Here is a 115,343-nt window from a genome sequence, read left to right on the forward strand (position 1 = left end):
TTCGTTGCATATAAACGCGACATGAAGTGTCACACGACTGCGACCATGTTGATCGGTGGCTTGCCGCCATCGGTGCATTAGTACAGGAGTTCATCATGTGCGACGACCGAAATCCCCTGCATTGTTTCATTCCGCCTTACATGCTCGAGCGTATGGCGCAGTCCCCCAAGTCTCTGGTCAGCGCCAGGGCGATTGCCAACCTGACGAGCAGCTCGGCGTTTCTCGCCTCTCGCCTGACCGCCCGAACCATGCCGTCGATGCACGCGATCAAATCGCCTGACGGGCGAAAGCACCGCGTGATTCATGACGCCAAGGGCACTGACGATCTCCCCGGCGTGGTGGTGCGCAAGGAAGGCCAGGCAGCGACGGGCGACAAGGCAACCGATGAAGCCTACGATGGCTCGGGCGACGTCTATGATTTCTATGCGCAGCTGTTCGAACGCAATTCGCTGGACGACAGTGGCATGTCGCTGGTCTCGACCGTGCACGTCGCCGAAGTGGATTTCAACGGCGAGCATGTACCGCTGAGCAATGCCTATTGGAATGGCAGCCAGATGGCTTACGGCGATGGTGATGATCTGGTCTTCAAGCGCTTTACCGGCAGCCTTGAAGTGATCGGCCATGAGCTGACCCACGGCGCGCAGAGTTTCACCTCGAACCTGGACTACCGCGGGCAGTCCGGGGCCTTGAACGAGCACTTCGCCGATGTATTCGGCATGCTGGTGCGCCAGTGGAAACAAGGCACCAGCGCCGCCGAGTCGGACTGGGTGGTGGGCAAGGAGTTACTGGTGCCTGCCCCGACGCGACGAGGCATTCGCGATATGGAAAAACCCGGCACTGCGTATTCCAACGATCCGGATCTGGGTGATGATCCGCAACCTGCGACGATGGCCGACCTGTATACCGGTGCCAAGGATCGCGGCGGTGTCCACATCAACTCGGGCATTCCCAACCGGGCATTCGTGCTGGTGGCCAAGGCGCTGGGCGGAAATGCCTGGGAAGTGGCGGGCAGAATCTGGTATGAAACGATGCTGGCGCTGGCCTCCGACAGTCAATTCGTCGATTGTGCCAAGGCCAGCATAAAAATAGCCTCGGACCCGCGCTTCGGCCCCAAAGCCAAGAAAGCCGTGCAGGCGGCCTGGAAAGAGGTCGGTGTAAAGGTATAGGCGAGGCATAACCGTCGCATAACCACCACAAAGGTGCTTGAAATGAAGGTCTGTCTAGTGCAATCCGGCGGTTTTGCAGGTGCAGTCAAACGCTGTGAAGTCGATACAGCCACCCTTGAACAGCCCGAAGCCGAGCAGTTGCAGAGGCTGGTGAGCGATAGCGGCCTGAACCAGTCCAGCAGTGCTTTCAATGATGAAGCGCGGGACCTGAATCAGTACGAAATCACCATCGAGGATGACGCCAGGGAAATCTGCCTGACGTTCGACGAACACAACGTGCCTGCATCTGCCCGCCAGTTGCTCGGCTTTCTCAAGCAACGCGTCAAACCCGGCAAGCTCTGAGACAGGCTTTTGCCAAAGGACTCTGGCAGCAGCGATGCCCTTTCGTCGACAGATGGAGGGTATCGCTGCTACCGGATTCGCCACCATCCTCCGCGCATGGAATAATGGCGCAGTGACATGTGAACCACCCGGAACCCTGGCGGTCAATGATTTGTACCGATCCGCTAGCGCTGACCGTACAAAAAAAACGCTTCACGCTGCCATTAACGAGGTATCTTTTCGTGCCGCGCGTTCTTACCTCCTTACCTCTGCATCAATGGCGTCGATGAGCACTGTGCATCCTATCGAACACTCTTCAGGCCTGATCATCTGTGAGCACTGCGACTCGCTCTACGAAGCCCATCCTCTGCAGCCCGGCGAGGCAGCATTCTGCCTTCGCTGCGAGGCACTGCTCGGTCGTGGCCATCGAGTCACGATAGAACAGCTGCTCGCGTTGACCATCGCCGCAGCCATGCTTTTCGTATTCGCCAATCTGTTCCCGGTCATCAGCATCAATATGAAGGGCCTGTCCAACGAGGTCACACTCTGGCAGTCGGTCGAAGCCCTCGCTCAAGGGCGGATCACGATCATTGCCCTGGTGGCCGGCCTGTCGATCATTTTTGCCCCGCTGTTGCAGATCGTCCTGCTGTTCTGGGTGCTGGTACATGCGCACAAGGGCATCGTCGCACCCGGCTTCAGAACCTGCATGCGCGCCCTCGAGCACTTGCGCCCATGGAGCATGCTCGAAGTGTGCATGCTCGGCATTCTGGTAGCGATCATCAAACTGTCCGGGATGCTCGACGTACACCCCGGCGTCGGACTCTGGGCCATGGCCATGCTGATGGTGCTGATCCTGCTGATCGCCAACAAGGATATCCGCCGGCTGTGGGATGAACTGGGAGTGCAGCCGCAATGAACGGCATCCCCTTCGCCCATGAACACAAGCTGTGCCTGTGCCACACCTGCGGTTACGCCTGCCAGGAGGACGCTACGCGTTGTCCGCGCTGTGACTCTCCGGTACACAGGCGCAAGCCCAACAGCATCAGTCGCACCTGGGCCTATCTGATTGCCGCGCTGATTTTCTATATCCCGGCCAACGTACTGCCGGTGATGTACACCAACCTGCTGGGCAACCGCAGCGAAAGCACGATCATGAGCGGCGTCATCGAGTTTTTCGAAAGCGGCTCCTGGGACATCGCCATCCTGATTTTCGTCGCCAGTGTTCTGGTGCCATGCATCAAGTTTCTGGTGCTGGGCATGCTGCTGATCACCTGCCAGCGTCGTAGCACCTGGGCCATGCGCGAGCGCGCGCGCCTGTACCGCTTCATCGAACTGATCGGTTACTGGTCGATGCTCGATGTGCTGGTTGTGGCCCTTGTGGCGTCTCTTGTTCAGTTTCGTGAGCTCAGCACCATCGAGCCGCGAATCGGTATTCTGTTTTTTGGCTTGGTAGTGGTGATGACGATGTTCGCCGCCATGAGTTTCGATCCCCGGCTTATCTGGGACGCAGAGGTTGAAGATGTCTGACAGTACCCTCCCCCCGCCTGCTTCAGTGCCACGCCCTGAAGTCAAACGTCGTCGCCTGCGTGTCTCGCTGATCTGGCTGGTGCCGATCGTTGCCGCGATCATTGGCATATCCATGGCCTTGCATGACTGGATGAACATCGGCCCCAGAATCACTGTCAGCTTCCTGACAGCCGAGGGTCTGGAAGCCAACAAGACCCAGGTCAAATACAAGAACGTGGTCATCGGCATGGTCACGGATATCAGCCTCAGTGACGACCGCACGCATGTGCTGGCCAACATCGAGCTGAACACCAGTGCCGCACCGTTTACGCGGGTCGACAGCCAGTTCTGGGTGGTGCGCCCACGCATCGGCGCACATGGGGTATCGGGTGTGGATACGCTGCTTTCGGGTGCCTTCATCGGCGCCGATGCGGGCAGTTCCGAGGAAACCAAGACCAGCTTCACCGGCCTGGAAACGCCGCCGCCGGTGACCTTCGGCGAAAAAGGCAAGCGCTTCACGCTGCACACTGACGATCTGGGCTCGCTGGACATCGGCTCACCGATCTACTTCCGCCGCATTCAGGTCGGTCAGGTAGTGGCCTATGACCTGTCCAAGGACGGCCGCGGCGTCGACATCCAGATTTTCATCAATGCTCCGAACGATCAGTACATCACCACTGACACACGCTTCTGGAACGCCAGCGGTGTCGACATCACCGTCGGCGCCTCAGGGGTCAAGGTCAATACGCAGTCCCTGACCTCGATCATTTCCGGTGGTATCGCCTTTCGCGAGCCGAACTGGAGCCCGGACTCGAAGCCGGCGGACGAGAACGCAGAATTCAAGATATTCGATGACCAGACCACGGCGATGGCACCTCCCGACGGCGAGCCACGCTACATCCGCATGCGTTTCAATCAATCGCTTCGCGGTCTGACGGTCAATGCGGCGGTAGACTTCCTCGGCGTCAACATCGGCAAAGTGGTATCGGTCGACCTGGATTACGACCCAGCCACCAAGACTTTCCCCGGTATCGTTGGCGCAGTGATCTATCCCAAGCGCCTGGGCGCGGCCGAGTCCAAGCTCAAGGAACTCGGCGGCTCGGGTGATGAAGAAGAACAGTCTGCCCGGGTATTGGGCGCCTTCGTGGCCAATGGTCTTCGTGCCCAGGTGCGTAACGGCAACCTGCTGACCGGTCAGTTGTACATTGCCATGGAGTTCGATCCAAAGGCACCGAAGGTAGCGTTCAACGCCAAGGCCCGACCGCTGGAAATTCCGACGGTGCCGGGCAGCTTCGACAAGCTGCAGGAGCAATTGCAGGCCTTCGTCGAGAAACTCAGCAACCTGCCGATCGACCAGCTGGCGGGCAACCTCAACGGCACCCTCAGCGAGTTGCAGAAAACCCTCAAGCAAGTCAACAGCAGCGTGTTGCCGCAGATGCGTGGCACCTTGCAGCAGGCCGAGAAAACCCTGGGGACTGCAAACGACTCGTTCGCCGAAGATTCACCCGCGCGTCAGCAACTGGGCCAGGCCATGGATGAAGTGCAACGTACCGCACGTTCGGTACGGGTCCTGACCGACTTCCTCAGCCGCCACCCGGAATCGCTGATTCGCGGCCGCACGGGCGACGCAGCGCCACGTTCGTTCAACGCCCCGTCCTCGTCCCGAGCCATTGATCCGGAGCCAAAACAATGACCTTGCGCCTGAAACTGATGGTACTTGCCGCAGCACTGGGCCTGGGTGCCTGCACATCGACGCAGACCCACTACTACACGCTGATCGCGCCGATGGGCGCGACCAGCACTGCCGCCAGCAAACCCATGCCGTTCCAGTTCGAAATGCTGCCGGTGATCATGCCGGTGCAGGTCGACCAGCCACCGCTGGTGGTTCGCCAGGGCAACGGCAGCCTGGCGATTCTGGACACCGAACGCTGGGGTTCCCCCCTGGGCGACGAGTTCCACGATGCGCTGACCCCGCAGCTGGAGCGCCGCTTCGGCAGCCGCGACATGGCCGGTTTGCCAAAGAACAGCGATCAGCCAACGCTGTCGATCCGTACGGACGTAAGGCGCTTCGAGTCGATGCCCGGCAACTACGCGCTCATTGATGTGGTATGGACACTCGGGCTTCGCGATGCCGGTGCCACGGCGGGTAGCAAGCGGCAGAGCCTGACCTGCAGCAGCGTGATCCGCGAGCAGGCCGGTGAAGGCATGGAAAATCTCATCATTGCCCATCAGAAAGCGGTGGCCCAGTTAGCCGACAAGATCGCCGCCACGGCCTCGAGCTGGACCGCACAGCGCTCCTCGCGCTGCCTATAAGCCTGTCGGGAGGTCTGCGCAAAAGACCTCCCGTTTTCAACGCCTTCAGCCTGAAACCGTTGTGCCAGCCACTTGGACGTCGTTGCTCAAAGCGTTCAATTCGGTACAAAGTGTATCACCCTGCCGGATTCCTACGTACACTCTGCCATCTGTCTGGCACGTTAGTACCTGATCGAACTGAACACGCAACCTCTCGCCTTCGTCGGGATGTCTGATCAGTCGACGCCAGAGACGCTTGTTAACCCCGACTGTAGCGGTGCACAGTTTATCGAGGACAAACGGATGACAGGGATCGGACCGCGGCTTAAAAAGGAACGTTTGCGCCTCAAACTTTCGCAAAGTGCGCTGGGCGCGATAGGTGGCGTGGAAACCAACGCTCAGGGCAACTACGAAAATGGCGTCCGCTCTCCCCGTGCGGATTATCTGTCCAGCATTTTCGATGCCGGAGTGGATGTTGCCTATGTGGTCACCGGCCTCAGTGCTACGCGCATTGTCCCCGCTGTCATAACAACGGACAGTCAGCGCAGCGCCCCGCTCAACCGCGTCGTCGAACGCTTGCACGGCAACCTGCACGATGTGACCCAGAACCTGTACCACTTCACCCGCCTGATCGAATCGAACGCAGGCGCTGGCCAAGTGGACAGCAATCAGCTGGAAAACATCAAGAACGACGCCGAAGCGATCACCGTCGCCACCGTCCGGCTGATCTACATGACGTCGCGAATCAAGTAACTCGCACGTATCGCGTGCCGCCAAGGCGGCTCATTACGCCGGAAACGCCTTGTCCCTGAGTTTGTCCATCACCAGCGCAATGAATGCCGACACCGCGGGCGGCAGATGCTGTCGGCTGGGGTAAAGCACATGCAGACCATGGCTGGTGCGCTGGTACTGCGTCAGTACCGGTACCAGTCGGCCATCCTGCAGATCCGAGCGGATCAGCGTCGCGGGCAACAACGCGATACCGAGCCCGGCAAGGGTCGCTTTGCGCAACGCCTGCGCGGTGTTGGCATTGAACCGGCTGGCAATGTGCACCTCATGCATCTTCGCGTCCGGCCCGAGCAGCCGCCAGGCAGTGACGCCACCGCGATGCGCGGCGCTGACACAGTAATGACTGTGCAGGCTCTGCAAGGAATCAGGCATGCCATAAGCGGCAATATAAGCCGGACTGGCGACCATCGTGTCATGGCCTTCATCAATCAGTTGCCGCCCTACGTACCCAGAGTCCTGCAAAGGGCCACCCCGAAAGGCGATGTCCAGCCGGTCAGCGATCAGGTCAGCGTGATCATCACTGAGCACGAACTCCAGTTGAACACGCGGGTAAAGGGCGAGAAAACCGGCTACCCAGTCCATCGAGAAAAAGTCGAAGAAATCTGCCATCGCAGCGATACGCACCAGGCCGCCCGGCTCATCACGCCCTGAAGCAAGCTGTTCTGCGGCTTCCATCACCCCGTCGACGGCACCCACGCAGCGGCCGTAGAAATCCTCTCCGGCCTGAGTGAGCACCAGCTTGCGCGTTGAGCGCTGCAACAAGCGAGTGTCCAGTTGCATTTCCAGTTGCTGAACCCTGCGGCTGACCGTATTGGACGGCATGCCCAAGTGCCTTGCTGCCTGGGCAAAACTGCCGCTGCGCACTACCTGCACGAACAGCGCAACATCGTTGAGATCGAAGGTCACGCCCGTATTCCTCGTATTTATGGATCAGTCCAAGCCAACTATACCGGCTAATCAAGCAATCGATTGACGCTTATTCTTTGCGCTCAGGCATCAAGGCCCAGAGGAGAACGCCATGAACAGCATCGTCAGCATTCGGCCACGCGCCATCGTCCATCGCACGACCGGCAGAACCCGCGGGCCGATCACCCGACTGGTGAGCCCGGGCGATCTGGGTCAATTACTGAAGCCTTTCGTGTTTCTCGATCGAATCGGCTTCACGTCCGAGCCGGGGAAAACGGGATTCGGCATGCACCCGCATTCGGGTATCGCTACGCTGACCTACATGATCGAAGGCGAACTCGCCTATGAAGACACCACCGGCAAATCCGGAATACTGCCCAGCGGCGGTGTGGAATGGATGAGCGCCGGCAATGGCGTCTGGCATGATGCCCAGCCAATAAGCGGTTCGGCTGTCAGGGGCTTTCAGCTATGGGTCGCGCTGCCCGCTGCGCAGGAGAACGGCCCTGCGCAAAGCGTTTACCTGTCGGCAGCGCAGGTTGCGCAACAAGGCCCGGCAAAAGTGCTACTGGGACGCTACGGCAACTCACAAAGCAGCCTGCCGGCGCCGGAAGGCATGAATTATCTGGCCGTACAGCTCAAAGATGGCGAGCACTGGCGCTACACGCCGCCCGCTGGTCACACCGTGGGCTGGCTGGCAGTCAACACTGGACAGCTCGACGCAGGCGGTCCGGTCGATGCGGGTGAGCTTGTGATTTTCGAGGACTCGGATCGCCCCATCGACATCGTCGCCAAGGGTGATACCCACTTCGTGCTGGGATCGGCAGTCAAGCATCCGCACGACCTGGTCACAGGTTACTACTCGGTACACACCAGCAAAGCCGCACTCATTCAGGGTGAGCTGGAGATAGAACGCATTGGCGCACTGTTGCGCGAGGAAGGCAGGCTCTGATTGACCAGCAGCCTGTAAACAAACCCACCCGAAAACATCAGGTGGGTTGCTCAACAGATATTCCCCTAAGCAACACTATCAAGCTCGGCCAGCAGCTCCGGTGCAATCACCAGCTCGCTGGCGGCAAGGTTTTCACGCAAATGAGCGATGGAGGACGTGCCCGGAATCAGCAGAATATTGGGCGCACGTTGCAGTAGCCAGGCCAGGGCGACACACAGCGGCGAGGCATTCAGGCCGGCGGCCACTCGAGTCAGGGTTTCCGATTGCAGGGGTGAAAATCCGCCCATGGGGAAGAACGGGACATACGCAATGCCCTGCTCGCCCAGCTCTGCAATCAACGGCTCGTCGTGGCGGTGCGAAAGGTTGTAATGATTCTGCACGCAGACAATCTCGGCAATTCCCTGCGCCTGCCTGACTTGCCGGGCCGTGACGTTACTGACCCCGAGATGGCGGATCAAACCCTGGCGCTGCAACTCGGCCAGCACCGTCAACGGCTCCTCGATGGAACCTTCTGCGGGCGAATGCTGCTCGCCCCATGCCCGGAAGTTGACCACATCGAGCATCTCCAGCCCGAGGTTCTTCAGATTGTCGTGAACCGCCGCGATCAACTGTGCCGGGCTGGATGCTGGATTCCATGAAGCATCCGCGCCGCGCACTGCGCCGACCTTGGTGACGATCAGCAGGTCATCCGCGTAAGGGTGCAGCGCTTCGCGAATCAGCGCATTAGTGACATGCGGGCCGTAAAAGTCTGCGGTATCGATATGGTTGACCCCCAGCGCGAGGGCTTCGCGCAACACGGCCAGGGCACCCTGCGGATCTTTAGCAGGACCGAACACCCCAGGCCCGGCCAGCTGCATCGCGCCATAGCCCATGCGGTTGACGCGATGGCTGCCCAACAGGAATGTACCCGCCTTGTTTGCATGACTCATTTCGTGCCCCTTGATCCGATGTGTGTTCCTCACTATAGGCATTGAGCACTGTATTGATAATCAGGCGTAATCGGCACAACCTGTACGCCTGATCGAACACTGAGCAGAGCAATGGGGCCACGACAATGACTACCGATATTCAAGACCTGCTGGCCTTCGTCGCCGTGGTCAACGCCAGAGGCTTTCGCGAGGCCGCGCGGCTCAGCGGCAAATCCGCCTCCAGCCTCAGCGACGCCATTCGCCGTATGGAATCGCGACTTGGGGTACGGCTGCTGAACCGCACCACGCGCAGCGTGGCTCCGACAGAGGCTGGCGCCAAGCTTATGGAGCGTATCGTGCCTGCGCTGGGCGAAGTGGAGGCTGCCCTGGATGTGGTCAATGACTTTCGCGATCGCCCCTCGGGCACTCTCAGGCTGAACGTTCCGGTCAGCGCCGCCCGGCTGGTGCTGCCGTCGATCATCACGCCGTTCCTGCAGACCTACCCCGACATCCGTCTGGAGGTGGTTACCGAAGAAAGCTTTGTCGACATGCTTGCCGCCGGGTGTGATGCCGGCATTCGCTACGACGAGCGCCTCGAGCAGGACATGATCGCGGTGCCCATCGGCCCGAGGTTCCAGCGTTTTGCAACGGCTGCGTCACCGGCCTATCTGCAGGCCAGAGGGCGCCCCGAGCACCCGCGAGATCTGCTCGCGCATGCCTGTCTGCGAGGAAAATTCCCCAGCGGGGTCATACCGCTGTGGGAATACGAGCGAGACGGCGAAACCGTCAAGCTTGACCCGACAGGCCCTCTCACCGTCAGGATAGGCGGTGCGTTCGATCTGACTGTGCAGGCCGCCATCGACGGGCTGGGCGTTGTTCATCTGTTCGAGGACTGGCTACGCCCTCACCTGGACAGCGGCGCACTGGAACCGATACTCGAACCCTGGTGGCAGCGCTTCACCGGGCCGTATCTGTACTACCCGGGGCGCCGCTACCTGCCCTCACCGCTGAGGGCTTTCATCGACTTTATCAATGCACGCTGAGCCACATCAGAACACAGGCGGCATCAGCTCATCGCCACAACCGGACCCACGCCACGACGCGCTGGCGCCGCCATGGCGAACAACTCATCGACGCGTCTGATTTCATCCGCACTCGGTTTGATGGCAACGGCGCAGGCAACAAAGATCCCCGCATTGAAGATCAGACCGACGATGCCGCTGGTCAACGAACCCAGTGCCGGAATGTCATCCGGGTAGATCGTGGTCAGCACGATGGCGATCACAATCCCCACCAGCATGCCGGCAATCGCGCCCTGCTTGTTGCCATGACGACTGAACACGCCGAAAAACAGCGGCACGGCCAACTGGATAATGCCCTGATAGGAAATCTGCGCCAGCAATTGCAGGCGGGCATAGTCGAAGGTCAGGTAAGCCAGCAATGAGGCCGCCGCAATGAATACCACCATGCCGACCTTGGCGAGAATGGTCTTCTCGCGATCGCTGCGCGGTTTGCTCCAGGTCGCCAGGTCATTGGCGAACTGCGTACCGCACACCTGCACGCAGCCGTCGACATGGCCAATGCTGGCCGCCAGCACGATCATGATTGCCACGCCGAGCAGCCAAGGCCCGCCGATGTCGAACAACGACAGGAACCAGCCATGTTGCGGATGAGCCGCGACGTTCGGGTCCTGGCTGATTGCTGCGGCAAAGAGCATCAGAATGCCGTAGAAGCCGCCGACCAGCAGGATGGTCAGCAGTGTGCCCTTCTTCACCGAGCGCACGCCGCTGGCGGTGTAAATGCGCTGAAAGCTCATCGGCCAGCACATCGAGCCGATCACGCCGGTAAAGATCAGGCTGAACATGTACATCGGCCCGTAGGTACTGCCAGCTCCGCCAGGAATCACCAGCATGCTGGCGGGCAACTGCGACAGGTTGCTGAACGAGGCCTGCGCGCCGAACAGCAGGAAGATGCACAGCGCGGCGCACAGCACATAGGCAATCAGGCCCTGATACATGTCGGTCATGATCAGGCCGCGCATGCCCATGCTCACCGTCCAGTACTGACGAATCAGGATCACCACGACGCCCACCAACAGGCAGGTTGTCACACCCCAACGACCGAAGCTGGCGAACTGGAAAAGCGTCGCGAGGGCCTGAATTCCCATCACCACCCAGGGGAACACCGAAATGATGCCGATGATCGAAGCAATGCGTTTGACCACAGGACTGTTGAAGCGCATGCCCAGCAAATCCGGCTGGGTGGTCAGGTTGAAGCGCTTGCCCCAGGTCCAGGCACGATTGGCCATCAGGTACATGGCGGTCACGCCCAGCGTGGCGTAGACCATGCCGTAAAAGCCCAGCGCGCCACCGACCGACAAGGCGAAAAACGCCGTGAACGTCGCGCCCGGCCACCAGGAGTTGGTGTAACACATGGCGATGAACCACGGCCCGTAGGAGCGACCGCCCACCGCGTAATCGGAAAAACTCTCGCTCTTGCGGTTCGTCGCGTACAGCACCGCAATCATGCCCGCCAGAAATACACCGATCAGGCCGAAGGTGATGTAAAGATCCGCAACCGTAGTCGTACTGATCATTGCCCGTCCCCCTCTTGTGGAATTTCACCCAGCAGCGACTCGACCACGTAGAGCATCCACAGGCCCAGCCCCATGAGCACCGCGATCAGAATCCAGTAGAAGATCGGCAGCGGAATACCCAGCACCAGCAAGGTACTGCCGCTGACCTTGAGGTAAAACGGCGGAAACAGCGCCATCATCAACAGCGCGAAGAAGTACAGGCCAAACACCAGATTCTTCAGGCGGCCGGGGGTAGAAAGGGACGGAACGTTACTCATGGAGTGCTCCTTGAATTTCAGGATCTGGCTATGGATAAGTGATCGGATAAAACTCAAGCAGTGAAAGAAACACGCGGTTGCCCGCTACTTTTTTATTATTGAAGTACTTGTCTTACGTGTTCAAAGGCTCGCCGGACGAGGTCGACTCAGACCTGCCGCAGCCAGGTTTCCCATTGCGAATCATTGATGATGCTGCGCGCCCGCATGTGCTTCCAGGTGCCGTACTTGTAGAAGTCGAAGTCCAGTTGCGACACCGCGTGCTGCACCATCGCCCAGGTCGACCATTTGATGTCGGCCAAGGCCTTGTTGAGCTTGATCCGCGCGACGGTTTGCGCGCTGACCTGGCCGAAGTAGTCCTCGATCAGCGCCAGCTCCATGTCGTCGCTGAAAAACATCTCGCCGAACCACAGCGCCAATTCGTAATGGCGGTCGTTGTTGGAGGCGTACTCGAAATCCACCAGACGAATCTGGCGACCCGCGTTGAGCATGAAGTTGCCTGCCAGCGTGTCGTTCATGCACGGAGCCAGATCGATCCCGGAAGCTTGCAGCGCAGCTTTTGCGCGCTGGTATTGCAGGCACAGCCAGTCGTCATCCTGAGGCTTGACGCCCTTGAGTTCGGCCACCTGGCTCTGGTGCTCGGCGATCATGTCGAACACGGTCTTGGTCTGTTGCAGCAGCGGCTGATCGTTGAACGCCTTGAGCCCGTGCAGGGCACTGTGGCGTATGTCGCGTTGCAGGAAGTCATGGTTGGACGACGCCCGCCAGCCCTCCATGAACTCGAACACCTCGACACCGAAGGCTTCGAGGAAAGCGAAAACCGGTGCGCCATAACCGGTTTGCGCCGCCTTCACACTGGCCTCGTGGGCAGTGTGACGGTCGATGAACATCTCTGTACCGACGCCTGGCACCTTGAAGAAGTACGCCGTGTCGGCGCCCTCGACTTCGACCCGCCAGTTGGTGTTGGAGATACCGCCACTGACAGGCTCGTAGTCAATGCGGCGCCCCTGCCAGCTGTCGATGCTGCGCACGGCGGCTTCCAGTTGTCGTTCCTGGGTACTGACCGACTGCCCTAACGTTTTCATGCCTTACCCTCCTGAACCTGACGCATCCAGCCTTCCAGCCGCGGGTCCTGAACGCACTGCCGACAGCGCAGCAGCGTCCATTGCCCGACCTTGGAAAACTCCAGTGGCCGCGCGGACGTGGTACCGGCCCAAAACCCCCACAACGTCCAGTACCAGTCGTTGATCAGCGCATACAGACGGCACACGGCGTAGTCGACTTCCAGGCATTGTCCGGCCCATGCGCTGATCCCTTCGCGCCACTGGCGCTCGAACGAATAAAGCTCATTGAGGGTAATCGCCACGTCGTACCACGGGTCCATGCAGCCACCGTAGTCAAAATCCACCAGACGCAACTGGCCTTCGCTGGACACCATGACGTTGCTGGACACACCGTCGCCGTGCAGCGGAACCGCCTGCACGGCGCGGCTCTGTAGAGCCTGCCAGGCCATGTCGACGCAACGGTCGATCCATTGATGCTCGGCAGGCAGCGCAACGTTATCGCGGTTACACACTGTGCGAAGGCGCTCGATGTCCGCCATCGGTGAGCGCACGGCATCAGGCACAGGTCCGGCATGCACCTGCCGTTTGAGTGCCCACAGCGTCGCAAGCCGACCGGGTGCAAGCAGATCGTCGAGCCGCGCCGCTCGCCAGTCCACACCGAGGTCCTCGAAGATCAGCACGCCATTGGCCGGGTCTGCGCCAAGCAGACGCGGTGCCGCCGCGCTACGGCCGGCACATTCGCTGGCCTGGGCTACCTTGTCGAAGTCGATCAGTTGCGCCATGTCGGCATGCAGAACCTTGGCGTAGCAACCGCCCTGCGCACTGCTGACCCGAAAGCCGGCCCATTCGGTCGACAGTCTCGAGGGCGAGGCCACGCCCTGCGTAACGCTCTCGATCCCGGCGTCTGCAGCGCACCCGCAAGGTGCCAATGCGCTGCGCAGGCGTGTGATCAAATCGTCGGCATATGGCATGGTCAGCCCCTCAACCAAGTGACGCGGACGAGGTACAAGCCCGATGCAACAGACCGGTCAGCATGCGCAGACCGTTGTGCATGTCCTGATCGCTGGTGTACTCGGCCTCGTTATGAGAAACGCCGTTGCTGCTGGGGATGAACAGCAGACACACGGGGTAGTGCCTGTTCAGACTGATCGCATCGTGACCGGCAACGGTCATGCTGTCGGTGGTCGACAAACCCAGCTCGGCGCCTACGCCGTGCGCCAGTGCAGCGAACCCGTCATGCAGCCTGGCAGGTGAGCGCAACACACTGCTTTCCACTTCAAACGATGTCATGGTCTTGTCGGCGATCGCGTGCAGTGTTGCATCGAGGCGTTCCGAGGCAGCGCTCAGCAGATCGACGTCGCGAGAGCGGTACTCGATCAGCAGCGACACCCGCGAAGGCACCACGTTGGGCGAATTGGGGTAGACCTCGATACGCCCTACCGAACTGTGCATCTGCACGCCGTGCAGCAAGGCTTCGTCATGCACCGCAGTGATGGTGTGCGCAGCGGCCAGCAACGCATCCCGCCGGGCAGCCATGGGCGTGGGGCCGGTATGGTTCTGCTCGCCATCGAAACGCACCCGTCTTTTCAGGGCGGCCCAGGTCTCGCGCACTACGCCGATGGCTGTCTGGCTGCTTTCCAGCCCAGCGCCCTGCTCGACATGAATTTCGACATACCCGGCAATGTTCAAATCAACGTGATCGTTGCCCAGATAACCGATGGCCTGCAGGGCGTCCTTCAGACGGATACCGTCGCCATCGCGGCTTTCCCAGGCGCTGTCCAGCGTCAGGGCACCGGTGAACACGCCACTGCCGATCAGGCTCGGCTGAAAGCGCGCGCCCTCCTCGTTGGTCCAGTTGACGACCGCCAGATTGCAGCGCGGAACTTCGCCACGCTCAAGCAATTGCCGCACCAGGCTGGACACCGCCACGGCACCGGCAAGCACGCCGTACACGCCATCGAAACGCCCGGCACTCGGCTGGCTGTCCAGGTGTGAGCCGCAGAGCAGATAAGGCGCGTCGGGATCAAAAGTCATGAGGCCGAACAGGTTGCCCACTGCATCGATGCGGACTTCGAAGCCGTGCGCTTCGAGCCAGTCGCGAAACAGGTCGCGTACCTGACCGTCTTCAGCCGATGCCGCCAACCGGTGCAGGCCACCGGCCGGTGTTGCACCGATGGCCGAGCTTTGCCGAAACAATGCTTCGAACGCTGCCAGATCCGTTGCGCTCGGCTCTATCAGTTCAGGAGTAGAGGGTATCGACATTATCTTTCTCCAGGCGTGTCGCAAACTCGTCGGATAGCGCGCGATTGGTGACCAGGGTGGTGATCGCGGCAAATGGCAGGGTGTTGATGAAGGTGCGATGACCGAACTTGCCATCGTCGGCCAGCACAACGCTGCGCGTGCAGTGCCTGACCAGCGTCCTGCGCAACATGGCTTCAGGCTCCTGGTAGTCCATCAGGCCGAAGTCCGGATCAATGCCGCCGATGCCCATGAAAGCAATGTCGTAGTGGAACTGCCGGGCGAACTCCAGCGTATGGGGGCCGATCAAGGCGTTGTCGGTGCGCCGCACATCGCCGGGCGCAACCAGAACCTGATTGTCGCTCTGGTGCGATATCAACTGGGCAATGTCCAGCGAATTGGTGATGATCTTCAACTGACTGAACCGGGTCAGTTGCTGGGCCAGCGCCAGCGTCGAGGTGCCGGTGTCGAGGAAGATCGCCATGCCTTCGCTGACCAGTTGCGCAGCGCGCACAGCGATTCCGGCCTTGGCGCGAGGCTTGAGCCTGCTGCGCTCCTGCAGCGGCAATTCTTCGCTGGACCTGGGCAGAATGGCGCCACCGTGAATTCGCCTTAACCTGCCCTCTTCCTCCAGATGCTTGAAGTCACGGCGGATGGTCTCTTCGGAAACGAACAGTAATTGTGCAAGGTCCGACGCCTTGACCCGCTGCTGTTGAGCGAGCAGGCGCATGATTTCGTCCAGACGCGGCTGATTGAGCATGGGGGTGACATTCCGTTGCAAAGTGATGGCTCCAGTATCCGGGCCCTTGGGCCGCTTATCCTCGTGCGTGAGCGACATGTCTATTGCCCCGAAGCTGGTGGCAAGTACTGATCCCAGGGCGCAATGGCCTCTACCGCAGCACAGAACTGCAGCACCTGGGCGTCGGCGAAGCGCGGACCGACGACCTGCAGACCGATCGGCAGTCCTGCGCTGCTCCGCCCGCAGGGCAGGTTGGCGGCCGGGTTGCCGGTGATGTTGAAAGGGTAAGTGAACGGCGTCCAGCGTGCCCACGGCACAGCGCCGTCCTGCCCGGCATAGCCCACGGGGGCGACATCGTCTGCGGCAAACGGCAGGATTGGCAGCGTGGGCATGAGCAACAGATCGTAATCATCAAACAGTGCGTGCACCTGATTGGCGAACGCCGCACGCTGTTGCAGAGCCTGCAGATAATCACTCAGGCTGTATTGGGCAGACCGCTTGATCAGCTCGGCAAAGCCCGGATCGAGCTGGTCCAGCTTCTGCGCAAGCGCCTTGCCATAGGCAATACCGCGCCCGGCGACCCACAGGGTTTCGAAGGTGGCCAGCGGGTCCTGCCAATCCGGCTTGAGTGTGCTGACCGTGACAGGCAGCGATCTGGCGATATTGCCCACGGCGGCATCAACCGCTGCGGCAACTTGCGGATCGACCGGCGTGTCGAACAGCGTCGGGCAGAAACCGATGCGCAAGGGTTTCAGCGGCTGGTCGCAACGGGCCAGAAAGGACTCGTCAGGGGCTGGCAGCGCCTGATGATCCAGTGGATCGGGGCCCGACAGAATATCGAACAACAACGCGCTGTCGCGTACGGTTCGGGTGATAGGCCCGGCGTGGCTGAGCATTTCGGTGGCCGACCAGGGCCAGGTGGGAATACGCCCCAGCGTGCCCTTGAGGGCAAATGCGCCACAGAACGAGCCCGGAATGCGTACCGAGCCACCGCCATCGGAACCCAGTGCCGCAGGGACCATACGCGCCGCCACGGCAATTGCCGAACCGGAGCTGGAGCCGCCGCTGGTGAGGCTCGGGTCCCAGGGGTTGCGCCCATTGCCGAACACCCGTGACGTACTGGCGCCCGTCCAGCCGAACTCGGTCGTCGCTGTCTTGCCGAGAATAATCGCGCCAGCGTTCTTCAGGCGACGAATGATGGGCGCATCCTGGACTGGCACCGACTCCAGGGCGGTCAACGACCCTCGCGTGGTGCGCAACCCTGCGGTGGAAAAAAGATCCTTGATGCCAAAGGGGATGCCGTGCAGCGGCCCGCGTACCTGACCGCGCTGCAGTTCTGCGGTCATGCCTGCGGCCTGTTCAAGCGCGGCCTCGGCATACACATCACCGAATGCATTGAGTGTGGAATTGTGGGTTTCGATCGCTGCCAGGCACAATTCGGTCAAGTGTATCGGCGTCAGCTCCCCTTCACGGACAAGCGTGGCAGCTTCAATCACGGTAGGCATGGAAGATGGCTTGGACTCAATCAAAGCTGATTCCTCTTGGACACTTGTGCGCAATGCACGGCACCAACGGCTGTCGGGGCATTACATTCAGCAGGCCCTGATGAGTCAAGTGGGTTTTGTTGGATATATTGAATTTGTGGTTTTAAATTTTGTAACAGCACCGTCACGGTGCCAAAAAACGCGCAAAAAGCCGCCTCGCCCAATTGCGGTGCGCGCTTAAAACCAGAAAAGAGTAAAGAAGGGGGAAGAGAGTCGGTCAGACAAGACTGCGCCTTTCAGCGGCGCAGTCCTGGCATTGAGACCGGTCTTTCACATCAGTGATCAGACCGCCAGATCGTGGGCATTGAACTGGTTGACGCCAACCAGCTGGATTTCAAAGTCCGCGTGCAGGTCGCCGTTGACGTTGCCGGACAGCACATGATCGGCGAAACGCAACTGACCAGCGCCTGTGAACTCGCCGCTGCCGATGAAGCTGAAAGCATCAAGGGCCTTGGTGTCGACGTTGGCGTCCATCTTCAGGAAGCTCAGTTTGTCGCCTTGCTGACTATTGAAGTCGGTGATCACGTCGCTGTTGTGACCTTTACCCATTTCCGACAGATCGTTGAACACGAAACGGTCAGCGCCGCTACCGCCAGTCATGATATCGGCGCCCTGACCGCCCACCAGTTTGTCATTGCCGGCACCGCCGAACAGAACATTGTCTGCATCATTGCCGGTCAAGGTGTTGTTGCGATCATTGCCCAGCAAGGTGAACGCGCCCTCGCCCTTGAGATGGACATTCTCGAAGTTCACCAACGTCCCGGCATTGAGGTTGATGACCTGTGCGATAGGCGAGGTATTGTCGTAGGTGATCTTCAGCGTATCGGTGCCCTGATCGGCCTTTTCCTGAACCAGATCCAGTTCGCCTGCCTGATCGATGACGTAGGTGTCGTTGCCCAGCCCGCCGATCATGGTATCCACACCGCCGCGACCATTGAGCACGTTATCCAGGTCATTGCCGATCAGTGTGTCATTGAAGGCAGAACCTATGGCGTTTTCGATGTGCGCGCCGTAAGCGATCGCCAACCCGGAATTCATCAGCGTGGGGGCGTCAGGGTTGGCGTTGTAATCGAGAAACGCCTTGCCGATGGTGCTGAACTCACCCTCGTTGAGGTTGATTTTCACCGATTCCAGCTGATTGCTGGCGTCGATGGTGTCTTTGCCGCCAGCGTCCCAGATGGTCTCGAATACCGACTGCCCAGGTGCCCATTTATAGACATCGTCGCCGGTGTGATAGTGGGTGTTGGCACCGTATATGAACTGCATGGCCGCGACATCCAGCAGCATCGGCGTGGTCGGCTTGAAGCTGTAATTGTTGGTGTAGCTCATGATCGTGTAGCGCGCATCTTCGAATTTGGCATCGAGCAGCACGTCGTTGTACTGCGAGGCTTCGAACGAATGCTTCAAGCCCAGTGCATGACCGGTTTCATGCATGAACGTCAGGTAATCATCCGTGCCTTTGGCAGGATCGGCCGCGTTGACTTTCGGCCCGATCCAGACGTCGCCGGAGCGGCCCAGCGTACCCGGTGCATAAGCCTGGCCAAACTCGGTGCCTTGCAGCCCCTTGAAGCCGCCGAAACGTATGTCTCCGACGTTATCGGCGGTGTCCTGAACCTCGGTAAACTTGATATCCGCCACCGCACTCCAGGCATCCAGTGCGCTTTTTGCGGCTGCCGCCTGGGCGTCGGTCAGCGAATAGGCATCGCCGGGCTCCTGAGAGCGACTGTAATCGGTGGCGTAGACGGAGTCGGACCTATGGAAGCTGTAAGTCAGATGGGTGCCGGACGAATCCCCAAGCCAGAATGGTCCCCATAACAGACTCGTGACTCGGTCGTCGGTAGCCCCGTCGGGCAGAAGTTCGGCAGGGCTTGATTCATTTGGGCCGGGCATCGGCGTTGCTCCTGAAGAATACGGACGTTATTAATTGGCTTACGATCTTTGCCAAGGCAAAAAGCGAAAGACAGTTTATTACACGGCACGCATAATATGGACACAATAAGTTACAAATATAGTTTCCAGAAAGGACACTCCATTACTCTCGACACCTATCAACTTCTTATGACGATCGAACTTCAATTAATATGACAAACTTAATTTAATAGTGCGTCTTATATAGATCTCCAAGAGCCGGTGACGATATTGGAGTGATGAGCCCGGAGGTGTCCGAACCCAGTCATGACGCCCTGAGAACTGCGCACGATTGCTTCGCTGCGTGTAGAGCGGGTAGCCCGAGTAAGGGGGACATTGCGCAAACCTACGCACGCCGAGCTGATTTATGCGGCTTATACCTTGCTGCGCTCTATGGATCATAGGCATCATAAGACCCAATTTCATCCGATCGCGGTGCGCCCCATGACCCACCACCCTGCGCCACTCCCTGCCAGCGAGGAAGAACGAGTCCTGTCCCTTGAGCATCTCAAGATACTGGACAGTGCTCCCGAGCAAGACTTCGACGACATTGTGCTGCTCGCCACCACATTGTGCGACGCACCCATCGCGCTGGTCTCGCTGGTCGACCGAGAGCGCCAGTGGTTCAAGGCCTGTATCGGCTTGGACGTGCAGGAAACGCATCGCGATCTGGCCTTCTGCGCCCATGCCATCCTGGAGCCTTCAGATGTGCTGGTGGTTGAAGACGCGACCACCGATCCTCGCTTCAGAGAGAGCCCGCTGGTGCTCGGGCCTCCTTACATCCGCTTTTATGCAGGTGCGCCAATTCGTACCGAGTCCGGTCATGCGCTGGGCACCGTCTGCGTGATCGATATATGGCCGCGGGTACTTAGCGAACAGCAACGTCGTGCCCTGCTGGCACTGGCGCGGCAAACCGCAGCCCTGATGCAATATCGCCTGGTTTCGGAACAACGTGATCAACACGCCGCCGAGCTGGCGCTGGGGCTCGAGAGTGCACAGAGTCAAAGCATGGCGCTGGAGCGCAATTTGCGCCAGTCACAACGGGTGTCGTCGCTGGGCATGCTCACGGCAAGCATCGCTCATGACTTCAACAACCTGCTTCAGGCACTGAGCGCCAGCCTGCAACTGATCCGCATGCGCTCACGCCGCCCGACCGACGTCGAGACGCTCAGCGATACCGGACTGCGAGCCGTGGATCACGGTCGTCAACTGGTGACTCGCCTGCTCCACAGCGTTCGCCAGGACGGTCCCGAACTGATCTGCATCGATGTCAGCGAACGGATCGCTGCCGCACGTGATCTTCTGTTGCGTTCGGCGGGCGACACGCTGGAACTGTCATTCGACCTATCCGCTCGAGGCTGGGGCGTGTTGTGCGCCGAAGCACAATTGCATACCACCTTGTTGAATCTCCTGAGCAATGCGCGTGATGCAATTGCAGGCCCCGGCAAGGTACATATCTCGACCCGGCTGGAGTCCGTCAAGGAAGATCCGAAATTGCCGGAAGGCGATTATCTGGTACTCAGCGTGAAGGATGACGGCCCTGGCATGACTGCCGAGCTCAAGGAGCAGATCTTCGAACCGTTCTTCACGACCAGAAGTTCCGACCCGGGTGCCGGGCTTGGCCTTGTTCAGGTGCAGGAGTTTGCGGTAAACGCCGGCGGAGGCGCACGCGTCGAAACAGCACCGGGAAGTGGCACTACCGTGCACCTCTACTTGAGAATATTGGGGCCGATCAGTGCAACGAATGCGCAAGCCCACATAACCGAACACTAACAACAGCGCCTCACCGCCGAGGCGTGGTGGCTTCAGGCAGCCCTCAAATTAAAAGGGCCGAACACGTTATGTTCGGCCCTTTTATTTTATGGCCTGCGTCATCCTGCAGCCGGGTGTCTCAAGGCCAATGGCGTCTTATGACCGCGTTGACCACTGGCTCAGCGTCAACCTCCAACAACCGCGCATGAAAATCCGGCCGGGTACTACGCAGGTGCTCCCGCGTGCCACTCCATCGCGTCACCACAGAAGCCAGAATCTCCACTGCGCCGGGGGCATCGCAACGCCAACTCCCGGCACCACCAAACAGGTCGGCAAATGTCTCCCAGTTTTCATGCAAACGCGTCCGGGCACCTGCTTCGAGCAGCCTCTCCAGACCATCGTCGGCACTCGCCAGCCAGCGCTGCGGGTAATCAATGATCCCGATGGCGGCGTAGCAGTTGGCGGCGATATAAACCAGCGCACGAAGCGCTTGAGCACGCGGGGCGGACTTATCAGGCAGCAGCCCGGACTCGGGGTGCTCCAGGCCCAGATGAATCAGGATTGCAGCACTTTCAGTGAGGACAGTGCCATCGGCCAGCACCAGCGTGGGGACTTGCATCAACGGGTTAACCCGCCTCAACGCCTCCTTTCCAGGCCCCTCCTCCCAACTGCTGGCTCCGCACAGCGTAAACGGCACAGAGCAGCGCTGAAGCGCGATCTCGATAGCCGCTGAACCCGAACCTTCCGTGCCGAAAAGCGTGTACATACCGGTGCTCCTTGCCAGTTGCTTCAGACTCGCCCCGTGCATTCAAACAGACGGAGGCGCAAACAGATGGGCGTGCATGAAATCAATAAAGACTCGCAAACGCAGTGAAAGGTGCTTGCTGGACGGCAGAGCAATCTGAACGTTTCGGTATGCACCGTGTAATCAGTTAGCACAGCTATCAGCTCGCCGTTGCGAATGGCCGATGAAATCATAAAGTCCGGAAGGCAGGTAATTCCCAACCGGCCCGCGCAACATCACAATGCCGGGATGCATCGCCCGAAATGCCCTAATTACGGCACCAACTTCTCGACCGCTACCGACACGGCGCTCTGATGGTTACCTTCACACCCTGCACCACCCGAGCCGCCACCGCAAGCCGGCCAACAGCCTGAGTCTGCGCCTAGATCTGTCGCGAGATCGCCGCCAGATTCCGCGCATCATCAGTGAGTTGTGGAGACGCTTGCGACGGTCGATTAGCTTTACATTCAGAGACTTTTCCAGCGAAGCGATACGGCGTGAAACAGTCGCGTGCTCCAAACCCAGCATCGCTGCCGCGCCACTCAGGAGGGCTATAGCATCTTCAGCATCATTCCGAAGAGCACTCTATTTTTCGCACTTAGCTTTTGAGATCACTGTACAAACACTTAAAAACTCATAGAAAATTTATTCATTTAAAAAATAATAATATAAGTCATAGCTCTCCAAAGGAATAACTGGCAGCCATTCCTCGGAAACATAAGCCGACTTGATATTTACTTGAAAACCATGCATCCAAGCGATTTTAGAATAAATGACTGCAAACGTTGAAATCAGACCGTCTGTGTAACCGTTCTCGCTACCAGCTCGTAAGGAGAGAAACTTAGGAGAAACTATTACCTCAATTGCCTTTGACATTTTATCTGTCTCCCCTGATGCAAGGGCAGAGTAAAATTCCAAATCAGGCACATACTTTCTTAATGAAACGGGCGGAGAGCTCAAAAAAATTTCACATCTTTCTTTTAATTTATCCCACTCACCTCTGATCGCTAAAATCACTTGATAGGCAAAAAAGTCTATATGCTTCGGACTTTCGGCCCTACTAAGATTAAAAGCGCTATCATCCTCCTCAGAAAACCACTTTACCAAGCTGTAGTCATCGGACAACAGAGGCGCCATTAACTGTACTTGTTTACCAAGCGCTCCCGAAGAATCAGTCTTAATGCCATATGAATATTTTCTGAGTTGCCCTGAAATGGAAAGCCATTTTTTAAAATTCTGTATATCACGATTTTCGAACCATGACCACATTGCACTTGCAAAAGTGTGTGATGACAAACTATTTACGCACGCGCGAACATCACCTGAACCAGATTTTATTAAACCAACTATCTGATCAACATCATATCCTTCATTCAAATGGCATCTAATATGATCCAGTCGAATCTTAGCTTTTTCTGAGTGCTTTTTTTCCATTTTTATTCCAACCGGGTAATCAGTACGCTACCATTTTTTCTATCCATACCTGCAACGCTTTTTACAAACGTGGGTTTGCCGTTTCCGTTGACTGTTGCACTGAAATCGTTATCGCAGCGCACAACGATCTGGCCTGGCCCTATTGCACCTACTCAGGAATAATTTTCAACTCACTCCATAGTGGTTTCAGTCCTAGACTTTCCATATAAGTCCCATAGTCGAAAAAGGCCCTAACCCCAATGTCTTCGTATAAAAACCATGAGGCCTCGCACTCTTGATCCTTGAGGTCCACCATAACGGTCCAACTTAGTACCCACTGGTAATGTATTATTAATAGGATCGCCAGAGAAACCCCAGTTTTCCGCCCCCCCAACTACCATCAGTTTTCTTAAACTGATTGTAGTAAGAAAACCCCCCGACTTCATTATCTGCAGTAGCGCCGATTGATGCATGGGGCGTTGGTGGAGTTACTTTTGCACCAGCTAATCAAGCGAGAATGATGAGAAGTAAAACGACAACTTTTTATCCTCAAGATCACTCAGTTGATAACGCATCCTATCGAAGCCAGAATCCAGCTTATTAACGTTCATGTGCATCAGCTGAGTTAATCCGCCGCCAAAATCACGGGACGTAAATTGGCTAATATCAATGAACCTGATACTCACCACATCAGCTCCTACCTTTTCAGAGGCAGAGGCCGAGATCGATAAGGATAAATCATAAGCCATCCCGTCAACATTCAGCTGAATACTAATCGCATGCAGGCAGTTGTGAGCAACAAGCAATTCATTCAATTCTGGAAGACTAATCATTATTGATCCTCGTCTCTTTCCCATTGGAGCCATAGTCTGGACCATATTCATAGTTATGCGTGTGGGGGTCGGAATGATATTCCGCAGGCTTTTCTTGGTTTCCATATCCGTGATTAGTATAATCCGTTCTTTTAACCTGCCGGCCATACTGGTCGTACTCGATCACAGATTCTTCCAGTTTTCCAGTCGCAGGGTTGTACCTCTCCTGTGTCACACTCCCTATTCCATGAGTCGTCTGGTGCGGTTTCTTCCCGGTAAATACCTCGTCTGGAAACGTTCCTTCCGTTGCAGCAACTTTCGTCCCGCTCGTCGCAGCTGTACCTGCTACTTCTTTTGCACCAACTAACTTCTAGCCCTTTACTGCTTCAACCCCAGCAGGTGCTTAAATGGCCCTTCATCTAAATCAAGCCCCATATCTAGAACCAGCAGAACAGCCTCTCTATATTCTTCGTCCGTTATAGAACTATCATATTCGCAAATATGATCGCACAATATCTCAAAGGCTAGGTTCTCTTCGCTATACGCGACATAATACAAGGCACCTTGGAGAAGATCAGAATTTAATCGACCTTCAAACTTTCTCCCAAATCTAATGATACGATCCGCAAACATAAATCCTACTTGATTGGTTTGTAAGGTGGAATTGGAGCATCATCAGGAAATGCAGTAATAACCTTTCCTGTAGCCGGCTGATATACAACTCGCATTCGTACGCCATCACGAGTTTCATAAGCGACCCATTTAGCAGCATCTCCTTTAGCTATATAAGCCCCGCCGATTCCACTTTGCGCGTACCACTTAGTACTCGGAGATGTCGTGATATCGCCGACCGCGTCAACAATCTTATCTCCTGACCAACGTTCAGGAAAAACTGTCTCCCCTTCCTGTCCCGGCCACATATGTCCACCACTGCCTGGCTTACCACCGTACAGACTCATACCTATCAATAAAATAAACGTCCGAAACATCACAATCAGGATAGATCCATTTCTCCCAGTTAGACACTACCCATTCCTTATCGAGACCACCATCCACGGAAGAGCTTTCTCTAGGCAAATTAATCAGTATCAATCCAGCTTTGTAGCCGGAGGTGACAATTAACCCATATGGCCTCTCTTCGATTTGGCTCTCGAAAATCATAAAGTCAACAGACTCTTCATATGGGTATTCCCCACGAGCTCTAAATATATTCCCACGAGCAAAAGAACAATTCTTGTAGTCAACTAATCTCACTTTGATCTCCTGTCATTTTATCTTCAGATCATGGCCGCCAGTCTTATCGGCTGGTTTTGTTTGTTTGAACTCAAAATTGACCTCCCCTAGGTGCTTGCCATTTTTAGGATTGATAATCTCAAAACGCCCGTGCTGGGTATCCATAGCATATAAATTCCCATCATTTGAATCATATACATCACGTCCATTTAGTTTAGATAGCTTATTGTTCTTCACTAGCCCATTAGCTACCATCACACTAGCAGCTGCGCTCTTGATCTCAGCCACTCGTTCTCCCGGGGGCAAGCTAGATAAACTTTTCTCAAACTGAGCGACAGTTTGGCCTCCTGGCAAGGCACCTTTTGGACCATCCTCCACCCCCTGATTCATCACCCCCGGCGCAGGAAGCTCAACCACAGGCCTCGAGTAATCAACAGGCGTCTGATCAGCAATCTGACTACCACCCGTCGAACCTATCCCGGCAGGCGTTGCTCCAGCAGCATACCCGTCACTGGACGGATTCGCACCCTGAGCCTGAACGATAGGGTTCACCAGCCTGGAGTTTTCGCCGTCCAGCAGATGCACAGGGAACGTCGTACTGAACAGGAATTTCCATATTTCTATGGAGGTGCTGACCTGCTGCTCGGCTGATTGACCCGATTGGGCAACAGAACGTGCGACGGCATTGGCCGCCTCTCTCAGTCTATCCTGACCTTCCGGCGTCGCAGCTGTCGTGGACAGTGCTGCGCTTAGCGCAATGACTGCGCCAGCGCCCATCGCCACTACCGGAACAAAACTCGACGCATCAGTCGGCTTATTCAGCGTGGTCAATAAAACCATCGCTTGTAGCGCCTGGTCTGGATGATCTGCCCCCAGCTCAGTGATGCGTGTAACAAGCGCTTCCGCATCTGAGCCCAAGTCTTTTTTGGCGACTCCACTTAAAACCGCCCTGACGCGTGCCGATCTTTTGCTTTCATCCTGGCTGTTGAGCTGCTGCAACAACTCGGTACGCGCGACTTGAAATCGCGCGAGCTCTGTCCCCGCGCCGATAGCAGCCCCTAACGGCAACAGCGCCGTTACCACAAGCATGTCGGCCAGTTTATCCAGTGTGTTACGGCTGTTTTCACCGTAAAGCGCAGCGCTCTTTTGCCACTGATCGAGTGTTTCTTTCGGACTGGCAACTGCCTCCAACGAACTCTTCGTCACATACAAATCAGTCCGGTGCTCGTCATCACGCGTTATCTCGTAAGCCTTGTCGACATCACGATTCAATCCAGCGGCAGAGTCCTTGCCACCCGTATCACTGCGCACCACTACATCGCCCGCACCGACCGTTCCCCGGACGATCTGCTCACGATCCTTGTTGTAGTTCCAGCCCTCGACGCTCCAGCCGTTTTTCTGGTTGTCGCCCTTGCCTACCTGACTTGAGTCCTGCGTAGTGCTGCTGCCAGTGCCGTACGAACCCCCGACGTTCAGGTAGTAACCGTGCTCCTTGTCCTTGCCCGCGATGTCGCTGTAGCCCAGCGTGTTGGTATCCAGCTTGAGATTACCGCTGTCGGAAGCGATCAATGCGCCGTCGAGCTGGGTGTGGTTCTCGGTGCGGATGTCAACCTTGTCTTTGGCCGTGATGCCTTTAAGCCATCCAGAGCAATGGTAAACACGGAGCGCGAGTTGGAGATTTCTCTATTGAAATGCCCATCTATAACATGATCGAAACCCGCAGATACGGGATTGCCGTTATCACGAAGAGGGGTCGTTTCCATGCGGCCATTGGCAATGTTTACACGCGACTGTACTCGGCCTGGGATCTGAGTAGCAGCTTCGCCTGTCGCTTTTGCACCAACTCATCAACTGTCGCTCTGATTCAAAATCTTTACCTCGCGCCAGTAAATATTTTCTGGTAAAGGCTGATTCTGATTGAATCGGGAGAAAACTTCGATCACATCGTCAATATTAAACCACTCATCTTTCTTTAATTGAACACGCCCTGCACCAAACGACAGCAAGCTCCCATCTTCAAAGTTCGTGCTGGAATTTGAATGATACCCTCTAAACAGAGCTTTACTTTTTGCGTCATATCTTTCAATAAAGCAAGTGAATCTGCCTCCTGCCACTTGCACATAATTACCGTCGTCGTCAGTTATGCATGCGTATGAGCTTGGACCGTAGCTTTTTAATTTTTTTAACACTTTTACAAGCTGCGCCTGGTTAACGTCAATTAATACGGGACTATTTTCGGCTTCGAGCTTCATATTCCTCACCTTCACGGCACATAAACTGTTGTAGCGCTTTCGATGACTTCGCCTTTTAGCCGTCCCTTCCCTTGCGCCCCAAACTGATTGACAAAATAATCGGTGAATTCTTGATAGCTGGTCTTACTAGCAGTTCCGCTTTTCACCTCAAGACCGTGTAATTTACCATTTGCGTCACGGACTACAATGTCATACCTACGATCACCGAGAGGCCCTTTAACGACCATCTCAGTGCCTACAACTTCCATTCCATTTGCTTCTAAATGCTTAGCAAACTCATCTGCCTTAACTGTTCCCGGAGGAGCTAGACCCTTCGGGCTAGCAAATTTTCCGTCAGGGGTTCGATAGCTTCCATCTGAATGCAGATTTACTTCGGGGGCTAGGTCGGTCTCTGGACCAACTTTCTTCCCGCCCGTCGCATCTGGGCTTGCTACCTCTTTTGCACCAACTAGTCAGACGATATTTAGTGAAACTTACGCCATGATATCCACAGACACATTTCCTGAACGAGCAAACTCGATAAAAATAGAACAAACAATTTCCACATCATGTGTGACCGCTCTAGCAGGATACATCTCCCCTAAAATGCTGACGAGTTCGTTTTTTGAGTTGAGATCAGTCATAGCTCTGACGACATGCTCACCATCTTTATCATACTCGCTAAGCATCAGTAAAAAACTTTCACTTTCAACATAAAGCGCCAATTCATAGGGGCGACCTTCAGATTCAGACTCGCACCGCATCTTGATAACGCCGGAGCCTTTACCAATGGAAGTCAATACCCCTCGAACATCCAATTCTTCGGGATCCATGATAGCTTCTAACTGATGGCGATATCCATCAGCGTCAACAATATAGCCGCCAAAAACCATACTCATGGCACCTCCTTAATCGACCGCATTCCCGGCACCCAATTATATTTTTTTGGTAATCCAGTTACGTCGTCTATCGCTTGAATAGTCAAAGAACTCAATCCGGATTTTTCCGCAGCGGCCGCTATATCACCTTTGCAAAATCCACATACATCTTTACCTGCAACGCTCATAGCCATATCAGCACCTTGAGTCTTGCCAGCATTATATGCCTGCTGTATGACGCCAATTTCTGCATGAGCGTCAGCCATATTTCCATTCGGCAAAGATTTTCCTGTTGCTTCAGTTTTGGCCGTTACTCGATCAGCTATCAGAGTTGGCTCATCTGGATTTGCCTGAGCTACTGGACGAGCTGTTTGGTTTACATCAGTAAATGCCGCATCTCCAATTTTTCCCTCTGCGGTGACAACCGGAGAAATACCTTTTGCACCTATGCCATCAAACCCAGAAAAAATCGGGTTTAATCATGTACTCAACTCCAACTCCAGCAAGAATTTTTCGAACTCTTAATACGTCTACAGCCTGTCCAGAAAAAATCCTAAACAGGCCCTGCTGAAGTAATTTTCTAGACTCTAAAAAATTAGACCCAAACACCTCGGACACAGCCATTATATGTGTTTTATTTTTATAATCACCAGCACAAAATACCTCATATACCTCTTCATCAATCTTAATACCAGACATATTTGTAGTAACTAACGACCAGCCACAAACGGAGCACCTTACCCCTTGAGCGCTATTTTCCTCAAAATTTACCAAGCTACCGCCACATAGCTCGCACACAGCTAATGAAATAGCCACTATGGTTTACCTGGATTAAAAATCTTGAACTCACCTTGATTCGATAAGTCCGGAAAATTTGGATTCGAAGGAGATCTCGGAGCGACTACCATTCTTCCATCGCCGTAGGCCCATACCAAGTTAGTTGGAGCCTTCACCGAAACACCCATTTTATTCGCAAGACTCTGAGCAAACCCGGCATCACAAGCTCCAGTATCACAAGATAACAAACGAATTGGCTGCCCACTATAAGCAGGGTTGTTTTCGATAAGTCGAGAGACTACACGCTGATCCGCCATAATAGTTCCACCGGGAGTAACAACTTCAATTTTTTGTGTACTCCCATGAGCGATAACGTCAAAATAACCGTTCGAATCTATATCAGATCTTTTAGATACATTTTTAAAAAATTGATCGGATTCGCCCATAAAATTGGCTGCACCCGGCGCCGCTTGGCCTGCTGCTGCATCAGCACTTGCGCCTTTTGCACCGCTGCCCCCCGAACTCCCCTCAAGAAAAGCACCGGTGCCTTTAGGTGCAGCTGCAATACCCTCAGCCTGAACCCACTTTCCTCCAACCCACTTGACCGCAAACCCACCAATCTCTGCGGTGATCAAACCACTGGCGACGTCAAATATCAACCCACCCGCCTGCTGGTCGGATTGCGCCAGTAATTTATCCCCTGCACGCTCAAGTCCTTGAGCCGGTATAGGGCTGGTCGCCCAATCTACCCCAGAGCCTGCTGCGGACCAGATATTTTGGCCAATCCCTACCACCGTGTCGTACGGGTGGCTGGCAAAATTTACGGCGCCGGCAGCAGCCTTAGTAGGCCATTCCAAGGCCTGATTGACACTGCCAAGGCCCCGCTCGGAAAGCATATAACCCAACGTTTTCGCAGGGGCGTATCCATCAAATGTGACCTGACTCTTATCTAAACCCTTGCTGGCAAAATAATCGTCGAACAGGGCCTTGTTGTATTCGCCCAGAGTCCAGCCACCATCTTTAAAGGATTGGAGCTGAATTGCACGTTTACGTTCTTTCAGTTCGTAATCTTGTGCCCTGTCCAGCTCATCCGTTGCACGAGTGACATTTAACTGGCAAGCAGCAACGTTACCTCCAGCCGTCTCACAGGCAGCCCGGGCCTTATCAGCATCCCTGATCTGAGAGTGTGACAGCCAATTGTACTGGGTAGCATTAGCGGCCACGGCAGCAGCGGCGCTGACATCTGAATTCCCAGCGGCAGCGCCTAGTACGCCGACGATTTGCGACAAAGCAAGAAGATTGGCCTCCGCCTGCTCATACTCGGGCGTCCCCTTAACGAGGTTTGACGGAAGTAGCTTATCGCCCAGCAATCCAACCAACACTTCGTTTGCACCACCGGCAATAGCTCCGGCGCGGAAATCACCGCCCATGGCTTCAGCTAGAAGGCCACCGAGGCCTGCGTGCAAGAGAATCTTGGTAATGCTTCCGTCAGTTAACCCAATATCTCCTATCGCCACCGCCCCCTTGGCGCCACCGATGCTGGCCGCGGTGGCCACTGCCGAACTGGCCAGGTTGTCCGCAAAGCTCCCGCCGTAGACGGCTGTTTTGATTACTGCGTCAGCCGTTATCTTTACGGCAATGGTTTTTGCGCTTGCAGAATCGAGTCCTAACTCACTTGGATTGTATCCAAGACCATCGGCCACGCCCGCCGTCGCAACTGCCACCGCATAACCTTTGATGCTGTCCTTTGATGTGACGTCTTTCAGAACTTTTCCAAGGTTGCCTCTATTGTCAACCGTACTGACGGTGGCCTTTGTCGCGACACTGATAGCGCCAGCCTGTAACATCGAGTTCATACCGGCCATCATTGGCCCCATTACAGCTGCCAAGGCAATTGCAATGATCAATTGCGAAGCGGGGCCTAATCCAGAGTTTTGATACTTAAATGACTCATGAACCTCCTTCACGAGTCGCCAATCCACATCGCCTCTCGCCTCAGCCTGTTTTAACCAGGCCATTTGTGGATCGGCTTTGACCATCGCATCAATAGATTGGCTAACCGTCTGTTGGTCTATCTGCTTGACGTCGATTGTCAGCCCATTAACAGCCTTAATCGCAATGCTTCCTTCAGCAGACATTTGCGTCTGACGAAGTGTTTCGTCTGTATTGCCTTTGCCCTTCGAAGAGGTCCAGAAAGCGTCATTATTACTTTTAGTATGACTTTCGTCGTGCAGGTCCTTCACGCCCTCAAACGTAACCGCACCACCACTTTGAATAGTCAGGTCCTTGCCACTCTCCAGCTTCGCAGCTTGGTACTTCTGATCTCCCCCACTCGCCAGCAACAAATCACCACCCGTGGTGATTTCACTGCCGATGTTTTTCACATCAGTAATTTCGTCTCGCTTGGTTTTCTTCGCCCCAAAACTCCCCTTCTTCTTTTTGTCATACAGCGAATAATCACTGTCCTGCGCAGCGAGAATGTCGAGGTTCTCACCCGCAACCAGGTACGCCTCTTTACCAGCTGTAATGCGGCTGGAGATCACGGCGAGGTTCTGCCCGGCCTGCAAGGCAACACTCCCACCGGCATCAAGATCAGAAGAAACCTGGCTGACGTGGTCTTCCTGGCGGGTCAGCTTTTTGCTTTTGGACAGGGAGTGTTCTTCGTCCGCCGCAGAGCTGATGGTGAGGTTTTCGGTCGCGGCCATGGCGATGTCGCGTTTGGCGTCGATCTTGCTGGCGATGACGGAGATGTCGCGTCCGGCCTGAACGGTCAGGTCGCGCCCGGCACTGGCGGTGGAGCCCAGTTGGGTGATGTCGCTGCTGTTGTGTTTGCTGTCCAAGAACAGGCTGTTGGTGACTTCGGTCGGGGCGATGGTGACATCGCGTCCGGCCTGGATGCTCATGTCACGACCGCTTTCCAGCACGCTGCCCTTGTTGATGAAGTCGCGACCGGCCGAGATGCTCATGTCGTTGGCGGCTTCGATGCGCGCGGCACTGTCGGCGAACTCGTTGTGGCGCTGACCGAGCACACTGTTGTCCATCGAGGTGATGCTGCGTTCGTTGATCACATCGCCATTGATGGAAGTCAGAGACACATCGCGACCTTTGATGATGCCGCCAGCGGTGTTGATCAGATCATTGCCCGCCAGCAGATCTAGCCGGTTGCCGGCTTCTATCAGGCCGGTGTTGATCAGGTTGTTGCCTGCGACTGCCGAGAGGTTGTTAGCTGCGTGCAAGGTACCGACGTTGTCGAGGTTCTGGCCGGCGATCAGCGAGACGTCGTTACCCGCAATCAATGCCCCGGTCGGGCCAAGGCGATTGTCCGCCTGTGCCAGGTAAAGCACCGGCACCAGCACTTTCTCGCCATTCACTTCGTGCTCTTCGAGCCAGACGATGTCGTGGGTCAGCGCTGCGACTTGTTGTGAACTCAGGGACACGCCCACAGCCAGGTTCAGTTTATCTTTGCTGGCGATGGCGTTGTTCATCAGGTACTTGAACTGGGCCTCGTTGGAGGTCTGCCCGTCGATGAACGCCTGACCGGTTCTGGCCACTACTGCCTGCTGAACGAGGCGTTGCTCATACAGACCGTCGCCCAGACGCTTGGCGCTGACTTCCGGGTCGTAGCCCAGGCCTGCGAGCAGGTAATCCGAACTCATGAACTGCTTGAGTTCAGTGAGCACGGGATTGGTTTCGATCAGGTATTTTTGCGGCTTGGAAACGAATGAGCTGCTAGGCAGGCCCTGCACCCGGGTAACGGTTTGTGCTGCTGCAGCAGCGACCGGGCTACTAACCGTTGTAGTTACCGGACGGCCCTGAGCGTCGGTTACAACCTGGCCGGCACTGTTGATCCGCGTGCCCTGCACCATCCCGGCATTCTGGACCGCCGAACTGCCGGATCCTGTGGCGGTGATAACCGGCAGGCCTGTCGAACCTGCATTTTGCACAGGCAGCAAAGCACCACTTCCCTGATTGCCCGTCGCGATACCGGTGACACTGTCGACGCTGGTTACACCTGCGGAATCAGAGGTATGACCGGGTAGTACAAATCCGCCTATGGGCGCGGCACCTGGTGCGCTGGCGTCGAAGGAGGATGCATTGGCACTAACGCCTGCGCTTTGCCGTGTTGTCAGGCCAAGCTGGCGAGTAGCGTTGGATATCTGGCCTACCGAGCCGATCTGGATGATGCTTGCCTGCGCATCGGAAACGGTTTGCTCGCGCTGCGCGACGGATACGGCCGCGCCGCCCATGGTCCAGCTTTGTGGCAGGCCGACGGGTTGGGCGACAGCGGCTGCGGTGCCGGTCTGGCCGCTCAGACGGAACAGCCCGTTCTGGCCGGTGGGCAGGCTGAAGCCTGGCAGGCTTAACGGGTTGACTTGTTGTTGGGCTAGGTCGGGGGGGAGCTGGGCATTGATCCTGATGACGGTGGCACCGGTGCCGGAGGTACGCGTGTCCTGAACCTTGCTGGTGCCCGCGCTGCCAGCGTAGTCTTGGTGAATGACACTGTTTTGTAAGTCTTGCTTGGCGGTAATGGAAACGTTCCCGCCTGCTTGAATGACTGCACTGCGTCCGCCGTTACCACTGACGCCGTCTTGAGCGACTTCAACGTCGCTTACCAAACTGTAGTTTGCAAGTTGCGAAGGCAGCTCTACAAGCTTTTTCCTATCATACTCTGATGCAGGCAAAGGCTGATCATACACAAGAGCTTGGTCAAAATAAAAATACGGAAAACTCTTTATTTCCGCATAAGTAACAGGATCTCTTAATTGAAACATTGGATATTGCGCACCACTCTCGTCCGAAGTCAAAAACTCCTGAGTAATGATACCCAACTTAAGATTTCCAGCATCATCAAAATAGTTAAACTTGGGCGAGTCTGGATTATTATGTTTATTATATTCCAAAACCCAAGACGCAGTCTTATCCAAACCTTCATAATTAAGCCTGCCAGAATAATAGGTACGAGTCCTCTCAACAGAACCACTAACAGCGCCAATATTTCTCACCTGACTAGCATTTACAACAATATTACCCCTAGCACTTATGGTGCTCTTACTGTTAAAAAAATCCTCACCATTAAAAACAAAATTACCGCCTGACACGGCTATAGCAGACGCACTCAGATCATTATCCTGTCCACCCTCAAAATATTCTTTTAAGACGAAGTTCACAGACAGGGTTCTGCCGCCGCAGTCTAGACACTGAAGTGTGAGTAATCCTTTAATCAGAGATCTACCTACCGCAAAACCTTGAGCGTCACCCGAACCCTCCGTACGATTTTCAAATGAGGAAGCAGTTACAGAGAAGTCCCGTCCGCTTTCAATAGAGCCTGAGATGTTTGATACCCTCTGGGCGCTATCGGCTCCGTAGCCTTTAAAAATCAAATTACGCAAGCTATACAGGTCACCTTTCTGGTTAGTGAAACTACTCGCATTAACCTGCAAATCGGCGCCACTGAAGATTAATGCCTGACTATTCAATAATGATGGCGTATTCAATATGAGAGTTTGAGCCGCCCCTAAAGTACCATAATTATTAATAGCACCCGCACTGAGCACCAGATCACCAGCCGATGTAATACGACTGTAGTTGTTAGCGCTCCCTGCAATACTAATATCTGCGCGCGAGCCACCAGCAATACTTCCGCCACCATTCAAAGTCAGCTGATTAGCGGCCAGATTCAATGCACCGACACTGCTGACCCGACCACTACCGGCAAACGTCCCGCCAATACGTATGTCTACCGCTCCATCACTCGCAATCAACCCATCATTCGTCCAGTTCCCGCCACTCCCACTAAACGAATTCGACGCCAGCAATTGCCCGCCCGCCGTCTGATTCAAGGTTCCGACATTCACTGTCAGCCGCCCGGCCTGAATCACGCTGCTGTTGGTCCAGCTATCAGCACTCAGTGTCAAACCACCACGGGTGACGATGCTGCCGCCAGCGTTGGTCAGATTGGCCGTAGAAATATCAAACGTGCCATTACCCGTATGCAACAGCGAACCGCCGCCATTGAGAAAGCTGCCAGCATTGAGGATCAGGTCGCTGTTGGCGCTTTCCAGGGTGCCGTTGCGGTTGTCGAACAGGTTGCCGATCTGGAAGTTTGTCGCGCCGCCACCGCCCAGTGCACGCAGTTGCCCGGTCTGGTTGTCCAGACTGGTAGCGGTCACGGCCAGGGTGCTGTCACTTTCGATGATGCCGAAGCGGTTGTTCAGCGCGCCGCTCAGGTTCAGTTCGACCTGGCCGCCAGCGATCTGGCCATCGTTGTCGCCACTGTTGTCGAAGTTGCCGCCGGTGACCCGTACCAGTCCTTTGGCGTACAGGCCGCCGTTGCGGTTGTCGAAGTTCGGGGTGTTGATCAGTGCTTCGCCGCCGCGCGCCGAGACTCGCCCGCCGTAGTTGTCGAAGCCGCCCAGCGCGGTCAGGTTGAGGCGTTGCGCCTGGATGACGCCGCCCTGGCGGTTGGCGTCATAGCCGTTCTTCAGCACGCCGCTCACGTTCGCGGTGAACAGACCCTGCAGGCTGGACAGCACCCCGCCCTGACTGTAGAGGTTGGCGGCGCTGAGGTTCAGGTCGCCGTTCTGAGCGATGATCCGCCCGTTCTGGTTATCCACGGTACCCGCGACATCGACGCGCAATGCGCCTGCGCTCTGTACCGTGCCGCGCACGTTGGACAGGCTCGCTGCCTGTACCTGTGCATTGGCGTTCTGGCTGTAGATCAGGCCATCGGCGTCATTGAGAACACTGCCGCTGGCGGTGACTGTCAGCGTGTTGTTGGCGGCGATTGTGCCGCGATTGCGGTTATCCAGTTGGCCGGACGTGTTGAGGGTCATCAGGCTCTGGCTGATCAGTTGCCCGGCCTGGTTGTTGATCGCCGTGCTGCGCCGCAACAGCAAGTTACCGCCGCTGGCCAGCTTGCCGCTGGTGTTGGTCAGGCTGTCCAGCAGATCAAGCGTCATTGTGCCCTTGCTGCTCAGGCTGCCGGCGCTGTTGTCCAGGCTGCGGCCTTCGAAGCTGAAATCCTGCTGGGCCGTCAGGTTACCGGCGGCATTGCTCAAGGCATTGGCTTTGATGGTCAAGCCAGCACCGCTGTCGATCAGACCGTTCTGGCTGTTGTTCAGCAGGCCGGCTACGGTCAGGGTATGGCCCGTTCCGCTGGAGAGGATGCCGCCGCTGTTGTCGAGACTGTCAGCGGTCACGTTCAGTGTGTTCTGGCTGACCAACGCACCGTTGCCGCCGTTAAGCAATTCACCGCTCAGGGTTGCGACGAGGTTGCCGCTGCGGCTGGACAAGGTGCCGTTGTTGCGGTTGTCGAGACGGTTACCGGAGACGTTCAGGCCCTGCCAGCCGGAGATCAGGCCGTTCTGATTGAGCAGGCTGGTCGCACTGACGGTCAGTACGTTGCTGCTGATCAGCTTGCCGCTGCTGTTGTCGAGGGTGCGGCCGTCGACTCTGAAACTCTGTGCGCTGGAGACCTCGCCAGACTGGTTATTCAGGTCGCGCAGACGATTAAGGGTCAAAGCCCCATCAGCGGTAATCAGGCCGCCGACGTTGTTAAGGTCATTGCCTTGCATGTCGATGGACAGCCCGGCGTCACTCATCACGCGTCCGCCGTTGAGCGACAGTGCGCTGAGGACCAAGGTCATGTCGCGGGCAGCCGACACTTCGCCGCCGTTGCCGGAATCAAGATTCCCGGCAGTCAGGTTCAGGGTGCCTGTGCTGTTGATCAGACCCTTTGCGGTGTTGTTGATCGATGTTGTATTGAGGTTCAGGCTGGTGCCGCCCAACAGCTGACCGCCCTGGTTATCGACGCTGGCCGCGCCCACCTTGAGCGCCTGAGCAGCATTGATCAGGCCTTTGTCGCGGTTGGTCAGCGCACCGGTGACGGTGAGGTCAAGGTTGTTGCGGCTGGTCAGCGTGCCGCCGCTGTTGTCGAGGGTATTGGCAGTGGCGTCGATACCGGCTGCGGCGATCATGCCTTTGACGTTGGTCAGCGCACGAGCAATACGCAGGGTCAGCAGTTGATTGCTGAGCAGTTTGCCGCCGCTGTTATCCAGTTGCTGGGCGTTGAGGGTAAATGCCTGAGCGCTGGAGATTTCACCGTTCTGGTTCAGTACCTCGTTGACGTTTTTCAGCAGCAATGCGCCCGGTGCGTTGATCAGGCCATTCTGGTTGTTCAACTGGCCGTTGTTCAGGTCCAGGCTCAAGGAGGTATTGCTGAACAGGCTGCCGCCCTGCTGATCCAGACGGCTGACGCTGGCGGTCAGCGCCTGGCTGCTGCCGATGCTGCCACCAGTGCTGTTGGTCAGTCGTGCGGTCGTCAGGTCCAGGCGATTGCTGCTGCTGACGCGACCGTTCTGGCTGTTGTCGAAATCCCCGGTCCTCAGGGTCAGCAGCCCTTTACCGCTGATGGTGCCTTTCTGGCTGTTATCAAGGCTGGCACTTTTCAGGTCCAGTGCGCCGTCAGTCACCAGCTTGCCGCCGCGGTTGCCGATTGCACCGGTGCTGTCGAGGGTCAGGGTTGCGGCACTGGAAATGCTGCCTGCGGTATTGGTCAGACTGCTGGTCTTCACCGTCAGGACATCTTCGCTGCTGATCAGGCCCTGTGTGTTGTCGAGCGTCGCAGACAGGTCGATACCCAGGGCTTTGAGAGCGCTGAGCGCACCACCGGTGTTGTCCAGGGTGCTACCGACCAGGGTCAAGCCGCCTTGACTGGAGAGCAGGCCGTTCGCTCGGTTGATGATCTGTGCAACGTTCAGCGCCAGGGCTTTCTGTGCCAGAACCTGACCGTTGTCGCTGTTGTTCAGTTGCTGGCCGGTCAGGGTCATCTCATCCTGACTGGACAGCTCGCCACCACGGTTATCGATGCTGGTGACATTGATATCCAGGGCTTTGGTAGCGCCGATGAAGCCGCTCTGGCCGTTGTCCAGCGCGTCGCCGCGCAAGGTCAATCCACCCTGGGCGAGCATCTGACCGCCCTGCTGCTGAAGGCTGCCGATCCGTGCGTTGAGGTTCTGTTTGCTGGCGATCTGGCCGAGGCGGTTGTCCAAGGTCGCGGCGTTCAGCGTCATGTCAGCGTCGCCGATCAACGTGCCCTTGACGTTGGTCAGGGCGGTATTGACCGTCAGGTCCAGAGCTGCGCGGCTGCTGATCAAACCATCGGTGTTGTCCAGGCTGTCGCTGCGGGTGTTCAGCGCGGCAGCGGAAATCGTACCTTTGATGTTGCTCAGGGCCTTGTTGACGATCAGCGTCAGGGCCTGACTGCTGAGCAGTTTGCCGCCACTGTTATCGAGGCTGTCGACGTTCAGGGTAAACGCCTGTGCGCTGGAGATTTCGCCGTTCTGGTTGGCCACGCCGTTGAGATTCTTCAGCAGCAACACGCCGGGAGCGTTGATCAGACCACCCTGGTTGTTCAATTGGCCGTTATTGAGATCAAGGCTCAGCGAAGTGTTGCTGAACAGCTCACCAGCCTGCTGGTCGAGGCTGGTGACGCTGGCCGTCAGCGCCAGCGCACTGGCAATGCGTCCGGCGTTCTGGTTGATGACTTTGCCGGCCGTCAGCTGCAGGGTGTCGCTGCTGGTCAGGCGACCGCCCTGACTGTTGTCGAAGGTGCCGGTGTTGACCTGCGTGGCACCCTTGCCAGCCAGCTTGCCAGCCTTGCTGTTGTCCAGGCTGGCACTGATCAGCGTCAGCGTGGCGTCGGTAGTCACGGAGCCACCCTGGTTCTCAACAGCGCCCGTGGTGGTGACGTTCAAGGCTTCGGCACTGGACAGGCTGCCTGCTGCGTTTTGCAGCGAGGCGGCATTGACCGTCAAGGCCGCCTCACTGCTGAGCTGACCAGCGCTGTTGTCCAGCGCACCGGACACATCAATGTTCATGTCCTGCTGGCTGGCCAGCGTGCCGCCGGCGTTATCCAGGCGTGTACCGTCGAGCCGCAGGGTGTTGCCGAACAACAGGCCCTTGTTGAGGTTGATCACGCGCGCCACTTTCAACCCCAGCGCCGTACCGGCCAGGACCTTGCCGCCGTTGCTGTTGTCGAGCGTCTGACCAATGATGTCCACGCCGACCTGGCTGGACAGTTCACCGGCCTTGTTGTCGATGTCGGCAACCTCGATTTTCAGCGCTTTTGTGGAGCCCACCAGGCCGCCCGCCTGATTGTCGAGGGTTTTGCCGGTCAGGGTCAGATTCCCCTGCGCAACCAGCTCGCCGCCCTGCTGGGTCAGACTGCCGATGTTGGCAACCATGTCAGCCTGACTGGCGATACGGCCGTTGCCGTTGAGAACACTGTCGACCTGCAACTGCATCAGGCCAGCGGCGTTGAGCAGACCGTTCTGGTTGTCCAGACGCTTGCCAACCAGTTCAAGATCGGCATTGCTGTTGATCAGGCCTTTTTGCGTGGCGCTCAGGCCTGTCTGGCTATTGTCGAGGGCATCGACGAACAGCTGCAGGCCTTTCTCGGCACGAATCGAACCGCCACGGTTGTCCACGCTGTCGCTATGAACGATCAGCAGATTCTGTGCCGCAATACGGCCGCCACGGTTATCCAGCGTCAGGCTCGACACGTCCATCACGCCCTTGGCCTGCAGACTGCCAGCGGTGCGATTGTCCAGCGCGCCGCTCAGCTTCAGAGTCAGCTGGCCATCCGTGACCAGCGAACCCGCCTGGCGGTTGTCCAGACTCGCAGCACGAAGGTCGATGCCCTGCCCTGCACCCAGGGTTCCCGCCTGATTGTCGATGGATTCGGTGATCACCAGTTTCAGAAACTGATCGGCCATGACCTGGCCAGCGGCATTATCGAGACTCAGCGCATTGAGGGTCGTGTTACCCGCGCTGGTCAGCTCGCCGCTGCGGCTCGAAAGCTGGCCAGAGACGTTTACCAGCAGGTCGGCATCGCTGCTCAGGCTGCCGCTGTTGTTATTCAGTTCGCCAGCCGCCAGATCGATACCGTTGCCGGAGACCAGGCCACGCAGGTTGGTCAGCAACTGCTCGACACGCACGATCAGCGCTTTATCGCTGAGTACCGAGCCGCCGGTGTTGTCCAGCGATGCAGCGGCCAGCGTGAAGCCGTTGCTGCTGGAAATTTCACCGTTGCGGTTGCTGACTGCATTGAGATTTTTCAGCAGCAACTGACCGGGCGCGGTAATCAGACCGCCGTCGTTGTTCAGGCGACCGTTGCTCAGGTCCAGGCTGACATCGCTGTTGCTGTACAGACGGCCATCGTTGGTCTGATTAAGACCGGTGACCACTGCGGTCAGGGCCATGGCGCTGGCGATACGGCCGGCGTCACTGTTGTTCACCAGCGCGGCATCGAGCTGGAGGGTTGCGGTACTGGTCAGGCGACCGCCTTGCTGGTTGTCAAAGGTGCCCGTGACGAGCTTCACCCCTTTGCCGGCAATACGACCGTTCTGACTGTTGTCGAGACTGCCGCTGGTGAGCATCAAGGTTGAATCGCCGAGAATCTGCCCGCCGTGGTTCACGACCGAGCCATCGGCCGTCAGGGACGAGGCGCCGGAGCTGGTGACGCTACCGGCAGTATTGCCCAGAGAAGCAGCGCTCAACGCCAGCGTGCCATCGCTGCGCAAGGTCCCTTGATCGTTGTTCAGAACGCCCGTTACTTTCAGATCCAGACTGTTTTTGGCGTAGACGCTGCCACTGCCGGTGTTGACCAGTTGGCCGACGTTCAACTGCACACTCTGCTGGCCGGAGACGGCACCTGCGCTTTGGTTGTTCAGGCTGTCGGCGTTGAGCAGCAACGCACCATTGGCCAGCAAACGACCCTTGCCACTGTTATCGAACTGGCCGACGGTTGCGGTCAGCTCTCCAAGGCTGGAGAGTTCCGCATTACGGTTGTCCAGGGTCGCGGCACTCAACTGGATACCGGTCGCGGAAATCAGACCGCGCAGGTTGGTCAGCAACCGGTCGATGCGCACGATCAAGGCCTTGTCGCTGATGATCGAACCGTCGGTGTTGTCCAGCGAGTTGGCCACCAGCGAGAAACCGTTGGCACTGGAGATTTCGCCGTTCTGGTTGTTGACCGCCGTGAGGTTTTTCAGCAGCAACTGGCCAGGTGCATTGATCAGGCCGCCCTGGTTGGTCAGCACGCCGTTGCTCAGGTCCAGGCTGACATCGCTGTTGCTGTACAGGCGACCATCATTGGTCTGATTCAGACCGGTGACGACTGCGCTGAGGGCCATGGCGCTGGCGATACGACCGGCGTCGCTGTTGTTGACCAGCCCGGCATTCAGCGCGAGTGCGCCGGTACTGGTCAGACGGCCGTCCTGATGGTTGTCGAAGGCGCCGGTGGTGAGCACCACGCCATTGCCCGCAATGCGACCGCTCTGGCTGTTGTCCAGGCTGGCGCTGGAAAGCGTCAGGCCCGCATCGCTGATGATCTGCCCACCCTGGTTGACGACCGCAGCATCGACTTTCAGCGTGGCAGCACCAGCACTGGTGGCCCGCCCGCCGGTGTTGGCCAGAGAAGCGGCTTTCAGGTCCAGCGTGCCGTCACTGCGCAGTACGCCTTGATTGTTATTCAAGGCACCGGTCAGCGTCAGACCCAGTGTGTTTTTTGCATAAACGCTGCCAGCGCCGGAGTTGTTCAGTTGTCCCAGATTCAACTGGACGCCCTGCTGTCCGGAGACCACGCCGTTCTGGTTATTCAGGTTATCGGCGGTCAGCAGCATCGTGCCGTTGGCCAGTAGACGTCCTTTCGTGCTGTTGTCGAACTGGCCGATGGTGGCAGTCAGGGTGCTCAGGCTGGAAACTTCCGCACTGCGGTTGTCCAGCGTTGCAGCATTCAGATTGAGGCCATTGGCGGAAATCTTGCCGCGCAAGTTGTTCAGCAACTGATTGATACGCACAACAAGCGCTTTATCGCTGAGCAGCGAACCGTCAGTGTTATCCAGCGAGTTGGCCGCCAGCGAGAAGCCATTGGCACTGGAGATTTCGCCGCTCTGGTTGTTGACGACGTTCAGGTTTTTCAGCAGCAACTGGCCAGGTGCATTGATCAGGCCGCCCTGGTTGGTCAGCACGCCGTTGCTGAGGTCCAGGCTGAGATCGCTGTTGCTGTACAGCCGGCCATCGTTGGTCTGATTCAGTCCGGTGACTACTGCGCTGAGGGCCATGGCGCTGGCGATACGACCGGCGTCGCTGTTGTTGACCTGCCCGGCGTTCAGTTGAAGCGCGCCGGTACTGGTCAGGCGGCCATCCTGATGGTTGTCGAAGGCGCCGGTGGTGAGCACCACGCCATTGCCCGCAATGCGACCGCTCTGGCTGTTGTCCAGGCTGGCGCTGGAAAGCGTCAGACCCGCATCGCTGATGATCTGCCCGCCCCGGTTGACGACTGCGCCCGCTGTGCTGACCGTTGCCGTACCGGCACTGGTCACACTGCCGGTATTGTTGCTCAGAGAGGCCGCACGCACGGCCAGTGTGCCGTCGCTGCGCAGCACGCCCTGATCGTTGTTCAGCGTGCCGCTCAGGGTCAGGTCAAGCGCGTTTTTGCCGTAGACACTGCCGTTGCCGATATTGGTCAGTTGCCCCAGGTTCAGCTGTACAGCCTGCTGCCCGGCGACCGAGCCGTTCTGGTTGTTCAGGTGGTCAGCGTTCAGTTGCAGCGCGCCGCTGGCCAGCAGACGGCCTTTTTCGCGGTTGTCGAACTGGCTGACGGTCGAGGTCAGGCTGCCGAGACTGGAGATTTCCGCGCTGCGGTTGTCCACGCTTGCCGCGTTGAGCAGCAGATCGCCGTTGGCGCTGACAAGCCCCAGATGGTTGAGCAACTGCCCGGAAATACGCGCCGATAAACCGCTGCTGCTGGACAGCTTGCCTTGCTGGCTGTTGTCCAGAGAACCCGCAGTGATGGTCAGGTTACCGCTGCTGCTGATCAGCCCGCTCTGGCTGTTGAGTACCTGAGAAGCATTGATATCGACAGTGCCGCCCTGGCTCAGAATCCGGCCTGACTGGCGATTGTCGACCGTAGTGGCCACGATGCGGGTGCTGGACTGCCCATTCAATGTAGCCCCCTGATTATTCAGGGTCTGGGTGATGGTGGCCTGCAGGGCGCGACTGGCGGTGATGCTGCCGCTGTTGTTCAGCCCGCTGGCAGACAGCGTCACATCGCCCGAGGCATTGCGGCTGTTGTCGGCATTGACGCCCGCCTCGATCACCGCCGTGTTATTGAGCTGACCGCCAGCGGCAAGGCTCAGTGCATCGCGTGCGGCAACGTTCTGCCGAGTGATGAGATCACCTGCCGTGGTCATATTCAGTGACGACCCTGCATAAACCGGCCCGTTGACCTCGGCACTGTTGGCCTTGACCGCCACAGCACCACTGGCGGCGGTCTGCATCATGCTCAAGTGGCCGTTGGCATCAATCTGAATGTCACCACCACTGGCCGCCAGATCGCCGGCCAGCCTGACGCCGACACCCGCCTCGGTGCCCACCAGGCGGATCGCGCCGGCATACATGCCGCCCAGCGCCGAGCTGTCGACGGCCAGTTCCGGTTTGGCACTGCCGTCGTCAGGCAGGGCCGTGGGATTCAGCGTCTGCGCGTCGACATCGTTGCGACCTGCAATGATGTTGAGGCGTCTGGCGTGCAGCTCGGCATTGATCTTCGCGCTGCGAGTGATGATGTCGAACTGGTCGACGTTACCTGCGTTCAGCCCCACGCCGTCGATGGATATGCTGCCGCCCTGCACATTGAAACGCTGCAATTGACCATTGGCATCCAGCACGGGTTTGCCGGTGGTCAGGGTGACCTGCGGGGTATTGATGAAACCGCAGCCGTTACAACTGATGCCGTAGGGGTTGGCGACGATGACACGCGCCGCCTGCCCGGCCACTTCCGTGTAGCCCCTGAGCTGACTGGCGTTGGCCCCGACCACTTCGTTGAGGATGGTGCTGGCCGCTGTGCCGCGCAGGTTGGAGTTGCCGACGATGATGCCGCCCAGCTGGGTGCTCTGGGTCTGGTTGGTGGAGTTGTTGAGGATGACGCCCTGGCTGTCGACGTTGAACTGCTGATACTGGTTGTGTGACAGGCCGCTGGCATTGGGCGCGGCAATATTGACGATAGGCACGCCATTGCCGGCCTGGTTCAGGCTGGTATTCGTGCCGCTGACCACGATGCCTTCGGCTTGAACCAGCAGCGGCTGCCAGAACATCGCATTGGCGAGAATCAGCGCAAGGCCGCGCTTGGACATTCCCCAGAAAGACCGGCGCTCGACCAGCACAGCAGAAGGCTGACGAGCGAGCAGAGCCAGTTGGTGAACGTCCATGTGAGTGACCTCGAAACAGGTAGGTTGAATACGGTGTGATTAGAGGAAAAAGTCCATACGGAAATAGATCGGCGCTTCGCGCTCGATCACATCGGGACGTTCCAGGGAATGAGCGAAGGTCACTGAGGCAGCAACGTGCTGGCCTCGGGTAAACAACTCGAACGAGTTACTGGACAAACGCCCATGCTGATCGCCGTTGTAACGATCGTTGCGGATAACACCCTGGTCGTAACCGGCAGCCGCGCCATACTCGGCGAACACCGGGCGCAGCCAGTCCAGCGTCACCGGACGGGTCAGGCGCAACTCGTTACGCCAGTAGCCGCCACTGTCGCCGGACAGAAACTCATCCTTGTAACCACGCACCGATGCCGATCCGCCCAGGCTGGTGCGTTGCGAACTGAACAACACATCCTCACTGCGCTGCCCGGTGGCCAGACTGGTGAAGCTCAGGTTTTCGCCCCACAGTTGAAAGGGGTGCAGGTAGCTGAGGGTGCCGGTGTATTTGCGATACCGCGCATCGGCCTCACCCGGGCGAGGATCGTGGTTGCCCTGCGCGTCCAGTGCACCGATGCCTTGCTGCATGCCCAGATCGATGTTGACGAACGCCGAGCCGACTCGCCGCCCGTGGTTGATACCGAACTGCGCCTCGGTGATACGATTGCTGCTGACCGCCAGCCTGCTGTCTTCGACGTAGTTGTTGGTGCGCAGGTAGGACAGACCGGCATTGAGCGAGGTCTTGCTCAGCGCGTCGCGATACACCACCCGCTCGGCCCTGAACTGGTGGTTCTGGCTGTCGCCGTCCTGCTTGAAGTTGATGTTCGAGGCCTGCGCCACCGAACGGTATTCGCTGGTGTTGTACAGATAGCTGAACGTCCACCAGCCCCACGGCAGGCTGTAGGCAAGCGAGGCATTGCGGGAGGCCTTCTGCCGGTCGCTGATCGCATCGTGGCCGCCGCGCAGGCTGAACTGGTCGGCCAGCCCCAACGGATTATCCCACTCGAGGCCGGCGTTCCATTGTTGCTCACCGGTGCTGCGCTGACCTTCGTTGGTACGTGACAGGTTGGCTCGCCATGGTTTCTGCGGGGTGTTCTTGACCACTACATCACTGCCGCCGACGACCTGGCCGGGGGTCAGTTCCATCTGTGCCTGATTGGATGGCAGACGATTGAGCTGATCGACCATCTGCTCGATTTCGCGCAGGTTGACCATCTGGCCTTCCCTGCCGGGAAACGTCATGGCCAGCTCACGTGCCGACAGACCGCTGGCAGCATCGCCACGCAGATGCTCCAGCTTGCCTTCGATGACCAGCACTTGCAGGTCGCCGGTGGACAGGTCCTGTTGCGGCAGGTAGGCGCGAGTCGTCACCAGGCCTTTTTCGAGGTAGTGATCGGTGATGACTTTGAGCAGCTCATTGAGCTGGGCGACACCAAGACACTGGCCAATATAGGGTTTGATCAGCGCATCGCGCTCGGCGGACGACAGCGAGTCGGCGCCTTTGAGTTCAATGCGATTGATGTTGAAACAGCGCGTATCGGCCGGGGAACTCGGGGCAGCAGGTGCGGCTTGTTTGCCCGGCAGGTCCTTGAGCTCCTCAAGACGGCGGCGCTGCTCTTCGAGCAGGCGATCCTGACGGTCACGAATAAGATCCTGGTCACCTGGCAAGCTGGCGGGAGCAGTGGCTGCAAGCGAAGTAGCTGGCGCGATGGCGAGCAGGAGCAGCAAAGCCAGTTTGTGAGCACGGAGATACACGGCGCGTCCTTGCGGTAGCATATTGATATCAAAAAGGTGGGCGATACTAGAACGCCATCATGGCGGCGTCAATTATTTGTATCGACCTTGTATCCGATTTGTTGAACTTTTTTTGGAGTTAAATGTGCAAGCGCTGACCTTTAGCCCGCACCAAAGGATCATGTGCTTAGTATTGATAGGGGGTCGCCGACCTTTGCGACATTGTATTAAGGTCGTCATTAAATATATGCAGAAACACCAGTCGGCCAGTACGTGAAAACGGACTCGCATCAAGGCTGCGGACACACTAATAAAATGACTGTGATTTAAAGGAAATAAGCGAAGGCCTGCGCTGGCACGTCAGGTTCTGGAGCTGCAACGACGGTCATTTCTGCAAGGCTCAAGAATCCGGCAGGCCCTTTGGCCAGGGGCTCGCAAGGGCCGCGACGGTGGCGCTTGCCCGCTCGTCTCTCGGTACTCGGAAGGGGTAAAAAAGAGGCGGCAGATTATCAGTCAGATCACGCGATATCGATTCAACCTGCCAGGCCCTTTGGTGCCTGGATACCACCCCATTCAGGGGTGATAACAACTAATTGCCGGTAGTACCCCGACAATTAACCGCTATTGGCTTATCGCGCCAATGCTCCGCGTGAGGAACGAGAAGCTTCAGGGAGAACGCTTCTCGTTACTCTACGCGGGAGGCTTGGCGAATTACTGCTGTCCGGACAACTTCATGATCATTCGCGACAACAAGTAGATCCGCGGAGCCACACTGCCCACTTCGGCATACTCTTCGGGCGTGTGGATGTTGCCGCCGACAATCCCGAAGCCGTCCAGCGTCGGTGTGCCCACACTGGCAGACAGGCTTGAATCAGCCGCCCCGCCACTGCCCTCGATGGTCAGGGTGCGGCCCAGTTCACCGTAGATGCCTTGCGCCATCGCGACCAGTGCATCGGACTGCGCGGTTTGCGGCATCGGTGGCAGGCCACGGACCAGACGGGTCTTGACCTCGGTATCAGGCACCAGCTTGTTGGCCGACACCCTGGCCAAGTCCTGCTCGACGCGGTCGAACTCCTCCGGTACAGCAGCACGCACATCGGCCTTGGCACTGGCCTGATCAGGAATCACGTTGGTGCGATCCCCCGCCTTGAGCACAGTGAAGTTGATGGTGGTTTTCTTCTCCTCGTCACCCAGCTTGCCGAGTTGCAGAATCTGATGGGCAACTTCGGTAGCGGCGTTACGTCCCAGTTCAGGCGCAACGCCTGCGTGCGAGGCCTTGCCCTTGACTTCGACCAGCGCGGTTGCCGAGCCTTTGCGCCATACCACCAGACCGTCGGCCGGACGCCCCGGCTCCAGGTTGAGCGTGACGTCATGCTCCTTCGCGGTTTTCTTGATCAGCTCGGTAGCAACGCCTGAGCCGGTCTCCTCGCTGGCGTCGAGCAATACCGTGATCTGCGCGTAGTCGGTGAACTTCAGGTTGTGCAAAACCTTCAGCGCATAGATAGCTGCGACGATGCCGCCCTTGTCATCCATAACGCCTGGGCCATAGGCACGCCCGTCCTTGATGTGAAACGGACGCTCGGCCGCAGAGCCTTCCTTGAATACGGTGTCCATGTGCGCCATCAGCAGAATCTTCGCCTTGCCGGTGCCTTTCAGGGTGGCGACGACGTGGTTGCTGGCTTCTGGCGTATTCGGAACGAGCTCGATGGTGGCGCCGAGCTTTTTCAGTTCTTCAATCGCGATGTCGCTGACCTTGGTCAGGCCCGGGACATACCCGGAACCCGAGTCGATATTCACCAGACGCTCCAGCAGCTTCAAGGCGTCGTCCTTGTATTGCTCGGCATCCGCCTGGATAGCCTTATGCGGTTCGGCCATGGCCACTGGAGCCAGGGCTGTCAACGCAAGCGCCAGGGCGAGACGAGCAGCCAGTGGCGAGCGGGTAAATGAGCGCATGTGTTTCATCCTTGTGTTCGATCATCGAGGTTTTTCAGGACCATACCTTACACACGTACCGGCCGTCATGGCTCAGCTCGCCTTGCGCCAGCGCTCGAAGCGGTCGAACAGCAGCGCGTAGAGGATCGGAATCAGGCCCAGGGTCACCAGCGTACCCAACGCAAGGCCACCCATGATGGTGATCGCCATGCCCTCCCAGAGCGGACCGGCAAACAGCATCAGCGGCACCAGCCCGATGATGCAGGTCAGCTTGGTCATCACGATCGGCCGCAAGCGCTTGATCGCGGCATTGACGACGGCGTCACGCACCGCCAGGCCTTGCTCGCGTTCAACCTCGATACGTTCGAGCAGCAGCACGGCATTGTTGACGATGATGCCGGCCAGCGACAGCAGCCCGAAGGTGGCCATGAAGCCGAACGGATAGCCCGTCAGCACCAATGCCAGCGCCACGCCGATCAGCACGAAGGGCACGCTGGAGACGACGATCAGCAGCTTGCGGAACGAATTGAACTGCCAGACGAACAGCAACAGCATCGCGACCAGTGCGTGCGGCATGTATTGCAGCAGCGCCTGATTGGCTTCGGCCGAGTCTTCTATTTCGCCACCCGGTTCGATGTGGTAACCCGCCGGCAGGCTGATTGCCGCTATCTGCGGCGCCAACTGCTCGACGATCGAGGTCGCCGTCATTGACGGATTGTGTCCAACCACCGTAATCGCACGTTGCAGATTACGCCGCTGCAGCGTCGATGCCTCGGCCCTGGGTTCGACAGTGGCAATGGCCGACAACATCAACGGCGCGCCCCCGGAGGCCGGGTAAATCAAAGTGCTGTCCAGATCACTGCCCGGCTTGCTCAGCGTACTCTGCTCGCGAGCCACAATCGCGACAGCAGTATCGCCATCCTGCAGCGACGACACGGATAACCCGCTGTTTCGCAGTTGCAGAGCCTGGGCAATGTCCTGAGTGGCAACACCGGCCTGCAGGGCCTTGTAAGGATCGACAACAACGTCGTAACGCAGCAATCGGGTGCGCCAGTCATCGTGGACATCCAGGGTTCCGGGCAACGCCGACAAAGCCTGCTCGATCTGCCGGGCAATACCGCGCAGCACGTTCTCGTCGGGACCGATGACCCGGTAGACCGCAATTCCCGCCTCAGTGGTGCCCATCGAGAATCGTTTGGGCTGCGCTTCGATTTCGGGGTGCTGCGTAAGAATAAACTGCCGTGCGCGCTCAATCACCGCATCGAGATTCGCGCCTTCGCGGACACTGACAGTGAAGTACGCGATATTCGGCGCGGGCAACGGCGGATTGAGGCCAAGCACGATTCTCGGCCCGCCACTGGCGACATAACCAATGCTGTGTTCCACATCCTGATCGCTGCTCAGCCACTGGCTGATATCGCGCACCGCCCGCGACGTGTCACGCGAGCTGCTGCCGGGCTCCAGCACCAGCGGGATCTGGAACTGCATGCGGTCCGACTTCGGCAGAAAATCGTACGGCACCCGGGTCAGCACCACGACCGCCAACGCCAGCAACCCCATCATGCAGGCAATGAAGATCAGCGAATGATTCAGCAACCCCTCGATGACCTTGCGGTAGCCACGGTAGAACACCGAGGCATACTCATCGGCATCATTCGCTGACGCTGTAACGGCCGGCACCCTGGCGAAGTAGAAGCACAACAGCGGCGTCACCGTGACGCTGAGCAGCCAGGAGCTGATCAGCGTGGTGGCGAGCACAACCGCCAGCGAACGCAGGTATTCGTTGGTGCTGGTCTGCCCCAGAAAGAAGGGCGAAAACGCCAGCACGATGACCAGTGAAGAGGTCAGCAGCGGGATCATCAAGGTGCGCCCTGCCTCCTCACAGGCGCGCCGCCGATCCTCCCCGGCATGCAGGCGGCGCTCGATGTCTTCGGCGATGACAATGCCGTTGTCCACCAGTAACCCCAGGGCGAGGATGATCGCGGCAATCGATACCGTCTGCAGCTCGATTCCCAGCGCGCGCATGACCAGCAGCGTACTGAGGATGGTCAAGGGCACAATCACACCGACCACCAGGCCGGTGCGCCAGCCCAGAAACAGCATGACCACGCACATCACGATCACCACCGTCTCGGCCATGACGTGATACATCTTGCTCATCTCGTGCTCGACCACGCTGGACTGGAAGGTCACGACATGCAAGGTAAAGCCGGTGGGAAGTTGCTGCTCCAGCTCGCCGAGCCGTTTGCGCAGGGCGGCACCGAAGGTTTGCACATTGAGGCCTGGCTGCATCGAAACGGCCAGTACCACAGCATCCTGTCCCTGGTAGATCGCTTCGGTTTGCGGAGGGTCGGCAGGGCTCACCGATACCCTGGCCAGGTCCTGCAGCGCGACCTTCCGACCACCGGGCAACTGCACCGGGAACTGACGAAGCTGCTCCAGCGAAAGCACCTCGCCACTGATCGAAAGCGTAGTGCTCTGCTGTCCGATGACCGGATTGCCCCCCGTCGCGATCAGGTTGCGGGCTTGCAGTTGCTGAAGCAGCTGTTGCGGGGAAAGCCCGGCTGCGGCCAGCATCTGGTGCTCGAAGTCAAGGTAGATGCGTTCATCCTGCAGGCCATACAACTGGACCTGATCGACCCCTTTGAGCGCATAGAGCTGATTGCGCAAGCGCTTGATCGGCCCGCGCATCTCGCCCATGGTGAACCCCGGTGCGGTCAGCGCGACCGAAGCCACGGCCACACGACCGAAATCATCATCGACAAAAGGCCCTTGGGTGCCGGGCGGAAAACCACCGCTCGTTTCGTTCACCTTCGCGCGGAGCCGTTGCCACAGCAGCCCAAGATCCTTGACGTTGTCATACGCCGTGACCTGCACGATCACTCGGCCAGGCTGGACCGTGGTGAGCACGTTCTTGATCTCGGCCAGTTCACGGATACGCTCTTCGAGCGGCCTGGCCAGCAGCTCCTCGGTGCGCTCTGCGGACAGCCCGTCCAGAGACACACTGACCAGTGCGTCGCGAACGGTCACCGACGGCTCTTCCTGAGAAGGAAAGCTCAGAAAGGTCGCGACACCGGCCAGCAAAATCAGCAAGGCGGCAAACAGGGTCAAACGGCTTGCGCCCATGGCGCGGGAGGTAAGGCTCATTGCGCGCCACCGGTCAGGCGAGTATCTGAATGGAACAATTTGACGGGCTGACCGTCCTGCAGAAAGGCGGCGCCGGCAGTGACGACCTGCTCACCGGCGACCAGCCCGCTGACGACCAGTGCCCGGCCCTCTCTGAGCGGACCCAGCGTGACGGAGCGGACGGCGACTGTTCCTCCCGGCTGGTAAACGAAGACGTCGGCAACGTGACTGCTGGTCCCCATCCATAGTGCTTGAACCGGAACCGATAGCGACTGTGCGTCGGCCTCTGGACGCATCTGGACAAGCAGCGTGACGCCACTGGGCAGCCTGCCGACAGGCCGCAGCACTCGAAACACAGCCGTTCTGACCAGCCCGTCATCGGCTCGGGGCGAAATGCCCTCCAGCACGAGATCAAACCCTGCCGTTCCGTCTGCGGTATTCGAGGCTCTGGCGAGGTCGCCAGGCTGAAGCGACTCGGCAAGTGCCAGCGGAATAGCTGCCACCACTTGTTGCTCTGCAGCGGATTCGACATCCAGCACCATCTGCCCGGCAGGCAACAGGCTCTGCGGTTGCGCATGGCGCGCCACCACGCGCCCGGCAAAGGGGGCGATCAACCGGGTGCGATCCAGTTCGCGACGGGCAAGGTCCAGCTCGGCTTGCGTGCGGATCATCTCGGCGCTGGCTTGTTCACTGGACGACTGGGCCGACTCGACCACGCTCTGGGCGACACTGCCCGCGGCGAGCAGGTTTTGCTGACGCTGGACGTTACGCTGGCGCTCCAGCGCCTGAGCCCGGGCCAGACGCAAAGCGGCCTGCGCCTCCTGCAGGCGCAATTGGGCAGGCTGCGGATCAAGACGGGCGAGCACCTGGCCCTGCTTGATGCTATCGCCAATGTCGACCCGCAGCTCTGTGAGGGTGCCTGCCGATTCAAACGCCAGACTGGCGCGCTCCTGCTCTCGAACAGTGCCGATGAAGCGCAACGCAGCGCCCTCTCCTGCCCGTACCGCCTCAACCTTGACCGCCCGGACAGGCGAAACACTGACTGTCTGTTTTTCGCCGCAGCCACCGATCATCAGAGTGATCAGCACGACGCTGCAAGCGCGTGACACACAACGCCGTAGAGCAGGAAAAGCATCAGGATTCAATCGCATGGCAGGCTTCAACCCTTCAGAAAGCGTAATTCAAGGCAATTAGGCCACTGCCTTCGGCATCGGTCTCGACCAGCGGGCTGCCACGGGTCTGGTCGGTGTAGTGCGTCACCCCGACGCTTGCGACGGTCGACCAGTGGGCGTCGAAGGTATGCTGCCAGGCGAGTGCCGCCGAGTACGCGTAAATGCCGCTGTCTGCGGTGAACCTGGAAAAGCCGGTGCGCTGACTCTGGATCGGGCTGACGCCGAAATAGGTCTGGTTGTAACGACCGTCACCTGCGTGCGCATCGACGTCGAGGGTCACCGTATCGGTCTGGCTGTGGTAGGCGATGCCCTCGAAACCCAACCGGTAGCGATTGCCACGTTGTTCGCCAGCCACCCGCAGTTCGGCCTCGGCACTGACGGACAGCCACGGCATGAGCTGCTGAGAAACCATGAAGTCGCCAACGGTCGCGCCCTTGACCATCCCCATCCCTCTCAGCTCATTGGACCCAGGCCGATTCGTGCTGTTTTTCTCGGTGCGGCCGAAATCGTAATTGAGTGCGGCGCTGGCACCGAACCCGGAATCCGACTGCCATTGCAGCCCCAGACCGCGCGTAGTGTCGGCGAAAAAGATGCCCCGCTGGACCGTCAGCATGGGCACCACCTGGCTGCGGTATTCATCGGCCCCCATGTAGCGCGGCAGCACGGCCATGCCGAGCCCGAAATTGACGTTGAACCTGTCACCCAGAACCGACTGGCTTGCAGCAGTGCTGTCCTGGGCAAAGGCCTGACCGACCAGGGTCATGGCCGCAGAGGTGATCAATACGGTCAGCACAGGTTTAAGCAGCGCAGACCGCAGGTGAGTACGAGAGATTGCAGGGCTCATGGGAATACTCCGGTTTCATTCAGGATTGGGGTGGGGTTGTCGGTTCTGATCCGCGCAGTACTCGAAACAGATCGATGCGGTTTTGCTGCAGCGCATCGAGAGACTTGCGAGCGGCTGCGTCGGCTTCGGCGATACGGACAGTGGAAACCAGCAGTGCAGTGCGCTCGGCGGCGCCCGCATCAAGCTCAAAGGACAGGCGCCGCACTTTTTCCTGGACCAGCGCAACCCGCTCGACCTCGTTGCGCACATGGTTCAGGGCCTGCTGACGGCGGGTCAGCACAGCGGACATTTCACGGAAGGCGTTCTGCACAGCCTTTTCATACTCGGCGACCGCGATCTGCTGGCGCACCTTGGCAAGATCCAGGTTGGCCTGATTACGCCCGCCGTCGAACAGCGGTAGATTCAATTGCGGGGTGAACAGCCAGGCACCGCTGCCGTTGCTGAACAAAGTGCGCAGGCTGTCGCTCTGCAAGCCAACGCCGGTACTGAGTTTTATCGACGGAAAGAACGCCGCACGGGCAGCACCGATGTTGGCATTACTGGCCTTGAGGGCTTCTTCGCGCTGCCGGATGTCAAAGCGTTCTAGCAGACGCTGAGACGGCAGATTCGACAGCCAGGCCGGCGTCTCGACCAGCGCGGCGGTCAGCACAGGCATGTCCTGCGTAGCAGCTTCTGGCGTAGTAGCGGGCAATGCTGTCGAATAGCCGGTGAGCAACAACAAGGCCTGCGACGCGTTGGCGTGATCGCTTACCGCATCCTGTACCTGCTGTTGCGCAGTCAGGGTGTCCAGGCGCTGAACCAGCAGATCGTCCTGCGAAATTGCACCTTGACGCTGCTGCTCTTCGGCCGCCTTGACCAGCATCAGCCGGGCCTCTTGAACTGCCTGCGCGTCCTGCTGCACGGCAGCGGCCAGACGCTCGGCCAGCCAGGCGCGGGCGACTTCGGCAATCAGCGCACTGCGTGCCGCCTGCTGGCCAAAGGTGCTGGCCAGATAATCGTGCCGCGCTGCTTCTGACAGGCTGCGCACGCGTCCGAAGAAATCCAGTTCAAAGTCAGAGACACCCACCGACGCTATGGAAATGTCCTGACCATAACGCTCGTCGGCCGCCGCATTATCGAAGTGCTGACGGTCGCGCTCGACACCTGCAGCAAGGGTCGGAAAGCGATCGGCACGGGTGATGCCGCGCATTGCCCTGGCCTCCTCCACACGCAGCACCGCCACACGAAAGTCGCGATTGAACGCCAGGGCCGATTGCAGCAACCGGCGCAGCTCGCCCTTTGGCGACAACTCGCCGGCCAGCGCTTCTTCGTCGGCGCTGAGCACCAGGGCGGTGGAGGTATTCGAGGCGGGGACCACAGCGGACGCCTGATCGACCGGAACCGGCAACACCGGACGCTGATAGGCCGGTATCAACGAGCAGCCCGAAACAATCAGGCTGGCCAGCATGGCCAGGCAACGCCAGCGGCGGTTGCGGATACGCTTGGACAGCGGTGTACTCATCGGCATAGGATCTGTCCGCGACAGTGGGCTCTGGACACCATCCTGAACGTCGACTTTCAACAAACCGTTCGTGAATTATCAAGATTTGATCAAGAGGCGCTCTCGTGTCAGGAAAACGCATTCTTATCGTTGAAGACGATGCCGACAGTGCCAGCATTCTTGAGGCTTACCTGCGTCGTGACGGTTTCAATGTCGGTCTGGCCGAAAACGGTCAGCGCGGTATCGATATGCACCGCCAATGGAAACCCGACCTGATTCTGCTGGACGTCATGCTGCCGCTTGTCAGCGGCACGGACGTGCTCTCGGCAGTCCGGCGCTGCAGCGACACGCCGGTGATCATGGTCACCGCCATGGGCGACGAACCGGAAAAACTCGGTGCCTTGCGCTATGGGGCCGATGACTATGTGGTCAAGCCCTACAACCCGCGGGAAGTAGTGGCCCGCGTGCATGCGGTTCTGCGGCGCTCGCAGCAGAACGGCACCAACGAGCGCCATCTGCGCTACCAGAACCTGCTGGTGGATCTGGATGCGGTCACCGCGATCATTGAAGGTCAGGATGACGCAGAGACCGTGCTCGACCTGACACCTACCGAGTTCAAGATCCTTTCAACGCTGCTGAAAACGCCGTCCAAGGCTTTCACTCGCGAAGAGCTCCTGGAAATCTGCCTTCCCGACAGCGAGGCGCTGGCCAGGGTTGTCGATGCGCATGTGCATAACCTGCGACGCAAACTGGAGATCCATGGCGTGGAAAACGTGCTGGTCACCGTGCGTTCGGTCGGCTATCGATTCAGGTGATCCCCATGCGACATATTTTCAGGCACAGACAAAAACCGTTGTGGCACTGGGTCGGCATGCGCATGAGCATGCTGGCCGTCGGTGCGGTCATCGTCATCGCGTTTTGCATGTGGCTGCACGTCACGGTATCTGACTGGCTCACCCTGCAGGCAATGCCGGCCGAGGTGCGCATGGAGTTCCTGCGACTGCAGGCCGAACCCAGCCTGGACATGGTCAAGCTGCGCGAACTGTTCTTCGCGTATTACCCGATCGAAAACCTGCTGCCGGGCATTGCCAACAAGGAATGGTGGGTGCTGGCAGCGCTGGTGTTGATCGCGATCCCGATCATCATATTCTTCGGCTTTCTGTTTTCCCGTCCGCTTTCCAGCCAGTTCTCCTCGATTGCCAGAGGCGCACGTCAGGTCGCCCAGGGTGACTTCAAGACGCGCCTGCCGATGAGCGCCAAAGACCCGGACGAATTACAGGCGCTGGTCAGCGACTTCAACACCATGACCACCCAGCTCGGCCGCTACGAACTGGAAGTCAGCGAATCCAGCGCAATGATCGCTCATGAGCTGCGCACGCCACTGAACGCCGCGATGGGACGCATACAGGGCATGATCGACGAAGTGTTCCCGCGTGATCTGGCACAACTGGAAATGGTCCACCGTCAGCTCGGCCAGTTGAACAAACTGGTAAGTGATCTGCATCTGCTCTCGCTCGCCAGCGCAGGTCAGTTGACCCTGGACAAGACGGAGTTTTCCCTTGAGAAGCTGGTGGTCGAACGTCTGGGCTGGTTTGCCACGCCGCTCGATGAGGCCGGTGTCGTCGTGACGATCGATATCCCGCGGAAACTGACCGTCAACGCCGACCGTGACCGGATCGGCCAGGTGGTGAATATTCTCGTCGATAACGCACTGCGTTATTCGGCAACGGGTGGTGAGCTGCTGATAGTCGGCAGGGCCAGCGCAGGGCGCATGGAACTGACCGTCTCGGACCGCGGGCCCGGCTTCGGCCCGGAGAACCTCGAACAGGTGTTCGACCGTTTCTGGCGTGCCGAACGTTCGCGGGCGCGCTATTCGGGAGGCAGCGGCCTGGGCCTGTCCATCGCCAGAGCCATTTGCCTCGAGCATGACGGCACTATCGAGGTACGCAACAGGCCAGGCGGAGGATCCGTCATCCGCCTGGAGATTCCGGGCTGAGCCTGCCTGCCCGGCCCGGCAGATCAGTGCCCCATCAACGAATCGATGCCGTCCGGCTTGTCATGCACACCAAACCGGTCCACCAGTGTGGCGGTGGCCCGGTTCATACCGATAACGTCCACGCTGATGCCCGCCTTTCTCAGTTTCAACACCACCTTGTCCAGTGCGGCAACAGCGGTGATGTCCCAGAAATGCGCCTCGCGCAGATCGATGACCAGTGTCTCGAGGCTTTCGCGCAGGTCGAATGAGCCCATGAAACGGTCAGCGGAGGCGAAGAATACCTGGCCGGTCACGTAGTAGGTGCGATGGCTGTGGAAGGGATCACGATGCGACGTGACGTCAAGGAAGTGAGCGATCTTGCTGGCAAAGAACATCGAGGCCAGCAGAGAACCGACCAGCACACCATAGGCAAGGTTGTGGGTAGCCACGACCACCACCACGGTGACCACCATCACGATGTTGGTAGAGAGCGGGTATTCCTTGAGGTTGCGGATCGATCCCCAACTGAAGGTGCTGATCGACACCATGATCATCACCGCCACCAGCGCCGCCATGGGGATACGCGCCAGCCATTCGCCCAGAAACAGCATCATTATCAACAGCAGCAAACCCGCGCTGAGGGTTGAGAGGCGTGTTCTGCCGCCAGACTTCACGTTGATCATCGACTGGCCGATCATGGCGCAACCGGCCATGCCACCGATCAGCCCCGTGGCGATATTGGCAATGCCCTGCCCTTTGCACTCACGGTTTCTGTCACTGGAGGTATCGGTCAGGTCATCGACGATGGTGGCGGTCATCATCGACTCCAGTAGGCCCACCACGGCCAGTGCGGCGGAATACGGCAGAATGATCAACAGCGTGTCGAGGTTGAGCGCGACGTCCGGCCACATGAAGGTCGGCAGGCTGTCGGGCATTGCGCCCATGTCACCCACGGTTCGTACATCAAGCCCCATGTAAATGGAAATTGCGGTGAGCACCAGAATGCACACCAGCGGCGACGGCAGCAGCTTGCCCAGCACCGGCACGCGCGGGAACAGGTAGATGATTGCCAGGCCCGCGGCGGTCATGGCGTACACCGGCCAGGTCACATGGGTCAATTCCGGCAACTGGGCCATGAAGATCAGAATTGCCAGTGCGTTCACGAATCCGGTGACCACCGAGCGTGAAACGAAGCGCATCAACTCACCCAGGCGCAGATAGCCGGCGATGATCTGCAACACGCCGCAGAGCAAGGTGGCAGCCAGCAGATACTGAAGTCCGTGCTCTTTGACCAGATTCACCATCAGCAGGGCCATCGCACCCGTAGCCGCAGAAATCATCGCCGGGCGTCCGCCCACGAAAGCGATGACCACGCAGATACAGAACGACGCGTAAAGCCCGACTTTCGGGTCTACACCGGTGATGATGGAGAACGCGATGGCCTCTGGAATAAGGGCCAATGCAACAACCAGCCCGGCCAGTACATCGGCACGGACGTTGGAAAACCACGTAGCTTTGATTTTTTCGAGCATGGGAATACCTGTGACAGACGCAGCAAGACGCACGGCAGCGATTGCCGGACGAGCAGGAGCATCGGTTTTCGATTAATGAGTCAGAGTGGGAGTGGCGGCGACCAAAAAACGGGCGCAGCAACGGGCGACTGCAGCAAGATGGCAGTCAGGTGTTGCGAGGGGGGCGTAGCGCTAAGGCGGCGTAGGCAGCCAGTTGGAACGGGACACGTCTGTTTCCTTCGATGGGTCGCAAGGCGCTGGCATCATAGACCTATCCGTTTGAGTGATTCAAGCGCACGCCATCGCCCCGAACGGCCTGAGTGACGGATGGCGCAACACTCCAAAACATCTGAAAAAGCATCTGATACTGTTTTTTACAGATGTCTTTTTTCTGTTCGTCATCACTGATTTCGCTCATGATGCAGGCCTTGTTCATTCGATGCCGCTTATGAAACGCTACGAAAAATTCGCCGCCGACATCTCGGAAATGATTCGCAGCGGCGTCCTGCCCGCCGGGGAAAAAGTCCCGTCCGTAAGGGTCGCGAGTCGCACCTGGTCAGTCAGCCCTGCGACGGTCTTCAAGGCCTATTACCTGCTGGAAGACAAGGGGCTGATTCAGGCCCGTGCACGCTCCGGGTATTACGTGCGCGAGCATGCCGCCAATGCACTGACCGAACCGGAACTGATCAGACACAGCAGCGAAGGCACCGAACTGGGCGTCAGCGACTTGATCTTTTCAGTGCTCGGCTCGCTCAAGGATCCGGACACTGTGCCGTTTGGCTCGGCGTTTCCCAGCCCGCATCTGTATCCGCTGGCGAGCCTGGCGAAGTCGATGGCTTCAGCTGTGCGTGCGCTGACGCCTGCGGGCATCGTCAGCGACATGACCACCGGAAACCCCGAACTGCGCCGACAGATCGCCCTGCGCTACATGATCAGTGGCGTGCGCTTGCCGGCTGACGAACTGGTCATTACCAATGGCGCGATGGAAGCCCTGAACCTGTGCCTGCAGTGCGTCACCGAGCCCGGCGACCTGGTCGCCATCGAAGCGCCGGCGTTCTATGCCTGCCTTCAGGTGCTGGAGCGCCTGAAGCTCAAAGCCGTCGAAATTCCCGTGCATCCGCGTGACGGGGTGGATCTGGATTCGCTGCAGGACAGCCTGACGCGCCTGCCGATCAAGGCTTGCTGGTTCATGAGCAGCTTCCAGAACCCACTGGGCGCGAGCATGACTCAGGAGAACAGGACCAGGCTCTACGACCTGCTGGAACAGCATCAAATCCCGCTGATCGAGGACGATGTGTACGCCGAACTGTATTACGGTGCCAAGGCGCCTCATCCGGTGAAAAGCCTGGACCGCAGCGGGCTGGTGATGCACTGCAGCTCGTTTTCCAAGACCCTCGCGCCCGGCTATCGGGTCGGCTGGGTGGCAGGCGGGCGTTACACCGAGCAGATTGACCGCCTCAAGCTCATGACCACCCTCTCCCCTTCGGTCCCTGCCCAGGCGGCGCTCGCCGACTACCTGAAACACGGCGGCTATGACCGCCATCTGCGTAAACTGCGCGACACCCTCGAACTGCAACAAGGCGCGATGCTCGCCGCTGCCGCCCGTTATTTCCCGGCAGCGACGCGCGTCACCCGCCCCGTCGGCGGCTACTTTCTGTGGTTCGAATTCCCTGAGCAGGTTGATTCGCTGCAGCTCTTTCAACTCGCGCTCGCACAGGGCATCAGCCTGGCACCCGGCCCGATCTTTTCCGCGTCGCGACGCTTCAAGAATTGCGCGCGCCTGAACTACGGCACGCCCTGGGATGAACGCAGTGAGCAGGCCATGGCGATGCTGGGGCGTATCCTCGCGTCGTTCTGAGCGTTTTAATGCCCCGCACAACAACAACTGATCCGTATTTTTAAGCTGTTTCTGAATCTGTACCAGAATCCGTTCGAACACGATAATGGCGGCGTATTCAAACGCGCAGGTCACCCGCCAGAAGCGAAGCCTGCGGCTCGTTACAGACAGATCGATCAGCAGGAGACGCTCATGGGCAAGCTCGGACTTTCTTTGATAGGTTTTTTATTGCTGGCAATCGCGGTCGGCTTGCTGGGGACTATTTCGCCGTATTGAAGCGCCGCAAGCCAGGAAGGCTGAACCCGCGTCGCCTTAGCGCCAAAACGAAAAAACCCGCCATAAGGCGGGTTTTTTCTTGTTCAAAGGCCTTGCACATCGCCTTTGAAGTATCGTCTGGCTCCACGACCTGGACTCGAACCAGGGACCCAGTGATTAACAGTCACTTGCTCTACCAACTGAGCTATCGCGGAATGAGCGCTATGTTACTGATTCGGAAAAGGAAGTCAAGCAGAGCGAAAAAAAATCCTGCTCGTTCATCCGTATACCATTTCCGGCCAGGCAGGGCACAGTTCGGAAGACTGCCTGCAACACAAGGTTGCCTACTTGATCCGGTAGTGAAAGGTGTTCTTCACCCCGGACACTGTCACTGCCCTGCCCTCGACAATCCTTGGCTGATAACGAAAGGTCTGCGCTGCGGCCAGTGACGGGCGCATGAACAACGGGTGGCAGGCGCCCTGCACTTGCGGGTTGACCACTGTGCCTTGCGGCGACACATCGTAGACCACCGTGCAATCACCCTCGATGCCCTTGTCCAGTGCCCGTTCGGGATAGTCCGGGGCCTCCTTGCTTAAAGGCTGATACTGGCTGCTGTCGGCGGCGGCAGCCTGTTGCTGTGCTGACTGTTGCGCAAGGCGGGCACGCTCGGCGGACTGGCGCGCCTGTTCAGCCTGACGCTGCTGCTCGATCTGCTGACGTTGCTGTTCGGCCAATTGCTGTTCCTGTTGCTTGCGCTGCTCGGCCTCGCGCAGGCGTTGGGCATTCTGCAGTTGCTCGCGCTCACGCTTTTGTTCTTCGACGCGCTTGCGGGCCAATGCAGCCTGTTCGGGTTGACGCTGCGGCGCTGCCTGCGGTTGCGCGACTTCGACCGGTTTGCTGACCGGCAACGATGCCTGTGCAGGTGGCGGTGACGGCATCTGAACAGGCTCGGTTACCGGTGCCGCCGCTACTGGAACCGGCTCAGGCGCGGGTGCTGGTGCTGGCGGCAGGATCAGTAATTGGGTGGTCAGGGTTCTGATCTGTTCGGGCGGCTTTTCACTGGCGCTCCAGCCAAGCATCAGACCGCTCAACAGCGCGCCATGCAAAGCCAGCGCGACCGCTGCCGCGAGGCCATTGCTGCGCAGCCAGGGCACGTTCATCCATTCGCGGCGCGGCGGGTCATAGTCGAGGGTCAGGGTGTTCATTGCGGCGCCTCGGTCACCAGCCCCAATTGCGTCACACCACCGCGTTGCAGCGCCGCCATGGCCGCGACCACCCGACCATAATCGGCCTTGTCATCCGCGCGGATGAACACTTGCGTGTCGTTGCGCTCGGCCACCAGTCGGGCAATGCGCGCCTGCATGTCTTCCAGGCTCGCGGCCTGATCGGTCTGCGCCTGAGTGTCGACGGTATCGCCCAGGTTCCAGTAGTAGCCGCCCTGCGCCTTGACGGACAGGGTCACTATGCGTTGCCGGGTGTCGGTGACGAGCGCTTCGCTGGCGACTTTCGGCAACTCGATTTTCACGCCCTGGGTGAGCATCGGCGCCGTCACCATGAAAATCACCAGCAGCACCAGCATCACGTCGATGTAAGGCACGACATTCATTTCGGCCTTCGGGCCATGTTTGCGTTGCGGTTTGACCAGCATGACAAGTCCTCAGGCCGCAGCGGCCATGTTGCGTGTCAGGCCCTGCAGGGTGCGATTCAGGCGCACCTGCAGTTCGTTGCCAAAGCTGTAGTAACGCGCCGTGAGGGTCTGGCCACGCGCGGCAAAGCGGTTGTAGGCGATTACTGCCGGAATGGCCGCGAACAGGCCGATGGCGGTGGCGATCAGCGCTTCGGCAATCCCCGGCGCGACCGTCGACAGCGTGGCCTGCTGCACCTGCGACAGGCCGATGAAAGAGTTCATGATCCCCCAGACGGTGCCGAACAAGCCGATATACGGACTGACCGAGCCTACCGTGGCGAGAAACTGCAGGCCTTTTTCCAATTGCAGCTCTTGCTCACTGATGGCGACCTGCAGCGAGCGTTCGACGCCGGAAAGCACCACGTCAGGCTCGATGCCCGGCCGCTGCTTGAGCTGCAGGTACTCGGCGTAACCCGCCGCGAAGACCTCTCCGATTCCGCCAGCGTCGCGCTGCTCAGAGGATGCCTGGGCCTGCAGCGGCGCCAGCTCGGCGGCGCTGCGAAAGCGTTGCTGAAAGGCATCCATTGAGCGCTCGTAGTGACGCAGGGCGAGACTGCGCTGGATGATCAGGAACCAGCTGACCAGCGAGGCAAGCAGCAAAATCAGCATCACGGCCTTGACCAGCAGGCTGGCATCGCTGATCAGACCCCAGATGGTCATGTGTTCGAGAGTGGCGTGCATCGGGGTAGTCCTCTGTAATGGAACGAATGATTAGCACCGCTTGATGACAAACGACTTACGGCAGCTTCAAGGTCTTCATCACCTCGGCCCACGGCACGAACTTGAAATTCTGTGCCTGTTCGGGCATGCGCTTGCGTCCGTCCTGAACCACCAGCATGCCTTTGCTCCAGGGGCCGCCGAGGTTCATGGCGGTCACTTCGATGCCGTCGGTTTCCGAGGTGCCGTCGATCCCCGCCTTCTCATTGAGGCCGACCCGAAAAGCACCGCGCAGTGCATAGGGCGGCTCGGCATCCACCACCACATAGCTGTCGTTGCCCTGACTGGAGATCAGCAGATAGTCGTGGCCATCACTCTGGTACAGCGCCAGCCCCTCGACATCGGCGTGCACCACTTCACCCACCTTGATCACGCTGGACAGCGTCGCAGGCTGATCCGCCCGCGCATCGACTTCCCAGACGCCAACGTCTTCTTCACCGAGAAACAGGCGCTGACGCTGATCATCGGCCACGCAGCCTTCCGGCTGGGTTTCGACCTTGAAGCGGCGTACCAGCTCGCCTTTCGCCTTGCCGTCCGGCGCGCTGAGCCGGTACTGGAGAAAGCTGCCGTCCTTGCCGTTGGCGAAGGCATACAGCTCGCCACTGGCGGGCTTGAACAGGCAGACGCCGTAGATTTCCGCCAAAGGCGTGGCAATTTCCCCCGCCTCACGAAGCGTGCCGCTGGCCCGGTCGATGCTGAACAGACTGAGGCTGTTGCGATCGCGATTACTCGCCACCGCCAGGTCGACGTTCTTGTTGCCCAGCATGAAACCGGGGCGCACATCGACATTGTTCAAACGCCCGACCGGCAGCTCCTGCAACTGCTTGCCGCTCAGGTCGTAAGCCAGCAGACCCTGCTTCTTGTTGGTGCCCAGCACCCGGCTGAGTGCCGGGTTTTTCGGGTTGACCCAGATCGCCGGGTCGTCGGCAGCGTCACCCTGACGCCCGACCGGCTGGCTCTGGCTGGCGGGCATGACACTCGGCAGCGGCGCAGCAACGGCGACCGGTTTGGGCGTCCAGTTCAGCGCCCCCAGATACAGGCGCTCGCCGTCCTTGTCATTGACCAGCACCTGCAGACCGCCCTTGTCCTCATGCACCGAGAGACCTTCGGGCTTTTTCAGGTTCATCAATGACAGATCGGCCACCGGCGTCCAGGCTGCCTGCTGTTCCTGGCCCTGCTGTTGATAGAGATGCAATGCCTTGCCTTTCGGGTCCAGCGCCAGCAGACCGCCAGGCACAACGGCCATTGCTCCGGCGGCCTGTTTCAGCTCGCCGAACGGCTCGCGCAATGCCACCGGCTGCCGGGCGACGTCGGCCTCGGGATGCGCCGGGTAGGCCCACCAGCCAATGTTCGCTTCATTGACGAACAACCTGTGCGCGGCATCATCGACCTGACAAAACTCGGCGTTGGGAGGCAGCGGCAGATTGCGCACCAGACGCGGCTCGCCATTGAGCCGGTTGTTCGCACCAATCAGCCATTGCTCGCCCTTGCCCTCTTCGCCCACCAGGAACACAAACAGGTTGCTGGCGTCATCGCGGTACAGACACAGACCGGCCACTGAGTAGTCGCGTGCTGGCAGGTAGACCGGCTTCGACCACTGCCTCGTCGCCGGATCGAGCTGGGTCAGCAGTGCCTGTTGACGCGCGTTGTCCAGCGTCGCGACCAGAACGCTGTCGCCCGTTGAGCGGCTGTCGAGCCCTTGAAATGAACCCGGCATTTTTGCCAGTTCGCGGCCCTGTTCATCCAGCAGCAACAGCCCTGTCTTGACGCTCGCGGCCAGACGCCGACTGCCGTCGCTGCCCGGCACGAAGGCGACGGACTGAGCCTTGAACGAGGCATTTTCGGCCCAGCGCGTCAGGTTCAGGTCCATCGGCGACGAAGCCTGCGCAGCCCCGGCCGCCAGGCACAGCAACAGCGCCAGGCACACTGGCTTGGGTGATAACGAAATCATCATGAACGGTTGAATCCTTTGAATGAGCGCTTCAGTTCGATCAGAAATGGGTGAAGGTCAGGCCGACCTTGTAAGTCGGGCCGTACTCTTCGTACTGGCCGTTGTAGGCACGATGGCCGCTGTAGACGAAATACGGCTGATCGGTGAGGTTCTGCGCCTCGAAGCTGACCTTGAGGTTCTTCGTCAGTGAATAGCGCGCGCTGAAATCCACGAAGGTCTGCGCGTCCACGTACTGGTCATGATCCTTGTCGCCGATCGCCGCCAGCTCGTAGAGGTAGGCCGACTTGTAGTTGGCGGACAGACGCAGACTGAGCTTGTCGTTCTCCCAGCCGAGCATGACGTTGCCGACGGTTTTCGACTGGCTGGGCAGGTCGATATCGCGCGTGCGATTGGTGCCGGTGCTCTGGTCGAAACCGTTGATGCTCGCGTCGGAGCGGCTCAGCGTGGCGTTGGCGCCCAGCAGCAAACCGTTCCACGGTGAAGGCAGCCAGTCGAGCTTCTGCGAGTAGGCCAGCTCCAGGCCATACAGCTTGGCCTTGTCGCCATTGGCAAAGGTGTTTGCTTCGGAGAAGTTCGCCCACTGCCCGGTGCCCGCCAGGTCAGTGTTGTAGACGAAATTCTGGATGTCCTTGTAGAACACGAACGCCGACACCGTGCCGGCGCGACCCATGAAGTGTTCGATGCCCAGGTCGAGGTTGCTCGACTCCAGCGGCTTGAGATTCGGGTTACCGAAAGACGCTTCGTCATCGTCGATCACAAAACCCGGTGCCAGTTGCCCGAACGTGGGACGTACCACGGTTTTGGTCCACGCAGCGCGCAGTTGGGTACTCTTGTCGATCTGATAACGGGCATGCAGGCCCGGCAACCAGTGGTGATAGCGACGGTTGGTAGTATTGGACTCGAACGCGCCATCACGCACACCGGTGCCCTTGGCGTCCATTTCCGTGCCTTCGTAGCGCAGGCCGGCAATGAAGCGCCACTTGTCGACATCCAGGGTATTCATGAAGTAACCGGCGTTGATGTCTTCGTTGATCTTGAAGTCATTGGCGCGGCTTTCGGCCTCGTCGTAGGCGTCAGCAGCGTTGAGGCCACCGATCAGCCCCTTGATCGCACCGGGGCTGATGCCGCTGCCGAAATTGCCCAGCCGGTAATCGATGTTGCCTTTCTGGAACTGCGTCAGGTTCAGTTGCTGGTCGCTGAAACCCAGGTCATCGAAATCCTCGTATTTCCAGACGTCCAGGTCGTTGCTCTTGTCGCGGCGGCTGACCTTGCCGCCAAACTTGAACTGCGAGGCATAGCCCTTGAAATCGTAATCGCGGGCCAGGTCGAGGCGCAGGTTCTTCTCGGTGTCCTGGGTGTACTGCTTTTCCCGGTCGACCTTGTCCAGGGTGAAGTTCGAGTTGTCGTAGAACGCGGAGCCGACAATCGGCCGCGGCTTGTCGCGGTCATAGAAACCGCTGTCGGCAAAATCATCGTTGCCGACGAACGTGGCGCCTGCGATGTGGCTTGGACTGTCTTCGCTGGATTGGCTGTAACCGGCCTGGCCGCTGAGGGTCCACAGGCCGACCATGCGCTCGCCACCGAACACGTAGGACTGGATTTCCTGGGTTTCAGTACGCGCCTTGAGCTTGCGCGTGCCCTCGGCATCGCCGGTCTGCCCTGCGCTCTGCGCATCGGCAAACTCGAAACCGTTGGTGGTACGGACTTCGTTGTCCTTGAAGCGGCTGTACAGGGTGCGCAGGTAATACTTGCTGACGTCATCGGGCCGGTAATCGAAGTTCAGGCCGCCACCGGCGCGCTCGCGGCTGATGTCGTAGTCGCGCTGTTCGAATGATTGCAGCCGCGCGCCATCCCAGTCACCGCCGGTTTCGACGTTGTCGGAGCCGAAGTCACGCTTCTGCCAGCTCAGCGCTGCCGCCACACCGAAGTTGTCGATGCCGTCGCCGAGGCTGAAACGGTTGCTCGCCGCGCCGGAAAACTTGGGGCTGGTCTGACGGGTGTTCTTGTCGTAGCTGGCTTCGCTGCTGCCGGTGTAGAACAGGCCCTTGTGGTCGAAGGCCGAGAGGCTCTCGACATCGATGGTGCCCCCCAATGAATTGGCGTCCATGTCCGGGGTCAGGGTCTTGATCACTGACAGCGATTGCACCAGTTCGGCGGGCAGCACATCCAGTGCCACGGCGCGTCGATCACTTTCCGGGGCGGGTACCATCGTGCCGTTGATGGTCACGCTGTTCAGGTCGGGGGCCAGGCCACGAACGGTGACAAAGCGCCCCTCGCCCTGATCGCGCTCGACGCTGACACCCGGCAGGCGCTGCACCGCTTCGGCGACGTTCTGGTCCGGTAACTGCGCAACACCGTCGGCATGCACCACGCTCTTGATGCTGTCGGAGCTGCGTTGCTCCTTGAGCGCGTTGTCGATGCTCGCGGCCTGCCCGACCACTTGCACGTGCTCGGTGGTATCGGCTTCGGCGGCCTGCAAGCGTTCGCTGCTGATGGCAAACGCCAGCGCGCTGAGTGTGAAACCGACCAGTTGGGCCCTGCTGCGACGCCTGTGCATGTAAGTCCTCCCCCATAATCCCGACAGGCCAGGCAAATGGCCCGGCAACTGGAGGCGCAAGCTAGAGTCGTGCAGTGACGGTTCTGTGACAGGTAACGGGCGCAGGAGCTGAAAACAGCGGGTTCAGGGGGTAACGGGCAGATAAATGAGCTGATTTGACTTTCAGGCGGCGTATGAAAAGCCGACGTCTAGGTATGCGTATGTGAATCTCGTCCCCACGCTCCGCGTGGGAATGCAGTTCGTGACGCTCCGCGTCACACAGCGGCTCTGCGACATAAGGTGGATTCGGGTTCGACTCAGGTCACCTTTTCGCCCCTCGGCGGCTCACTTTGAAGGACCAAAGTGAGCAAAGTCCCCGCTCCTGTTTCCGGCCCGACTTCGTCGGATTCCTTCGCCCTGTCACTGATCCGGGGGTGGCGTACAAGCCAGTCGCGTAGAAAAAACCTGCAACACACGTGAGCTGATTCGACCTTTCGCGGTTCGCGTTACCCGTCACCGAAGTGTCATGTGCATCTGTTCTGCTGGCCGATAATCAGCACCTCGGAAGCCGTCTGCTCATGTTCAGGATCATCCAACCTCATCGCTGGAAACTCGCCGTGCTGATGGTCGCCTCCAATCTCGGCCTGCTGGCGTTTCTGGCATTCGGCACCGTCAAACATGTCAGCGAATGGCAGTGGCTGGACATCGTCGGTGAAGGTGGCTCTGCCCTGCTGTCGCTGGTCTGGCTGTTTCTGGTGTTCAAGAGCAGACCGGCCGGCCGGGTGACCAATTACCTGTCGATCGGCCTGAGCTGCGTATTCTTCTCGTGGTGGATCGACGCGCTCGACGAGTTCATCCGCCTGCCCGCCGAGATCGAATGGGATCACTGGCTGGAATCCGGCCCGATGCCGGTCGGTCTGATCCTGTTGACCCTGGGCATCTACCACTGGCATCGCGAGCAACTGGCAATCAGTGCACAAATGGAAAAGCGCGAGCGCGGCTTCCGCGAGCATCGGCTGTACGACAAACTCACCCCGCTGGGCAGCGCCGACTACCTGAAGCGCCAACTGGTGATCAGCCTGGAACAGAGCGTCTGCCAACAGCAGCCGCTGTCGCTGCTGGCACTGGACGTAGATGGTTTCAGCGCAATCAACAATGCCTTCGGGCATGCCGAGGGCGATGAGGTGCTATCAGCGCTCAGCCACTTGCTGGTGCTCAATCTGCGCCGCCAGGACCTGCTCTGCCGTCTGGCCGGCGACCGCTTCGTGGTGTTGTTACCCAACACCGGAGAAAGCCAGGCGAAGCTGCTGGCGCTGGAGTTGCAGCAGGCGGTTGCCAGTCTGGCGCACAAGACCCGGCAACAGGGCGAACGCATTCATCTGTCGGCCAGTGTGGCAGTCGTCATGGCACTCAATGAAACGCCGGACAATCTGCTACGCCGCCTCAATCTGTCGTTGGCCCGCGCCCGACGCCCTCTGACCTGCACTGCCTGAGCGCCGGCCATGACGCTTAAAAGTGACTGGTACGAAGTCGACAGCCGCTTCATCCCCGGCCACTACCAGCCGGCTACGCTGATTGACCTGGCCTTGTCGCGTGGCATTGACAGCCATCGCCTGCTCAAAGGCACCGGCCTGTTCTACGAGGACATCGTTGCGGGCAAGACGCGTCTCAGTCCGCAGCAATTCTTCGTCCTGATCGGTAACGCGCAACGTCAGATGGAAGCCGACGACACCAGCTTCCTGTTCGGCCAGCGACTGTTTCCCGGCCACTACGGCGCGTCCAGTCACGCGCTGCGTCATGCGCAAAACCTGCATCAGGCGCTGGAGATACTGATCCGCCAACAAGCGCTGCTCAGCCCGCTGCTGATACCGCGTCTTGAGCTGGACGAACAGTTCGCCTATCTCTACTGGCTGGACAGTTGTGGCGCAGGTGAACAGCAACGCTTCCTGCTCGAAGCCGGCATGACCGCACTGGTCGCGATGAGTCAGTTGCTGAGCGGTGAGCGTCTGCCGTGGGAGTGCAGTTTCTGTCACGAAGAACCACGCTACATCGAACAGTACTGGGTTCATCTGGGCGAAAATACGGCATTTGGCCGCCCGCTGGACATGATGCGCCTGCCCAGGCATTACCTCACCCATGCCTGGCCGGGCGCCTCCCCTACCGCCGTGCAGGTTGCGCAACAGGAAGCCGACGGGCAACTCGCAGTGCTGGGCATGTCGTTCAGCCTGCTGGATCGCTTGCACCAGCACCTGCGTGACCATGTGCGGCAGGCCACCAGCCTGGAACAGGTCGCTCACGCCTTTGCCATGAGCCCGGCCACGCTGAAGCGCAAGTTGCACAAGCACGGTACCCATTTTCAGGCGCAGCACGATTTGGCGCGCAAGCACGTCGCGCTGTACCTGTATCAGATCAAAGGCATGAGTAACGAAGCCGTGGCGGACTACCTGAACTTCAGCGATCCGGCCAATTTCCGCCGTTCGTTCAAACGCTGGACCGGCAGTACGCCTACCCTGATCCAGCGCCTGTTCAACTTCGAATGAGCATGACTCAGCGCTGCACGCACAGCTTGTAGCCCAGGCCATGGGCCGTATGCAGCAACGGCGTATCTTGCCCACCGTCGAGTACCCGCCTGAGGACATGAATGTTGCTGCGCAAGCTGCTGCTGTTCGGGGTGTCACGGCCCCACAGCGCCTCTTCCAGCTCGCCTCGCTTGACGATATGCGGGCTTCTGCGCATCAGCAGTTCCAGCAGTTTCATGTTGGTCGGGTTGAGCTTCAAAGGCACGCCTTTGCGTGTGACCTCAAGGGTGTCCAGATCGAACTGCAGGTCGGCAACCACCATCATCCGGTTGTCCTTGCGCTGCCGCCGGCTGACTATCGCGTCTACCCTGGCGAGCACTTCGGACATTGCAAACGGCTTGGTGATGTAGTCGTCGGCCCCTACCTTGAAACCGGTGAGCCGATCATCCAGTTCATCGCGCGCGCTGAGCATCACAATCGCGACGTCTGACTTCGAGTACTGGCGCAGGCTGTGACAGATCTGATTGCCGTCGATGCCTGGCAGCATGATGTCGAGAATGATCGCATCGAAGCGTTTCGAGGCGGCCAGATGCAGCCCGCTCAGGCCATCCAGCGCCCCTTCTACCGCATGCCCCCTGAGCTCGAAGAATTCCAGAAGGTTATCGTGGATATCACGGTGGTCTTCAATAACCAGAATGTTCATTGCGCGCCTTGTCATTTTTCTACCCGGCCGATCGGGACCCTGTTGCCAATGCGTCTGCAGGCCCAGTGACGAATGCGTCCTGCCTGTCGACGGACACTGCCTGGCGAATCGGCTGTTGCAACCTGGATCGACCGTAGAAGCACAAGGCAACCAGCAGCGTGCTCAGCCACACCACAATACCCGCCCAGAAGGTGTGCGACATGAAGTGCCAGCCTTGCAGCACCCGCGTGGTGCCGTAAATCATCCCGAGCAGGAGAATGGCCGCCAGCAGAATGTTCGAATGCCGCCAGCAGTAACGACGAGCTACGAAGTACAGGGCCAGCAAACTGAATGCGCTTGACGCATGACCGCCCGGCCAGCATCGCCCGGCGCCTGCCTCGTGCAGCAGGTTGAAGTTCCTGAACCACTCGATGTGCGCCTGGCTGCCACCGTACAAGGTGGTCTCGACGGGGCAGTAAACGCTGGTATGACTTTTCAGGTAATGGATCATGCCGGTGCTCAGCGCAAAGGCAACGACGACAAAGAAGAAATCCAGCCGGTGCCTGCGTGCAAAGCGCAGAAAGGTGCCCAACCGAGAGCCCGTCAGCCGCCTCGCGAGGCGCGAATCATCATGTTTTTCCAGCAATGGCCAGACAAAGGACAGCATCGCACCAATGATTGCCAGCTCACCGGTCCAGTTCGGGATGATTCGCGCCCATCTGTGCGTGATGTTTTCGAACAGATGGCTCTGGCCGATGGGAAACACCCCGGCCGTCGAATCAAAAAACAGGTTACTCAGTTGCCGGTCGATCGTGGTCAGGTCGAAGGTGACGAAGACCAGTAGAGCGAAAAACACAGGCACACCCAGGTTTATGCCGTAAAACCGCAGCCTGGCGCTGGAAGATGTCGTCAATTGAATTGCTCGCTGTTGAGGTTTGCCCATTGCCCGGCATTCAGGGCGCCGAGAATTTTCGGCTGGTGGGTGCCGTCTATTTGCACGAAAAACGCCTGGGCGTACTCACTGGAGCGCTCGCCGCCAGGTACGCCGACCTTGCGTTCGAACTGGTCGATGCAGCCACTGTGCGTCACCAGCACCATGTTCTCGCCACTGACCTTGTGGGCCTGCACAGCCTTCATGAAGCCGCTGTCACAGTCGTTGATCCAGTCCTGGCCGGCCACCGCGTGCCCTGCCAGCAGTTGCGCAGTCTGTTGCGTGCGGGTCTTGGGGCTGGCGATCATGCGCACGTGGTCCATGCCCATTTTCTGCAGCCCGGCACCTACCGCCAGCGCGGCATCGCGGCCGTTGAAGGTGATGCCGTCGGCGTCGCTCATGCACGGGTTGCTTGAACGATCACAGCGTTCGGCATGGCGAATCATCACGACCACGTTGCCTTGTCGCCAGTGCTCGCGAAGACCGGAAACGCTCAGGTTGCTGCCGACCCCCAGGTCCACCACATGCACGCCCGAGAACGCCGAGTAGAACCAAGCGCAGATAGCCGTCAGCACGACGGCAACGGACATCGATACGATGTTCCGATGCAATTTGTAGCGCTGGCGAATGCTCGAACCGGGAAGCACATTCTTGTTGATTATCGTGTCGGTCAAGGGACCACTCCTGCCATGAACCTATGTGTGGCGTTGACACGGGCGGTGCCCGAGGCCTTCGCCGCTCCCATGCAGGCAAGATAGGTTCAGCATCGTCCCGACTCAGTGAAGAAGATGTGAAAAACGTGTTGTGGCCGAGCGCCATGTTTTTCGCGCGAGGGCTCTGGAATGGGGGTTTGCGATTTTCCGGACGCGAACATGAAGATAATTTAAGCGTTTTCCCCGAAAGCACCGTGCCCATCGGGACGGTCTGGGCCTGACCTACGCGTCTGCTGCAGCTGCGGCGCGCAAAGGATTAGCCACTAAAACGCTTATCGTTTACCATGCCGCGCGTCGGTTTCCGAGAGGAACTAACAGGGAATTCGCACGCCTTCTTCCACCAGGCGAAAACGAAACTGCCCCCCTAACTGTAGGCACCGAGCCTGCTCCATGACTGCCACTGGATCGTGATCCGGGAAGGCCGGAGCAAGGCGATGACATGCCAGTCAGGAGACCTGCCGACCCGATTCAACCAACTAACCGGCGGGGTGTCCGGGAAGGACATCCGCACGCGTCGGCATTACCTGTCGTGCCCGGACATTATCCGGGGATGTGTTTCCTGATATGCATTGCGCCCTGGCACCTGCTCCAACGGAGACCGCATTCCATGTCGCTGCCCCGCCTCGCCGCACTCGCTGTCAGCCTTACGTTGTCCACCCTGGCCCTCGCCGCACCCACCCAGTATCCGCTGACCATCGAAAACTGTGGCACGCCCCTGACCTTCACGCATGCGCCAGCCAGGGCTGTGACCATTGGCCAGGCCGGCACCGAAATGCTTTATGAACTGGGCCTGGGCGACAGGCTGGTCGGCACCTCGCTGTGGTTCAACAACGTGTTGCCACGCTTCAAGGCGCAGAACGACAAGGTCGAACGCCTGGCCGACAACGACCCCAGTTTCGAAGCGGTGATTGGCAAGCGACCGGAACTGGTGGCCGTGCAACTGGAATGGATGGTCGGTAAACAGGGCGTGGTCGGCACCCGCGAGCAGTTCCATGACCTGAAGATACCTACTTACATCCTGCCTTCCGATTGCGAAGGCAAGGACAATCTGGTCGGTGCCGATGGCACACGCCTGGAGCCGTTCCGCATCGAGACCATCTACAAGAGCATCGAACAACTGGCGCAGATTTTCGATGTGCAGGATCGCGGCGACGCGCTGGTCACAGACCTCAAGGCCCGCCTGAGCGCGGCGATTGCCAACGTCAGGCAGAACAAGGCGAACGACGTCTCGGCGCTGTTCTGGTTTTCCAGTTCCGACCTCGCCAGCGACCCTTTCGTGGCAGGCCGCAAAGGCATCCCGGACTTCATGCTCAACAGCCTGGGCATGCGCAATATCGTTAAGTCCGACGAAGAGTGGCCAACCGTGGGCTGGGAAACCATTGCCAAGGCCAACCCGAGCATTCTGGTCATCGCCCGCATGGATCGCCGCCGCTTTCCGGCCGACGACTACCTGAAAAAAATCGAATTCCTCAAGTCCGACCCGGTGACCCGCAACATGGATGCGGTCAAGCATGACCGCATTGTGATCATCGACGCCGAGGGCATGCAGGCTGGCCTGCGTCTGTTCACCGGGTTCGAGGAACTGGCTGACGCCGCCAACCGTTTCAACGCTGCCAAATGAGATTGCCGATAGCATTGATTCATGTGCTGTGGGTCTCGGCAGTGCTGTTGCTGGCGATCATGATCGGCGCAGCGATCGGCGAAACCTCGATCAGCCTGAGCGTGGTCTTTCAGGTGCTGGCCAATAAAATCTGGGCCGCCGGCTATGTGCTCGACCCTATAGATGAAGGCATCGTCTGGAACTACCGGTTGACCCGCGCCATTGTCGCAGCCGCCTGCGGGGCCGGGCTGGCGATCTGTGGTGTGGTGTTGCAATCGTTATTGCGCAATCCGCTGGCAGACCCGTATCTGCTGGGGATTTCCGCAGGGGCCTCGACCGGCGCGGTACTGGTCGCGATTCTGGGCTTCGGTGCAGGCGCGATCTCGATGTCGGCGGGCGCCTTTGCCGGGGCCGTGGCAGCGTTTTCGCTGGTTGCCCTGCTGGCGCACTCTTCACGCGGCACCACGGCAGCCGGGCAGATCATTCTGGCCGGGATCGCCGGGTCGCAACTGTTCAATGCCCTGACCTCTTTTCTGATCACCAAATCCGCGAGCTCCGAGCAGGCACGCGGCATCATGTTCTGGCTGCTGGGCAACCTCAGCGGCGTGCGCTGGCACTCGGTCTGGCTGGCAGTGCCGACGGTGCTGGTCGGTCTGCTGGTGTGCCTCTGGCACCGGCGTGCGCTGGACGCATTCACCTTCGGCAGCGACTCGGCGGCGTCACTGGGAATCGCGGTACGGCGCGTGCAGATCATCCTGATCGCCAGTGCTGCGCTGGTCACCGCAGTGATGGTCTCGATTGTCGGCTCCATCGGTTTTGTCGGGCTGGTGATCCCCCACGCGGTGCGTATGCTGGTCGGTGTCCGCCATGCCCGGCTGGTGCCGCTGAGTGCCTTGAGCGGCGCACTTTTTCTGATCGCTGCCGACATCCTCTCGCGCACGCTGATCAAGGGGCAGGCGCTGCCGATCGGCGTGATTACCGCACTGATCGGCGCACCGGTCTTCGCTTTGATTCTTATCCGGGGCAACAGCACGCGATGAACGCCTTACGCCATCAGCTCAGCGCACCGGTACTCGGATGTTCCGGTCTGGGCTATTCGGTACGTGGCGCGGCGCTGCTGCGCGATGTCGACCTGAGCATCGCCATGGGTGAAACCCTGGCCGTGGTCGGCCCCAACGGTTCGGGCAAATCCACCCTGCTCAAACTACTGGCCGGTATTCAGAAGCCGGTCAGCGGCGCGGTCAGCCTGGGCGGGCAAGCGCTTGAGGCGTTGAGTCGCAGGGACGTGGCGCGCCTGCTGGCGGTGGTCGAACAGCAGGCTGAAACCAGCGACGCCGTGACCGTACTGGACGCCGTCGAACTGGGCCGCACGCCCTGGCTGTCGGCACTCGAGCCGTGGAGTGCCGAGGACGATGCAATCGTTCGCCAGGCGTTGCAGGACGTGGACATGTTGCACATGCAAAAACGCGCCTGGCACACCTTGTCCGGTGGCGAGCGGCAGCGCGTTCACATCGCCAGGGCGCTGGCGCAACGGCCGCAGATCCTTCTGCTGGACGAACCGACCAATCATCTGGACATCCAGCACCAACTGACCATCCTCGGCCTGGTCAGAGCCTTGCCGGTGACCACCGTGATTGCCCTGCACGATCTGAATCAGGCGCTGGACTGCGACCGTGTGGCCGTCATGGAAAAGGGTCGGCTGGTCGCGCTGGGAGCGCCGCTTGAGGTGCTGACCCCGGAACGCTTGCTGAGCACCTTCGGCGTCGTGGCGCACTGGCTGACCGACCCCAGTGACGGGGCGAAGATTCTGCGCCTGCGCTCGCGCTGAAACCACGCCGATGGTCAGTCCGGCACCTGCCGCAATCTGCAACAGGTGCACCGCGCGGTCTGTGGCACTACAATGCGCGCTTTGCCCGCAGCCGGATCCCGTTGCCATGTCGTTACCCAAGCACCACCTGGAATTGCTCAGCCCTGCACGGGATGTGACCATCGCCCGTGAAGCCATCCTGCATGGTGCCGATGCGGTGTATATCGGCGGGCCGAGCTTTGGTGCGCGGCACAACGCCTGCAACGAGGTCAGTGACATTGCCGATCTGGTCAAATTCGCGCACCGCTATCACGCGCGAATCTTCACCACGATCAACACCATCCTCCATGACGACGAGCTGGAGCCCGCGCGCAAGCTGATTCACCAGCTTTACGACGCCGGCGTGGACGCGTTGATCGTGCAGGACCTTGGGGTGATGGAGATGGACATTCCGCCCATCGAACTGCACGCCAGTACGCAAACCGATATCCGCACCCTGAGCCGGGCGAAGTTTCTCGATCAGGCCGGTTTCTCGCAACTGGTGCTGGCCCGGGAGCTGAATCTGCAGGAAATCCGTGCAATCGCCGACGAAACCGATGCGGCCATCGAATTCTTCATCCACGGCGCGTTGTGTGTGGCGTTCTCCGGGCAGTGCAATATTTCCCACGCGCAAAACGGCCGCAGCGCCAACCGTGGCGACTGCTCGCAGGCCTGCCGCCTGCCGTACACCCTCAAGGATGATCAGGGTCGCGTCGTGGCTTTTGAAAAGCATCTGTTGTCGATGAAAGACAACAACCAGAGCGCCAACCTGCGTGCTCTGGTGGACGCCGGCGTGCGCTCGTTCAAGATCGAAGGGCGCTACAAGGATGCGGGCTACGTAAAAAACATCACCGCTTATTATCGCCAGCGTCTGGACGAGATTCTTGAAGACCGCCCTGACCTTGCACGTGCTTCCAGCGGCCGTACCGCGCACTTTTTCGTGCCGGACCCGGAAAAGACCTTTCATCGCGGCAGCACCGATTATTTCGTCAGCGACCGCAAGATCGACATCGGCGCGTTCGATACGCCGACCTTCACCGGTCTGGCGGTGGGCACCGTTGAAAAGCTCGGCAAGCGCGACCTGATCGCCGTGACCCATGAGCCGCTGTCCAACGGCGATGGCCTCAATGTGCAGATCAAGCGTGAAGTGATCGGCTTCCGTGCCAACATCGCCGAGCTCAAGGGTGAGTTCGAAGAGGACGGCCAGAAGCGCTGGCGCTATCGCGTAGAGCCCAACGAGATGCCCGCGGCCCTTTCCGGCCTGCGCCCCAATCATCCGCTGAACCGCAACCTGGACCACAATTGGCAACAGGCACTGCTCAAAACCTCGGCCGAACGTCGTATCGGTGTTCAATGGCAGGTCACGCTGCGCGAAGATCGCTTGAGCCTGAAAGCCACCAGCGAAGAAGGCGTAAGCGTCACCGTCGGTCTTGATGGACCGTTCGGCACGGCCAACAAACCCGAGCAGGCGCTGGATCAGTTGCGCGACCTGCTCACTCAACTGGGCACCACGATCTATCATGCCCAGGACGTCAGGCTTGACGCGCCACAGGCGTTCTTCGTGCCCAACTCGCAGCTCAAAACCCTGCGCCGCGACGCCATCGAGGCACTGACCGAAGCGCGCATCAAGGCTCATCCGCGTGGTGGTCGCAAGGCCGAGACGACTCCGCCACCGGTGTACCCGGAGTCGCATTTGTCTTTTCTGGCCAACGTCTACAACCAGAAGGCTCGCGACTTCTATCATCGCCACGGCGTACAGCTGATCGACGCGGCCTATGAGGCCCACGAAGAAACCGGCGAAGTGCCGGTGATGATCACCAAGCATTGCCTGCGCTTCTCGTTCAACCTATGCCCGAAACAGGCCAAAGGCGTGACGGGCGTACGCACCAAGGTCGCGCCGATGCAACTGGTGCACGGCGATGAAGTGCTGACCCTCAAGTTCGATTGCAAGCCTTGCGAAATGCACGTGATCGGCAAGATGAAAGGTCACATTCTCGACTTGCCGCTACCCGGCAGCGCGGCGGCCAAATCGGTGGTCGGGCACATCACGCCGGAAGACCTGCTCAAGACTGTGCGTCAGCGTTCTCCGCACTGATCGGTACAAGGGGTTGGCGTCCTGCCGGCCCCCTTCCGTCTTCTGACAAAGTCCTCTTAAAAAACACGCTCCATATGGGTGGTGTTCCACACCGGATCGCTTTCCACATCGGTCACGGCAAAGCCCTGTTTCTCCCAGAAACGGATCGCGCCGGGCAGAAACGGATGGGTGTGCAGGTACAAAACCTCTATACCACCCGCCTCGGCATGCGCCCAGAGCGCCTGACACAAGCGGCTGGCCAGCCCGTCGCCGCGAAACTGCGGCGTAACGAACAGACGCACGATCTCGACGGTTCTGCGCCCGCGGTAATCGAACTGCGGGAAACGATGATCGTAAGGCAGATAGCCCACAGCCGCGATGATCTGCCCTTCACAGCGGGCAATCAGAAACTTGCCGTCCTCACCGTCCAGATACACCTGCTCGAAGCAGGCCAGATCGGGCGGAACGGTGACAGTATCGAGCAGGGGGAAAATCCCGGCGCGCGCACGCATGACGAAATCGACGGTGTGCGGGATCTCGGAGGGGTGTACTTCAGTGATGGTGATGTTCATGAGCACTGACTTTATGGGGAATTGCAGGGTGATACAAATGTTACGCCAGACTTGGGCTTTTGGACGCACTGCTTGGCTATAGAGCAAGCGGTGCGACGCAGATTTGTGACGCGGAGCGTCACGACAGGCATTCCCACGCAGAGCGTGAGGAACGATACGTTCAGGCTATCGCCTTCTATGTGGGAGCGAGCAGGTAATGCCGCGCACAGCTTTACAGCGCAAACCCTTCAATGCGCACCAATGCAAGGCAGGAAAAATCCTGCGCCGGATGCGGCTGTAAACGCTGCTCGGCCGCGCGGGCATTGCCAATGCGCGTTTGTACCGCTGTCGGCGCAAGCTGGCACAGCCCCTGCATATTCCTCGACAACCCCACCATGAATGTGGTCGGGCTGCCCCGGCTGATCGACGTGGATCGCCAGTCTCGCAGAGATCAGAGGGCTACTCGGGTGCTTCCGGCAACGTGGCTCGATGGCACCCCCGAACACCCAATAAGACAACAGGCAAAGGCGCCTGGAACCGAACGGTTCCGGGCGCTTTTTTTTTGCTTTGAAAAACCTGATTGGCCTCGGCCGGGACTCGCTATGAACACCACAGTCTTCCCCCTCAACGATGTAAAAACCCTGATCGTCGTCGGTAATGGCATGGTCGGGCATCATTGCGTCGAGCAGTTGATCGCAGGCGGCGCACTCGAGCGTTATCGCATCCATGTCTTCGGCGAGGAAACACAGCGCGCCTACGACCGCGTGCACTTGTCCGAATACTTCACCGGTCGCGACGCCGAATCGCTGGCCATGAGTGAGATGTCCGTCTACGAGCAACGCGGCCTGACGCTGCACCTCGGCGTACCAGTGCTGGAGATTGATCGTGATCGTCACGAGATCATTACCGCCGAAGGTTGCTTCGGTTACGACAAGCTGATTCTGGCCACCGGCTCATACCCGTTCGTACCGCCTATCGAAGGCGCGCGAGGCAATTCCCGGCTGGTCTATCGCACGCTGGAGGACCTGGACGCCATTCGCTATGCCGCGTCGAAAGCCCGCCGTGGCGTAGTAGTCGGCGGTGGTCTGCTGGGGCTGGAAGCGGCCAATGCGCTTAAATCGCTGGGGCTGGAAGCCCATGTCGTCGAGTTCGCGCCGCGTCTCATGCCGGTGCAACTGGACGACCACGGTGGCGCTGCATTGAAGGCGCGTATCGAAGCGCTGGGTGTCGGCGTGCATTTATCCCGTGCCACGCAGTCGATCAGCGACGGCAAGCAGTACCGCTATCGCATGAACTTCGCCAATGACGAGTTTCTGGAAACCGACCTGATCGTGTTCTCCGCCGGTATTCGCCCGCAAGACGCCCTGGCCCGTCAGTGTGAACTGGCGCTTGGCCCGCGCGGTGGCATCGCCATCGACGAGCACTGCCGTACCAGCGACGCCGATATCTATGCAATCGGCGAATGCGCAGCCTGGAACGGCAGCGTGTTCGGCCTGGTCGCGCCCGGTTATCAAATGGCCCGTGGCGTGGCAGCGCAGTTGTGCGAACAGGATACTGACGCCTTCTTCGGCGCCGACATGTCGACCAAGCTCAAGCTGCTGGGCGTGGATGTCGGCTCCATCGGTGATGCGCACGGTGCGCTGGCCGGCGCCGTCAGTTATCGCTTCATTGACGAAGCCACCGCCAGCTACCGTCGCCTGGTGGTGTCGGCCGATGGCAAACAGGTGCTCGGCGCTGTACTGGTCGGCGATAACAGCTATTACGACACGCTGCTGCAATATGCGCAGAACGGCATCCCCCTGCCGGCCGACCCATCGAGCCTGATTCTGCCGCGTGGCGGAGGCGCACCGACGCTGGGCGCCGACGCCCTGCCCGCCACAGCGACCATCTGCTCCTGCCATAACGTCAGCAAAGGCGCCGTCTGCTCGGCCATCGACAATGGGTGCACCGATCTGGCCGGAATCAAGTCCTGCACCAAGGCAGCCACCGGCTGTGGCGGCTGCACCGCGCTGCTCAAACAGGTTTTCGAACATGAGTTGACGGCCCGCGGTGTGGCGGTCGACAAAAGCCTGTGCGAACACTTCGCCTACACCCGTCAGGAGTTGTACTCGATGGTCCGCGTGGAAGGCATCGAGACCTTTGACGAACTCCTGACTCGCCATGGCAAAGGCGCGCATGGCTGCGACATCTGCAAGCCCGCAGTCGGCTCAATCCTCGCGTCGTGCTGGAACCGTCCCATCACCGAACCTTCGCTGGTGCCACTGCAGGACACCAACGACACCTTCATGGCGAACATGCAGAAAAACGGCACCTACTCGGTGGTGCCACGTATTCCGGGTGGTGAAATCACCCCGGACGGCCTGATTGCGATCGGCGCGGTGGCGAAAAAATACGACTTGTACACCAAGATCACCGGCGGCCAGCGCATCGACCTTTTCGGCGCACAACTGCACGAGTTGCCGGATATCTGGAGCGAGCTGATCGAGGCAGGCTTCGAGACCGGCCATGCCTACGGCAAGTCGACCCGTACGGTTAAATCCTGCGTCGGCAGCACCTGGTGCCGCTACGGCGTGCAGGACAGCGTCGCCATGGCGCTACGCATCGAGGACCGTTACAAGGGCCTGCGCTCGCCGCACAAGCTCAAGTTCGCCGTATCCGGCTGCACCCGCGAATGCGCCGAAGCGCAGAGCAAGGACGTCGGTGTGATTGCCACCGAGAACGGCTGGAACCTTTACCTGTGCGGCAACGGCGGCATGCGTCCGCGTCACGCCGAGCTGTTCGCCACCGACCTGGATGACGAAACCCTGATTCGTTACATCGACCGTTTCCTGATGCTCTACATCCGCACCGCCGACAAACTGCAGCGCACCTCGGTCTGGCGTGAATCGCTGGAAAGCGGCCTCGACTATCTCAAGGCGGTCATCATCGACGACAGCCTGGGCCTGGCCACCGAGCTGGAGTCGCAGATGCAACTGGTGGTCGACCGCTACGAATGCGAATGGGCCAACGCCCTCAAGGACCCGGAAAAACTCAAGCGTTTCCGCACCTTCGTCAACGACGGGCGGGCTGACCCCGACGTGCAGTTCGTCAAGGAACGCGCCCAGCGTCGTCCGGCGAAACCCGAAGAGCTGGCCCTTATGCCATTGTTCAAGGAGGTGGTGTGATGAACGCGTCTCAGACAATACTCGCCGGCAACAATGCTCCCGAGGCACCGCACCTGCACTGGCTGCCGCTGTGCGGACGCGAAGATCTGGTCGCCAATTCAGGCGTCGTGGCGTGGCTGGACGGCGCACAGGTCGCGCTGTTCTATCTGCCCGAAACCGCAGGGGGCGAACAGCTCTTTGCCATCGACAACCGCGATCCAAAATCGGGGGCCAACGTGATCGGGCGTGGTCTGATCGGTCAGATCGCTGGCGAGCTGGTCATCGCCTCGCCTTTGTACAAACAGCACTTTCGCCTGCACGATGGCAGCTGCATCGAATACCCGGAACAGCGACTCGACGTCTGGCCGGTAAGGTTCAAAGGTGATCACGTAGAAATTGCCGTTTAATCGGCGATGCCGGGAGCAGGCAACCTGGTCGCGGGCAGACCAGGTTGCGGCGTGGCATGACTTGCAGCTTATTGAAGCTCGGAGACCAGCGCCTTATTGAAACCCTGCGGGTCTTCCATCTGCGGGGCGTGGCCCTTGCCCTTGAACTCAACCAGCCTGGCGCCTGGGATCATCTGCGCCACCTGCTTGCCCAGCACCTTGTAATTGCCGATCTTCGCCTTGACCTCAGGCGGTGCGATGTCGCTGCCGATGGCAGTGGTATCGGCATCGCCAATCATCAGTACCGTCGGCACCTGCAGTCTGGGAAACTCGTAGAACACCGGCTGGGTGAAAATCATGTCGTAGATCAGTGCCGAGTTCCAGGCCACGATCTTGTGACCCGGCCCTTTGTTCAGGCCGGCCAGCATGTCGACCCACTTGTCATATTCAGGCTTCCAGCGGCCATCGTAGTAGGTCTTCTGCTCGTAGGCGTGAATGCCTTCGGCGGTGGTCTTCAGCTCGCGCTCATACCACTGATCGACGCTGCGGTAAGGCACGCCCAGGGCTTTCCAGTCTTCCAGACCGATCGGGTTGACCATCACCAGCTTCTCGGTCTGCTTCGGGTACATCAACGCATAACGCGTGGCCAGCATGCCACCAGTGGAGTGGCCGACCACCGACACCTTGTCGATACCCAGCTTTTCAAGCAGCGCATGAGTATTCATCGACAACTGCTGGAAGCTGTACTGGTAGTGCTCCGGCTTGGTCGAAGTACAGAAACCGATCTGATCAGGTGCGACAACGCGATAGCCCGCAGCACTCAGGCCCTTGATGGTGTCTTCCCAGGTCGCAGCGCAAAAATTCTTGCCATGCAGCAGCACTGCGGTGCGGCCATTGGCCTTGCCCGTGGGTTTGACATCCATATAGCCCATTTCCAGGGATTGGCCCTGCGAATCGAACGGAAATTTCAGCAGCGGGTGAGGATAAGCGAAACCTTCCAGTTGCTGACCATAGCCGGGTGTTTCAGCCAGAGCCGTGCCTGATAGCGCCAAAGACATCAACACACCGGCAATCTTTGCAGCCCGCATAGGGGCACCTCCTGTAAATGGAATCAAATTCTTCAACCGCCTTAACCGTAAGCGGCCGACCTGCAAGTAGACCCTGTTCCCACAACAGATTCGCACTTTTCCTGCCAACAGAACCGTTAGCAGACGTTTCGTCATGCAGTATTCGGGCAACGGCAAAATGCTGGACGCCTCCTGCAGTGCCTGCCTAGACTTGGCCATCCGCTACCGGCCGTCGTGGCCAGCCGGGTCTGATGCCAAGGAACAGCAATGAATCGAAATGAACTGCGCAAGGCCGACATCAACCTGATGGTGGTCTTCGAAACATTGATGCAGGAGCGTAACGTCACCCGCGCAGCGGAAAAACTGTTTCTCGGCCAGCCCACGATAAGCGCCGCCCTGAATCGCCTGCGCAGTCTGCTCAACGACCCGCTGTTCATCCGCGTCGGCCATCGCATGGAGCCCACCGCTCGCGCCCACGAGATTCTCAAGCACCTGACGCCCGCGCTGGACGCCATGTCCACAGCCCTCAGCCTGACCACCGACTTCGACCCGTCGGTCAGCAAAATGACCTTTCGCATCGGCCTGACCGATGACGTCGAATTCGGCCTGCTGCCGGCAATGCTCAAGGCTATCCGCGAGGAGGCGCCCGGCGTGGTGATTGTGGTCAAGCACGTCGACTACCTGAATATTTCCGAGGTACTGATGTCCGGCGACATTACCGTCGGCGTCTGCCTGACCCGTGAATTGCCGGCCAACGCCAAGCGCAAGACGCTGCGTAATGTGCAGCCGAGGCTGGTGCGCGCCGACAAGCCTGCCACCCCCATGAGCCTGGACGAATACTGCTCGCGCCCGCACGTGGTGGTGTCGCACGTCGCGAGTGTCAGCAGTTTCGCCGATGAGTGGCTGACCGCGCTGGGGCGCAAGCGTCAGGTAGTGTTGTCGGTGCCGCAGTTCGCCACCCTGCCCGCATTGATGGCCGGCACCGACATGATTTCGGGGCTGTCCGACTACGCGGCAAAGGCCATGAGTGCATTGGGTTTGCTGTATGACGAGCCACTGCCCTTCCCCACACCGGGGCTGGACCTGTCGATGACGTGGCTGAGCGTGATGGACAGCGACCCTGCCGAGCGTTGGCTGCGCAGCAGGATCGAAGCATTCATGGGCGAGCGCCAGGAAGCGCCCGCCCTGGCCGGATGATCAGCCGAAACGACCGGTGATGTAATCTTCGGTCTGGGTCTTGGAGGGCTTGGTGAAGATGGTGTCGGTGTCGCCGTGCTCGATCAGCTCACCCATGAACATGAAGGCCGTGTAGTCGGAGCAACGCGCCGCCTGCTGCATGTTGTGGGTCACGATGATCACGGTGAACTGCTCTTTAAGCTCGGTGATCAGCTGTTCGATACGTCCTGTGGAAATCGGGTCGAGAGCCGAAGTCGGCTCGTCGAGCAGCAATACCTGAGGACGCAACGCGATGGTACGGGCGATGCACAGACGCTGCTGCTGACCACCGGACAGACCGGTCGCGCTCTGCTTGAGCTTGTCCTTGACCTCATCCCACAACGCTGCACCGCGCAGCGCCTGCTCGACGCGATCTTCCATTTCGCGACGCGAGAGTTTTTCGTGGTGCTTGATGGCATAGGAAATGTTGTCGTAGATCGACATCGGGAACGGCACAGGCTTCTGAAACACCATGCCCACATGACTGCGCAGGCGGTTCATCGAATAGCCTGGCGCCAGGATGTTCTCGCCATTGAGCAGAACTTCGCCGCGCGCTTCCTGCTTCGGGTACATCGCGTAGATGCGGTTGAAGACGCGCAGCAGGGTCGATTTACCGCAACCCGACGGGCCGATGATCGCAGTGATGCGCTTCTCGGGGATGGTCATGTCGATGGACTTCAACGACTTCTGGTTGTTGTAGAAAAACTCCAGACCGCGTACTTGGATCTTGGTTTTTTCGTTGGCCAGGGAAAGGTTGTTCATCAGGACGCCCTATTGCGCAGAAGAATTAAGCGAGACAGCAGACTCAGTATCAGTACGAACAAGGTCATGACCAGTGCACCGGCCCATGCCAGGGAGTGCCAGTCATCGAACGGGCTCATGGCGTACTGGAAAACCACCACCGGAACACTGGCGATTGGTTTGAGCAGATCGCTGCTCCAGAACTGATTGCCGAAAGCGGTGAACAGCAGCGGCGCGGTTTCGCCGGTGATGCGTGCCAATGCGAGCAATACGCCAGTTACCACACCAGCCTTGGCTGCGCGAAGGACGATTTGCAGGGTCAGCTTCCATTGCGGAACACCCAGCGCCAGCGCAGCTTCACGCATGGTCGAGGGTTGCAGTTGCATCATTTCGTCAGTGGTACGCACCACCACCGGGATCACCAGCAAGGCCAGAGCCAGCGCACCGGCGATGGCCGAAAAGCCCACCTGATGGCCTGTCACCGCGTTGAGTGGCAGTACCACGACGGTGTAAACAAACAGACCGAGCACGATGGAAGGTGCCGACAGCAGGATGTCGTTGATGAATCGAACCGTGTTGCCCAGTTTGGTATAGCGGGCAAACTCGGCCAGCCAGATGCCCGCCATAAGACCGATCGGCGTGCCGATCAGCAGGCCGATGCCGGACATCAGCACGCTGCCGTAGAACGCGTTGGCCAGGCCACCCTCGGTACCGGGCGGCGGCGTCATGCCGGTGAACAACTGCAGGTTGAGCGCGTCGATACCCTTGATGATGGTGGTCAGCAGAATCCACACCAGCCACAGCAGGCCAAAGGCAGTGGCACCACAGCTGAGCACCATCGCAATCTTGTTCTTGATGCTGCGAACCCGATACAGGTGCTCGCTGCCGGTCACATCCTTACTCATAACCCCTCCTTACGCGAAAGGCGCGACAGCATCATGCGTGCAAGGGCCAGCACGATGAAGGTGACGACGAACAACAGGAAGCCAAGGGCGATCAGTGCGGAACGGTGCAAGTCGGTGTAAGCCTCGTTGAACTCGTTGGCGATCACCGAGGCAATCGAGCTGCTTGGCATCATCAGCGACGCAGAGAATTGGTGAGCGTTGCCCAGAACGAAGGTCACCGCCATGGTTTCGCCGAGTGCGCGTCCCAGCCCCAGAAACACACCGCCAACCACGGCCGAACGGGTGTAAGGCAGCACGATGTCCCAGACCACTTCCCAGGTGGTGCCGCCCAGTGCGTAGGCCGACTCCTTGAGGGCCACGGGCACGGTACGGAAGACTTCCTGCATCACCGAGGTAATGAATGGCGTGATCATGATCGCCAGCACGATACCGGCGGTCAGCATGCCGATACCCAGCGGCGGCCCCTGAAACATCGGACCGATCAGCGGCAGCGCGCCAAGGTTTTCGGTGATCCACGGCGACAGGTGTTCAGCCATGAACGGGCCGAAGACAAACAGCCCCCACATGCCGTAGATGATCGAAGGAATACCAGCCAACAGCTCGATGGCCGAGGCGATCGGCATGCGCAACCAGGGCGGCGCTACTTCGGTCAGAAAGATTGCAATGCCGAAACTCACCGGTACGGCGATCAGCAAAGCCAGAAAAGAGGTAACCAGAGTGCCGTAGATCGGAACCAGAGCACCGAACTTGCCGGCGTTCACGTCCCACTCGGTGCTGGTCAGAAAGCCAAACCCGAAAGTCTGGAATGCCAGACTGCCGCCCCACAGGGTCGACAAGGCAATACAACCCAGCAAAGCAAGCACCAGCATCGCTGCAGCCTGCAATGAACGCTTGAACCACAGGTCATGACGATGATCCCGCTTGGCGCGCTTCTCGCCCTCGGACTCACCAGCGGAGACGTTAGCGGACAGGTATTGGGTGTTTTCAGTCATGTTGAGGCCACTCGCAAGGAAAAGCCCCTGTCACCGAGCCGATATCGCGGCTGATGACAGGGGTGGTACGGGTTGAATCACTTACTTGGTGAATTCCGTTTTCCAGTAGCTTTCCACGCGATCAACCAGCGATTTCGGCAATGCTACGTATTCCAGCTTCTCGGCCTGCTTCTGGCCGTTTTCCAGGGACCATTTGAAGAAGTCGAAAGCAGCCGTGCTTTTCTCTTCGTTCTTGGCTTTCTTGTACATGATGATCCAGGTGGTCGCGGTGATCGGCCATGCAGTTTCACCCGGCGCGTTGGTCATGATCAGGTTGAAGTCTTTGGCGCTTGCCCAGTCGGCAGTGTCAGCGGCAGCAGCAAATGCCTTGGCATCAGGCTTGATGAATTTGCCGGCAGCGTTTTTCAGCTGGGTGTAGGACAGTTTGTTGGTCGTTGCGTAGGAGTACTCGACGTAGCCGATCGAACCCTTGATCTGCTTCACGTAGGCCGAAACACCTTCGTTACCCTTGCCGCCCACGCCTGCTGGCCACTGCACGGTCGAACCGAACTTCAGCTTCTCGTTCCACTCCGGGCTGACTTTGCTCAGGTAGTTGGTGAAGTTGTAGGTGGTACCCGAGCCGTCCGAACGGTGAACGACGGTGATCGCCACATCTTTCAGGTGATCTTTCAAGTCAGGGTTCAGCGCGACGATTGCAGGGTCGTTCCACTTCTTGATGTCGCCCATGAAGATCTTGGCGATGGTTGGACCGTCCAGCTTCAGTGCGCCGCTTTCAACGCCTTCGACGTTGACGATCGGCACGATACCGCCAATCACGCTCGGGAACTGACCCAGGCCGCCGGCCTGCAGATCTTCTGCGGACATCGGGGCGTCGGATGCACCGAAGTCAACGGTCGCCGCCTTGATCTGGGCAATACCACCACCCGAACCGATGGACTGATAGTTGATACGGTTATCCTTGCTCTTGCTGTAGTCCTGGGACCACGCCGAAATAACCGGGTAGACGAAACTCGAACCAGCGCCTGTTACATCAGTCGCGTGAGCCACACCGCTAAGGCACAGCGATGCGATCAGAAGCGACAAGCGTTTTTTAGTCAGCAGAATCACGGTAATACCTCAGTCCAGGAGATTGTGTGGTGGTCCACTTAAGGAGGCCCGAGGCGGATTTAAAACCTCAAATGTTGCTGTTTAATGACAATCCAGCGAATCGTGTCGGGAGAGGAACTTTTTTGTAAGTGATTTCCTACGTCGCTGACAATGAAAACCCCTTTAAAACCCAATGTTTACGGGGTATTCGCGTCGCGCCAGACCAAATAGCGTTCTGCCACCACTCATCAGATAGCGGAATGCCAGCCGCGTTATAAAAATGTAAGAAAGTGTGATTTTAAGAATCGTTGTAAATGACCGAGCGGTCACGTTATAGCTAAATCAACTTAAAACTTCGCTCCCGACGGTGCTCAGGGGTGCATGAATGACCGAAAAGCGCGCGCGATCACCCTCAAGGTGGATAGCAACGGCGTAAGCCTTGATGCATCGAAGATATCTACCGTTCGTCGGGTTCGACGGCACCTATGGCCACTGGCCAATGACCAACGTGAGTACTTTAAAACAACGGAGTAAGCACCATGATCAAAACCAAACTGACTGCCCTGACTCTTGCTGGCCTGATGGCTGTAGCTTCAGGCGCTGCCTTTGCCGAATCGACCACTAGCCCTGAAACCCCGATCAACAAGAATGCGACCAAGCTGCCGGGCACCAACACCCAGCCGACGGACCGCACCTCGTCCGAGACTCCAGGCGCGCAGGATGAAAGCAAGGAAGCGGCAGCAGAACGCTCGATGAAGCACGACAAGACTACACACGGCACACACGACAAGAGCACCACTACTGAAAAGACCAAGACTCAGTAATCAGGCGTCTTACGTGGGCAGGGCCAAGCCCTGCCCGCGGGTCCACCCTTTTCGCGGCACCGTCTCAGTCACTGTACTTACGGAGTTTGCATCATGATCAGGAATAGATTGGGGGCAATAAGCCTCGCGGCATTTTTGGTGCTGTCGGGCACCAGCGCGTTTGCCGGTTCGACCGGCCCGACCAACCCGGTCAGCGACAGCCCAAAAGTGCCCGGCACCGGTACGGAAAAGAACGTCGACGGCACCAGCCCCGGCGCGCCAGGCACAAGCCCCGGCACCAAAGGCATGGATCCGTTGCCTGGAAAGAACGGCAGTGCGGATGACAAGTCTCATGATTCGAAACAGCCCCATAATGCAGACCACAAGGGCAGTCAGGACGGGCACAAGGCCCCTTGATGATCTGACAGGTCGCTACTGACGCAGACACTGTCGTCAGTCGCCCACTGTACGTAACACACCTCCACCGGCATGCCATGCTCGGCGCAGAAATCCAGCCAGCGCAGTTGGTTGTCCTGGAGGCGGTCACCCGGCCCCTTGACCTCGATCATTCGATAACGACGCTGCTCCGGAAAGAACTGGATCAGGTCGGGCATTCCGGTCCGGTTGGCTTTTATGTCCTGCAACAGCCGACGAAACCAGCTAAGCAAGTGCTCGGCCGGCAGGCAGTAGAGTGCCTGCTCCAGTAGCTCCGGCGTCAGCGCCCCCCAGAATACAAACGGTGATTGCAGGCCGTACTTGCTTTCAAAATGCTCGCGAATGGTCGCCAGGTATTCAGCCGACTCCAGTTGCATAAGGCAGGCATCGAACAACGATGCTCTGCGCTGATAGAAGTCAGGGCTGTACAGGTCACTCGGCGCACTGTGAAACGGGTGAAAGAATGCGCCCGGCAATGGAGCGAAAATGGCCCGCCAGCACAGCAGCCCGAACAGTGAATTGATCAGCGCATTCTCGACGTAATGCACCTCCCCGCCTTGCTGTTCTTCAAGGTGCAGGCGTATCAGACGCTCGACACTCATCCCCGACACCGGCGTGACCTGTACGTCCAGCCGCGCAATGGCCCGCACAGTACGCTTGCGCGCGGCCGTCAGGCCGAGCTTGCGTTGCAGTCGTGGCATGACGCGTGAAAGATGCTGGACCTCTGCATCACTTTCCGGTGCAAGACGGGCCTGTTCCGCCAGCGTCAGCGCCGCTGCGTATTCGGCGTTACGCTCCAGCACGCGGATTTGCCTTGAACGCGCACCGGGGTAACTGGACTGACGATACACCGCCATCGCCAGAGGCCAGTCCTGTACGCGCTCGGCCTGTTGCCCGATACGAAACAGCAGTTTGCCGCGACGCATGAGCAACCACGGATTGCCGCACTCGATGGCAATGACACGCTCGGCCAGCGTGTGCAGCTCCAGGCAGGCTTCCAGTGCTTCCCGACAGGCATGTAATTGCAGGCACACGTCGATGTCGGCACGCTCGTTGATGCCGCGCGACTCCAGCGAGAATTCGACTTTTTCGTAGCGGTAGATACCCAGGTCGGCCAGCACGAATTCAGACCATTCCTGGTACAGATTGCCGAAGTACAACAAACGCAGGCGGTCACACAGCGGCATGATCTTCAAGCCGAACACGGCGTCGGACAACGTCGGGTGCCACTGTTCCAGGGACTGCGGCGCAGGGTACATCGGCTGCAGGCGCTCGAACCAATCCTGCTTGCGCTCGGGCCCCTTGACCGCGTGGTCTTTGAAGCAATGGCTCAACTCATCCCGACGCAGCAACTGGAACAGCTCGCTCAAGCCCAATGGCGGAGCGGTATCGACCCACTCCCGCGCCAGCAGCGGCAACACGGCGTCATGAGGGTCGCCAATCTCGACATAACCGAGTTTGCTGGCCCGGAACAACACACCCTTGCGCATCACCATGCGCACCAGCAAACCCTGTGCGGGCACCGGCAGCTCGGCAAACTCGCTGATGAAGCGGCGCTCGGTTGCATCGAGCAGGTCATCGTAGCGCCGGGCAATCCAGTCAAGGACCTGACGGAAGTTTTCCAGGTAGTAAAACGGATTGTCGAGGGGCGAAGTATTCAAGGCCAGCGTTCACATGACAAATGAGCAGACCGACTAAGGATACTGGTTATCCGTACAGATTCCAGCGTAAACGCCTGCTGATCGTGTTTCGGCCGATCAATGGCATGTATCGCAGGCACGCGGTCAGCCTTAGAATCGGCGGGATAATATCTGCACCCGAGAGACGAATATGCACGCGCCACTGGTTTATCTCGCAGGCTTCGACGTGTTCAGGACCGACGCCGTGGAACATGGACGCTATCTCAAGGCATTGTGCGCGGCACACGGGCTTGAGGGTTTGTACCCGTTTGACAATGAGGTCACACACGGACGGACAGCGCATGAAACCGCGCAGCAGATTTACTCGATGAATGTCGCGATGATCCACCGCTGCTCTGCCATGCTGGTCAACTTGAACGTGTTCCGCGGCCTGGAGCCGGATTCGGGCACGGCATTCGAAGTCGGTATGGCAGTCGCACTGAACAAGCCGGTGTGGGCGTACTTTGAACCGGTGGCATCGCTACGCGAGCTGGTTCCCCACGATGAAAACGGTCTCGACACCAACGGTTTTATGGTTGAAGACTTCGACTTGCCGCGCAACCTGATGCTCGCCTGCAGTTGGGCGGGTACCAGCTCGACCGTGGAGCTGGGTGCAGAAGCGCTGGCAAAGCACCTGAGTGGCTTTCAGGTCCTGCCGGCGAGCGGCTGAACGCACACCGTCACGCCCAACCCAGAAAGTCCCCGCCGTTGTCGCGCAGCATCTGCAACATGCCTTCTGCCGCGGGTGACAGGTAACCGCCCTTGCGCAGCGTCACGCCGATGGTGCGTTTGAGGGTGGTCTGCTCGAGCGGCACCTCACGCAGGTGCTGCATGGTCTTGCCGAACTCCAGCGACTCGCGGGCAATGAAGCTCAACAGGTTGCTGCGGGAAATCAGCCCCGGCAACAGGGAGATCGAGTTTGCTTCGATTTGCACCGTCGGCAGTGGCAGGCCATGAGCGGCGAAGGTCGCGTCCAGCCATTTGCGTGACGAAACGCTGACGGGCGGCAGTACCCAGCGATACGCGCACAGGTCACTCATTTTCAACGATTGCTTGAAGATCGGATGATTCTTGCTGGCCACCACCACAGCCTCGTCCTGCAGTATGGCGAAGCTGGTGACGTCTTCACTGTCGGGCGCCAGCGCGCAAATGATCATGTCCAGCTGACCGGAGCGCAACGATTCGCGCAGCAAGTCATCCTGGCCGATCACCAGCTTCAAGGTGACGTCAGGGGTGCGCTGCAACAAGGCCGAAGTCAGTTTCGGCATCAGGTACTCCGCCATCGTCGCGGCGCAGCCGACCCGAATATTGCCCACCATGCCACTGGCGAAATCCCGGATCTCGCGCTGGGTCTGGGCGATGCTTTGCTGCAACTCCTTGCCGCGCGCCTGCAGCAGCTCGCCCACGGGCGTCAGTTTGATGCGTCGGCCGTCACGTTGAAACAGTCGCGTTCCGAATGATTCTTCGAGGCGCTGAATGCTTTTGGTCAGCGCTGGCTGGCTGCGATTGAGCTTCTCCGCAGCTCGTCCAAGGTGCCCGAGCTCGACAATGGTTTCGAAATAAGTGAGATCACGCAGGTCCATATCTATCAACCAAAGTTATCAATTCATGATTATTAGAAAATAGACTTGATGAGTTGCGAAGTCGATACTGTGTGTATGTGATTTACCCCTCTCAAGGAGAACGTCCTTGTCAAACGCTTCACGCTTTTCGCTTTCCTCTCTTTCCCCGCTGACTCAATGGGCGGGTCTGATCCTGATGGCCGGCATTGCCGGTCAACTGCTCAAACTGTTCGACATGCCTGCTGCGATGTTCCTCGGCCCCATGCTGGTCGCTATCGGCTTTGGCGTTTCAGGTGCCAGCATTCGCATGCCCAAGCGGGCCTTTCAACTTGGTCAGGGCACGGTTGGCGTGCTGATCGCGCATGCCATGTCGGTCAGCGTGCTGCTCACCGCCCTTCATTCATGGCACGTCATGCTGCTGGCGACGATCCTCACGGTTGTGTTGAGCGCGGCGGTTGGGCTGGTGCTGGTGCGCTTCGCCGGTATCCCGAGCAACACCGCAGCCTGGGGCACGTCGCCGGGTGCGGCCTCGGCAATGGTTGCGATGTCCGAGGATTACGGTGCCGACTCGCGCATCGTCGCCACCATGCAATATGTGCGTGTGGTCTGTGTAGTCACCATCGGCGCGCTGGTCAGCCATTTCATCGGCGCACCGGATTCCGGTGCGACCCTGCACAGCACTACAACGGCATTGCCCGCCCTGAACCTTGTCGATCTTGCGCTGAGCCTGGCAGTCATTGCCGCAGGCGTGACACTCGGCTCGCGTCTCCCGGCAGGTGCCCTGCTGGTGCCGCTGATGCTGGGCGGTGCGCTGCAGTTGAGTGGCGTGATGCAGATCACCGTTCCGGCCTGGTTGCTGCCCATCGCGTACGGTGCGATAGGCTGCTACGTCGGGCTGCGCTTCGATCGGCCGACGGTGCAGTACGTCTGGCGTCGGCTGCCGATGATGATTCTGGCCTCATTGCTGTTGATCGTGCTGTGCGCCGTGTCGGCCTGGCTGATTGCCGTGATGCTGGGCAAGGATTATCTCTCGGTGTATCTGGCGACCAGCCCGGGCGGCCTCGACACCATGGCCATCATTGCCATCGATACGCATGCCGACGTCGGTTTCGTACTGGCCATGCAGACCCTGCGCCTGTTCGGCGTGATCCTGACTGGCAGCTTCCTGGCCCGGCAGATTATCCGCCTGACCGACAAACGCATCCCTGCGCTTTGAGTTGCCGATATCAGGCCCGACCGACGCTAGCCGTTCACTCCAGCCCCGCCAGGGCGCTGGCCAGGCTTGGCGCCAGGGGCAACACCGGCAGTAGCGTGGCCTGATAAGCGTGATAAAGGTCCGGCTTGCCGGGCCATATGTCTGCGCTGGGTTCGTTGCTCTGGTTCAGTTCATGGCGCCAGCTGCCATGCTCGTGATCGATGAACAGGGTCTCGTTGAACTCCCAGAAACAGCGATACCAGTCCTCATACTGCTGCTCGCCGGTACGTTGCAGCAACGCGGCGGCGGCAGCGGCCGCTTCGCAGTGAGTCCAGTGCAGGCGATGATGGACCACCGGCTGGTTCTGCCAGTCGAGGGTGTAGACGATCCCCGGGGCACCGTCGACATCCCAGCCGTACTGGCAGGCATTGGCAAACAGTTGGCGGGCGTCGTGCAGCAACCATTCGGGGTTGGCGCGTCCGGCCTGACGGCGCGCTGCCTCCAGATGCAACACCAGCCGCGCCCATTCGAAGGCATGTCCCGGCGTGGTGCCGAATGGCCGGAAGCCATCTGCCGGGTTTTCCCGGTTGTAATCAGGCAGCGGCTGCCAGTCCTGGGTGAAGTGCTCGATGACCTGAAAGTCGTTGGCACCGGCATGCTCGTGGATAACCCGCTCGACGATGCTCAGCGCCCGGTCTAGCCACTGCGCGTCGCCGGTCACATCGGCGAGCGCGAGAAAGGCTTCGGTGCTGTGCATGTTGCTGTTGGCACCGCGATACGATTCCTCATTGCTCCAGTCGCGCGCGAACGACTCACGCATGGCGCCTTCCTGTTCGCTCCAGAAATGAGTCTGGATAACCTGGATGGCGTCCGACAGCAGCGCCTGCGCGCCAGGCCGCCCCGCCACCACGGCGGAACTGGCCGCCAGTGCAACGAACGCGTGCAGATAAGCCTGTTTGTCAGTCTTGCCGCGGTCTTCGAGCGCAGCGCTGAACCAGCCGCCGTGTTCGGCATCGTGCAACGGCCCGCGCAATGCGGCGACACCATGATCGACCAGCGCAGCACAACCGGGAATGCCCTGCGCATGGGCCATGGCAAAGCAGTGGGTCATGCGCGCCGTGTTCATGGTTTCTGCAGTGGCCCCGACCATCAGGCGACCGTAGTCATCAAGACTGCCAAAGCCGTTGTCCAGTCTGGAGGCCTTGGCGAAGGTCAACAGACGATTGCCTTCCAGTGCCAGCCACTGGTGATGGGCTGGCGAGCGCAGCCAACTGCTGAAGGTTTGATTGTTGTTATTCATGAAGCGATGCCGCCCCCTTCGATAAGGTTGTGCACAGACTGTACCGGAGGTCATTTCGACCGAGGGCATAATGCGCGTCCGGTCGATCGTCGGCAAGCAGGCACAACCTGTCTCAATGCAGGGGTTTACACCTTGAAGCGTGAGACCACCTGATTCAGATCGGCCGCCAGGCGCGACAATTCATGGCTAGACGCACTGATCTGGTTGGCGCCCTGAGTCGACTGCATGGACAGATCGCGAATGTTGACGATATTGCGGTCGACTTCACGCGACACTTGCGCCTGCTCTTCCGCCGCGCTGGCAATCACCAGATTGCGCTCGGAGATCTGGTTGATCGACGAGGTGATTTCGCTCAAGGACTCGCCTGCGCCCTTGGCCAGTGCCAACGTCGAGTCGGCCCGATCGCGGCTAGTGTTCATCGAGTCAAGCGCCTGCGCCGAACCACTGCGCATGGCACTGACCATCGAATCGATTTCCAGGGTCGACTGCTGGGTGCGATGCGCCAATGCCCGGACTTCGTCCGCCACCACCGCGAAACCACGACCCGACTCGCCTGCGCGTGCCGCTTCGATGGCTGCGTTGAGTGCCAGCAGGTTGGTCTGCTCGGCAATCGAGCGGATCACGTCCAGCACTTTGCCGATGTCCTGCGACTGATTGGCAAGGTTTTGCACCAGCGTCGAGGTGGCCTGTACGTTGTCGGTCAGCGTCTGGATCGACTGCACCGTCTCGTTCACCCGCGTCTGGCCCGCCAGCGCCGAAGTGCTGGACTGGTTGGAGGCGTCCGAAGTAGAAACGGCGTTACGCGCAACTTCTTCTACTGCCGAGGTCATTTCGTTGATCGCCGTGGCGGCCTGATCGATCTCCGCATTCTGTTGGTTCAAGCCACGGTAGCTGTCTTCGGTGACCGAGTTGAGTTCAGTGGCGGCCGACGCCAATTGAGTGGCTGAGCTACCGATGTGGCGCATGGCTTCACGCAGATTGACCTGCATCATCGCCAGGGCACGCAACAGTCGGGTGACTTCATCTTCACCATCGACTTCGATACTGTGGGTCAGGTCGCCGTTGGCAACCTGCTCGGCAGCGGTTACCGCACGCTGCAGCGGGCCGACGATGCTGCGGGTCAGCCAGAGTGCCAGGCCGATGGTGCACAGCGCGGCAATCACCACGAAGATAATCACGATGTCGCGCGACTTGTCGTACTGGGCCTCGGCCGACTTGCCTTCCGCATCGACCTTGGTGACATAAAAATCCGCCAGGTCACCGAGTTGCTTGCCGGAGCCGTCGACGATCTGCTTCATGTCGACCAGCAGCAGTTTGTTCAACCCGACGCTATCGCTTTGGCCAGCCAGTACAAAGGAGCGGTCCAGCGCACTGCGGTATTGGCCCATGGTCACCATGAACTGGTCGGTCAGGGACTTCTCTTCCGGGGTGTCGACAAAGGTCTTGAGCACAGCCAGCTTCTTGTCCAGATCACCCAGACGTACGTCCAGCTGGCCGCGGTAGGTCGGAATGCTCGCAGGATCGGTATCCAGCGCCATGCGCAAGGAAATGGTGCGAATGCGCAGCATGATTTCGCGGATATCGTTGACCACTCGCATGCTGGGTAGCCAGTTGGTCTCCACCGCCACTTCACTCTGGCGAATGGTCGACATCTGCGCCAGCGCAAACCACCCCAGCAAAGCCACCAACAGGGAAATGAGGGTAAAACCCAGACCGGCGCGACGAGCGATAGAGAGTTTGCGTAGATTCATGACCAGGGCTCTTTATATTTTTTGGAGGGCAGTGTCCGACGCGAAGTTGTCAGACAACCGACAGCGTATCGCCCTGATCAGGCAATTCTTTAGGACAGCCAGCGATGATTCATAGAGTTAATGAAAAATAACGGTTGTTGCCAGGCTGCTGTCGTTGCTCACAGCGCAGTCATCAACCGCCCGAAGCCATCTGCCAGAGCCGAGCCACATCGCGCGCGCGCTCGTGCAACAGGCGGGGCGTATCGCGGCAGGCCTGCTCAAGGCTCATCGGTCCGCTGACCAAAGCAAAGGCTGCGCCGATGCCGTGCGCATACAGCTGCTCGTAGCCTTCGCCCAGGGTTCCAGCCAGCACAACCACCGGCACTTGCCGACGCTGGGCGACTCGTGCAACGCCAAGCGGCGTCTTGCCGCGCAGGGTTTGCGCGTCGAAACGGCCTTCACCGGTGATGACCAGATCGGCACCGATCAGCGCCTGCTCCAGCCCGGTCAGCTCGGCCACCACCTCCACGCCGGCACGAAACGAAGCCTTCATATAGGCCTTGGCGGCAAAGCCCATGCCCCCCGCTGCTCCGCTGCCAGGGCTGTTGCGCAAATCCTGGCCGAGCGCCTGCGCGGTATGCCCGGCAAAACAGCCAAGTGCGGCGTCCAGCGCCATGACCTGCTCCGGCGATGCGCCTTTTTGCGGGCCGAAGATAGCTGAGGCGCCATTCGGCCCGCAGAGTGGATTATCGACGTCGGCGGCGATCTCGACGCGCACGTCAGACAAGCGTGGATCGAAACCGCTCAGATCGATACGCGCCAGGTCGGCAAGCGCAAGCCCACCCGGCGCCAGCGGCTGATCGTCGGCGTCCAGAAAGCGCGCGCCCAAGGCTGAAAGCATGCCGCTGCCGCCGTCATTGGTTGCGCTGCCGCCGATGGCGAGGATCACCCGACGGGCTCCTGCATCCAGTGCCGCCGAGATCAACTGGCCGGTGCCCTCAGTACTGGTCACACAGGCGTCGCGCTGTGCCAGCGTCAGCAGTTGCAAACCGCTGGCCATGGCCATTTCGATGATTGCGGTCCTGCTCTCCGCCAGCCAGCCCCAATGGGCGTTGACCGGGGCGCCAAGCGGGCCGCTGACGCTGGCGCTCATCAGTTCGCCATTGCAGGCAGCCAGCAGCGCCTCGATGGTGCCCTCCCCGCCGTCTGCCATCGGGCATTTGATCAGCTCGGCGTGCGGCCAGACCTCGGCCAGACCGCTGGCGATCGCGTCGGCAACTGCCTGGGCGCTGAGGCTGTCCTTGAACGAGTCGGGGGCGATGACTATTTTCATTGTTGTTCTCCAGATCCGGTACTCGCATGCTCTCATTCAACACCGGGGTTTCCGCCTGCCGATCGCACAATGATCTGCCGTCGTTATGGGGCGTTTGAACAAAACCCGGCTTTAGTTGTGGCGAGTGATCATCTGCGCGCCCACGTACAACCGCAGCAGGTCATCGGTCTTGTAGGGATCGCAGCCCGTCAGCTCGCCAACCTTCTCCAGCCGGTAGCGCAGGCTGTTGCGATGGATACCCAGTGCATCGGCGCAGGCCTGACTTTCGCCGCTGTACTCGAACCATTTGCATAAGGTGTCGAACAGTTGCGCATGCGTGTGCAGACGCTCCATCGGCTCGGTGACGTTTTCGGCCAGCCAGTCATGACGATAACGCCAGAACAGCACCGGCAACCGATAGGCTTCAAGCCGCAGCAGGCGCTGCGCCGGCCTTGCCTGACTGGCGTAGTCGAGCAGATCCCACGCTGCCGCACAGGCCTGACGCAGGGTGGGCAGGTCCGCCGATTGCGCCACGGTGGCCATACGCAGCACTGGCCAATGCTGCTCATCGAACTGCTTGAGCAGCAGCGCATCATCACGCTCCTTGCCCGTCGCGCGGCACCAGTACAGCAAGGTGGGCTCACGCAGCACGCACCAGCTGTCGGCGTAGCGTGTGCCAAGCCATTTGGCAGCTTGGCTGCCAGCCAGCTCCTCATCACCAAACTGAAGCAATACCACCTGACGCGCCATGTGCGGCTGCAAACCCAGTTGTCGTGCTTCATCCACCAGGCTGTCGGGACAGTCCGGCAACAGCAGGCGGGCCAGCAGGTCTTCACTGCGCTGCGCCCGCCACTGAAGGTCAGCCTGCTGACGGCGCTGCTCCATGAGCATCTCGGCAGTCATCTTCACCAGCTCGCCATACACGCGGACCTCGTCCGGCTCGCCGGTGATGCCGAGCACGCCCACCAGTTGATGGTCGAGCATCAGCGGCAGGTTGACACCCGGCTTGACACCGCCGAGCTGCAACGCTGCCAGAGAATCGATTTCCACCACCTGCCGGTTGGCCAGCACCTGCTGCGCGCCCTCATGACGGGTACATAATCGCTCGGCATCACCGCTGCCGATGATGATGCCCAGATAGTCCATGACATTGACGTTGTAGGGCAGGATGGCCATGGCCCGGTCGACAATGTCCTGGGCCAGCGCCCGATCAAGGGCGAACATGAACGACTCCAGGCACATGGCGAGGCTTGCAATGATTGGGCATATGGATACATTTTGTTGAAGTTATAGAACGCCCGAGTGTGCCTGAAAGTAGTCACGGGCGCGACGTACATGGCAGAGTGCCCGCGTCGACCTTTTGAACCCTCGAATATGCGTGTACAGGCCCCCTTGTGATCAAATTCCGACTCGCCAGCCTGCTGTCGCTGCTGACCCTGCAAGCCTGCACGTCAATGGCGGAAAGCGAAGAGCCGAAACAGCGCTTTGAAGACTACCGTCAGCAGACCCTCGAGCTGATCCGCAGCCAGCGTAACTTCCAGACCGCCGACCACCAAGCAGAGCTGGGCTGGAACGCGCCGCGCCAGTGGACCCCGAGCGGTACGCCCAAAGGCGGCGTGCTGCTGGTGCACGGTCTGGGTGATTCGGCGTGGTCGTTTCACGACGTGGCACAGATGCTCGCCGCGCAGGGCTATCTGGTCCGAACCGTGTTGTTGCCGGGGCATGGCACCAAACCAGAAGACATGCTCGACGTGCGCCTCGAACAGTGGCAGCAGGTGGTGCGCGAACAGGCGCAGCAGCTCGGTCGCGAAGTGCCGAATGTCTATCTGGGCGGCTTTTCGACCGGTGCCAATCTGGTACTCGATTACGCCTATGGTCATGACGAAATCGCCGGGCTGCTCCTGTTTTCGCCGGCATTTCGCTCCAACAGCGGCTATGCCTGGCTGACACCGTGGATCGGCTGGGCGCGACCCTGGCTTGCCGCGCCGAACGAAGGCCTGCGCCCAATGCAGACACCGGTTCGCTACATGAACATGCCCACCAATGGTTTTGCCCAGTTCTATCGCAGCAGCGCGCTGGCCCAGGACCGCCTGCATCAGCGTCGCTATGACAAGCCGGTGTTCATCGCCATCGCCGAGCATGACTCGGTCCTTGATACTGATTACGTGCTGGATAATTTCAGCCAGCGCTTCAGCAATCCCGCCAGTCGCCTGATCTGGTACGGCGACCTGCCCGCCCGGGCTGCCGATACGCCGCGCGTCGAGGTGCGCAAGGACTACCTGCCGGAATACCGCATCAGCCGCTTTTCACACATGGGCCTGCTTTTTTCAGCGGACAATCCACTTTACGGCGTATCCGGCAGCCAGCGTATCTGCTGGAACGGCCAGAGCAAGGTGGACACCGCCAAATGCATGGCAGGCGAGCCGGTGTGGTATTCGGACTGGGGCTACACCGAGCCGGGCAAGATCCACGCGCGACTGACCTTCAACCCGTATTTCGAGTGGCAGAGCCAAGTGCTGCTCGGCGTGCTGAACGCAACACCGTAGTACGCAACCGCGGACCTTGTATCGTCGAAACCGGGGAGCGAGGCATCTGCGGGAGCGAACCTGTTCGCGATGGGCACCGCGCTACATGAAGCTCTTCGTGATGCCCCTCTAGTTTATACAAGGTGAAGTGGGCAGACGCTTACCCACAGTCGGCATGGCGGCAAGGATTTATGCTCGCCGGGAATACTACGGCAAATGGCGGCGATAAGAAGTAGTCGTCAGGACACCACGACTCAAACAATCTGGCCACTTCTTAGTTTTTCCCGTATTGGAGGCTTCCGATCATCGCTACGCCTTCCGAGTAGAGCACAACCTGCTCGGGCTGAAAAAAGTGCCCTGGATTCAGTAAGATCTCGTCCTCAGTAGCGAGATGATCAGGAGCAACGTTGGGGTAGGCGCTAGCCTTTGTCGCGTTAACACTGATACCGGCGACATTGCTGCTTTTAAAATAATAGAGAATAGAGTCAGTTCCGCACTCATTGCTCTGCACAGCCCGAAGCGCATCACGCCGTAGAATTTCAGACTCTTCAGAGTTATTGTTGAGGTCTACCGTGTACATAGGCCTTCCCAAATCCTCGTGATTTTGGATATCTGAAAACTCAAGTGCCACGTCATAGTTCGAGGTCGTGCTGAGGAAACCATTGAAATGTATGGCATTACCATCAAGCGCCGACAAAAGCGTGTTGACGCCATTAACTTGTGTCGTGACTGGATTATCACCACCACTGGCGCCCTTTAAAAGGGGAATGTCTGACAGGCGCGGACTGCTATGTATGAACTCTAACAGGATTCGGGTCGGTTCTGCCAAGCGCTCAGCCAGGCGCGTCCTGATCTCGTCAATGTCGTCTTCGCTCAAGTCTGATGCATCGTCATGTCTGTTAGTAAAATCGCGGATGAATTGCTCTACCGCCTGCGGGCCACTGACCCCCGTGTGGTGAAGATAATGCTCGAGCGACGGATAGCCCATAGCGCTTATATTCATTAGAAGGTTATCACCGTGGGGGCCCTGATAATCGTCCAGCGCTTCAATAATAGTGTCTATGTCCTGGCGAGAAAAGCGTTGGATATGATGCTGACTCAGCCTGGAGATGACCTCATAGGTGGCGTCTAAACTACGAAGATCAAGCGTCGATATGGCATGCATATCCCTTTCGGCCTTTTGCGACAGGTGAGCATCGTTAGCCAGGATCTGTTGAGTCTTGCGTGAAGAGACAGCCAAGCGCCCTCGGTCCGCCATCATGGAAGTTCTTTGCGTTGGAAATGCCGAGGTAAAGCCCGACCGACACAACGGCGTCATGCTTACTTGCTGCCCCTTGACAATGCCCATACCGGCGCCAGGTCGCATGACCGGGCGAGGAGCGACTGCCTGGGGTGCTTGTTGCGAGGCCAGAGGATGGGCATTAATGTAAGGATTAAAGTGGTTAGCATTGTTAATCGGATAGGGCATTTCAGACCTCAATGAGTATCGGGTTAATTCAAAAAGAAAATGTATAGGCTGGCTTTTAGACGGCGCTCGAGCTTTCAGTCAAGTTGAAGTGGAGGCTTGAACAACGCCGATGACTGCAAACCGTCATCGTGCCTTATGAGCAACTCTGGGTGAACATGACCTGGCGCTAGCAGAATCTCATCTTCTTTACTCATAGCATGCCCACGATCGCTATTTGGATTGGCAGCGCGCTCGGTAGCATTGACACCGATTGCAGCGACGTTAGACGTCTTCATTAGATACAAAACCGACTTTGAAGACTTGTGGCACTCTCCCCTTTCTAAAGCGAGTATCGCATCCCGCCGAAGAAGTTCATTGCGAGGTTCATTACTGGTTAAATCGATGGTGTAACGAGGATTGCCAAAGCCGATGCTCGACAACTTCCCTGTGAAATCCATAGCCGCTTCAAAACTGGACGTTGTACTGAGGAATCCATTGAAATAAAGAGAGTCTCCCTCCAGCATTGAATGGAGTGCACCCTCAATGGAATGCATAGGATCCTCACGCCCGACGGAACCTCTGAGCAAGGGAACCGAGGAGAACTTCGGTACGCTGGATAAATGATTAATCAAATTCCGCACCGGGTCTTGAAGTCGAACCTCTATACGATTGAGAGTGACCACGATTCAGTGCCACCGGCTTCTCTGTAGTCTTTGATTTGAGCGAGCGGTCTTGAATGAACCCACGGCAGTGTTAACAGCACCGGTATTTTGCGCAGTGTACGGAGCTGCTTGCTGATTAGCTGCGTGACAGGCTGCGGTGGAGAAATTGTTGGCGTTAAGATTGACAGGCATCGTAGCTGCTCTCAGTGAACCGTATGCGCATGAGTGGCAACTTGCGCTAAAACGGTTCCCCGGCCGTTTACATTGCTTTAATGCCAGATCTTCTGCGGCTGTACGGGCCCGCGCCTACTCCAGCGGAACCAGCCGCTCACGGCTGTTGCTCAGGTGCGTCCACATCGCCGCGCGCGCTGCATCCGGGTCCTTGCGGCGAATGGCACTGAGCAATGCCTCGTGTTCCAGGTTGGCCAGATAGCCCTGATGCGCGAGGTTGTTGCCTGCCCGCTCGCTCGATGCAATGCGGCTGCGCGGGATGATCGCACTGCCCAGGTGTTGCATGATCTCCAGAAAATACGGGTTGCCGGTGGCTTCGGCGATCAGCATGTGGAAGCGTTTGTCAGCCTCGACGCAGCTGTCGTCGTTGGCCAGCAGGTCCTGATAATCGTCCAGCGCCTGACGCATGGCCGCCAGTTGCTCGTCGGTACGGCGCACAGCTGCCAGCGCCACGGCCTGGGTTTCCAGGCCGATACGCAGTTCGATGATATCGCGCACCCTGGAAACGGTCTCGACCTTGAGGCGCAGCCCGGTCTGGTCACTGCGCTCGAGCACGAAGGTGCCGATGCCGTGATGGGTCACCACCAGCCCGGACGCCTGCAGCTTGGAAATCGCTTCACGCACCACGGTGCGGCTGACGCCATGCTCGCGGACGATCTGGTTCTCGGACGGCAGCTTCTGACCAGGCGCGATCTTGCCAAGCAGAATGCGCTGGCTCAGTTCGGTCACCAGATCGGTGGCCAGGCTGTGCTGACGGCGTTTTGGCGCGGTGCTGGCAGGCTCTTGCATACTGAATGAATCCTGACTTGTCTGTTTACGCTGCCTTATGACGGCCATGGAGGCGCAAATAAGGAGCTGGGTACGTTCGAATGCCGGGTTTGAAAGCCCTGCACAGTTGTCTTACTTGTATTACAACTCATTCCAGGCTGTCAAAGCTCCCGTTTCAATCCACCCTACCTCCCATCAGCCATCGCGTTGCTGTCAACGGCCATACTCAGCTGATGCACACAATGTAAAACCCCAGCATTTACTGGGTATAAATTTTAAATTATTACCGTCATACAGACCCAATACGCCTGCACAGGGGCAGATTACAAGGCGCTAAAAATCTTGCAGATCGTCACCGTCGGGGGATTGCACAACCACTTTTTACTTGTATGATGACCGACAATGCGAAGGACACACTTCGCACATACCCGCATAAAAACAACGAGTGGGAGATTCAACTGTGAGCACATCCAATTCCGGGATGGCCGACGGCACAGGTTCGGTTCTGAATTCAGCCGTATCGAAGGTCAAACGTCACGTCCTGCCGCTTTTCGTCATCATGTTCATCGTCAACTACATCGACCGGGTCAACATCGGCTTCGTGCGTTCGCACATGGAGCATGACCTGGGTATCGGCGCTGCAGCCTATGGGCTGGGTGCCGGACTGTTCTTCATCGGCTATGCCCTCTTCGAAGTCCCTTCCAACATCCTCCTGCAGAAAGTCGGCGCGCGTATCTGGCTGACGCGAATCATGCTGACCTGGGGCATCGTTGCGGCCTGCATGGCCTTCATTCAGAACGAAACCCACTTCTACATCCTGCGCTTTCTGCTCGGCGTGGCCGAAGCCGGTTTCTTTCCAGGCGTGATCTACTACTTCACCCGTTGGCTGCCCGGTGTCGAGCGTGGCAAGGCGATTGCCATCTTCCTCAGCGGCTCGGCCATTGCCTCGCTGATCTCGGGCCCGCTGTCCGGCCTGCTGCTGCAAATCACCGGTTTCGGCCTGAAAGGCTGGCAGTGGATGTACTTCATCGAAGGCATGTTCTCGGTCGGCCTGTGCTTCTTCGTCTGGTTCTGGCTGGACTCCAAACCACACGATGCCAAGTGGCTGACCCGCGAGGAACAGGATGCACTGGTCAACGCCATCGATGCCGAACAGGCTGCCCGTGAAGCCGCGACGCCAGTCAAAGCCTCCATCGGCAAACTGCTCAAGGACGGTCAGATCATTCTGTTCTGCCTGATCTACTTCTTCATCCAGCTGACGATTTATGCAGCGACGTTCTGGCTGCCGAGCATCATCCGCAAAATGGGCGACCTGACTGACTTCGAAGTCGGCATGTTCAACTCCATTCCGTGGCTGCTGTCGATCATCGGCATGTACGCGTTCGCCACGCTGTCCGCCAAGTGGAAACGCCAGCAAGCCTGGGTAGCCATTGCGTTGCTGATTGCCGCTGCCGGGATGTTCATGTCGACCACTGGCAGCCCGATCTTCGCCTTCGTTGCCATCTGCTTCGCAGCACTGGGCTTCAAATCGGCTTCTTCGTTGTTCTGGCCGATCCCGCAGGCCTATCTGGACGCGCGGATCGCCGCTGCGGTCATCGCACTGATCAATTCGGTGGGCAACCTCGGCGGCTTCGTGGCACCCACCACATTCGGCCTGCTGGAAGAACACACCGGCTCGATCCAGGGCGGACTGTACGGTCTGACAGCCACCTCGATCATCGCCGCGATCATTGTTTTCGCCGCGCGCAATACCCCCAAGCCTGGCGCGACGCCGGTCGCCGCCATTCAGACGCCGGCGACCCACTGATGCACGTGCGCAGCCGCTTTTTCATCGGTCATATTTTCAAGGCCTTACGTTTAAAGGACCCGTCATGAACATTCAGCAATCCAATATCACCAGCAAGGCCCCCGTCATTACTGAAATGCAGGTAGTGCCCGTGGCTGGCCATGACGACATGCTGCTCAACCTGAGCGGTGCACATGGCCCCTACTTCACCCGCAACGTGGTCATTCTCAAGGACAACGCCGGGCATGTCGGCGTGGGCGAAGTGCCTGGCGGCGAGCTGATTCGCCAGACGCTGGAAGACGCGCGATCGCTGGTAGTCGGCAGCAGCATCGGCACTTATCAGAAGATCCTCAACGAGGCACGCAAGGCGTTTGCCGATCGGGACTCCGGTGGCCGTGGCTTGCAGACGTTCGACCTGCGCATTGCCATTCATGCGGTCACCGCGCTGGAGGCGGCGCTCCTCGACCTGCTCGGCCAGCATCTGGAGGTGCCGGTTGCGGCACTGCTGGGCGAAGGTCAGCAACGCGATCAGGTCGAGATGCTGGGTTACCTGTTTTATGTCGGCGACCAGCGCAAGACCGATCTGGCGTACCGCAGCGAACCCGAGGCCGATAATGACTGGTTCCGTATCCGTCACGAAGAAGCACTGACCCCGGAGGCCGTGGTGCGCCTGGCCGAAGCCGCGCATCAGCGTTACGGTTTTCAGGACTTCAAGCTCAAGGGCGGCGTGTTGAGCGGCGACCAGGAAATCGAAGCGGTGACTGCGCTCGCCGAACGCTTTCCCGATGCGCGCATTACGCTGGACCCGAACGGTGCCTGGTCGCTCAAGGAAGCGATCCGCCTGTGCCGCGATCAGCATCACGTGCTGGCCTACGCCGAAGACCCGTGCGGCGCGGAAAACGGTTATTCCGGTCGTGAAGTGATGGCCGAATTCCGCCGCGCTACCGGCCTCAGGACGGCCACCAACATGATCGCCACCGACTGGCGGGAAATGGGTCACGCCATTCAGCTGCAGTCAGTGGACATTCCACTGGCCGACCCGCACTTCTGGACCATGCAGGGCTCGGTACGGGTAGCGCAGATGTGCAACGAGTGGGGCCTGACCTGGGGCTCGCACTCCAACAACCATTTCGATATTTCCCTGGCGATGTTCACCCACGTAGCGGCTGCAGCGCCGGGCAATATCACCGCCATCGATACGCACTGGATCTGGCAGGACGGTCAGCGTCTGACCAAGGCGCCGCTGCAAATCGTCGGTGGCAAGGTCGAGGTCCCGAAGAAACCGGGGCTCGGTGTCGAGCTGGACATGGACCAGTTGGCCAAGGCTCATGAACTGTACAAAGGCATGGGCCTGGGCGCTCGGAATGACGCGGTGGCCATGCAGTTTCTGATCCCGGACTGGAAATTCAACAACAAGCAGCCTTGTCTGGTGCGTTGAATCGGTCCGAAATTCGCAGTTGACTCGCCGCCTGTTCATTCTCCGGCTGGCACACGGCGCGCAACCCCCTTGCGCGCCGTTTTTTTAATCGAATTCGGCTTGCCGAAGCGGCATGCTACTGTCTGGTAATGTCCAGTAACGATTAGACCGCATGCGCCATCTCGCCCGCACACGCCCTCGCCTCACCCTTGCCGCCCTGGTCGGCCTGACCGCAGGCATCGCCTGGTCCTGGCTCATCCCTCAATCGACACTGACCCAGAGCCTGCTGACTGGCTGGGACACGGGAGTATGGCTTTATCTGATCATGATTTTCATCCGCACGTTGCGCAGCGATGCCGACGATGTGCGGCGCGTCGCGATGAGAGAAGACGAAAACGCGGGGGTCATTCTGGTCACGGTCTGCGTTGCGGCGCTGGCCAGTCTGGCCGCAATCATTTTTGAAATCGCCAGCAGCAAAGGCCTTTCCAACGACGCCAAGATGCTTCACCACGCCTTCACAGGACTGACGGTCATCGGTTCCTGGCTGATGATCGGCGTGATCTTCAGCCTGCATTACGCACGCATGTTCTACACCTGGAAAGGCAAGGAGCCCGCACTGGCGTTTGTGGGTGGCGAAAAGAACCCCGATTACTGGGACTTTCTGTACTTTTCGTTCACCCTCAGCGTCGCAGTGCAAACCTCCGACGTTGGCGTAGCGACGCGCGAAATGCGAAAGGTCGTGCTCGGCCAGTCGTTGATCTGCTTTGTGTTCAACACCGCGATTCTGGGCTTTTCGATCAACATCGCCGCCAGCCTGTTCAATTAGCGTTTGCCTTGAAAACAATCCCATCAAGAGGCCTTCAGACAATGACCCCATTGAAAATCGCGGTACTCGACGACTGGCAAAACGTAGCCAGCGATGTGGTGGACTGGTCAGTGCTCGGCTCAGTGGGCAAGGTCAGTTTTCTGCATGACTACCCTGCTGATACATCGACCATGGCGCAGCGCTTGCGAGATTTCGACATCATTTGCGTGATGCGCGAGCGAACCCTGTTCGATGCGGCGCTGCTCAGCCAGTTGCCGGCGCTGAAACTGCTGGTCACCGGTGGCATGCGCAATGCAGCGATCGATACTGCTGCGGCGAAGCGTCAGGGCGTTGTGGTGTGCGGAACTGAAAGTTATAAGCATGCGGCACCGGAGCTGACCTGGGCGCTGATCATGGGCATCACCCGTAACCTGGTGGCCGAGGCCAACTCGTTGCGCGCCGGCAACTGGCAGGTCGGACTGGGCAGCGACCTGCATGGCAAAACCCTGGGTATTCTCGGCCTGGGCAGTATCGGTAAGTGGATCGCCCGCTACGGGCAGGCCTTCGGCATGAAAGTCATTGCCTGGAGCCAGAACCTGACACCAGAAGCTGCTGCCGAGTCAGGCGTCGTCCATGTCAGCAAACAGCAACTGTTCGAACAGGCCGATGTGCTGTCGGTGCACCTGGTGCTCAGCGATCGCAGCCGTGGCCTGGTGGACGCAGAAGCACTGAGCTGGATGAAGCCCGACGCTTATCTGATCAACTCGTCACGCGGCCCGATCATCGATCAGGCCGCGCTGATCGAAACATTGCGCCAGCGCAGAATCGCCGGCGCTGCGCTGGACGTCTTCGACATCGAACCGCTGCCGGCCGACCACCCGTTCCGCACACTGGACAACGTGCTGGCGACCCCGCACATCGGTTACGTCACCGAGAACAACTACCGGACTTTCTACGGGCAGATGATCGAAGACATCCAGGCGTGGCATGTGGGGTCGCCGATTCGGGTGTTTGGCTGACGAGTCCTGCAACATCAGACTGTCACCTATGGATGCGACGCTACGTCCGGGCATTGTGTATGAGCACCCGTAAAGCCTGACCAGGGGGCTCGCTGCCGGCCCCCGCTTCCAGGCCAGTAAACGACCGGCGCTTCGGGCAAAAAAGACCAGAACCGAATTAACCGTGCAGACGTTTGCTGCAATGGAAATCAGTTCCATACGAAACTTCTCGTCCGATGGACAATGTCCGGAATAGAATTGCGCCCTGAGCCCGGTTATCAATAAACAACAGACAAAAGAAAAATAGTCGCACACTCGTCATATCAAGTTTCCGACTTTTTTATATGAATACTGACATTCAATAAGTCATCGCCTGACTCGAGATTCATTCTCCTGCTTTAACAGGCGCAGTCACTTTTCGCACAGACCATTGAGACATCCGATGAATATCCGCTCCGCCAGGCCACATGACAGCCTCATGGCCGCTAACGAGAAACCTGTCATGGCAGACAGGACCCCACAGCCGGCGAGCGCTGGTGCGACGGGTGCAACTTCGGATACGCAGGCGAAACTCGATACCTACACCCCCTCCGACAGGCGCTCCGCTGAAGCAGCGGAAACCTCTCCGGTCTATACAAGAGCAATGTTCAAACGAAGTGCTCAAGCGCTGGAGAACGGAGCATCCCCGTCGGACACGGCGTTACTTGCCAGTCAAAAAGCGCTTGCCAGTCAGGACGATACCAAGGCCGTGCTCAATGACGTGGCCACTGTCAAAGACAACACGCCCCCTGCCGAGCCAGATAATAAAGTCAAAGACAAAGACAAGGTGTCCTCTGCAGAGCTCGTCAAAACTGCCGAGCCTGTCTTGCGCGGGGGAGCCAACGTCAATCCTGATGATATCGCCACACCTGCCGCGGCCACGAAGATGATTCAGGACCTCAAAGCGATTGGAGGCGGAACCTTGCGCTTTCAGATGACGCACGACCAGATTCAGGATGGCAGGCAGTTGGATAAGCTCAGGGCATTGCTGAGTGAAGGGGGCAAACAGGGTGTCAAAGTTCAGTTCACGTTTCGCGACAACGCGAATCAGGGTAGCGGAAACGTGCTGACGGGAGACAAATTGAAGCAGGCCTCGGCTGATATCAGTGGCGTGCTCAAAAGGTTTGGCAGTCTTCCCGGTTTTGTGCTGGATACTTTCCATCAGGGTGGTAAAAGCGCAAATCAGGAATGGGCTGACATGCAGACCACGTTAATTAAATCTGCGCGCAATGCCGGTTATAAAGGAAGTATTGTTGTCGAGGATAGCAACTGGGGGGGCGGACTGACTGCAGGTCCGCAAAGCGGCCTGGTCAAGTTTGCCGATCAATTAAAGGCCGCCAATGGCGAAGACAACCCAGCCCTGATTGGAAGTTTTCATGTGTATGCCAGGGAAAGCGAAGCCTCTTCGCGACTTGCCAACCAGATCAAGGCATTGAAAGAGGCCGGCTATAAATTCCAGATTGGTGAAGTGGGTAATGCCAACCTGACGGCAGGCAATACCTTCCAGCAAAAGGACGCCGCCACTAAAGCCCTGCAGGACAATATGAGCGCGCTCAAAGCCGCCGGCGCGGACATTTTACCCGGCAAGGACCAGTTTCAGGATGGCAAACTTCGCCGCCATACCGGTTTTTCAAAGGCCGATCAGTACTGATGAGGCCATGCTGCGTGTGAACAAGGGCCGGAGCCCATGACACACGCGGCTGAAGCTGCCCCTGAAGGCTCAGGCTTTCTCTGTCAGAACCCGATACCTGCAGCATTACAACGTATAAGCAATCCCCACCTGCACCGTTCGCGGAGCGCCCGGATAGGCGTAGACGTTGCCGAACGAGCCTTCTTCATACTCGGTGTTGAACACATTCTTCAGGTCCAGATTGAGCTTCACGTGCGGATTGACCTTGTAATAGGCCAGCAAGTCGAACACCGTATAGCTGTCCATCGAGAAAGAGGTGTTGGCCGTACGCCCGGCGCGCTGGTCGACATAGCGACCGCCGCCGCCCAGACCCAGACCACGCAGGGCGCCGTCCTGAAACTCGTAGACATTGAGCAGGCTGAACGTTTGCTCGGGAATGTTCATCAGCCGTGTACCGGACCGCAGCGTGTTGTCCTTGGTGACCTCGGCGTCTACGTAGGCGTAGCTGCCCATCACCCGCCACTCGGGCGTCAGGTTGCCGACCACGTTCAGGTCCAGGCCGCGACTGCGCACCTCGCCGGCCGCCACACTGAACGTTGAATCGACCGGGTCGGTGGTCAGCACGTTACGCTTCTCGATCTGATAGATCGCCGTGTCGACACTCAGTTGCCCGTCCAGCGCCTCCCACTTGGTTCCGATCTCATAGGATTTGCCCTCCTCCGGCTTGAACCCGCCACCCAGTCGGCTGGCACCGCTGTTGGGCTTGAACGAGCGAGCGGTCGTGGCATAGACGGCAAGATCGTCGGTCAGGTCGTAGCTCAGGCCGAGGCGCGGTGTGACGGCGTTATCGCTGGCAGTCCAGCTGCTGGTACCGGGCAGGAAAGAATCGTAATCGTGTTCGAAACGCTCCAGACGCACACCGCCCAGCAGCTTCAGGCGCTCGGTCAGGGCCACCTGGTCCTGCACGAAGGCAGCCCAGGTCTTGAGGTTTTCCTTGTCGTGGGTGGTCGTTCGAGTCAGTGCCGGACGAGCCTGGCCGTAGACCGGATCGAAGATGTCGATCGGGTAGGCACCCGCTGCACCGCTTGAGCGTCGAATGATCGACTTGTAGTCGTAATCTTCATACTCGACACCGGTCAGCAGCGTGTGCTCGAAACCGCCAGCCGAAAAATGCCCGGTCAGGTTCAGTTGCACATCGCGATCGGTCCACTCCAGCTTGCGATAGTTGAAGTTGCGCCCGAGCGTGCGACCGTCCGCTGCCAGCCCGTTGGCCTCGATGGCATCGCCTTGCAGGGAGCCATCAAGGATCTGCACGCCGCCGCCCAGCGTCCAGTCCGCGTTGAGGTCATGCTCGAAGCGCAGTTGTGCCATGTTGTTGTCGTTATGCAGCTTGCCCACACTCTTCTCGCCGAAGAACGTGTCGCGGGAAGCAGTGCCCACCTGGTTGGCATACCGCGTCAGGCCACGATCCAGCGGCGCGTTGTTGCGCATGAAGTCACCTTCGAAGGTGATCCGCGTGGCGTCGTCGACCTGCCAGCTCAATACCGGCGCCACACCATAGCGCTCGGTTTCGACGTGGTCACGGAACGTATCACCGCCCTCACCCACCACATTCAGGCGATAGGCAAAACGGCCTTGGTCATCCAGTGGCCCCGAGGCATCCAGCGTTCCGCGCTTCATGCCCTGATCATTGAGCTGACTGCCCAGCGTCACGGAAGGCTCGGCCAACGGCTGTTTGGAAACCACGTTGAAGGTGCCGCCCGGATCGCCGCGGCCATAAAGTGTGGTGGCCGGACCGCGCAGCACCTCAAGACGCTCGATGGTATTGGCGTCCGGCATGTTCGGATAACCGCGATTGATCGGGAAGCCATTGCGGTAGAACTCGCCGGTGGTGAAGCCGCGCACCGTAAACGTGGTCAGCCCTTGACCACCGAAGTTGTTGGCCCGCCCGACGCCGCCCGCGTAGTCGAGAGCATCCTGCAAACGTGTGGAACCGATATCCTCGACCGCTTCGCGGGTTACGACGCTGACCGATTGCGGGGTTTCGTGCAACGAGGTATCGGTACGCGTGGCACTGGCAGAGCGTGTGGCCCGATAACCATCGACCGGCCCTTGTGCCGTTTCGGCATTGGCGGCGCCCTGGATATCGATATTCTGCAATTCCATGGCAGGTTGGAAACCAGCCACCTGATCAGCCCAGGCCGCTTGAGAGATAGCCTGGATAACGCAAAGTGAAACGAGAGTACGACGCATCGACGTGCAGCCCTTGGCAAGAAAGCCAGACCTCTTGGGACCTGGCAGGATTTTTTTGCGAATAGTACAGATTCGTATTAACGCCTGATACAAATTCCCAAAAATGTTCTTGGCCAGTGTCTTTATGTCGCTTAGCCAATGTGGCGATAAACAGGCAAACTGCGCTTATTGCGCCTCACGAGAGAACCCCCGATGCCTCTTTCCCACAAGCCTGCCGATCCTCATTGCGCCTTGCTGGTGATCGACATGCAGTACGATTTCATGCCCGGCGGGCAACTGGCGGTGGCTGACGGCGATGCGCTGCTGCCACTGATCAACCGTCTCGGGGCGCGCTTTTCCCAGGTGGTCATCACTCAGGACTGGCATCCTGCCGGGCACATTTCCTTTGCTTCAAGCCACGCCCAACGCCTGCCGTTCGAGAGCATCACCCTGCCCTACGGTCCGCAGACGCTGTGGCCGGATCATTGCGTACAAGGCAGCCACGGTGCGCAGTTGCATGCCGACCTTGATCTGCCTCACGCGCAACTGATCCTGCGCAAGGGCTGCAACGCGCAAATCGACAGTTACTCGGCATTTCTGGAGGCAGACCGCACGACCCGCACAGGGCTGGCCGGCTACCTGACGGAGCGTGGCATCGATACGGTATTCGTGGTGGGCCTGGCGCTGGACTTCTGTGTCGCCTGGTCGGCTCAGGATGCACGCGGTGCCGGTTTCAACACCTTTGTGATCGAAGACGCCTGTCGCGCCATCGACATGAACGGCTCGCTGGAGAACGCCTGGAAGACCATGCTGGGCATGGGTATCGAACGCGTGCAGAGTGCCGATCTGCTGGGCTAGACCGACACATCTGCGCACTGGCTCAAACAATTCTCGATACGCCCTGCGGCTGGCGAACGACGGCGCGCGGCGCCTGTCTGAAGCATCGGACCGGCATTGCCCAGGTCGTTCCATTTCATCACTGGCGCTGAGGACGTTGTATGGATCACGAAGTAGATGGCAAGACCCCCGGCCTGTCAGCCGAGGAAGAGCGCGAGATTGATGAGAATCAGCCACCCCGCGCGGCGGTGTTGCACGAAACCATTCGCATGCAGGGCGACCACGAACTGGAGCGCAGCGTTGCCGCGCTGTGGTGGTCGGCATTGGCCGCAGGGCTGACCATGGGCCTGTCGCTGATGGCGATGGGTTTGTTGAACTCGCGCCTCGAAGGCATCCCCGGCAGCCATGTGATCAGCAGCCTTGGCTATTCGGCAGGGTTTCTGGCGGTGATCCTGGCGCGCCAGCAACTGTTCACGGAAAACACCATCACGGCTGTGCTGCCGGTCATGAGCAAGCTGAACCTGGCCAACATCTGGCGGCTGTTGCGCTTGTGGGGTGTGGTTCTGACCGGCAATCTGGTCGGCACACTGCTGGTCGCCTACGTCATGCTCAACCTGCCGATTTTCGACGCCAGCACTGACAAGGCGTTTCTGGAAATCGGCCACAAGGTCATGGAAAACGACATGGCCCAGATGTTTTCCAAGGGCATCGTCTCGGGCTGGATGATTGCGACCATGGTCTGGATGATAGCGTCGATGGAAAACGCCAAGATAGCGATCATTGTGCTTATCACTTACCTGATGGCGCTCGGCGACTTCACGCACATCGTGGTGGGTTCGGCCGAAGTATCCTATCTTGTATTCGCAGGTGAGCTGGGCTGGAAAGATTTCTGGTTCGCTTTCGCAGGGCCCACCCTGGCGGGCAACATTATCGGTGGCAGCTTTATTTTCGCTTTGATCAGCCATGCGCAGATCCGCAGTGAAAAAGACACCACAGAGAAAATGGAGCGTGATCGCAAAAACAAGGAAGAAAAACGTCGCCTGGATAAAGCGCAAAAGCTCAAGGAAGCGGATTCCGCAGCAAAGCAGGAAATATGATCCCTATCATTAAACTTTCTTTCAGGAAACGCGGCGGGTTTTAAAGGCAGAATGAATCTTTGAACGCACTTATTCAGGCAGGGACCATGACCCGAATTCTGGCAATCGAAGATGATGCCATCACTGCAAAGGAAATCGTGACCGAACTCAGTAGCCACGGACTGGAAGTGGACTGGGTCGACAATGGCCGTGACGGCCTGGCGCGTGCAGTGAGTGGCGATTATGACCTTATTACCCTGGACCGCATGTTGCCGGAGATGGATGGTCTGACCATCGTCACCCACTTGCGTGCCCAGGGCATTTCCACGCCGATCCTGATGATCAGCGCCCTCTCCGACGTGGACGAACGCGTTCGGGGTCTGCGTGCCGGTGGGGATGACTATCTGCCAAAGCCCTTCGCGTCGGATGAGATGGCCGCGCGCGTCGAGGTGCTGTTACGGCGCAGCAACCCGGTCAGTGCCGCCAAGACGGTATTGCAGGTTGCCGACCTGGAACTGAACCTGATTACCCGGGAAGCCTGTCGCGGCGGCGAGCCGCTGACCCTGCTGCCCACCGAATTCAAGCTGCTCGAGTTCCTGATGCGCAACAGCGGACAGATCATCACCCGAATGATGATTTTTCAGGAAGTCTGGGGCTACCACTTCGATCCGGGCACCAACCTGATCGACGTTCACATCGGCCGTTTGCGCAAGAAGATCGACCAACCCGGTACCGCACAGCTCATTCAGACCGTGCGAGGATCCGGCTATGTCATTGCCGAACCCGTCTAACGGCTGGCGATCATCCACAAGTCGATTACTGGCACTGTACAGCTCGCTGTTCGTAGCCTGGAGCGTGATTCTGCTAGGCGTGCTGTATTGGGAGGTGACGTCCTATCTGGACACCCTCGCGCGCCAGTCGCTGACCCATCGCCAGCAACTGTTTTCGCGCTTCGAGGGGCAGGGACTGATGGACGCTCTGGCCACCAGCATGACCTTCGATACCCGCTCGGTGGATGCCTACGGTCTGTTCGACGAGAACTTCCGCCCGGTTGCCGGGCCCATCACCAGCATCCCGAAAAACCTGCCCATCGACGGCCAGATTCACGTACTGAACGACTGCATCGAATCGGACGATCCAGGCATGCCGCAAGGCAGCTGCGATGCGATCGTCAATCGTACGCCGGACGGCCGCTGGCTGGTTCTGGTTCGCGAGAACGGTTCGCTGTTCGCCGTGAGCACGCTGATCCTGCATGCCTTGCTGTGGGGCATCTCGCTGACCATTATTCCCGGAGTTGCCGGCTGGCATTTGCTGCGCCGTCGGCCGTTGCGGCGTATCCGCGC

At 58.9% G+C, this 115,343-nt stretch carries 90 protein-coding genes, 1 tRNA gene, 4 pseudogenes and 1 riboswitch (1 of these 96 cut by a window edge); of the genes and pseudogenes, 36 read left to right on the forward strand and 59 right to left on the reverse strand.

The window, feature by feature from the left end:
* Positions 1-95: 95 nt before the first annotated feature.
* The 7 genes from BLR20_RS05800 to BLR20_RS05830 all read left to right on the forward strand — a co-directional run bounded on the left by BLR20_RS05800 (position 96) and on the right by BLR20_RS05830 (position 6,038).
* Positions 96-1,166 (forward strand): M4 family metallopeptidase, encoded by a 1,071-nt coding sequence (locus BLR20_RS05800; protein ID WP_054993847.1) that lies wholly within the window; start codon positions 96-98, stop codon positions 1,164-1,166.
* Positions 1,167-1,208: 42 nt separating this feature from the next.
* Positions 1,209-1,508, forward strand: a complete 300-nt coding sequence (locus BLR20_RS05805) for a protealysin inhibitor emfourin (RefSeq protein ID WP_032612670.1) — start codon at positions 1,209-1,211, stop codon at positions 1,506-1,508.
* Between the two features lie 265 nt (positions 1,509-1,773).
* The gene (locus tag BLR20_RS05810; protein ID WP_010428234.1) at positions 1,774-2,403 is read left to right on the forward strand and encodes a paraquat-inducible protein A; all 630 of its coding nucleotides are present in this window, start codon (positions 1,774-1,776) and stop codon (positions 2,401-2,403) included.
* On the forward strand, positions 2,400-3,014 hold the full coding sequence (locus BLR20_RS05815) for a paraquat-inducible protein A (RefSeq protein ID WP_032612668.1): 615 nt from the start codon (positions 2,400-2,402) through the stop codon (positions 3,012-3,014). Before BLR20_RS05810 ends, BLR20_RS05815 begins: the two co-directional genes overlap by 4 nt.
* The gene (locus tag BLR20_RS05820; RefSeq protein WP_032613025.1) at positions 3,007-4,686 is read left to right on the forward strand and encodes a PqiB family protein; all 1,680 of its coding nucleotides are present in this window, start codon (positions 3,007-3,009) and stop codon (positions 4,684-4,686) included. Before BLR20_RS05815 ends, BLR20_RS05820 begins: the two co-directional genes overlap by 8 nt.
* Positions 4,683-5,306: a PqiC family protein gene (locus tag BLR20_RS05825; RefSeq protein ID WP_010428229.1), complete on the forward strand. Its 624-nt coding sequence runs from the start codon at positions 4,683-4,685 to the stop codon at positions 5,304-5,306. Before BLR20_RS05820 ends, BLR20_RS05825 begins: the two co-directional genes overlap by 4 nt.
* 282 nt (positions 5,307-5,588) lie before the next feature.
* On the forward strand, positions 5,589-6,038 hold the full coding sequence (locus BLR20_RS05830) for a helix-turn-helix domain-containing protein (RefSeq protein ID WP_032612664.1): 450 nt from the start codon (positions 5,589-5,591) through the stop codon (positions 6,036-6,038).
* Between the two features lie 33 nt (positions 6,039-6,071).
* Here BLR20_RS05830 and BLR20_RS05835 read toward each other — a convergent pair whose 3' ends face one another.
* A complete protein-coding gene (locus tag BLR20_RS05835) occupies positions 6,072-6,980 on the reverse strand; it encodes a LysR family transcriptional regulator (protein ID WP_054993846.1) in 909 nt (302 codons plus the stop codon).
* A 112-nt stretch (positions 6,981-7,092) separates the two neighbouring features.
* On the opposite strand from BLR20_RS05835, the gene BLR20_RS05840 reads away from it, so the two are divergent.
* Positions 7,093-7,929 (forward strand): pirin family protein, encoded by an 837-nt coding sequence (locus BLR20_RS05840; protein ID WP_032612661.1) that lies wholly within the window; start codon positions 7,093-7,095, stop codon positions 7,927-7,929.
* Between the two features lie 65 nt (positions 7,930-7,994).
* Here BLR20_RS05840 and BLR20_RS05845 read toward each other — a convergent pair whose 3' ends face one another.
* Positions 7,995-8,858, reverse strand: a complete 864-nt coding sequence (locus BLR20_RS05845; RefSeq protein ID WP_054993845.1) for an aldo/keto reductase family oxidoreductase — start codon at positions 8,856-8,858, stop codon at positions 7,995-7,997.
* 125 nt (positions 8,859-8,983) lie between these two features.
* Between BLR20_RS05845 and BLR20_RS05850 the strand changes: the two genes are divergently transcribed.
* Positions 8,984-9,880, forward strand: coding sequence for a LysR family transcriptional regulator (locus BLR20_RS05850; RefSeq protein ID WP_054993844.1), 897 nt, complete (start codon positions 8,984-8,986; stop codon positions 9,878-9,880).
* A 23-nt stretch (positions 9,881-9,903) separates the two neighbouring features.
* Here BLR20_RS05850 and BLR20_RS05855 read toward each other — a convergent pair whose 3' ends face one another.
* The 8 genes from BLR20_RS05855 to BLR20_RS05890 all read right to left on the reverse strand — a co-directional run bounded on the left by BLR20_RS05855 (position 9,904) and on the right by BLR20_RS05890 (position 19,162).
* Positions 9,904-11,433 (reverse strand): sodium:solute symporter family protein, encoded by a 1,530-nt coding sequence (locus tag BLR20_RS05855; protein WP_054993843.1) that lies wholly within the window; start codon positions 11,431-11,433, stop codon positions 9,904-9,906.
* Positions 11,430-11,690: a hypothetical protein gene (locus tag BLR20_RS05860; RefSeq protein WP_032612653.1), complete on the reverse strand. Its 261-nt coding sequence runs from the start codon at positions 11,688-11,690 to the stop codon at positions 11,430-11,432. Before BLR20_RS05860 ends, BLR20_RS05855 begins: the two co-directional genes overlap by 4 nt.
* A gap of 146 nt (positions 11,691-11,836) precedes the next feature.
* Positions 11,837-12,772 carry a choline kinase family protein gene (locus BLR20_RS05865; RefSeq protein WP_054993842.1) on the reverse strand — a complete coding sequence of 312 codons (936 nt, stop codon included), beginning with the start codon at positions 12,770-12,772 and terminating at the stop codon, positions 11,837-11,839.
* Entirely contained in the window at positions 12,769-13,722 is a 954-nt protein-coding gene (locus BLR20_RS05870; RefSeq protein WP_054993841.1) for a phosphotransferase family protein, read from the reverse strand. The genes BLR20_RS05865 and BLR20_RS05870 overlap by 4 nt, the downstream gene beginning before the upstream one ends.
* Before the next feature lie 10 nt (positions 13,723-13,732).
* Positions 13,733-15,013 carry a Zn-dependent hydrolase gene (locus BLR20_RS05875; RefSeq protein WP_054993840.1) on the reverse strand — a complete coding sequence of 427 codons (1,281 nt, stop codon included), beginning with the start codon at positions 15,011-15,013 and terminating at the stop codon, positions 13,733-13,735.
* On the reverse strand, positions 14,991-15,749 hold the full coding sequence (locus tag BLR20_RS05880) for a DeoR/GlpR family DNA-binding transcription regulator (protein WP_010428197.1): 759 nt from the start codon (positions 15,747-15,749) through the stop codon (positions 14,991-14,993). Before BLR20_RS05880 ends, BLR20_RS05875 begins: the two co-directional genes overlap by 23 nt.
* Positions 15,750-15,829: 80 nt before the next feature.
* Positions 15,830-17,233 carry an amidase gene (locus BLR20_RS05885; protein WP_054993839.1) on the reverse strand — a complete coding sequence of 468 codons (1,404 nt, stop codon included), beginning with the start codon at positions 17,231-17,233 and terminating at the stop codon, positions 15,830-15,832.
* 321 nt (positions 17,234-17,554) lie between these two features.
* Positions 17,555-19,162, reverse strand: a complete 1,608-nt coding sequence (locus BLR20_RS05890) for a M10 family metallopeptidase (RefSeq protein ID WP_054993838.1) — start codon at positions 19,160-19,162, stop codon at positions 17,555-17,557.
* 462 nt (positions 19,163-19,624) lie between these two features.
* Between BLR20_RS05890 and BLR20_RS05895 the strand changes: the two genes are divergently transcribed.
* Positions 19,625-20,953: a GAF domain-containing hybrid sensor histidine kinase/response regulator gene (locus tag BLR20_RS05895; protein WP_054993924.1), complete on the forward strand. Its 1,329-nt coding sequence runs from the start codon at positions 19,625-19,627 to the stop codon at positions 20,951-20,953.
* Between the two features lie 118 nt (positions 20,954-21,071).
* Here the strand turns inward: BLR20_RS05895 and BLR20_RS05900 are convergent, their stop codons facing one another.
* The 21 genes and pseudogenes from BLR20_RS05900 to BLR20_RS06010 all read right to left on the reverse strand — a co-directional run bounded on the left by BLR20_RS05900 (position 21,072) and on the right by BLR20_RS06010 (position 54,638).
* Positions 21,072-21,698, reverse strand: coding sequence for a glutathione S-transferase (locus BLR20_RS05900; protein WP_010428191.1), 627 nt, complete (start codon positions 21,696-21,698; stop codon positions 21,072-21,074).
* A 42-nt stretch (positions 21,699-21,740) separates the two neighbouring features.
* Positions 21,741-21,937: pseudogene (locus BLR20_RS05905) on the reverse strand (LysR substrate-binding domain-containing protein); the annotation flags it as partial.
* 103 nt (positions 21,938-22,040) lie between these two features.
* Positions 22,041-22,271, reverse strand: coding sequence for a helix-turn-helix domain-containing protein (locus BLR20_RS05910; protein WP_420875062.1), 231 nt, complete (start codon positions 22,269-22,271; stop codon positions 22,041-22,043).
* 90 nt (positions 22,272-22,361) lie between these two features.
* Positions 22,362-23,150: an Imm49 family immunity protein gene (locus tag BLR20_RS05915; RefSeq protein ID WP_025990836.1), complete on the reverse strand. Its 789-nt coding sequence runs from the start codon at positions 23,148-23,150 to the stop codon at positions 22,362-22,364.
* A gap of 482 nt (positions 23,151-23,632) precedes the next feature.
* Positions 23,633-23,962 (reverse strand): hypothetical protein, encoded by a 330-nt coding sequence (locus BLR20_RS05925; RefSeq protein WP_235810008.1) that lies wholly within the window; start codon positions 23,960-23,962, stop codon positions 23,633-23,635.
* Positions 23,963-24,319: 357 nt separating this feature from the next.
* The gene (locus tag BLR20_RS05930; RefSeq protein WP_010428185.1) at positions 24,320-24,574 is read right to left on the reverse strand and encodes a MafI family immunity protein; all 255 of its coding nucleotides are present in this window, start codon (positions 24,572-24,574) and stop codon (positions 24,320-24,322) included.
* 5 nt (positions 24,575-24,579) lie between these two features.
* Positions 24,580-24,894 (reverse strand): annotated as a pseudogene (locus BLR20_RS28390) (EndoU domain-containing protein); the annotation flags it as partial.
* A complete protein-coding gene (imm45, locus tag BLR20_RS05940) occupies positions 24,881-25,195 on the reverse strand; it encodes an Imm45 family immunity protein (RefSeq protein WP_074594468.1) in 315 nt (104 codons plus the stop codon). The pseudogene BLR20_RS28390 and the gene imm45, both read right to left, overlap by 14 nt.
* 12 nt (positions 25,196-25,207) lie before the next feature.
* A pseudogene (locus tag BLR20_RS27965) lies at positions 25,208-26,803 on the reverse strand (hemagglutinin repeat-containing protein); the annotation flags it as partial.
* Positions 26,804-27,021: 218 nt separating this feature from the next.
* On the reverse strand, positions 27,022-27,426 hold the full coding sequence (locus BLR20_RS05955; protein WP_010428178.1) for a hypothetical protein: 405 nt from the start codon (positions 27,424-27,426) through the stop codon (positions 27,022-27,024).
* A gap of 11 nt (positions 27,427-27,437) precedes the next feature.
* The gene (locus BLR20_RS05960) at positions 27,438-27,674 is read right to left on the reverse strand and encodes a hypothetical protein (protein ID WP_010428177.1); all 237 of its coding nucleotides are present in this window, start codon (positions 27,672-27,674) and stop codon (positions 27,438-27,440) included.
* Between the two features lie 225 nt (positions 27,675-27,899).
* On the reverse strand, positions 27,900-28,304 hold the full coding sequence (locus tag BLR20_RS05965) for a DUF6911 family protein (RefSeq protein ID WP_010428175.1): 405 nt from the start codon (positions 28,302-28,304) through the stop codon (positions 27,900-27,902).
* Entirely contained in the window at positions 28,301-28,753 is a 453-nt protein-coding gene (locus tag BLR20_RS28395; protein WP_080009186.1) for a cytidine deaminase-like fold-containing protein, read from the reverse strand. Before BLR20_RS28395 ends, BLR20_RS05965 begins: the two co-directional genes overlap by 4 nt.
* Positions 28,737-29,099, reverse strand: coding sequence for a hypothetical protein (locus BLR20_RS26890; protein WP_141562196.1), 363 nt, complete (start codon positions 29,097-29,099; stop codon positions 28,737-28,739). Before BLR20_RS26890 ends, BLR20_RS28395 begins: the two co-directional genes overlap by 17 nt.
* The gene (locus tag BLR20_RS05980) at positions 29,099-44,329 is read right to left on the reverse strand and encodes a two-partner secretion domain-containing protein (RefSeq protein ID WP_235810007.1); all 15,231 of its coding nucleotides are present in this window, start codon (positions 44,327-44,329) and stop codon (positions 29,099-29,101) included. The genes BLR20_RS26890 and BLR20_RS05980 overlap by 1 nt, the downstream gene beginning before the upstream one ends.
* A 39-nt stretch (positions 44,330-44,368) precedes the next feature.
* Positions 44,369-46,078, reverse strand: a complete 1,710-nt coding sequence (locus BLR20_RS05985; RefSeq protein WP_054993835.1) for a ShlB/FhaC/HecB family hemolysin secretion/activation protein — start codon at positions 46,076-46,078, stop codon at positions 44,369-44,371.
* Positions 46,079-46,768: 690 nt separating this feature from the next.
* Positions 46,769-48,010: a M20/M25/M40 family metallo-hydrolase gene (locus tag BLR20_RS05990; RefSeq protein WP_054993834.1), complete on the reverse strand. Its 1,242-nt coding sequence runs from the start codon at positions 48,008-48,010 to the stop codon at positions 46,769-46,771.
* 72 nt (positions 48,011-48,082) lie between these two features.
* A complete protein-coding gene (locus BLR20_RS05995; RefSeq protein WP_054993833.1) occupies positions 48,083-51,136 on the reverse strand; it encodes an efflux RND transporter permease subunit in 3,054 nt (1,017 codons plus the stop codon).
* Positions 51,133-52,266, reverse strand: coding sequence for an efflux RND transporter periplasmic adaptor subunit (locus BLR20_RS06000; RefSeq protein ID WP_054993832.1), 1,134 nt, complete (start codon positions 52,264-52,266; stop codon positions 51,133-51,135). Before BLR20_RS06000 ends, BLR20_RS05995 begins: the two co-directional genes overlap by 4 nt.
* Before the next feature lie 16 nt (positions 52,267-52,282).
* On the reverse strand, positions 52,283-53,131 hold the full coding sequence (locus BLR20_RS06005; RefSeq protein ID WP_054993831.1) for a MipA/OmpV family protein: 849 nt from the start codon (positions 53,129-53,131) through the stop codon (positions 52,283-52,285).
* Positions 53,132-53,150: 19 nt separating this feature from the next.
* The gene (locus tag BLR20_RS06010) at positions 53,151-54,638 is read right to left on the reverse strand and encodes an efflux transporter outer membrane subunit (RefSeq protein WP_054993830.1); all 1,488 of its coding nucleotides are present in this window, start codon (positions 54,636-54,638) and stop codon (positions 53,151-53,153) included.
* Positions 54,639-54,736: 98 nt separating this feature from the next.
* Between BLR20_RS06010 and BLR20_RS06015 the strand changes: the two genes are divergently transcribed.
* Together BLR20_RS06015 and BLR20_RS06020 are read left to right on the forward strand one after the other, a co-directional pair.
* Entirely contained in the window at positions 54,737-55,426 is a 690-nt protein-coding gene (locus BLR20_RS06015; protein WP_054993829.1) for a response regulator, read from the forward strand.
* A gap of 5 nt (positions 55,427-55,431) precedes the next feature.
* Positions 55,432-56,607 (forward strand): sensor histidine kinase, encoded by a 1,176-nt coding sequence (locus BLR20_RS06020; RefSeq protein WP_054993828.1) that lies wholly within the window; start codon positions 55,432-55,434, stop codon positions 56,605-56,607.
* 23 nt (positions 56,608-56,630) lie between these two features.
* Here the strand turns inward: BLR20_RS06020 and BLR20_RS06025 are convergent, their stop codons facing one another.
* Together BLR20_RS06025 and BLR20_RS27725 are read right to left on the reverse strand one after the other, a co-directional pair.
* Positions 56,631-58,118, reverse strand: coding sequence for a SulP family inorganic anion transporter (locus tag BLR20_RS06025; RefSeq protein ID WP_032612617.1), 1,488 nt, complete (start codon positions 58,116-58,118; stop codon positions 56,631-56,633).
* 250 nt (positions 58,119-58,368) lie between these two features.
* On the reverse strand, positions 58,369-58,515 hold the full coding sequence (locus tag BLR20_RS27725) for a hypothetical protein (protein WP_156357965.1): 147 nt from the start codon (positions 58,513-58,515) through the stop codon (positions 58,369-58,371).
* A 30-nt stretch (positions 58,516-58,545) separates the two neighbouring features.
* Here BLR20_RS27725 and mapR point away from each other — a divergent pair, with 30 nt between their 5' ends.
* Complete coding sequence (gene mapR, locus BLR20_RS06030; RefSeq protein ID WP_032613009.1) at positions 58,546-59,955, forward strand: GntR family transcriptional regulator MpaR; 1,410 nt, start codon at positions 58,546-58,548, stop codon at positions 59,953-59,955.
* A 373-nt stretch (positions 59,956-60,328) separates the two neighbouring features.
* Here the strand turns inward: mapR and BLR20_RS06040 are convergent.
* From BLR20_RS06040 to BLR20_RS06065, 6 genes are all read right to left on the reverse strand, one after another.
* A tRNA-Asn gene (locus tag BLR20_RS06040) sits at positions 60,329-60,404 on the reverse strand.
* A gap of 129 nt (positions 60,405-60,533) precedes the next feature.
* Positions 60,534-61,394 carry an energy transducer TonB gene (locus tag BLR20_RS06045; protein ID WP_054993827.1) on the reverse strand — a complete coding sequence of 287 codons (861 nt, stop codon included), beginning with the start codon at positions 61,392-61,394 and terminating at the stop codon, positions 60,534-60,536.
* Positions 61,391-61,837, reverse strand: coding sequence for a protein TolR (tolR, locus tag BLR20_RS06050; RefSeq protein WP_032612613.1), 447 nt, complete (start codon positions 61,835-61,837; stop codon positions 61,391-61,393). Before tolR ends, BLR20_RS06045 begins: the two co-directional genes overlap by 4 nt.
* Positions 61,838-61,846: 9 nt before the next feature.
* The gene (gene tolQ / locus BLR20_RS06055; RefSeq protein ID WP_032612611.1) at positions 61,847-62,557 is read right to left on the reverse strand and encodes a protein TolQ; all 711 of its coding nucleotides are present in this window, start codon (positions 62,555-62,557) and stop codon (positions 61,847-61,849) included.
* A gap of 55 nt (positions 62,558-62,612) precedes the next feature.
* Positions 62,613-64,547 (reverse strand): phytase, encoded by a 1,935-nt coding sequence (locus BLR20_RS06060; protein WP_054993826.1) that lies wholly within the window; start codon positions 64,545-64,547, stop codon positions 62,613-62,615.
* Between the two features lie 37 nt (positions 64,548-64,584).
* Positions 64,585-67,101 (reverse strand): TonB-dependent receptor, encoded by a 2,517-nt coding sequence (locus BLR20_RS06065; protein WP_054993825.1) that lies wholly within the window; start codon positions 67,099-67,101, stop codon positions 64,585-64,587.
* 557 nt (positions 67,102-67,658) lie between these two features.
* On the opposite strand from BLR20_RS06065, the gene BLR20_RS06070 reads away from it, so the two are divergent.
* Together BLR20_RS06070 and BLR20_RS06075 are read left to right on the forward strand one after the other, a co-directional pair.
* Entirely contained in the window at positions 67,659-68,573 is a 915-nt protein-coding gene (locus BLR20_RS06070) for a GGDEF domain-containing protein (protein ID WP_010431885.1), read from the forward strand.
* A 9-nt stretch (positions 68,574-68,582) separates the two neighbouring features.
* Positions 68,583-69,620 (forward strand): AraC family transcriptional regulator, encoded by a 1,038-nt coding sequence (locus tag BLR20_RS06075; RefSeq protein ID WP_010431886.1) that lies wholly within the window; start codon positions 68,583-68,585, stop codon positions 69,618-69,620.
* A 7-nt stretch (positions 69,621-69,627) separates the two neighbouring features.
* Here the strand turns inward: BLR20_RS06075 and BLR20_RS06080 are convergent, their stop codons facing one another.
* From BLR20_RS06080 to pmrG, 3 genes are read right to left on the reverse strand one after another with little or no spacing between them, the layout of a single operon-like run.
* On the reverse strand, positions 69,628-70,302 hold the full coding sequence (locus tag BLR20_RS06080) for a response regulator transcription factor (RefSeq protein ID WP_054993824.1): 675 nt from the start codon (positions 70,300-70,302) through the stop codon (positions 69,628-69,630).
* Positions 70,303-70,321: 19 nt separating this feature from the next.
* Positions 70,322-71,224, reverse strand: a complete 903-nt coding sequence (locus BLR20_RS06085; protein ID WP_054993823.1) for a phosphatase PAP2 family protein — start codon at positions 71,222-71,224, stop codon at positions 70,322-70,324.
* Positions 71,191-71,886 carry a lipopolysaccharide core heptose(II)-phosphate phosphatase PmrG gene (gene pmrG, locus BLR20_RS06090; RefSeq protein WP_054993822.1) on the reverse strand — a complete coding sequence of 232 codons (696 nt, stop codon included), beginning with the start codon at positions 71,884-71,886 and terminating at the stop codon, positions 71,191-71,193. The genes BLR20_RS06085 and pmrG overlap by 34 nt, the downstream gene beginning before the upstream one ends.
* Before the next feature lie 317 nt (positions 71,887-72,203).
* Positions 72,204-72,402, forward strand: a riboswitch (cobalamin riboswitch).
* 130 nt (positions 72,403-72,532) lie between these two features.
* Here pmrG and BLR20_RS06095 point away from each other — a divergent pair.
* The 4 genes from BLR20_RS06095 (at position 72,533) to BLR20_RS06110 (ending at position 77,466) form a co-directional block, all read left to right on the forward strand.
* Positions 72,533-73,546 carry an ABC transporter substrate-binding protein gene (locus BLR20_RS06095; protein ID WP_010431890.1) on the forward strand — a complete coding sequence of 338 codons (1,014 nt, stop codon included), beginning with the start codon at positions 72,533-72,535 and terminating at the stop codon, positions 73,544-73,546.
* The gene (locus BLR20_RS06100) at positions 73,543-74,565 is read left to right on the forward strand and encodes a FecCD family ABC transporter permease (RefSeq protein WP_054993821.1); all 1,023 of its coding nucleotides are present in this window, start codon (positions 73,543-73,545) and stop codon (positions 74,563-74,565) included. The genes BLR20_RS06095 and BLR20_RS06100 overlap by 4 nt, the downstream gene beginning before the upstream one ends.
* Complete coding sequence (locus tag BLR20_RS06105; protein WP_054993820.1) at positions 74,562-75,353, forward strand: ABC transporter ATP-binding protein; 792 nt, start codon at positions 74,562-74,564, stop codon at positions 75,351-75,353. The genes BLR20_RS06100 and BLR20_RS06105 overlap by 4 nt, the downstream gene beginning before the upstream one ends.
* 106 nt (positions 75,354-75,459) lie before the next feature.
* A complete protein-coding gene (locus BLR20_RS06110) occupies positions 75,460-77,466 on the forward strand; it encodes a peptidase U32 family protein (protein ID WP_054993819.1) in 2,007 nt (668 codons plus the stop codon).
* Positions 77,467-77,522: 56 nt separating this feature from the next.
* Here the strand turns inward: BLR20_RS06110 and BLR20_RS06115 are convergent, their stop codons facing one another.
* Complete coding sequence (locus tag BLR20_RS06115) at positions 77,523-78,017, reverse strand: GNAT family N-acetyltransferase (protein WP_010431899.1); 495 nt, start codon at positions 78,015-78,017, stop codon at positions 77,523-77,525.
* A 581-nt stretch (positions 78,018-78,598) separates the two neighbouring features.
* Here BLR20_RS06115 and nirB point away from each other — a divergent pair.
* A complete protein-coding gene (gene nirB, locus BLR20_RS06120) occupies positions 78,599-81,160 on the forward strand; it encodes a nitrite reductase large subunit NirB (protein WP_054993818.1) in 2,562 nt (853 codons plus the stop codon).
* The gene (gene nirD / locus BLR20_RS06125; protein ID WP_054993817.1) at positions 81,160-81,546 is read left to right on the forward strand and encodes a nitrite reductase small subunit NirD; all 387 of its coding nucleotides are present in this window, start codon (positions 81,160-81,162) and stop codon (positions 81,544-81,546) included. Before nirB ends, nirD begins: the two co-directional genes overlap by 1 nt.
* A 68-nt stretch (positions 81,547-81,614) precedes the next feature.
* On the opposite strand, the gene BLR20_RS06130 is transcribed toward nirD, so the two are convergent.
* The gene (locus BLR20_RS06130; protein ID WP_054993816.1) at positions 81,615-82,613 is read right to left on the reverse strand and encodes an alpha/beta fold hydrolase; all 999 of its coding nucleotides are present in this window, start codon (positions 82,611-82,613) and stop codon (positions 81,615-81,617) included.
* Positions 82,614-82,859: 246 nt separating this feature from the next.
* Here BLR20_RS06130 and BLR20_RS06135 point away from each other — a divergent pair, with 246 nt between their 5' ends.
* Complete coding sequence (locus BLR20_RS06135; protein WP_054993815.1) at positions 82,860-83,789, forward strand: LysR family transcriptional regulator; 930 nt, start codon at positions 82,860-82,862, stop codon at positions 83,787-83,789.
* Here the strand turns inward: BLR20_RS06135 and pstB are convergent, their stop codons facing one another.
* From pstB to pstS, 4 genes are all read right to left on the reverse strand, one after another.
* Complete coding sequence (gene pstB / locus BLR20_RS06140; protein ID WP_002553918.1) at positions 83,790-84,569, reverse strand: phosphate ABC transporter ATP-binding protein PstB; 780 nt, start codon at positions 84,567-84,569, stop codon at positions 83,790-83,792.
* Positions 84,569-85,453: a phosphate ABC transporter permease PstA gene (gene pstA / locus BLR20_RS06145; RefSeq protein ID WP_003407464.1), complete on the reverse strand. Its 885-nt coding sequence runs from the start codon at positions 85,451-85,453 to the stop codon at positions 84,569-84,571. Before pstA ends, pstB begins: the two co-directional genes overlap by 1 nt.
* On the reverse strand, positions 85,450-86,445 hold the full coding sequence (gene pstC, locus BLR20_RS06150; protein ID WP_054993814.1) for a phosphate ABC transporter permease subunit PstC: 996 nt from the start codon (positions 86,443-86,445) through the stop codon (positions 85,450-85,452). The genes pstA and pstC overlap by 4 nt, the downstream gene beginning before the upstream one ends.
* Before the next feature lie 81 nt (positions 86,446-86,526).
* Positions 86,527-87,552, reverse strand: coding sequence for a phosphate ABC transporter substrate-binding protein PstS (pstS, locus tag BLR20_RS06155; RefSeq protein WP_010431906.1), 1,026 nt, complete (start codon positions 87,550-87,552; stop codon positions 86,527-86,529).
* A gap of 518 nt (positions 87,553-88,070) precedes the next feature.
* Between pstS and BLR20_RS06160 the strand changes: the two genes are divergently transcribed.
* Together BLR20_RS06160 and BLR20_RS06165 are read left to right on the forward strand one after the other, a co-directional pair.
* Positions 88,071-88,355, forward strand: coding sequence for a hypothetical protein (locus tag BLR20_RS06160; protein WP_054993813.1), 285 nt, complete (start codon positions 88,071-88,073; stop codon positions 88,353-88,355).
* Positions 88,356-88,448: 93 nt separating this feature from the next.
* On the forward strand, positions 88,449-88,751 hold the full coding sequence (locus tag BLR20_RS06165; protein ID WP_054993812.1) for a hypothetical protein: 303 nt from the start codon (positions 88,449-88,451) through the stop codon (positions 88,749-88,751).
* On the opposite strand, the gene BLR20_RS06170 is transcribed toward BLR20_RS06165, so the two are convergent.
* Positions 88,727-90,430, reverse strand: a complete 1,704-nt coding sequence (locus tag BLR20_RS06170; RefSeq protein ID WP_054993811.1) for a VRR-NUC domain-containing protein — start codon at positions 90,428-90,430, stop codon at positions 88,727-88,729. The genes BLR20_RS06165 and BLR20_RS06170 overlap by 25 nt on opposite strands.
* Positions 90,431-90,599: 169 nt before the next feature.
* Here BLR20_RS06170 and BLR20_RS06175 point away from each other — a divergent pair, with 169 nt between their 5' ends.
* The gene (locus tag BLR20_RS06175; RefSeq protein ID WP_054993810.1) at positions 90,600-91,118 is read left to right on the forward strand and encodes a nucleoside 2-deoxyribosyltransferase; all 519 of its coding nucleotides are present in this window, start codon (positions 90,600-90,602) and stop codon (positions 91,116-91,118) included.
* 10 nt (positions 91,119-91,128) lie between these two features.
* Here the strand turns inward: BLR20_RS06175 and BLR20_RS06180 are convergent, their stop codons facing one another.
* Positions 91,129-92,031: a LysR family transcriptional regulator gene (locus BLR20_RS06180; protein WP_054993809.1), complete on the reverse strand. Its 903-nt coding sequence runs from the start codon at positions 92,029-92,031 to the stop codon at positions 91,129-91,131.
* A gap of 106 nt (positions 92,032-92,137) precedes the next feature.
* Between BLR20_RS06180 and BLR20_RS06185 the strand changes: the two genes are divergently transcribed.
* A complete protein-coding gene (locus BLR20_RS06185) occupies positions 92,138-93,226 on the forward strand; it encodes an AbrB family transcriptional regulator (protein WP_054993808.1) in 1,089 nt (362 codons plus the stop codon).
* Between the two features lie 34 nt (positions 93,227-93,260).
* Here BLR20_RS06185 and BLR20_RS06190 read toward each other — a convergent pair whose 3' ends face one another.
* The 5 genes and pseudogenes from BLR20_RS06190 to BLR20_RS06205 all read right to left on the reverse strand — a co-directional run bounded on the left by BLR20_RS06190 (position 93,261) and on the right by BLR20_RS06205 (position 98,771).
* Entirely contained in the window at positions 93,261-94,505 is a 1,245-nt protein-coding gene (locus BLR20_RS06190; protein WP_054993807.1) for a D-mannose isomerase, read from the reverse strand.
* A gap of 125 nt (positions 94,506-94,630) precedes the next feature.
* A complete protein-coding gene (locus BLR20_RS28400) occupies positions 94,631-95,497 on the reverse strand; it encodes a methyl-accepting chemotaxis protein (RefSeq protein WP_420851514.1) in 867 nt (288 codons plus the stop codon).
* A pseudogene (locus tag BLR20_RS28405) lies at positions 95,486-96,256 on the reverse strand (HAMP domain-containing protein); the annotation flags it as partial. The gene BLR20_RS28400 and the pseudogene BLR20_RS28405, both read right to left, overlap by 12 nt.
* A 172-nt stretch (positions 96,257-96,428) precedes the next feature.
* Positions 96,429-97,568 carry a glycerate kinase gene (locus tag BLR20_RS06200; RefSeq protein WP_054993805.1) on the reverse strand — a complete coding sequence of 380 codons (1,140 nt, stop codon included), beginning with the start codon at positions 97,566-97,568 and terminating at the stop codon, positions 96,429-96,431.
* A gap of 111 nt (positions 97,569-97,679) precedes the next feature.
* Positions 97,680-98,771 (reverse strand): sugar diacid recognition domain-containing protein, encoded by a 1,092-nt coding sequence (locus BLR20_RS06205; RefSeq protein ID WP_054993804.1) that lies wholly within the window; start codon positions 98,769-98,771, stop codon positions 97,680-97,682.
* 170 nt (positions 98,772-98,941) lie between these two features.
* Here BLR20_RS06205 and BLR20_RS06210 point away from each other — a divergent pair, with 170 nt between their 5' ends.
* A complete protein-coding gene (locus BLR20_RS06210) occupies positions 98,942-100,093 on the forward strand; it encodes an alpha/beta hydrolase (protein WP_074594475.1) in 1,152 nt (383 codons plus the stop codon).
* Between the two features lie 253 nt (positions 100,094-100,346).
* Here BLR20_RS06210 and BLR20_RS28050 read toward each other — a convergent pair whose 3' ends face one another.
* From BLR20_RS28050 to BLR20_RS06225, 3 genes are all read right to left on the reverse strand, one after another.
* Positions 100,347-101,540: a hypothetical protein gene (locus BLR20_RS28050; protein ID WP_235810006.1), complete on the reverse strand. Its 1,194-nt coding sequence runs from the start codon at positions 101,538-101,540 to the stop codon at positions 100,347-100,349.
* Positions 101,541-101,614: 74 nt separating this feature from the next.
* The gene (locus tag BLR20_RS06220; RefSeq protein ID WP_143009977.1) at positions 101,615-102,202 is read right to left on the reverse strand and encodes a hypothetical protein; all 588 of its coding nucleotides are present in this window, start codon (positions 102,200-102,202) and stop codon (positions 101,615-101,617) included.
* 285 nt (positions 102,203-102,487) lie between these two features.
* Positions 102,488-103,201 carry a FadR/GntR family transcriptional regulator gene (locus BLR20_RS06225; RefSeq protein WP_032612564.1) on the reverse strand — a complete coding sequence of 238 codons (714 nt, stop codon included), beginning with the start codon at positions 103,199-103,201 and terminating at the stop codon, positions 102,488-102,490.
* A 460-nt stretch (positions 103,202-103,661) separates the two neighbouring features.
* On the opposite strand from BLR20_RS06225, the gene BLR20_RS06230 reads away from it, so the two are divergent.
* The 5 genes from BLR20_RS06230 (at position 103,662) to BLR20_RS06250 (ending at position 109,876) form a co-directional block, all read left to right on the forward strand.
* A complete protein-coding gene (locus BLR20_RS06230; protein WP_032612562.1) occupies positions 103,662-104,987 on the forward strand; it encodes an MFS transporter in 1,326 nt (441 codons plus the stop codon).
* Positions 104,988-105,051: 64 nt separating this feature from the next.
* The gene (gene gudD, locus BLR20_RS06235; RefSeq protein WP_010426894.1) at positions 105,052-106,404 is read left to right on the forward strand and encodes a glucarate dehydratase; all 1,353 of its coding nucleotides are present in this window, start codon (positions 105,052-105,054) and stop codon (positions 106,402-106,404) included.
* 151 nt (positions 106,405-106,555) lie between these two features.
* Positions 106,556-107,209 (forward strand): DUF1345 domain-containing protein, encoded by a 654-nt coding sequence (locus BLR20_RS06240; protein ID WP_010426896.1) that lies wholly within the window; start codon positions 106,556-106,558, stop codon positions 107,207-107,209.
* Positions 107,210-107,250: 41 nt separating this feature from the next.
* Positions 107,251-108,207 carry a D-2-hydroxyacid dehydrogenase family protein gene (locus BLR20_RS06245; protein ID WP_054993803.1) on the forward strand — a complete coding sequence of 319 codons (957 nt, stop codon included), beginning with the start codon at positions 107,251-107,253 and terminating at the stop codon, positions 108,205-108,207.
* Positions 108,208-108,628: 421 nt separating this feature from the next.
* A complete protein-coding gene (locus BLR20_RS06250) occupies positions 108,629-109,876 on the forward strand; it encodes a cellulase family glycosylhydrolase (protein WP_054993802.1) in 1,248 nt (415 codons plus the stop codon).
* 105 nt (positions 109,877-109,981) lie between these two features.
* Here the strand turns inward: BLR20_RS06250 and BLR20_RS06255 are convergent, their stop codons facing one another.
* Positions 109,982-112,108, reverse strand: a complete 2,127-nt coding sequence (locus BLR20_RS06255) for a TonB-dependent siderophore receptor (protein ID WP_032612553.1) — start codon at positions 112,106-112,108, stop codon at positions 109,982-109,984.
* A gap of 192 nt (positions 112,109-112,300) precedes the next feature.
* Between BLR20_RS06255 and pncA the strand changes: the two genes are divergently transcribed.
* The 4 genes from pncA to BLR20_RS06275 all read left to right on the forward strand — a co-directional run.
* Positions 112,301-112,945: a bifunctional nicotinamidase/pyrazinamidase gene (gene pncA, locus BLR20_RS06260; RefSeq protein ID WP_010426904.1), complete on the forward strand. Its 645-nt coding sequence runs from the start codon at positions 112,301-112,303 to the stop codon at positions 112,943-112,945.
* A gap of 140 nt (positions 112,946-113,085) precedes the next feature.
* A complete protein-coding gene (locus BLR20_RS06265) occupies positions 113,086-114,021 on the forward strand; it encodes a formate/nitrite transporter family protein (RefSeq protein ID WP_054993801.1) in 936 nt (311 codons plus the stop codon).
* Between the two features lie 86 nt (positions 114,022-114,107).
* On the forward strand, positions 114,108-114,791 hold the full coding sequence (locus BLR20_RS06270; protein ID WP_003371891.1) for a response regulator transcription factor: 684 nt from the start codon (positions 114,108-114,110) through the stop codon (positions 114,789-114,791).
* Positions 114,769-115,343: the 5' end (the start) of a sensor histidine kinase gene (locus tag BLR20_RS06275; protein WP_054993800.1), read on the forward strand. The gene runs 823 nt beyond the window's last position; only the first 575 of its 1,398 coding nucleotides appear in the window; its start codon is at positions 114,769-114,771; the stop codon falls past the right edge of the window. The genes BLR20_RS06270 and BLR20_RS06275 overlap by 23 nt, the downstream gene beginning before the upstream one ends.

This window comes from Pseudomonas congelans, from assembly GCF_900103225.1.
Lineage (GTDB): Bacteria > Pseudomonadota > Gammaproteobacteria > Pseudomonadales > Pseudomonadaceae > Aquipseudomonas > Aquipseudomonas congelans.

What these genes read in the sequence shown, in the direction of transcription:
- BLR20_RS05800 (WP_054993847.1), top strand. Translation starts at nt 96, where the DNA reads ATGTGCGACGACCGAAATCCCCTGCATTGTTTCATTCCGCCTTACATG.
- BLR20_RS05805 (WP_032612670.1), top strand. Translation starts at nt 1,209, where the DNA reads ATGAAGGTCTGTCTAGTGCAATCCGGCGGTTTTGCAGGTGCAGTCAAA.
- BLR20_RS05810 (WP_010428234.1), top strand. Translation starts at nt 1,774, where the DNA reads ATGAGCACTGTGCATCCTATCGAACACTCTTCAGGCCTGATCATCTGT.
- BLR20_RS05815 (WP_032612668.1), top strand. Translation starts at nt 2,400, where the DNA reads ATGAACGGCATCCCCTTCGCCCATGAACACAAGCTGTGCCTGTGCCAC.
- BLR20_RS05820 (WP_032613025.1), top strand. Translation starts at nt 3,007, where the DNA reads ATGTCTGACAGTACCCTCCCCCCGCCTGCTTCAGTGCCACGCCCTGAA.
- BLR20_RS05825 (WP_010428229.1), top strand. Translation starts at nt 4,683, where the DNA reads ATGACCTTGCGCCTGAAACTGATGGTACTTGCCGCAGCACTGGGCCTG.
- BLR20_RS05830 (WP_032612664.1), top strand. Translation starts at nt 5,589, where the DNA reads ATGACAGGGATCGGACCGCGGCTTAAAAAGGAACGTTTGCGCCTCAAA.
- BLR20_RS05840 (WP_032612661.1), top strand. Translation starts at nt 7,093, where the DNA reads ATGAACAGCATCGTCAGCATTCGGCCACGCGCCATCGTCCATCGCACG.
- BLR20_RS05845 (WP_054993845.1), bottom strand. Translation starts at nt 8,858, where the DNA reads ATGAGTCATGCAAACAAGGCGGGTACATTCCTGTTGGGCAGCCATCGC.
- BLR20_RS05850 (WP_054993844.1), top strand. Translation starts at nt 8,984, where the DNA reads ATGACTACCGATATTCAAGACCTGCTGGCCTTCGTCGCCGTGGTCAAC.
- BLR20_RS05855 (WP_054993843.1), bottom strand. Translation starts at nt 11,433, where the DNA reads ATGATCAGTACGACTACGGTTGCGGATCTTTACATCACCTTCGGCCTG.
- BLR20_RS05860 (WP_032612653.1), bottom strand. Translation starts at nt 11,690, where the DNA reads ATGAGTAACGTTCCGTCCCTTTCTACCCCCGGCCGCCTGAAGAATCTG.
- BLR20_RS05865 (WP_054993842.1), bottom strand. Translation starts at nt 12,772, where the DNA reads ATGAAAACGTTAGGGCAGTCGGTCAGTACCCAGGAACGACAACTGGAA.
- BLR20_RS05870 (WP_054993841.1), bottom strand. Translation starts at nt 13,722, where the DNA reads ATGCCATATGCCGACGATTTGATCACACGCCTGCGCAGCGCATTGGCA.
- BLR20_RS05875 (WP_054993840.1), bottom strand. Translation starts at nt 15,013, where the DNA reads ATGTCGATACCCTCTACTCCTGAACTGATAGAGCCGAGCGCAACGGAT.
- BLR20_RS05880 (WP_010428197.1), bottom strand. Translation starts at nt 15,749, where the DNA reads ATGCTCAATCAGCCGCGTCTGGACGAAATCATGCGCCTGCTCGCTCAA.
- BLR20_RS05885 (WP_054993839.1), bottom strand. Translation starts at nt 17,233, where the DNA reads ATGCCTACCGTGATTGAAGCTGCCACGCTTGTCCGTGAAGGGGAGCTG.
- BLR20_RS05890 (WP_054993838.1), bottom strand. Translation starts at nt 19,162, where the DNA reads ATGCCCGGCCCAAATGAATCAAGCCCTGCCGAACTTCTGCCCGACGGG.
- BLR20_RS05895 (WP_054993924.1), top strand. Translation starts at nt 19,625, where the DNA reads ATGACCCACCACCCTGCGCCACTCCCTGCCAGCGAGGAAGAACGAGTC.
- BLR20_RS05900 (WP_010428191.1), bottom strand. Translation starts at nt 21,698, where the DNA reads ATGTACACGCTTTTCGGCACGGAAGGTTCGGGTTCAGCGGCTATCGAG.
- BLR20_RS05915 (WP_025990836.1), bottom strand. Translation starts at nt 23,150, where the DNA reads ATGGAAAAAAAGCACTCAGAAAAAGCTAAGATTCGACTGGATCATATT.
- BLR20_RS05925 (WP_235810008.1), bottom strand. Translation starts at nt 23,962, where the DNA reads ATGATTAGTCTTCCAGAATTGAATGAATTGCTTGTTGCTCACAACTGC.
- BLR20_RS05930 (WP_010428185.1), bottom strand. Translation starts at nt 24,574, where the DNA reads ATGTTTGCGGATCGTATCATTAGATTTGGGAGAAAGTTTGAAGGTCGA.
- BLR20_RS05955 (WP_010428178.1), bottom strand. Translation starts at nt 27,426, where the DNA reads ATGAAGCTCGAAGCCGAAAATAGTCCCGTATTAATTGACGTTAACCAG.
- BLR20_RS05960 (WP_010428177.1), bottom strand. Translation starts at nt 27,674, where the DNA reads ATGGAAGTTGTAGGCACTGAGATGGTCGTTAAAGGGCCTCTCGGTGAT.
- BLR20_RS05965 (WP_010428175.1), bottom strand. Translation starts at nt 28,304, where the DNA reads ATGAGTATGGTTTTTGGCGGCTATATTGTTGACGCTGATGGATATCGC.
- BLR20_RS05980 (WP_235810007.1), bottom strand. Translation starts at nt 44,329, where the DNA reads ATGGACGTTCACCAACTGGCTCTGCTCGCTCGTCAGCCTTCTGCTGTG.
- BLR20_RS05990 (WP_054993834.1), bottom strand. Translation starts at nt 48,010, where the DNA reads ATGCGCTCATTTACCCGCTCGCCACTGGCTGCTCGTCTCGCCCTGGCG.
- BLR20_RS05995 (WP_054993833.1), bottom strand. Translation starts at nt 51,136, where the DNA reads ATGAGCCTTACCTCCCGCGCCATGGGCGCAAGCCGTTTGACCCTGTTT.
- BLR20_RS06000 (WP_054993832.1), bottom strand. Translation starts at nt 52,266, where the DNA reads ATGCGATTGAATCCTGATGCTTTTCCTGCTCTACGGCGTTGTGTGTCA.
- BLR20_RS06005 (WP_054993831.1), bottom strand. Translation starts at nt 53,131, where the DNA reads ATGAGCCCTGCAATCTCTCGTACTCACCTGCGGTCTGCGCTGCTTAAA.
- BLR20_RS06010 (WP_054993830.1), bottom strand. Translation starts at nt 54,638, where the DNA reads ATGCCGATGAGTACACCGCTGTCCAAGCGTATCCGCAACCGCCGCTGG.
- BLR20_RS06020 (WP_054993828.1), top strand. Translation starts at nt 55,432, where the DNA reads ATGCGACATATTTTCAGGCACAGACAAAAACCGTTGTGGCACTGGGTC.
- BLR20_RS06025 (WP_032612617.1), bottom strand. Translation starts at nt 58,118, where the DNA reads ATGCTCGAAAAAATCAAAGCTACGTGGTTTTCCAACGTCCGTGCCGAT.
- BLR20_RS27725 (WP_156357965.1), bottom strand. Translation starts at nt 58,515, where the DNA reads ATGAGCGAAATCAGTGATGACGAACAGAAAAAAGACATCTGTAAAAAA.
- mapR (WP_032613009.1), top strand. Translation starts at nt 58,546, where the DNA reads ATGAAACGCTACGAAAAATTCGCCGCCGACATCTCGGAAATGATTCGC.
- BLR20_RS06045 (WP_054993827.1), bottom strand. Translation starts at nt 61,394, where the DNA reads ATGAACACCCTGACCCTCGACTATGACCCGCCGCGCCGCGAATGGATG.
- tolR (WP_032612613.1), bottom strand. Translation starts at nt 61,837, where the DNA reads ATGCTGGTCAAACCGCAACGCAAACATGGCCCGAAGGCCGAAATGAAT.
- tolQ (WP_032612611.1), bottom strand. Translation starts at nt 62,557, where the DNA reads ATGCACGCCACTCTCGAACACATGACCATCTGGGGTCTGATCAGCGAT.
- BLR20_RS06060 (WP_054993826.1), bottom strand. Translation starts at nt 64,547, where the DNA reads ATGATGATTTCGTTATCACCCAAGCCAGTGTGCCTGGCGCTGTTGCTG.
- BLR20_RS06065 (WP_054993825.1), bottom strand. Translation starts at nt 67,101, where the DNA reads ATGCACAGGCGTCGCAGCAGGGCCCAACTGGTCGGTTTCACACTCAGC.
- BLR20_RS06070 (WP_010431885.1), top strand. Translation starts at nt 67,659, where the DNA reads ATGTTCAGGATCATCCAACCTCATCGCTGGAAACTCGCCGTGCTGATG.
- BLR20_RS06075 (WP_010431886.1), top strand. Translation starts at nt 68,583, where the DNA reads ATGACGCTTAAAAGTGACTGGTACGAAGTCGACAGCCGCTTCATCCCC.
- BLR20_RS06080 (WP_054993824.1), bottom strand. Translation starts at nt 70,302, where the DNA reads ATGAACATTCTGGTTATTGAAGACCACCGTGATATCCACGATAACCTT.
- BLR20_RS06085 (WP_054993823.1), bottom strand. Translation starts at nt 71,224, where the DNA reads ATGGGCAAACCTCAACAGCGAGCAATTCAATTGACGACATCTTCCAGC.
- BLR20_RS06095 (WP_010431890.1), top strand. Translation starts at nt 72,533, where the DNA reads ATGTCGCTGCCCCGCCTCGCCGCACTCGCTGTCAGCCTTACGTTGTCC.
- BLR20_RS06100 (WP_054993821.1), top strand. Translation starts at nt 73,543, where the DNA reads ATGAGATTGCCGATAGCATTGATTCATGTGCTGTGGGTCTCGGCAGTG.
- BLR20_RS06105 (WP_054993820.1), top strand. Translation starts at nt 74,562, where the DNA reads ATGAACGCCTTACGCCATCAGCTCAGCGCACCGGTACTCGGATGTTCC.
- BLR20_RS06110 (WP_054993819.1), top strand. Translation starts at nt 75,460, where the DNA reads ATGTCGTTACCCAAGCACCACCTGGAATTGCTCAGCCCTGCACGGGAT.
- BLR20_RS06115 (WP_010431899.1), bottom strand. Translation starts at nt 78,017, where the DNA reads ATGAACATCACCATCACTGAAGTACACCCCTCCGAGATCCCGCACACC.
- nirB (WP_054993818.1), top strand. Translation starts at nt 78,599, where the DNA reads ATGAACACCACAGTCTTCCCCCTCAACGATGTAAAAACCCTGATCGTC.
- nirD (WP_054993817.1), top strand. Translation starts at nt 81,160, where the DNA reads ATGAACGCGTCTCAGACAATACTCGCCGGCAACAATGCTCCCGAGGCA.
- BLR20_RS06130 (WP_054993816.1), bottom strand. Translation starts at nt 82,613, where the DNA reads ATGCGGGCTGCAAAGATTGCCGGTGTGTTGATGTCTTTGGCGCTATCA.
- BLR20_RS06135 (WP_054993815.1), top strand. Translation starts at nt 82,860, where the DNA reads ATGAATCGAAATGAACTGCGCAAGGCCGACATCAACCTGATGGTGGTC.
- pstB (WP_002553918.1), bottom strand. Translation starts at nt 84,569, where the DNA reads ATGAACAACCTTTCCCTGGCCAACGAAAAAACCAAGATCCAAGTACGC.
- pstA (WP_003407464.1), bottom strand. Translation starts at nt 85,453, where the DNA reads ATGAGTAAGGATGTGACCGGCAGCGAGCACCTGTATCGGGTTCGCAGC.
- pstC (WP_054993814.1), bottom strand. Translation starts at nt 86,445, where the DNA reads ATGACTGAAAACACCCAATACCTGTCCGCTAACGTCTCCGCTGGTGAG.
- BLR20_RS06160 (WP_054993813.1), top strand. Translation starts at nt 88,071, where the DNA reads ATGATCAAAACCAAACTGACTGCCCTGACTCTTGCTGGCCTGATGGCT.
- BLR20_RS06165 (WP_054993812.1), top strand. Translation starts at nt 88,449, where the DNA reads ATGATCAGGAATAGATTGGGGGCAATAAGCCTCGCGGCATTTTTGGTG.
- BLR20_RS06175 (WP_054993810.1), top strand. Translation starts at nt 90,600, where the DNA reads ATGCACGCGCCACTGGTTTATCTCGCAGGCTTCGACGTGTTCAGGACC.
- BLR20_RS06180 (WP_054993809.1), bottom strand. Translation starts at nt 92,031, where the DNA reads ATGGACCTGCGTGATCTCACTTATTTCGAAACCATTGTCGAGCTCGGG.
- BLR20_RS06190 (WP_054993807.1), bottom strand. Translation starts at nt 94,505, where the DNA reads ATGAATAACAACAATCAAACCTTCAGCAGTTGGCTGCGCTCGCCAGCC.
- BLR20_RS28400 (WP_420851514.1), bottom strand. Translation starts at nt 95,497, where the DNA reads ATGATGCAGGTCAATCTGCGTGAAGCCATGCGCCACATCGGTAGCTCA.
- BLR20_RS06200 (WP_054993805.1), bottom strand. Translation starts at nt 97,568, where the DNA reads ATGAAAATAGTCATCGCCCCCGACTCGTTCAAGGACAGCCTCAGCGCC.
- BLR20_RS06205 (WP_054993804.1), bottom strand. Translation starts at nt 98,771, where the DNA reads ATGTTCGCCCTTGATCGGGCGCTGGCCCAGGACATTGTCGACCGGGCC.
- BLR20_RS28050 (WP_235810006.1), bottom strand. Translation starts at nt 101,540, where the DNA reads ATGCCCTATCCGATTAACAATGCTAACCACTTTAATCCTTACATTAAT.
- BLR20_RS06225 (WP_032612564.1), bottom strand. Translation starts at nt 103,201, where the DNA reads ATGCAAGAGCCTGCCAGCACCGCGCCAAAACGCCGTCAGCACAGCCTG.
- BLR20_RS06230 (WP_032612562.1), top strand. Translation starts at nt 103,662, where the DNA reads ATGGCCGACGGCACAGGTTCGGTTCTGAATTCAGCCGTATCGAAGGTC.
- gudD (WP_010426894.1), top strand. Translation starts at nt 105,052, where the DNA reads ATGAACATTCAGCAATCCAATATCACCAGCAAGGCCCCCGTCATTACT.
- BLR20_RS06240 (WP_010426896.1), top strand. Translation starts at nt 106,556, where the DNA reads ATGCGCCATCTCGCCCGCACACGCCCTCGCCTCACCCTTGCCGCCCTG.
- BLR20_RS06245 (WP_054993803.1), top strand. Translation starts at nt 107,251, where the DNA reads ATGACCCCATTGAAAATCGCGGTACTCGACGACTGGCAAAACGTAGCC.
- BLR20_RS06250 (WP_054993802.1), top strand. Translation starts at nt 108,629, where the DNA reads ATGAATATCCGCTCCGCCAGGCCACATGACAGCCTCATGGCCGCTAAC.
- BLR20_RS06255 (WP_032612553.1), bottom strand. Translation starts at nt 112,108, where the DNA reads ATGCGTCGTACTCTCGTTTCACTTTGCGTTATCCAGGCTATCTCTCAA.
- pncA (WP_010426904.1), top strand. Translation starts at nt 112,301, where the DNA reads ATGCCTCTTTCCCACAAGCCTGCCGATCCTCATTGCGCCTTGCTGGTG.
- BLR20_RS06265 (WP_054993801.1), top strand. Translation starts at nt 113,086, where the DNA reads ATGGATCACGAAGTAGATGGCAAGACCCCCGGCCTGTCAGCCGAGGAA.
- BLR20_RS06270 (WP_003371891.1), top strand. Translation starts at nt 114,108, where the DNA reads ATGACCCGAATTCTGGCAATCGAAGATGATGCCATCACTGCAAAGGAA.